The 115,343-nt window shown below is 58.6% G+C and carries 107 protein-coding genes and 1 tRNA gene (1 of these 108 only partly in view); 43 read left to right on the top strand and 65 right to left on the bottom strand.

Annotated elements, in window-relative coordinates:
• Positions 1 to 82: the final stretch of a contact-dependent growth inhibition system immunity protein gene (locus HF675_RS04620; RefSeq protein WP_105232445.1), read on the top strand. The gene continues 221 nt to the left of window position 1, outside the view; the window shows 82 of its 303 coding nt (coding positions 222-303); its start codon lies off the left edge, out of view; it ends in the stop codon at positions 80 to 82.
• A 49-nt stretch (positions 83 to 131) separates the two neighbouring features.
• A complete protein-coding gene (locus tag HF675_RS04615) occupies positions 132 to 386 on the top strand; it encodes a contact-dependent growth inhibition system immunity protein (RefSeq protein ID WP_255427355.1) in 255 nt (84 codons plus the stop codon).
• A gap of 152 nt (positions 387 to 538) precedes the next feature.
• Here the strand turns inward: HF675_RS04615 and HF675_RS04610 are convergent, their stop codons facing one another.
• The 7 genes from HF675_RS04610 to hrpB all read right to left on the bottom strand — a co-directional run bounded on the left by HF675_RS04610 (position 539) and on the right by hrpB (position 12,284).
• Entirely contained in the window at positions 539 to 865 is a 327-nt protein-coding gene (locus HF675_RS04610; RefSeq protein WP_105232446.1) for a hypothetical protein, read from the bottom strand.
• A gap of 196 nt (positions 866 to 1,061) precedes the next feature.
• Entirely contained in the window at positions 1,062 to 3,050 is a 1,989-nt protein-coding gene (gene fhuB, locus HF675_RS04605) for a Fe(3+)-hydroxamate ABC transporter permease FhuB (protein WP_187044156.1), read from the bottom strand.
• Positions 3,047 to 3,943, bottom strand: a complete 897-nt coding sequence (gene fhuD / locus HF675_RS04600) for a Fe(3+)-hydroxamate ABC transporter substrate-binding protein FhuD (protein WP_187044155.1) — start codon at positions 3,941 to 3,943, stop codon at positions 3,047 to 3,049. Before fhuD ends, fhuB begins: the two co-directional genes overlap by 4 nt.
• Positions 3,943 to 4,740: a Fe3+-hydroxamate ABC transporter ATP-binding protein FhuC gene (gene fhuC / locus HF675_RS04595; RefSeq protein WP_105232449.1), complete on the bottom strand. Its 798-nt coding sequence runs from the start codon at positions 4,738 to 4,740 to the stop codon at positions 3,943 to 3,945. Before fhuC ends, fhuD begins: the two co-directional genes overlap by 1 nt.
• A gap of 48 nt (positions 4,741 to 4,788) precedes the next feature.
• Entirely contained in the window at positions 4,789 to 6,987 is a 2,199-nt protein-coding gene (fhuA, locus tag HF675_RS04590) for a ferrichrome porin FhuA (RefSeq protein ID WP_105232450.1), read from the bottom strand.
• A 249-nt stretch (positions 6,988 to 7,236) separates the two neighbouring features.
• Positions 7,237 to 9,744, bottom strand: coding sequence for a bifunctional glycosyl transferase/transpeptidase (gene mrcB, locus HF675_RS04585; protein WP_187044154.1), 2,508 nt, complete (start codon positions 9,742 to 9,744; stop codon positions 7,237 to 7,239).
• A 101-nt stretch (positions 9,745 to 9,845) separates the two neighbouring features.
• A complete protein-coding gene (gene hrpB, locus HF675_RS04580; protein ID WP_187044153.1) occupies positions 9,846 to 12,284 on the bottom strand; it encodes an ATP-dependent helicase HrpB in 2,439 nt (812 codons plus the stop codon).
• A gap of 79 nt (positions 12,285 to 12,363) precedes the next feature.
• Between hrpB and thpR the strand changes: the two genes are divergently transcribed.
• From thpR to folK, 6 genes are all read left to right on the top strand, one after another.
• Entirely contained in the window at positions 12,364 to 12,891 is a 528-nt protein-coding gene (gene thpR, locus HF675_RS04575; RefSeq protein WP_105232452.1) for an RNA 2',3'-cyclic phosphodiesterase, read from the top strand.
• Between the two features lie 12 nt (positions 12,892 to 12,903).
• Positions 12,904 to 13,611 carry a DNA/RNA nuclease SfsA gene (sfsA, locus tag HF675_RS04570; protein ID WP_187044152.1) on the top strand — a complete coding sequence of 236 codons (708 nt, stop codon included), beginning with the start codon at positions 12,904 to 12,906 and terminating at the stop codon, positions 13,609 to 13,611.
• A 182-nt stretch (positions 13,612 to 13,793) separates the two neighbouring features.
• Positions 13,794 to 14,249 carry an RNA polymerase-binding protein DksA gene (gene dksA / locus HF675_RS04565; RefSeq protein WP_015673734.1) on the top strand — a complete coding sequence of 152 codons (456 nt, stop codon included), beginning with the start codon at positions 13,794 to 13,796 and terminating at the stop codon, positions 14,247 to 14,249.
• A 53-nt stretch (positions 14,250 to 14,302) separates the two neighbouring features.
• Entirely contained in the window at positions 14,303 to 15,214 is a 912-nt protein-coding gene (gene gluQRS, locus HF675_RS04560; protein ID WP_187044151.1) for a tRNA glutamyl-Q(34) synthetase GluQRS, read from the top strand.
• Between the two features lie 161 nt (positions 15,215 to 15,375).
• Positions 15,376 to 16,884 (top strand): polynucleotide adenylyltransferase PcnB, encoded by a 1,509-nt coding sequence (gene pcnB, locus HF675_RS04555; protein ID WP_206749768.1) that lies wholly within the window; start codon positions 15,376 to 15,378, stop codon positions 16,882 to 16,884.
• Positions 16,884 to 17,372 carry a 2-amino-4-hydroxy-6-hydroxymethyldihydropteridine diphosphokinase gene (gene folK, locus HF675_RS04550; RefSeq protein WP_105232455.1) on the top strand — a complete coding sequence of 163 codons (489 nt, stop codon included), beginning with the start codon at positions 16,884 to 16,886 and terminating at the stop codon, positions 17,370 to 17,372. Before pcnB ends, folK begins: the two co-directional genes overlap by 1 nt.
• A 27-nt stretch (positions 17,373 to 17,399) precedes the next feature.
• Here the strand turns inward: folK and qseC are convergent, their stop codons facing one another.
• A complete protein-coding gene (qseC, locus tag HF675_RS04545; RefSeq protein ID WP_187044150.1) occupies positions 17,400 to 18,749 on the bottom strand; it encodes a quorum sensing histidine kinase QseC in 1,350 nt (449 codons plus the stop codon).
• A complete protein-coding gene (gene qseB, locus HF675_RS04540; protein ID WP_105232457.1) occupies positions 18,746 to 19,408 on the bottom strand; it encodes a quorum sensing response regulator transcription factor QseB in 663 nt (220 codons plus the stop codon). Before qseB ends, qseC begins: the two co-directional genes overlap by 4 nt.
• Positions 19,409 to 19,622: 214 nt before the next feature.
• Between qseB and panB the strand changes: the two genes are divergently transcribed.
• The 3 genes from panB (at position 19,623) to panD (ending at position 21,801) form a co-directional block, all read left to right on the top strand.
• A complete protein-coding gene (panB, locus tag HF675_RS04535) occupies positions 19,623 to 20,417 on the top strand; it encodes a 3-methyl-2-oxobutanoate hydroxymethyltransferase (protein ID WP_105232458.1) in 795 nt (264 codons plus the stop codon).
• A 29-nt stretch (positions 20,418 to 20,446) separates the two neighbouring features.
• Positions 20,447 to 21,301: a pantoate--beta-alanine ligase gene (gene panC, locus HF675_RS04530; protein WP_187044149.1), complete on the top strand. Its 855-nt coding sequence runs from the start codon at positions 20,447 to 20,449 to the stop codon at positions 21,299 to 21,301.
• Positions 21,302 to 21,420: 119 nt separating this feature from the next.
• Positions 21,421 to 21,801 carry an aspartate 1-decarboxylase gene (gene panD, locus HF675_RS04525; RefSeq protein WP_015673742.1) on the top strand — a complete coding sequence of 127 codons (381 nt, stop codon included), beginning with the start codon at positions 21,421 to 21,423 and terminating at the stop codon, positions 21,799 to 21,801.
• Positions 21,802 to 21,856: 55 nt separating this feature from the next.
• Here panD and HF675_RS04520 read toward each other — a convergent pair whose 3' ends face one another.
• From HF675_RS04520 to HF675_RS04510, 3 genes are all read right to left on the bottom strand, one after another.
• Positions 21,857 to 23,140, bottom strand: coding sequence for a polysaccharide deacetylase family protein (locus HF675_RS04520; RefSeq protein ID WP_105232460.1), 1,284 nt, complete (start codon positions 23,138 to 23,140; stop codon positions 21,857 to 21,859).
• A gap of 135 nt (positions 23,141 to 23,275) precedes the next feature.
• Positions 23,276 to 24,046 (bottom strand): ABC transporter permease, encoded by a 771-nt coding sequence (locus tag HF675_RS04515; RefSeq protein ID WP_105232461.1) that lies wholly within the window; start codon positions 24,044 to 24,046, stop codon positions 23,276 to 23,278.
• Complete coding sequence (locus HF675_RS04510) at positions 24,043 to 24,966, bottom strand: ABC transporter ATP-binding protein (protein WP_015673745.1); 924 nt, start codon at positions 24,964 to 24,966, stop codon at positions 24,043 to 24,045. The genes HF675_RS04515 and HF675_RS04510 overlap by 4 nt, the downstream gene beginning before the upstream one ends.
• Before the next feature lie 190 nt (positions 24,967 to 25,156).
• On the opposite strand from HF675_RS04510, the gene can reads away from it, so the two are divergent.
• Positions 25,157 to 25,822, top strand: coding sequence for a carbonate dehydratase (gene can, locus HF675_RS04505; RefSeq protein WP_105232462.1), 666 nt, complete (start codon positions 25,157 to 25,159; stop codon positions 25,820 to 25,822).
• Between the two features lie 66 nt (positions 25,823 to 25,888).
• Here can and hpt read toward each other — a convergent pair whose 3' ends face one another.
• The 4 genes from hpt to HF675_RS04485 form a co-directional block, all read right to left on the bottom strand.
• On the bottom strand, positions 25,889 to 26,425 hold the full coding sequence (gene hpt, locus HF675_RS04500) for a hypoxanthine phosphoribosyltransferase (protein ID WP_105232463.1): 537 nt from the start codon (positions 26,423 to 26,425) through the stop codon (positions 25,889 to 25,891).
• A gap of 93 nt (positions 26,426 to 26,518) precedes the next feature.
• On the bottom strand, positions 26,519 to 28,168 hold the full coding sequence (gene cueO / locus HF675_RS04495; protein WP_105232464.1) for a multicopper oxidase CueO: 1,650 nt from the start codon (positions 28,166 to 28,168) through the stop codon (positions 26,519 to 26,521).
• 146 nt (positions 28,169 to 28,314) lie between these two features.
• Positions 28,315 to 28,785, bottom strand: coding sequence for a DUF943 family protein (locus HF675_RS04490; protein WP_105232465.1), 471 nt, complete (start codon positions 28,783 to 28,785; stop codon positions 28,315 to 28,317).
• A complete protein-coding gene (locus HF675_RS04485; protein ID WP_187044148.1) occupies positions 28,769 to 29,614 on the bottom strand; it encodes a DUF3289 family protein in 846 nt (281 codons plus the stop codon). The genes HF675_RS04490 and HF675_RS04485 overlap by 17 nt, the downstream gene beginning before the upstream one ends.
• 155 nt (positions 29,615 to 29,769) lie before the next feature.
• On the opposite strand from HF675_RS04485, the gene HF675_RS04480 reads away from it, so the two are divergent.
• The 3 genes from HF675_RS04480 (at position 29,770) to speD (ending at position 31,968) form a co-directional block, all read left to right on the top strand.
• Positions 29,770 to 30,117: a YacC family pilotin-like protein gene (locus tag HF675_RS04480; protein WP_105232467.1), complete on the top strand. Its 348-nt coding sequence runs from the start codon at positions 29,770 to 29,772 to the stop codon at positions 30,115 to 30,117.
• A gap of 133 nt (positions 30,118 to 30,250) precedes the next feature.
• Entirely contained in the window at positions 30,251 to 31,117 is an 867-nt protein-coding gene (speE, locus tag HF675_RS04475; RefSeq protein ID WP_187044147.1) for a polyamine aminopropyltransferase, read from the top strand.
• A gap of 56 nt (positions 31,118 to 31,173) precedes the next feature.
• Complete coding sequence (gene speD, locus HF675_RS04470; protein ID WP_105232469.1) at positions 31,174 to 31,968, top strand: adenosylmethionine decarboxylase; 795 nt, start codon at positions 31,174 to 31,176, stop codon at positions 31,966 to 31,968.
• A 46-nt stretch (positions 31,969 to 32,014) separates the two neighbouring features.
• Here speD and HF675_RS04465 read toward each other — a convergent pair whose 3' ends face one another.
• The 6 genes from HF675_RS04465 to yacL all read right to left on the bottom strand — a co-directional run bounded on the left by HF675_RS04465 (position 32,015) and on the right by yacL (position 38,085).
• The gene (locus HF675_RS04465) at positions 32,015 to 33,385 is read right to left on the bottom strand and encodes a sodium:alanine symporter family protein (protein WP_105232470.1); all 1,371 of its coding nucleotides are present in this window, start codon (positions 33,383 to 33,385) and stop codon (positions 32,015 to 32,017) included.
• 198 nt (positions 33,386 to 33,583) lie between these two features.
• Positions 33,584 to 34,342, bottom strand: a complete 759-nt coding sequence (locus tag HF675_RS04460) for a DeoR/GlpR family DNA-binding transcription regulator (RefSeq protein ID WP_105232471.1) — start codon at positions 34,340 to 34,342, stop codon at positions 33,584 to 33,586.
• A 10-nt stretch (positions 34,343 to 34,352) separates the two neighbouring features.
• Positions 34,353 to 35,366, bottom strand: coding sequence for a D-threonate 4-phosphate dehydrogenase (locus HF675_RS04455; RefSeq protein WP_187044695.1), 1,014 nt, complete (start codon positions 35,364 to 35,366; stop codon positions 34,353 to 34,355).
• Positions 35,326 to 36,594 carry a four-carbon acid sugar kinase family protein gene (locus HF675_RS04450; protein WP_187044146.1) on the bottom strand — a complete coding sequence of 423 codons (1,269 nt, stop codon included), beginning with the start codon at positions 36,592 to 36,594 and terminating at the stop codon, positions 35,326 to 35,328. The genes HF675_RS04455 and HF675_RS04450 overlap by 41 nt, the downstream gene beginning before the upstream one ends.
• Positions 36,591 to 37,538, bottom strand: a complete 948-nt coding sequence (locus HF675_RS04445) for a 2-keto-3-deoxygluconate permease 1 (protein WP_105232474.1) — start codon at positions 37,536 to 37,538, stop codon at positions 36,591 to 36,593. Before HF675_RS04445 ends, HF675_RS04450 begins: the two co-directional genes overlap by 4 nt.
• A gap of 184 nt (positions 37,539 to 37,722) precedes the next feature.
• The gene (gene yacL, locus HF675_RS04440) at positions 37,723 to 38,085 is read right to left on the bottom strand and encodes a protein YacL (protein ID WP_054307103.1); all 363 of its coding nucleotides are present in this window, start codon (positions 38,083 to 38,085) and stop codon (positions 37,723 to 37,725) included.
• Between the two features lie 185 nt (positions 38,086 to 38,270).
• Here yacL and HF675_RS04435 point away from each other — a divergent pair, with 185 nt between their 5' ends.
• Entirely contained in the window at positions 38,271 to 39,191 is a 921-nt protein-coding gene (locus HF675_RS04435) for a LysR family transcriptional regulator (protein ID WP_187044145.1), read from the top strand.
• On the opposite strand, the gene mdcH is transcribed toward HF675_RS04435, so the two are convergent.
• The 9 genes from mdcH to acnB form a co-directional block, all read right to left on the bottom strand.
• Positions 39,188 to 40,120, bottom strand: coding sequence for a malonate decarboxylase subunit epsilon (mdcH, locus tag HF675_RS04430; RefSeq protein WP_187044144.1), 933 nt, complete (start codon positions 40,118 to 40,120; stop codon positions 39,188 to 39,190). The genes HF675_RS04435 and mdcH overlap by 4 nt on opposite strands.
• 2 nt (positions 40,121 to 40,122) lie before the next feature.
• Positions 40,123 to 40,737 carry a malonate decarboxylase holo-ACP synthase gene (locus HF675_RS04425; protein WP_105232477.1) on the bottom strand — a complete coding sequence of 205 codons (615 nt, stop codon included), beginning with the start codon at positions 40,735 to 40,737 and terminating at the stop codon, positions 40,123 to 40,125.
• 11 nt (positions 40,738 to 40,748) lie between these two features.
• Positions 40,749 to 41,708 (bottom strand): AEC family transporter, encoded by a 960-nt coding sequence (locus HF675_RS04420; protein WP_187044143.1) that lies wholly within the window; start codon positions 41,706 to 41,708, stop codon positions 40,749 to 40,751.
• Between the two features lie 181 nt (positions 41,709 to 41,889).
• Positions 41,890 to 42,696 (bottom strand): biotin-independent malonate decarboxylase subunit gamma, encoded by an 807-nt coding sequence (gene mdcE, locus HF675_RS04415; protein ID WP_187044142.1) that lies wholly within the window; start codon positions 42,694 to 42,696, stop codon positions 41,890 to 41,892.
• The gene (locus tag HF675_RS04410; protein WP_187044141.1) at positions 42,693 to 43,529 is read right to left on the bottom strand and encodes a biotin-independent malonate decarboxylase subunit beta; all 837 of its coding nucleotides are present in this window, start codon (positions 43,527 to 43,529) and stop codon (positions 42,693 to 42,695) included. The genes mdcE and HF675_RS04410 overlap by 4 nt, the downstream gene beginning before the upstream one ends.
• The gene (gene mdcC / locus HF675_RS04405; protein WP_105232481.1) at positions 43,522 to 43,821 is read right to left on the bottom strand and encodes a malonate decarboxylase acyl carrier protein; all 300 of its coding nucleotides are present in this window, start codon (positions 43,819 to 43,821) and stop codon (positions 43,522 to 43,524) included. Before mdcC ends, HF675_RS04410 begins: the two co-directional genes overlap by 8 nt.
• 21 nt (positions 43,822 to 43,842) lie before the next feature.
• Positions 43,843 to 44,697, bottom strand: coding sequence for a triphosphoribosyl-dephospho-CoA synthase (locus HF675_RS04400; RefSeq protein ID WP_187044140.1), 855 nt, complete (start codon positions 44,695 to 44,697; stop codon positions 43,843 to 43,845).
• A complete protein-coding gene (gene mdcA, locus HF675_RS04395; protein WP_187044139.1) occupies positions 44,697 to 46,358 on the bottom strand; it encodes a malonate decarboxylase subunit alpha in 1,662 nt (553 codons plus the stop codon). The genes HF675_RS04400 and mdcA overlap by 1 nt, the downstream gene beginning before the upstream one ends.
• Positions 46,359 to 46,608: 250 nt before the next feature.
• Positions 46,609 to 49,206, bottom strand: a complete 2,598-nt coding sequence (gene acnB, locus HF675_RS04390) for a bifunctional aconitate hydratase 2/2-methylisocitrate dehydratase (protein ID WP_105232484.1) — start codon at positions 49,204 to 49,206, stop codon at positions 46,609 to 46,611.
• A gap of 709 nt (positions 49,207 to 49,915) precedes the next feature.
• On the opposite strand from acnB, the gene HF675_RS23760 reads away from it, so the two are divergent.
• Positions 49,916 to 50,038: a hypothetical protein gene (locus tag HF675_RS23760; RefSeq protein WP_255265501.1), complete on the top strand. Its 123-nt coding sequence runs from the start codon at positions 49,916 to 49,918 to the stop codon at positions 50,036 to 50,038.
• A 92-nt stretch (positions 50,039 to 50,130) separates the two neighbouring features.
• Here the strand turns inward: HF675_RS23760 and lpdA are convergent, their stop codons facing one another.
• The 4 genes from lpdA to pdhR all read right to left on the bottom strand — a co-directional run bounded on the left by lpdA (position 50,131) and on the right by pdhR (position 57,409).
• Positions 50,131 to 51,555: a dihydrolipoyl dehydrogenase gene (lpdA, locus tag HF675_RS04385; protein WP_105232485.1), complete on the bottom strand. Its 1,425-nt coding sequence runs from the start codon at positions 51,553 to 51,555 to the stop codon at positions 50,131 to 50,133.
• Positions 51,556 to 51,914: 359 nt separating this feature from the next.
• Positions 51,915 to 53,795: a pyruvate dehydrogenase complex dihydrolipoyllysine-residue acetyltransferase gene (gene aceF / locus HF675_RS04380; protein ID WP_187044138.1), complete on the bottom strand. Its 1,881-nt coding sequence runs from the start codon at positions 53,793 to 53,795 to the stop codon at positions 51,915 to 51,917.
• A 13-nt stretch (positions 53,796 to 53,808) separates the two neighbouring features.
• Positions 53,809 to 56,472 carry a pyruvate dehydrogenase (acetyl-transferring), homodimeric type gene (gene aceE, locus HF675_RS04375; RefSeq protein ID WP_105232487.1) on the bottom strand — a complete coding sequence of 888 codons (2,664 nt, stop codon included), beginning with the start codon at positions 56,470 to 56,472 and terminating at the stop codon, positions 53,809 to 53,811.
• Positions 56,473 to 56,644: 172 nt separating this feature from the next.
• Positions 56,645 to 57,409 (bottom strand): pyruvate dehydrogenase complex transcriptional repressor PdhR, encoded by a 765-nt coding sequence (gene pdhR, locus HF675_RS04370; RefSeq protein WP_015673774.1) that lies wholly within the window; start codon positions 57,407 to 57,409, stop codon positions 56,645 to 56,647.
• A 666-nt stretch (positions 57,410 to 58,075) separates the two neighbouring features.
• On the opposite strand from pdhR, the gene HF675_RS04365 reads away from it, so the two are divergent.
• Positions 58,076 to 59,452, top strand: coding sequence for an amino acid permease (locus HF675_RS04365; protein ID WP_105232488.1), 1,377 nt, complete (start codon positions 58,076 to 58,078; stop codon positions 59,450 to 59,452).
• 62 nt (positions 59,453 to 59,514) lie between these two features.
• On the opposite strand, the gene HF675_RS04360 is transcribed toward HF675_RS04365, so the two are convergent.
• Positions 59,515 to 60,132: a TetR/AcrR family transcriptional regulator gene (locus HF675_RS04360; RefSeq protein WP_187044137.1), complete on the bottom strand. Its 618-nt coding sequence runs from the start codon at positions 60,130 to 60,132 to the stop codon at positions 59,515 to 59,517.
• Positions 60,133 to 60,303: 171 nt separating this feature from the next.
• Here HF675_RS04360 and HF675_RS04355 point away from each other — a divergent pair, with 171 nt between their 5' ends.
• The 6 genes from HF675_RS04355 to HF675_RS04330 all read left to right on the top strand — a co-directional run bounded on the left by HF675_RS04355 (position 60,304) and on the right by HF675_RS04330 (position 67,525).
• Positions 60,304 to 61,524, top strand: coding sequence for an MFS transporter (locus tag HF675_RS04355; RefSeq protein WP_111736497.1), 1,221 nt, complete (start codon positions 60,304 to 60,306; stop codon positions 61,522 to 61,524).
• Between the two features lie 225 nt (positions 61,525 to 61,749).
• Positions 61,750 to 63,150: a glycoside-pentoside-hexuronide (GPH):cation symporter gene (locus HF675_RS04350; protein ID WP_105232491.1), complete on the top strand. Its 1,401-nt coding sequence runs from the start codon at positions 61,750 to 61,752 to the stop codon at positions 63,148 to 63,150.
• Positions 63,151 to 63,161: 11 nt separating this feature from the next.
• Positions 63,162 to 64,112, top strand: a complete 951-nt coding sequence (locus tag HF675_RS04345) for a family 43 glycosylhydrolase (protein WP_187044136.1) — start codon at positions 63,162 to 63,164, stop codon at positions 64,110 to 64,112.
• A 161-nt stretch (positions 64,113 to 64,273) separates the two neighbouring features.
• Complete coding sequence (locus HF675_RS04340) at positions 64,274 to 64,843, top strand: NTP transferase domain-containing protein (protein WP_105232493.1); 570 nt, start codon at positions 64,274 to 64,276, stop codon at positions 64,841 to 64,843.
• 4 nt (positions 64,844 to 64,847) lie between these two features.
• The gene (locus tag HF675_RS04335) at positions 64,848 to 65,822 is read left to right on the top strand and encodes an XdhC family protein (RefSeq protein WP_187044135.1); all 975 of its coding nucleotides are present in this window, start codon (positions 64,848 to 64,850) and stop codon (positions 65,820 to 65,822) included.
• Positions 65,823 to 66,127: 305 nt separating this feature from the next.
• Positions 66,128 to 67,525 carry a sugar porter family MFS transporter gene (locus HF675_RS04330; RefSeq protein ID WP_187044134.1) on the top strand — a complete coding sequence of 466 codons (1,398 nt, stop codon included), beginning with the start codon at positions 66,128 to 66,130 and terminating at the stop codon, positions 67,523 to 67,525.
• Positions 67,526 to 67,617: 92 nt separating this feature from the next.
• Here HF675_RS04330 and fumA read toward each other — a convergent pair whose 3' ends face one another.
• Complete coding sequence (gene fumA, locus HF675_RS04325; protein WP_015673783.1) at positions 67,618 to 69,264, bottom strand: class I fumarate hydratase FumA; 1,647 nt, start codon at positions 69,262 to 69,264, stop codon at positions 67,618 to 67,620.
• Between the two features lie 372 nt (positions 69,265 to 69,636).
• On the opposite strand from fumA, the gene HF675_RS04320 reads away from it, so the two are divergent.
• From HF675_RS04320 to ruvX, 6 genes are all read left to right on the top strand, one after another.
• On the top strand, positions 69,637 to 70,164 hold the full coding sequence (locus tag HF675_RS04320; RefSeq protein ID WP_105232496.1) for a SprT family zinc-dependent metalloprotease: 528 nt from the start codon (positions 69,637 to 69,639) through the stop codon (positions 70,162 to 70,164).
• Between the two features lie 176 nt (positions 70,165 to 70,340).
• Entirely contained in the window at positions 70,341 to 71,036 is a 696-nt protein-coding gene (gene endA, locus HF675_RS04315) for a deoxyribonuclease I (protein WP_105232497.1), read from the top strand.
• A gap of 121 nt (positions 71,037 to 71,157) precedes the next feature.
• Positions 71,158 to 71,889: a 16S rRNA (uracil(1498)-N(3))-methyltransferase gene (gene rsmE / locus HF675_RS04310; RefSeq protein WP_111736492.1), complete on the top strand. Its 732-nt coding sequence runs from the start codon at positions 71,158 to 71,160 to the stop codon at positions 71,887 to 71,889.
• 13 nt (positions 71,890 to 71,902) lie between these two features.
• The gene (gene gshB, locus HF675_RS04305; protein ID WP_111736491.1) at positions 71,903 to 72,853 is read left to right on the top strand and encodes a glutathione synthase; all 951 of its coding nucleotides are present in this window, start codon (positions 71,903 to 71,905) and stop codon (positions 72,851 to 72,853) included.
• A 110-nt stretch (positions 72,854 to 72,963) separates the two neighbouring features.
• Positions 72,964 to 73,527, top strand: coding sequence for a YqgE/AlgH family protein (locus tag HF675_RS04300; protein ID WP_105232500.1), 564 nt, complete (start codon positions 72,964 to 72,966; stop codon positions 73,525 to 73,527).
• The gene (ruvX, locus tag HF675_RS04295) at positions 73,527 to 73,952 is read left to right on the top strand and encodes a Holliday junction resolvase RuvX (RefSeq protein WP_105232501.1); all 426 of its coding nucleotides are present in this window, start codon (positions 73,527 to 73,529) and stop codon (positions 73,950 to 73,952) included. Before HF675_RS04300 ends, ruvX begins: the two co-directional genes overlap by 1 nt.
• Here the strand turns inward: ruvX and HF675_RS04290 are convergent.
• The 5 genes from HF675_RS04290 to HF675_RS04270 form a co-directional block, all read right to left on the bottom strand.
• Positions 73,912 to 76,077: a fimbria/pilus outer membrane usher protein gene (locus HF675_RS04290; protein WP_111736490.1), complete on the bottom strand. Its 2,166-nt coding sequence runs from the start codon at positions 76,075 to 76,077 to the stop codon at positions 73,912 to 73,914. The two genes, ruvX and HF675_RS04290, sit on opposite strands and share 41 nt — an antisense overlap.
• A 124-nt stretch (positions 76,078 to 76,201) precedes the next feature.
• Complete coding sequence (locus HF675_RS04285) at positions 76,202 to 76,642, bottom strand: DUF1090 domain-containing protein (protein ID WP_105232503.1); 441 nt, start codon at positions 76,640 to 76,642, stop codon at positions 76,202 to 76,204.
• Between the two features lie 104 nt (positions 76,643 to 76,746).
• Entirely contained in the window at positions 76,747 to 80,286 is a 3,540-nt protein-coding gene (locus HF675_RS04280) for a transporter substrate-binding domain-containing protein (protein WP_187044133.1), read from the bottom strand.
• Positions 80,279 to 80,911, bottom strand: a complete 633-nt coding sequence (locus tag HF675_RS04275) for a response regulator transcription factor (protein ID WP_158684837.1) — start codon at positions 80,909 to 80,911, stop codon at positions 80,279 to 80,281. Before HF675_RS04275 ends, HF675_RS04280 begins: the two co-directional genes overlap by 8 nt.
• Positions 80,912 to 81,055: 144 nt before the next feature.
• On the bottom strand, positions 81,056 to 82,048 hold the full coding sequence (locus HF675_RS04270) for a type IV pilus twitching motility protein PilT (RefSeq protein ID WP_187044132.1): 993 nt from the start codon (positions 82,046 to 82,048) through the stop codon (positions 81,056 to 81,058).
• 20 nt (positions 82,049 to 82,068) lie between these two features.
• On the opposite strand from HF675_RS04270, the gene HF675_RS04265 reads away from it, so the two are divergent.
• From HF675_RS04265 to hemW, 6 genes are read left to right on the top strand one after another with little or no spacing between them, the layout of a single operon-like run.
• A complete protein-coding gene (locus HF675_RS04265) occupies positions 82,069 to 82,776 on the top strand; it encodes a YggS family pyridoxal phosphate-dependent enzyme (RefSeq protein WP_105232507.1) in 708 nt (235 codons plus the stop codon).
• 20 nt (positions 82,777 to 82,796) lie between these two features.
• A complete protein-coding gene (gene proC / locus HF675_RS04260; protein WP_105232508.1) occupies positions 82,797 to 83,618 on the top strand; it encodes a pyrroline-5-carboxylate reductase in 822 nt (273 codons plus the stop codon).
• A gap of 19 nt (positions 83,619 to 83,637) precedes the next feature.
• Positions 83,638 to 84,192: a YggT family protein gene (locus tag HF675_RS04255; protein WP_015673797.1), complete on the top strand. Its 555-nt coding sequence runs from the start codon at positions 83,638 to 83,640 to the stop codon at positions 84,190 to 84,192.
• Positions 84,189 to 84,479, top strand: a complete 291-nt coding sequence (yggU, locus tag HF675_RS04250) for a DUF167 family protein YggU (protein WP_105232509.1) — start codon at positions 84,189 to 84,191, stop codon at positions 84,477 to 84,479. Before HF675_RS04255 ends, yggU begins: the two co-directional genes overlap by 4 nt.
• A gap of 17 nt (positions 84,480 to 84,496) precedes the next feature.
• Positions 84,497 to 85,093, top strand: coding sequence for an XTP/dITP diphosphatase (locus HF675_RS04245; protein WP_105232510.1), 597 nt, complete (start codon positions 84,497 to 84,499; stop codon positions 85,091 to 85,093).
• Positions 85,083 to 86,234 (top strand): radical SAM family heme chaperone HemW, encoded by a 1,152-nt coding sequence (gene hemW / locus HF675_RS04240; protein ID WP_187044131.1) that lies wholly within the window; start codon positions 85,083 to 85,085, stop codon positions 86,232 to 86,234. The genes HF675_RS04245 and hemW overlap by 11 nt, the downstream gene beginning before the upstream one ends.
• Before the next feature lie 106 nt (positions 86,235 to 86,340).
• Here the strand turns inward: hemW and HF675_RS04235 are convergent, their stop codons facing one another.
• The 4 genes from HF675_RS04235 to trmB form a co-directional block, all read right to left on the bottom strand.
• Complete coding sequence (locus tag HF675_RS04235) at positions 86,341 to 87,057, bottom strand: DUF2884 domain-containing protein (protein WP_187044130.1); 717 nt, start codon at positions 87,055 to 87,057, stop codon at positions 86,341 to 86,343.
• A gap of 59 nt (positions 87,058 to 87,116) precedes the next feature.
• Complete coding sequence (glsB, locus tag HF675_RS04230; RefSeq protein WP_187044129.1) at positions 87,117 to 88,040, bottom strand: glutaminase B; 924 nt, start codon at positions 88,038 to 88,040, stop codon at positions 87,117 to 87,119.
• A 101-nt stretch (positions 88,041 to 88,141) separates the two neighbouring features.
• A complete protein-coding gene (locus HF675_RS04225; protein WP_105232514.1) occupies positions 88,142 to 88,468 on the bottom strand; it encodes a YggL family protein in 327 nt (108 codons plus the stop codon).
• Positions 88,468 to 89,187, bottom strand: a complete 720-nt coding sequence (gene trmB, locus HF675_RS04220; protein WP_187044128.1) for a tRNA (guanosine(46)-N7)-methyltransferase TrmB — start codon at positions 89,185 to 89,187, stop codon at positions 88,468 to 88,470. Before trmB ends, HF675_RS04225 begins: the two co-directional genes overlap by 1 nt.
• Positions 89,188 to 89,348: 161 nt before the next feature.
• Between trmB and mutY the strand changes: the two genes are divergently transcribed.
• From mutY to mltC, 3 genes are all read left to right on the top strand, one after another.
• Positions 89,349 to 90,494, top strand: a complete 1,146-nt coding sequence (mutY, locus tag HF675_RS04215) for an A/G-specific adenine glycosylase (protein ID WP_370446959.1) — start codon at positions 89,349 to 89,351, stop codon at positions 90,492 to 90,494.
• Entirely contained in the window at positions 90,491 to 90,763 is a 273-nt protein-coding gene (locus HF675_RS04210) for an oxidative damage protection protein (protein WP_015673808.1), read from the top strand. The genes mutY and HF675_RS04210 overlap by 4 nt, the downstream gene beginning before the upstream one ends.
• Positions 90,764 to 90,827: 64 nt before the next feature.
• Positions 90,828 to 91,904 (top strand): membrane-bound lytic murein transglycosylase MltC, encoded by a 1,077-nt coding sequence (gene mltC, locus HF675_RS04205; RefSeq protein ID WP_105232516.1) that lies wholly within the window; start codon positions 90,828 to 90,830, stop codon positions 91,902 to 91,904.
• Between the two features lie 56 nt (positions 91,905 to 91,960).
• Here the strand turns inward: mltC and speF are convergent, their stop codons facing one another.
• From speF to HF675_RS04185, 4 genes are all read right to left on the bottom strand, one after another.
• Positions 91,961 to 94,123: an ornithine decarboxylase SpeF gene (gene speF / locus HF675_RS04200; protein WP_187044127.1), complete on the bottom strand. Its 2,163-nt coding sequence runs from the start codon at positions 94,121 to 94,123 to the stop codon at positions 91,961 to 91,963.
• Positions 94,124 to 94,440: 317 nt separating this feature from the next.
• Positions 94,441 to 95,742, bottom strand: a complete 1,302-nt coding sequence (locus tag HF675_RS04195; protein ID WP_232251608.1) for an OprD family outer membrane porin — start codon at positions 95,740 to 95,742, stop codon at positions 94,441 to 94,443.
• Between the two features lie 183 nt (positions 95,743 to 95,925).
• On the bottom strand, positions 95,926 to 97,896 hold the full coding sequence (locus HF675_RS04190) for a bifunctional 2',3'-cyclic-nucleotide 2'-phosphodiesterase/3'-nucleotidase (RefSeq protein WP_187044125.1): 1,971 nt from the start codon (positions 97,894 to 97,896) through the stop codon (positions 95,926 to 95,928).
• Between the two features lie 63 nt (positions 97,897 to 97,959).
• Entirely contained in the window at positions 97,960 to 99,141 is a 1,182-nt protein-coding gene (locus HF675_RS04185; RefSeq protein WP_105232520.1) for a NupC/NupG family nucleoside CNT transporter, read from the bottom strand.
• Between the two features lie 357 nt (positions 99,142 to 99,498).
• Between HF675_RS04185 and HF675_RS04180 the strand changes: the two genes are divergently transcribed.
• Positions 99,499 to 99,574: transfer RNA gene (locus tag HF675_RS04180), tRNA-Phe, on the top strand.
• A 199-nt stretch (positions 99,575 to 99,773) separates the two neighbouring features.
• Here the strand turns inward: HF675_RS04180 and HF675_RS04175 are convergent.
• The 5 genes from HF675_RS04175 to HF675_RS04155 all read right to left on the bottom strand — a co-directional run bounded on the left by HF675_RS04175 (position 99,774) and on the right by HF675_RS04155 (position 106,444).
• Complete coding sequence (locus HF675_RS04175; protein WP_187044124.1) at positions 99,774 to 100,787, bottom strand: site-specific integrase; 1,014 nt, start codon at positions 100,785 to 100,787, stop codon at positions 99,774 to 99,776.
• A 66-nt stretch (positions 100,788 to 100,853) separates the two neighbouring features.
• Positions 100,854 to 102,617: a TraI domain-containing protein gene (locus tag HF675_RS04170; protein WP_187044123.1), complete on the bottom strand. Its 1,764-nt coding sequence runs from the start codon at positions 102,615 to 102,617 to the stop codon at positions 100,854 to 100,856.
• A complete protein-coding gene (locus HF675_RS04165) occupies positions 102,611 to 104,065 on the bottom strand; it encodes a UvrD-helicase domain-containing protein (protein WP_187044122.1) in 1,455 nt (484 codons plus the stop codon). Before HF675_RS04165 ends, HF675_RS04170 begins: the two co-directional genes overlap by 7 nt.
• A gap of 295 nt (positions 104,066 to 104,360) precedes the next feature.
• Entirely contained in the window at positions 104,361 to 105,188 is an 828-nt protein-coding gene (locus HF675_RS04160; RefSeq protein ID WP_187044121.1) for a phosphoenolpyruvate hydrolase family protein, read from the bottom strand.
• Entirely contained in the window at positions 105,188 to 106,444 is a 1,257-nt protein-coding gene (locus HF675_RS04155; RefSeq protein ID WP_187044120.1) for a Tm-1-like ATP-binding domain-containing protein, read from the bottom strand. The genes HF675_RS04160 and HF675_RS04155 overlap by 1 nt, the downstream gene beginning before the upstream one ends.
• A gap of 128 nt (positions 106,445 to 106,572) precedes the next feature.
• Here HF675_RS04155 and HF675_RS04150 point away from each other — a divergent pair, with 128 nt between their 5' ends.
• Entirely contained in the window at positions 106,573 to 107,214 is a 642-nt protein-coding gene (locus tag HF675_RS04150) for a TetR/AcrR family transcriptional regulator (RefSeq protein WP_187044119.1), read from the top strand.
• Between the two features lie 46 nt (positions 107,215 to 107,260).
• On the top strand, positions 107,261 to 107,656 hold the full coding sequence (locus HF675_RS04145) for a colicin E1 immunity protein (RefSeq protein WP_222618805.1): 396 nt from the start codon (positions 107,261 to 107,263) through the stop codon (positions 107,654 to 107,656).
• 15 nt (positions 107,657 to 107,671) lie between these two features.
• On the opposite strand, the gene HF675_RS04140 is transcribed toward HF675_RS04145, so the two are convergent.
• The gene (locus HF675_RS04140; RefSeq protein WP_187044117.1) at positions 107,672 to 108,754 is read right to left on the bottom strand and encodes a colicin-like pore-forming protein; all 1,083 of its coding nucleotides are present in this window, start codon (positions 108,752 to 108,754) and stop codon (positions 107,672 to 107,674) included.
• Between the two features lie 269 nt (positions 108,755 to 109,023).
• Here HF675_RS04140 and HF675_RS04135 point away from each other — a divergent pair, with 269 nt between their 5' ends.
• Positions 109,024 to 109,191, top strand: a complete 168-nt coding sequence (locus HF675_RS04135; RefSeq protein WP_187044116.1) for an FxLYD domain-containing protein — start codon at positions 109,024 to 109,026, stop codon at positions 109,189 to 109,191.
• 53 nt (positions 109,192 to 109,244) lie between these two features.
• On the opposite strand, the gene HF675_RS04130 is transcribed toward HF675_RS04135, so the two are convergent.
• From HF675_RS04130 to HF675_RS04090, 9 genes are all read right to left on the bottom strand, one after another.
• A complete protein-coding gene (locus tag HF675_RS04130; RefSeq protein ID WP_187044115.1) occupies positions 109,245 to 109,922 on the bottom strand; it encodes an N-6 DNA methylase in 678 nt (225 codons plus the stop codon).
• Between the two features lie 121 nt (positions 109,923 to 110,043).
• Entirely contained in the window at positions 110,044 to 110,970 is a 927-nt protein-coding gene (locus tag HF675_RS04125; RefSeq protein WP_187044114.1) for a DUF1281 domain-containing protein, read from the bottom strand.
• Between the two features lie 115 nt (positions 110,971 to 111,085).
• Positions 111,086 to 111,355: a TA system toxin CbtA family protein gene (locus tag HF675_RS04120; RefSeq protein ID WP_255427334.1), complete on the bottom strand. Its 270-nt coding sequence runs from the start codon at positions 111,353 to 111,355 to the stop codon at positions 111,086 to 111,088.
• A gap of 10 nt (positions 111,356 to 111,365) precedes the next feature.
• Positions 111,366 to 112,379 (bottom strand): ArdC family protein, encoded by a 1,014-nt coding sequence (locus HF675_RS04115; protein ID WP_187044113.1) that lies wholly within the window; start codon positions 112,377 to 112,379, stop codon positions 111,366 to 111,368.
• 80 nt (positions 112,380 to 112,459) lie between these two features.
• Entirely contained in the window at positions 112,460 to 113,062 is a 603-nt protein-coding gene (locus HF675_RS04110; RefSeq protein WP_187044112.1) for a DUF3085 domain-containing protein, read from the bottom strand.
• A gap of 93 nt (positions 113,063 to 113,155) precedes the next feature.
• Positions 113,156 to 113,641: a hypothetical protein gene (locus tag HF675_RS04105; RefSeq protein ID WP_187044111.1), complete on the bottom strand. Its 486-nt coding sequence runs from the start codon at positions 113,639 to 113,641 to the stop codon at positions 113,156 to 113,158.
• Positions 113,642 to 113,714: 73 nt separating this feature from the next.
• Positions 113,715 to 114,263: a hypothetical protein gene (locus tag HF675_RS04100; protein WP_187044110.1), complete on the bottom strand. Its 549-nt coding sequence runs from the start codon at positions 114,261 to 114,263 to the stop codon at positions 113,715 to 113,717.
• A 100-nt stretch (positions 114,264 to 114,363) separates the two neighbouring features.
• Positions 114,364 to 114,732 carry a hypothetical protein gene (locus tag HF675_RS04095; RefSeq protein ID WP_187044109.1) on the bottom strand — a complete coding sequence of 123 codons (369 nt, stop codon included), beginning with the start codon at positions 114,730 to 114,732 and terminating at the stop codon, positions 114,364 to 114,366.
• Positions 114,733 to 114,838: 106 nt separating this feature from the next.
• Positions 114,839 to 115,219: a hypothetical protein gene (locus HF675_RS04090; protein WP_187044108.1), complete on the bottom strand. Its 381-nt coding sequence runs from the start codon at positions 115,217 to 115,219 to the stop codon at positions 114,839 to 114,841.
• Between the last annotated feature and the right edge of the window lie 124 nt (positions 115,220 to 115,343).

The following is a 115,343-nucleotide window of genomic DNA, read 5'->3' as shown; positions in this document are numbered from 1 at the left end:
ATTTTCTCCAACAGCATGGGGATACTCCACCCGGAGGTTCCTCGAAAAAGTCATTCAAACTTTGAGTAAAGGTCATGGGTAACTTTTCCGCACTCAGAACATCTGATACAAATTTATTTCGGACAGGATAGCTGCGAAATCACAGGGGCGACACCCCTTCCCAGCGTTATAGAGGTTTCTATCTTCAAGACAACCCATCATCGAAGATCGATACCTTGATCGCGGATATCGTCGAATTTGAAGAGACATATCCAGAGTCGATTGATGAGGAATTCAGTGCTCGATGGGGGAACGATGTGTTGCCAGAGCTATGGGGAACAACGGCAAAGGATTTTTTTGGAACAAATTCGGCTATTAGCCCCGCAAGTCACCAGTTGGTCCACTAAGCAGACCTCCCTTGAGTGACCAGGGCGGCAGTGTGTGAGCAAAAAGCAGGCAGAATGATGGGGCACGACCTTTTTCCGTGTACCCAAGGGTGTACACAATAAAAAAACAATAGAATCAAAAAACCAATACACAAAAACCTAGATACCGATACTCAACGAATAGATTGCTCGTAAGTCTGTTTTCTGAAACGCCAGGACTTATACGCCAGACCCGCAGGGACGGTGAACCAGCCGATTAACAAGACAAATAAGCCGGCAACTACGCCTGATAAAGCACTGCCAACGGAACCCAAGACCAAGGCTATCAGACAGACAGCAAAAACACCCAATGTTACCCACACATTGATCAAAAATCGGTTTGCCAAGTCTGAAACAATGACATCCATGGTTGAGCCATAGTTGGCACTATTATTCCTGAGCTTCTGTATGTCTTTCGCCGTAAAACCTGACCTCAATAATGCTTCTTCAGTTATCGCCACATCACCACCTCCTATTGCCTCTCAGTATACCGCTATCCTGACAAAAAAAACCGACCAGAAGGCTAATGCTGACCGTACGGGAGTATGAGAAAGATCGGACTAAACAGGTAAAATATCCCTTTGAAAACAATGCTGATAGCCTTAAGTGCCCGGCATTACGGTAGGCCGGGCACTTGAGGAGAATCCGGCGGAGCCGCTACGCGGTCTGCCTGCGCAGCAGATAGACGAAATACGGCGCGCCGATAAAGGTCGCCAGCAGGCCGGCCGGGATTTGGTAAGGGAACAGCACCATCCGTCCGCACCAGTCGGCAAACACCATCAGCAAACCACCCAGCAGTGCGGCAATCAGCATCTGCGGCAGCGCGCGGCGGAAGCCCAGCATACGCGCCATATGCGGCGCCATCAGGCCGACAAAACTGAGCGGGCCGACGGTCAGCGTCGCCATCGCGGTCAGCGTCGCCGCCAGCAGCAGAATGCTCAGCCGCACCGGCGTCAGCGCGATGCCGACCGAACGCGCCGTCGCGCCGCCCAGCGGCAGGATGGTCAGCCAGCGGCGGCACAGCGGCGCCAGCAGCACCAGCAGCGCGGCAATCAGCGCGGTGCGGATCGTCTGCGCCCCGGTTACCGCATAGGTCGAGCCGGAAATCCAGGTCAGCAGGCCGCCCATACGCGGGTCGCCGCTGGCCAGCAGCAGATAGATGGTGGTGGTGAACGCGGTGCTGAGCGCAATCCCCGCCAGCAGCATCCGCTCGGTCGAGAAGCCGCCGCGTCCGGCGACCACGGTAATCACCAGCAGCGTCAGCGCCGCCCCCAGACTGCCCGCCGGCAGCAGCCAGACAAAGGCATCGCCCGGCACGATAAACATCATCACCACCACGCCGAATGCCGCGCCGGAGCTGATGCCGAGCACTTCCGGGCTGGCCATCGGGTTGCCGGTCAGCTTTTGAATCAGCGTCCCCGCCACCGCCAGCATCACGCCCGCTGCCAGCGCCGACAGCACCCGCGGCCAGCGCCACGGCCACAGCGATTCAAACTCCGTGCCGACGCTCCAGTGCCAGCCGGCGGCGTTTTTCCCCAGCATCAGCGCCACCGCCAGCCCGGCCAGCAACAGCGCGCCGCCCAGCACCAGCCAGCGCGGCAGATGCTGACGCTCGGCCGGCACCCGGTCGCCCAGGTTCATCGGCGGCGGCGTAGCGGCGCTGCGCAGGCGCGGCAGCAGCCACAGCAGCAGCGGCGCGCCAATCAGGGCGGTGGCGGCGCCGGTCGGAATTTCACGCCAGACCAGCGCCAGCCACACCATCAGCTGGTCGGTCAACCACAGCAGCAGCGCCCCCAGCAGCGGTGCCAGCATCATCCGATGCGCCAGCCGGCGCGCCCCCAGCATTTTGGCCATCAGCGGCGCGAACAGGCCGATAAAGCCGATCACCCCCACCGCATTGACCAACATAGCGCTGAACACGATCGCCAGCGCCAGCGCGCTGAAGCGGGCAAGCGCCAGCCCCAGTCCCAGGTTGCGCGCGACGCCGTCATCCAGGCCCAGCAGGGTCAGCGGGCGGATCAGCAGCGCGGCCAATAGGGCCGCCAGCAGCAGACGCGGCAGGATAAACTGCACCGCGCTCCAGTCCTGCTGGTTCAGCGAACCGGTGCTCCACAGGAACAGCCCCTGCAGCTGTTCATAGTTAAACAGCGCCAGCAGGCTGCTGACCGCGCCGCAGTACAGCCCCAGCACCAGACCGGCCAGAATCAGTGTCACCGGCGACATCCGCTTGCCCCAGGCCACGCCGAACACCAGCGCGCCCACCACGATCGCACCGGCCATCGCGGCCAGCTGTTCGGTCAGCGCGCCGCCCGGCAGCATCCACAGCGTGGCGATAGTCAGCCCCAGCTGCGCACCGGCTGAAACGCCGAGCGTCGCCGGCTCGGCCAGCGGGTTGCGCAGCACCTGCTGGAACAGCACGCCCACCAGCCCCAGGCCGGCGCCGGCCAGCAATGCAATGCACAGGCGCGGCAGCAGGCTGTAATGGAACACCATCTGCTGCACGTTATCGATGTCCGGCGCCCGCAGCGCCTGCCCCCACTGCGCCAGCGGCAGCTGCTGCAACAGGTTAAAGACGCTCAGACCGCCGGCGGCGGCCGCCAGCAACGCCAGCAGCGCGATCGGTAAAATACGCAGTCTGTGATTCATGCGCGCGCCTCCTGTGCCTGTTCCAGCAGCCGGCAAAAGCGCATCGCAGACAGCGTGGCGCCGTACAGCCAGACCGCCGGCACCCGACGCAGCTGCTGCTGACGCACAAACGGCAGTGACTGCCACAGCGGCGTCGCGCTCACCTGCGCCAGCATCCGCTGATTGCCGTGATCGAAATAGATTGCCCGCGCATTTTTCACCGCCGCCAGACGTTCAATACCGACGATCGCCGAGCCCCAGAAGTTGGTCTCCCCTGCCCAGGCGTTGGCGATACCGAGCTGGTCCATTACCTGCTGGAACAGGCTCTGATGGCCGATCACCAGCGCGTGGCGGTTATCGATCAGCGAGAACAGCAGCAGCGGCTGGCGGGTGTAATCCTGCAGCCGCCGGCGCGCGTCGCTGATGAAGGCGTCAAAGTGCTGCAGATGCCGCTCGGCGCGGCTTTCCAGCCCCAGCCGCTGCGCCAGCTGACGCAGTGAGTTTTTGGCGACGGTCAGCGGTTTGCCGCTGCCGTCGTTAAAGGCGAATTCCATGGTCGGCGCAATCGGCGCCAACAGCTGCGGCGACGGGCCATAGCCCTGCGACAGCAGCACCAGCGACGGCTGCAGCTGTTGCAGCAGCTCCAGATTGGGTTCGGTGCGCTGGCCGGCGTCAACCACCGTCGCCGGCAGGGCCGGCTCACGCACCCACAGGTTGTAGTTATGAATATCGGCCACCGCCTGCGGCGTTACGCCCAGCGCCAGCAGCAGTTCGGCCGGCAGCCATTCCAGCGCCACAATGCGCCCCAGATCAGGCGGCGCGGCAGCGCGGCCCGGCAGCGAGGTCAGCAGCGGCGACAGCGCCAGCGCCGCCAGCAGGCGGCGGCGGAAGGGATCAAAAGACATATCATGCATCAGTAGACAAAGCTCACCGGTGAACCGCCGCTCGGATGCGGCAGCGTGCCCATCGGAATGCCGTAGATCTGCTCCAGCACCGGCCCCTGCATCAGTTCCAGCGGCGCGCCCTGAGCGATCATTTCTCCGCCGCGCAGCGCCACCAGATGGTCGCAGTAGCGGGCGGCCATATTGATATCGTGCAGCACCGCGATCACCGTCAGGCCGCGCTCGCGGCTCAGACGCTGAATCAACGCCAGCACTTCCACCTGATGGGCGATATCCAGCGCCGAGGTCGGCTCGTCCAGCAGCAGGCAGCGGCTGTCCTGCGCCACCAGCATCGCCAGCCAGGCGCGCTGACGTTCGCCGCCGGACAGGCTGTCCACCAGCCGGCCGGCCAGCGGTTTTAAGCCCACCAGCGCGATCGCCTCTTCAACGTGCTGACGATCGGCGGCGGAAAAGCGTCCCAGCGCGCCGTGCCACGGGTAACGGCCGATGGCCACCAGTTCGCGCACCGTCATGCCTTCGGCGGCCGGCAGTTGCTGCGGCAGATAGGCCACTTCGCGGGCAAACGCCTTGCTGTCCCACTGCGCCAGCGGCGTATCGTTCAGCAAGACCTGCCCGCCGGTCGCCGCCTGGTGACGGCCGAGAATTTTCAATAGCGTGGATTTACCAGAGCCGTTATGGCCGATCAGCCCGCAGACCTTGCCGTGCGGAAAGGTCAATGACAGCGGTTGCAGCAGTATGCGGCCGGGGACGGCGAAGCTCACGTTATCCAGCGTGAACGTCGCCTCTTGGAGAAGATGTTTATCCTGCATAGGCCCTATTTTTACCCGGAGCAGCGCGGCCGCTCCGGGGTTGTCCGGTTAGAAACGGAAAGTTGCGGTCGCAACCACCTGACGTTCCGCGCCCCAGTAGCAACCGTAGGTATTGAAGCAGCTGGAGACGTACTCTTTATCAAACAGGTTGTTGATATTAATGCCAACGGATGAACCCGGCAGGTTGAATCGTGCCAGATCGTATTTCACCGCCGCATCGACCACCGTGTAGTCTTTCACTTTAAAAGTGTTCGCTTCGTCGCCGTAGCTGGAGCCGACATAGCGCACGCCGGAGCCGAGCGTCAGGCCGCTCAGCGCGGTTTCATGGAAGGTGTAATCCGCCCACAGCGACGCCATATGTTTAGGAATCGCCGCCGGCGTATGGCCCTGATTGGTGGTGTCTTTGGTGTACTCGGCGTCGGTATAGGTGTACGAGCCCAGCACGTTGACGTTGGCCGACAGCGCCGCCTTGGCTTCGACTTCTACGCCGCGGGAACGGATTTCACCACCCTGGATGCTGAACACCGGGTTGTCCGGGTAGGCCACCTTGTTGTTGGTCTTGGTCAGCTGGTACAGCGCCACGCTGGCGGTGATCGGCCGGTTCTCCGGCGCATATTTCACCCCGGCTTCATACTGTTTGCCCTTCGACGGCGAGAACGGTTTGCCGAAGGCGTCGGTGCCGGCGGTCGGTTCAAACGACTCGCTGTAGCTGAAGTACGGCGCAATGCCGTTGTCGAACACATAGTTCAGCCCGGCGCGGCCGGTAAACTCACTGTCGTTCTGCTCGCTGCGCGTATTCTGCGCCGCGCGGTTGGTGGTGGAGGTCTGGCTCCAGTCGTAGCGGCCGCCCAGCGTCAGCACCCAGTTGTTCCATTCCGCCTGATCCTGCAGGTAGAGGCCGGTCTGTTCCTGACGGTTCACCTGGTTGGCGCTGCCGTTGATGGTGTAGCTGTCGTTGCCGTAGTTCGGCGCCACCACGTTGAGGTTGGACGCCGTGCCGTATTCATACACGATATCGTTGCGCATACGCATATAGTCGACGCCCATCAGCAGGGTGTGATCCACATCGCCGGTGGCGAATTTGGCCTGCGCCTGGCTATCAACCGCAAAGCTGGACAGATGCTCTTTGGAGTTCATCACGCCGCGCGTCAGCTCGCTCGGGTTGGTCGGGCTGATGCCGAGGCCGTAGATGGAGCGGTAGTCGACGTCCATCTTGGAGTAGCGCAGGTTCTGCCGCACGCTCCATGTGTCGTTAAAGGCATGCTCGAAGCTGTAGCCGATCATCTGCTGCTTGCGCGAGATGTTGTTGTAGCCCGGCTCGCCGTCGTTAAAGCTGGTCGGCAGCTTGCCGTTGACGCCGTTTTCCACCGTGCCCTCTTTCGGCAGCCAGCCGTAGTAGCCGACGTCAGGATCGTCCTGGAAACTGCTCAGCAGGGTAAAGGTGGTGCGATCGTCCGGCCGCCAGCTGAAGGAAGGCGCAATGGCATAACGCTTGGATTGTTCCCCCACCTGCTGCTGGTCTTCGCTGCGCGCCAGCCCGGTCAGGCGGTAGGAGTAAACGCCGTCGTCGTCCAGCGTGCCGCCGAAGTCAAAGCCGGTCTGGAACAGGTTATCGGTGCCCATCTTGAACTGCACTTCACGCAGCTCTTCGCCGGTCGGCCGTTTGCTGACCAGCGACACCAGACCGCCCGGGTTACTTTTACCGTACAGGACGGAAACCGGCCCGCGCAGCACTTCGGCGCGCTCCAGGAAATAGGGATCAACCTGATAGATCGAGTAGTTGTCGTCCTGCAGTTTCAGGCCGTCCAGATAGAGATTGGTGCCGACCGAGCTGAAGCCGCGGATATTGACCGAGTCATAGGCGGTGGACGCGCCGCGGTTGCCGACCATCACGCCCGGCGTGTAACCCAGCGCGCTTTTCACCGTCTCCGACTGGCGCATCTCCATCTCTTCGCGCGTTACCACCGAGACCGACTGCGGCGTTTTCACCAGCGGGGTATCGGTTTTGGTGCCGGTGGCGCTGTGCTTGGCGGCATAGGTGCCGACCGGGCCCCAGGCGCTTTCCTGCTGCCGGTTACTGCTGCCGACCACGGTCAGGGTATCTTCTTTTGCTCCGGCCGCTTTATTCTCGGCGGCCTGCACCGACAGGCTGAGGGCGCTCAGGGCGGCGGCGATGGCTATCGCGCTGCCGCGCACGGGGAAACGGTTGAACGCCGTTGGTGATGGTGATGGACGCTTGGTAGCCATGTTAGTTTCTCTGATGTATTTAAATGAAGAATGTAAACGATAATAATTATTATAAGCGTCGCATTTTATGCAGAAGGGAAGTTTAACTGCAAGCGCATTTCGGCGCGCTAATCCACGGCCGTCACCTGATTCAGCCCCGTTAACCCTATGGAAATAACTTAAGCGGAAAAATAAAAAAACCCGCAACGTCCGTTACGGGTTTTTAGCATCGGCGCGCCGCCGGTCGCGGCCGCCGTTATCGCTGCGGCCTTACTGGCCGAACATATCCTTGATCCAGCCGGCGACGCCGTCGGAGCCTTTCTGCTCTTCTTGCGTCTGCTGTTCCTGTTGCTGCTGCAACGCGGCCTGGCTGGCCTGACACAGGCCGTCCGGGTTATCGGTCCACACCGGGATGGTGCGCCAGCCGCCCCCGCCGCACAGGAAGTTACCGTCGGAATCAATGCTCATCTGGTTGATCCCTTCCGGCGCCTGCAGCTGCAACGGCAGCGGCGTCTGGTTTTCCAGATAGCGGCGATACAGCGTCAGCGCGCCGTTGGAGCCGGTCAGCTTGGCCGGGCCGTTGTTATCGCGCCCAACCCAGGCGATCGCCACTTCCTTGCCGTCAACGCCGGCAAACCAGCTGTCGCGCAGATCGTTGGTGGTACCGGTTTTCGCCGCCAGATGATAGTTCGGGAACTTCACCGACAGTGAACGCGAGGTACCGCGCGCCACACCCTGCTGCATGGCGTACAGCGTCAGATAGGCCGCCTGCGCCGGTACCACGCGCTCCGCCTGCGGGAAGCTGCGGTACAGTACGCTGCCGTCTTCGGCAATCACCGAACGCACCGCAGACAGCGGCGCACGGTTGCCGCCGCCGGCAATGGTCTGGTACTCCTGCGCCACTTCCATCGGCGTCAGGCCGATAGCCCCCAGCAGCATGGACGGCACCGGATTGATTTCCGACTTCGGAATGCCCAGGCGCTGCAGCGTGGCGCTGATCTGATCCAGCCCGACAGCCATCCCCAGATTTACCGTCGGCACGTTCAGCGAGTGCGCCAGCGCATCCACCAGCATCACCTTGCCGCGGAAACGGCGATCGTAGTTATTCGGCTGCCAGACGCTGCCGTTCGGCTGCTTGAGCGACAGCGGCGCATCCGCCAGCCAGGTGTTCAGGCGGTACTTGTCCGGCTCGGACAGCGCGGTCAGATAGGTCGGCGGCTTGGCCAGCGACCCCACCAGACGGCGGGCCTGCAGCGCACGGTTAAAGCCGGCGTACTGCGGTTCGGCACCGCCGACCATCGCGCGGACTTCCCCGCTGAAGCGGTCGACGATCACCATTGCCGCTTCCAGATCTTTCACGTGACGCGCAGCGCGCAGCGCCGGCACGCCGGCTTCCACCGCTTTCTCCGCCGCGTCCTGCGACCCCGGATCCAGAGTGGTGAAGATCTTCACGCCGGACAGGTCATTCACCTTGTCCCCCAGCTTGCTCTGCAGCTCCTGACGCACCAACTGCATAAAGGCCGGCTGCGGTGTGATCACCCCGCCCTTCGGCTGAACGCCCAGCGGACGCGCGCTGAGCATGTTATACAGCTCCGCGTCAATCACGCCCTGGTTCTGCAACAGCTTCAGCACCAGGTTGCGGCGCTCCAGCGCCAGTTTCGGGTTGCGCCACGGGTTGTACAGCGACGCCCCTTTCACCATCCCCACCAGCAGCGCCTGCTGGTCGAGGCTCAGCTCATCCACCGGACGGCCGAAGTAATACAGGCTGGCCAGCGGGAAGCCGCGGATCTGGTCGCTGCCGCTCTGGCCGAGGTACACCTCGTTCAGATACAGCTCCAGAATGCGGTCTTTGCTGTAACGGTAGTCCACCAGCAGCGCCATATAGGCTTCGTTGGCCTTACGCCACAGCGAACGCTCGTTGGTCAGGAACAGGTTCTTCACCAGCTGTTGGGTCAGGGTGCTGCCGCCCTGCACCGCGCGGCCGGCGGTCAGGTTGGCCAGCACCGCACGGCCGATCGAGTAAGGGCTGATGCCGTCATGCTCGTAGAAGTGGCGGTCTTCGGTGGCAATCAGCGTGTCCACCAGCAGATCGGGGAAGCCGCTGCGCGGTACGAACAGACGCTGCTCGCCGTTCGGCGACTGCAGCATGGTGATCAGCCGCGGATCCAGGCGGAAGAAGCCGAAACTGCGCTGGTTATCCAGGTTTTCGATCTTCGCCAGACGGTTATTCTGGAAGTCGAGACGGGCGCGGATCTGCCCCTCTTTACCGTCCGGGAAATCAAACGGACGGCGCAGCATCTCAATGCTGTTGGCCTTCACGGTAAACTCGCCCGGGCGCGTCATCCGGCTGACCTGGCGGTACTGCATCCCCTCCAGCAGCTTGACCATTTCGCCTTTGCTGTACGGCATGCCGGGTTCCAGGTTGACCATACGGCCATACACCGCCGCCGGCAGCTGCCAGACCTTGCCGTCGATGCGGCTGCGGATCTGCGAATCCAGATAGACGCCGTAACCGGCCAGCAGCACGGCGAGCACCAGTATGATTTTCAGCATCAAGCCGAGCCAACGGCGTTTCTTACGAGGCGGCGCGGCCTTTACCTTACGCGGCATGCGTTCTTCCTCGTCGTTATATTCATCATCGTCATACTCATCCTGAAAGTTATTTGCTTGGTAGTCATCATCGTCGTCATCCAGACGACGGCGCGGCGGCCTGCGCGGCGCGCTGCGCTTGGGTGGTTTCCCTTTGCGCCCGATGGGCTCGCGGTCATCCCCGGCCATTGCTGTTACTCTCCACGCTGCACGGCCAGGATGGCCGTGAAAGTTTGTGCTTAATCTGTTCCCGCATCAGCCGGCTGAACAGAAGAAACATCCGAATTCAGCTACTGATACTTCTTGGTGCGCCGCGTCGGCAGCGCATTGGCCGGGTCATCGGGCCAGACGTGCTTCGGGTAGCGCCCTTTCATCTCTTTTTGTACTTCCCGGTAGGCACCCTGCCAGAACGCCGCCAGATCGGCAGTAATCTGCAGCGGCCGGTGCGCTGGAGAGAGTAACTCAAGCACCACCGCGATGCGACCCTCCGCCAGCATCGGGCTGTGCCGCTCGCCGAACATCTCCTGTAAACGCACCGGCAGCAGCGGCGGCCTGCCGGCCTCATAGCGGATCGGCAGGCGGCTGCCGGTCGGCACAGTGTAATGAGTGGGCAGCGCATTATCCAGCCGCTGTTTTTGTTGCCACTCCAGCAGGTTGCCCAGCGCCTCGGCGAGATTGACCTGCCGCAAACCGCGCAGATCGCGTACCCCGCCGAGCGCCGGCAGCAGCCACTGCTCCAGCCCCGCCAACAGCGCCTCGTCGTCCACCGCCGGCCAGTTGGCCTCCGGCAACCACTCCCGGGCGCACTGCAGACGCGCGCGCAGCTGGCCGGCGGCGCCCTCCCAGTTCAGCACCGATAAGCCCTGGCCACGCACCCAGTCGACCAGCGCCTGCTGCAGCTCCTCATCCGCCGGTTTCGCCAACGGCCGGGCGCGCAGCGTCAAACGGCCAATCTGCAGACGCTGCCAGGCACGCAATGTGCCTTTTTCCTCATCCCACTCCACCGCCGTGCGCTGGTGGGCAATCTCCGGCCGCTGCGCCGCCAGCCGTTCAACGTCCACCGGCAGCGCCAGCAAAATACGCGCGTCCGGGCTGTTCGCCCCCTGCAGCAGCGCCGGCGCGATCAGCCACGGCGCGCGCGACAGCGCCTCGTCCTGGTTCATCGCCGCCCCCATGCCGTTTGCCAGCAGGTAGCGGCCGTCCTGCCCACGCCGCTGGGCAATGCGGTCGGCAAAGGCGTGCGCCAGCAGCTGCGGCGCCAGCGTGGCGTCCACATGGCCGCCGCGCCCCTTCAGGCGCTGCGTCAGTTGGCGGGCGCGCCGCTGCCAGTTCGGCTGCGGTCGGCTGAGCCAGTAATCCATATCCAGCTGTCCGCTGCGCGGCGGCTCTTCCAGCAGGGCGGCCAGCAGCGCGGCGGTCGCCAGGCCGTCCTCCCCCAGCGCCGCGCCGGCGCACAGCATCGCCGCCAGCCGGGGTTCACAGCCGAGCGTCGCCATCCGGCGTCCGTCTGCCGTCAGCCTGCCCTGTTCATCGGTAGCGCCCAGCGTCTGCAACAGCCGCTGAGCCGCCGCCAGCGCCGCAGTCGGCGGCAGATCCAGCCAGTTCAGCTGGCCGGCGTCAACGCAGCCCCACTGCAGCAGCTCCAGCCAGAAAGCGCCGAGATCGCTGTGCATGATTTCCGGCTCGGCGTACTCGGCGGCGCGCTCGGCCTGCTCTTTGGCACACAGATGCCAGCAGACCCCCTCCTCCAGACGACCGGCGCGCCCTGCGCGCTGCACCATCGATGCCTGACTGATGCGCTGCGTCATCAGGCGCGTCAGGCCGTTACGCACATCGTAGCGCGCCGTGCGTTCCAGACCGCTGTCCACCACCAGCCGGATCCCCTCAATCGTCAGGCTGGTTTCGGCAATATTGGTCGCCAGCACCACCTTACGCCGCCCGGCGACGGCCGGCTGAATCGCCCGCTGCTGCTGCGCCAGCGGCAACGCGCCGTACAGCGGGCACAGGTCGACATCGCCGGCGACTTCACCCTGCAGACGCTCCATCACCCGCTGAATTTCCGCCACGCCCGGTAAAAACAGCAGCAGCGAGCCAGACTGCTCCACCAGCAGGCGTTTCACCGCCGAGGCGACGCCGTCCTCCAGCCGCTGATGACTGGCCAGCGGCTGATAGTGGCGCGCCACCGGGAAACTGCGCCCCTGCGATACCACCACCGGCGCGTCCGGCAGCAGCTGCGACAGACGGGCGTTATCCAGCGTCGCCGACATAATCAGCAGCTTCAGATCGTCGCGCAGCCCCTGCTGCACGTCCAGCAGCAGCGCCAGCGCCAAATCAGCCTGCAGGCTGCGTTCATGAAACTCATCCAGAATCACCAGCGAGACGCCCTGCAGCTCCGCGTCCTGCTGCAGCATGCGGGTCAGAATGCCTTCGGTGACCACCTCCAGACACGTCTGCGGCCCGCTTTTACTTTCTGCGCGCATGCGGTAACCCACCGTCTGGCCCGGCTCCTCACCCAGCTGCTGCGCCAGACGATAAGCGACGTTTTTCGCCGCCAGACGCCGCGGCTCCAGCATGATGATTCGCCCCGGCAGGCCAGCCTGCCGCAGGATCTGCAGCGGCAGCCAGGTGGATTTACCGGCGCCGGTCGGCGCATGCAGCAACACCTGCGGCGCGCTGCGCAGCGCGGCAAGCAATTCATCCAACACCTGGCTGACGGGCAATAAAGACACAAAACGCTCCACGGGGTAGTTAATCAACGGCGCTCATTGTAGCATTGCGCCCAGAGATTCATTCAGTTACCGAGGAAACATGTCCAGTTCGCGCCGTCTGTTTTTTGCCCTGCCCTTGCCGGACAGCCTGCAGCAGCAGGTCATCCGCTGGCGCGCCGACGCCTTTGCGCCGCAGGACGGCCGACCGGTTGCCGCCGCTAATCTGCACCTGACGCTGGCGTTTCTCGGTGAGGTCAGCAGCCAGAAAGAGGCGGCGCTAAAAAGGCTGGCGGGACGCATCAGCCAGCCCGGCTTCAGCCTGCAGCTTGACGATCTCGGTCACTGGCCGCGCCCCGGCGTGGTCTGGCTCGGTTGCAAACGCGCGCCGCGCGGGCTGCTGCAGCTGGCGGAGATGCTGCGCTCGCAGGCGGCGCGCAGCGGCTGTTATCAGAGCCCGCTGCCGTTTCACCCGCATATCACCCTGCTGCGCGCCGCCGTGCGCCCGGTGGCGCTGCCGCCGGCCACGCCGGGCTGGAGCCTGCCGGTCACGCATTTTTCCTTATACCAGTCGTCGTTTGACAACGGCCGCACCCGTTACCACCCGCTGGAACAGTGGGCGCTCAGTTAGGACAGACACCGCATGCAATTTACGCCACCGCTGCAATCCGCCACCCTGATTAAACGTTACAAGCGCTTTCTGGCCGACGTCGTCACGCCGCAGGGCGAAACCTTTACCCTGCACTGCGCCAATACCGGCGCCATGACCGGCTGCGCCACGCCCGGCGATACCGTCTGGTATTCCACTTCGGACAACCCCAAGCGCAAATACGCCCACAGCTGGGAGCTGACGCACACCCAACAGGGGGATTGGATCTGCGTCAATACCCTGCGCGCCAACGCGCTGGTGCACGAGGCAATTGAGCGCAATTTAATCAGTGAATTATCTGGTTACAGTAAAATTGGCAGCGAAGTGAAATACGGCAGCGAAAACAGCCGTATCGATTTGTTATTACAGGCAGAAAATCGGGTTAACTGCTATATTGAAGTTAAGTCTGTCACGTTACTGCAACAACAACGTGGTTACTTTCCTGACGCCGTGACGCTCAGGGGCCAGAAGCATCTGCGCGAGCTGCAAAACGTGGTCGACAGCGGGCAGCGGGCGGTCTTGTTTTTTGCCGTGTTACACAGCGGTATTGACCAGGTCGCCCCGGCTCATCATATAGATGCGCATTATGCGGCACTGTTGGCTCAGGTTCAGCAGGCGGGAGTAGAAGTGGTGTGTTATGGGGCTAAATTATCACCTGACGGTATCAGTCTCACCGATAAGTTACCGTTTTTTATCGATTAGATAGTCAGGCCGCCAATAAATCGGCTGCCGATTATTAGATCGCCAAATACGCCTTCCTTCACACCATTGTCAAGCGGGCGACAGGAATAATTGCCAACCTACTCACCATCTGTTATTTATAGCGGCCTGTTTTTCCCCCGCATTGGGGATTCGATAGTGCGTGTGTATGTAGGAGAAGCAACATGCAAGAAGGGCAAAACCGTAAAACCTCGTCCTTGAGCATTCTCGCCATCGCTGGGGTGGAGCCGTATCAAGAGAAGCCGGGCGAAGAGTATATGAACGACGCCCAGCTGTCGCATTTCAAGCGCATTCTTGAAGCTTGGCGCAACCAGCTCAGGGACGAAGTAGACCGTACCGTGTCGCACATGCAGGAAGAGGCAGCAAACTTTCCTGATCCCGCGGACCGCGCCACTCAGGAAGAGGAATTCAGCCTCGAACTGCGTAACCGCGACCGTGAACGCAAACTGATCAAAAAGATCGAGAAAACGCTGAAGAAAGTAGAAGACGATGATTTCGGCTTCTGCGAATCCTGCGGCGTAGAGATTGGCATTCGTCGCCTTGAAGCGCGTCCGACTGCCGATTTGTGCATCGACTGTAAAACCCTGGCCGAGATCCGCGAAAAGCAGATGGCCGGCTGATTCAGTCGTTATTACCCGCGGCGCGCAATACCGGCGCGCCGCACAGAGTTATTATGCCAGAAAGTCATTATGTGGGGCGTTTTGCCCCCTCTCCTTCCGGGGATCTGCACTTCGGTTCGCTGATCGCCGCCCTGGGAAGTTTTCTGCAGGCCCGCGCCCGCCACGGGCAGTGGCTGCTTCGCATTGAAGATATCGATCCGCCGCGCGAAGTCGCCGGCGCCGCCGACCGTATTCTGACCACGCTCGACCACTATGGCCTCCACTGGGACGGCCAGGTTCTCTATCAATCCCAACGTCACGATGCCTACCGCGCCGCGCTGGACTGGCTGCAACGCCAGGGGCTCAGCTATTACTGCACCTGCACCCGCAGCCGTATTCAGCAGGCGGGCGGCCTGTACGACGGCCACTGCCGCGCGCTGCGGCTCGGCCCGCAGAACGCCGCCATCCGCCTGCGGCAGAGCGCGCCGGTCTACGGCTTCCACGACGGCCTGCAGGGCGAGCTGCACGCCGACCCGGCGCTGGCGCAGGAAGATTTTATCATCCGCCGGCGCGACGGCCTGTTCGCCTATAACCTGGCGGTGGTGGTCGACGACCATTTTCAGGGCGTGACGGAAATCGTGCGCGGCGCCGACCTGATTGAACCGACGGTGCGCCAGATAGCGCTGTACCGTCAACTGCAAGCGCCGGTGCCGGATTATATCCACCTGCCGCTGGCGCTGGGGAATCAGGGAATGAAGCTGTCGAAGCAAAATCACGCGCCGCCGCTGCCAGACGGCGATCCGCGACCGGTGCTGATCGCCGCGCTGCATTTTTTGCAGCAACCGCTGCCGGAAAGCTGGCAAGATCTTGATCTGCCGTTATTATTGAGCTGGGCAATAGAAAACTGGACGCTGGCAAAGGTGCCGCGTCAGACCGCTCTCGCCCTGCCGCAAAACATAACGGCATTCTCAAAGACGCCATGGTGAGCTATGATTAGCCGCTATTTTTTTATAAGCCCGAGTGATGTCAAACCACAGCAACCCCATACGGCTGTGGTTTGCCATCGGCAAGGGAGCGCCATTTTTATCCGTCACTATCGAGGTGTACCATTTTTACCCGAGTAGCCAATTTCTGCCGTAAGGTACTCATCGGCGACGACAAATCAGCCCGCGATGATGCGCCGGCCAACAATCACGAGCCGGTTCGCACAGAGCGCGCCGACGCCCAGAAGCCTGCCGCGCCGCGCCAGCGTTCCGCCGATAAAGGCCGGGAGCATGCCGGCCGTCGCCCTGCGCCGCGTAAGCGCGCGCCGTCATCCGCCGCCGAGGGAACGCGCCCTATGACCGTGATCCCACGTGAGCAGCATGCGATTTCGCGTAAAGATATCAGTGAAAACGCCCTGAAGGTGCTGTACCGCCTGAATAAGTCCGGCTTTGAAGCCTACCTGGTCGGCGGCGGCGTACGCGATTTGCTGCTGGGTAAGAAACCAAAAGACTTTGATATCACCACCAACGCCACGCCGGAGCAGGTACGCAAGCTGTTCCGCAACTGCCGTCTGGTCGGCCGCCGCTTCCGTCTGGCGCACGTGATGTTCGGGCCGGAAATCATTGAGGTCGCCACGTTCCGCGGCCATCATGAGCAGAATCCGGAGCACGACAAGAATTCCTCCCAGCAGGCCCAGAGCGGCATGCTGCTACGCGACAATATCTTCGGTTCCATTGAGGAAGACGCCCAGCGTCGCGACTTCACCATCAACAGCCTGTACTACGGCGTAGCGGACTTCGCCCTGCGCGACTATGTCGGCGGCCTGCGCGATCTGCAACAGGGCGTGATTCGCCTGATTGGCGATCCGGAAACCCGCTACCGCGAAGACCCGGTGCGCATGCTGCGCGCGGTGCGCTTCGCCGCCAAGCTGGATATGACCATCAGCGAAGAAACCGCCGAGCCGATCCCGCGCCTGGCGTCGCTGCTGCACGATATTCCGCCGGCGCGCCTGTTTGAAGAGTCGCTGAAGCTGCTGCAGTCCGGTTACGGCTTCCAGACCTACCTGAAACTGTGCGAATACCAGCTGTTCCAGCCGCTGTTCCCGCTGATCGCCCGTCAGTTCACGCCGAACCACAATACGCCGATGGAGCGTATTCTGGTGCAGGTGCTGAAAAACACCGACCACCGTCTGCAGAACAATATGCGCGTCAACCCGGCGTTCCTGTTCGCCGCCATGCTGTGGTATCCGCTGCTGGAGCACGCGCAGAAACTGGCGCAGGAGAGCGGCCTGGCCTATTACGACGCCTTCGCGCTGGCGATGAACGACGTGCTGGACGAGCAGTGCCGCTCGCTGGCGATCCCGAAACGCATCACCACGCTGGTGCGCGATATCTGGCAGCTGCAGCTGCGTCTGTCGCGTCGTCAGGGCAAGCGTGCGCACAAGCTGATGGAACATCCGAAATTCCGCGCCGCCTACGATCTGCTGGCGCTGCGCGCCCAGGTGGAGAACAACCCGGAGATGCAGCGCCTGACCGAATGGTGGGCCGAGTTCCAGGATGCGACGCCGGCGCGACAAAAAACCATGCTCAGCTCGCTGGGCGACGATCCCGCGCCGCGCCGTTCACGTCAGCGCCGGCCACGCCGCCGCGCGCCGCGTAAAGAAGGGGCATAATGATCCGCGTTTATATCGCGCTGGGCAGCAACCTGGCGCAGCCGCTGCAACAGGTTCACGCCGCGCTGGAGGCGCTGGAGCATCTCCCGCGCAGCCGGCTGATCGCCTGTTCATCGTTCTACCGCACCAAACCGCTGGGGCCGCAGAACCAGCCGGACTTTCTCAACGCCGTGGCGGCGCTGGATACGCTGCTGCCCGCCGAACAGCTGCTCGATCACACGCAGGAGATTGAGCGCAACCAGGGGCGGGTGCGCAAGGATGAGCGCTGGGGGCCGCGTACGCTCGACCTCGATATGCTGCTGTACGGCGACAGCGTGATTGACAGCGAGCGCCTGACGGTGCCGCATTATGGCCTGAAAGAGCGCGAGTTTATGCTCTACCCGCTGGCGGAAATCGCCCCCGACCTGATTCTGCCGGACGGCGAACCGCTGGCCGCCTGCCTGCAGCGTGTGCCGATGAACGGCATGACGCTGTGGCACTCGGCCTGACGCCCATGACCACGGGCGTCGCGCCGGCTACAGCATCACCCGCACCTTAAAGCCTCCGTCTTGCCGGTTGGCAAAGCTGACCCGCAAACCATGCAGCGCCGCAATCCGCTGTACAATCGACAGCCCCAGCCCGCTGCCGGTCTGTTCCTGCCCCGGCGGACGATAGAAACGTTCCCCCAGCCGCGCCAGATGTTCATCCGTCACCCCCGGCCCGTTATCCTCCACCGTCAGTACGCGCTGTTCTAACGTCACGGTCACCGTGCCGCCGGATGGCGTATAGCGCAGCGCATTATCCACCAGGTTACGCACCAGCAGCGACAGCAGCAGCGACTGCCCCGGCCTCGGCGCCGGCGCTCCCTGCGCCTCATAACGCAGCACGATCCCCGCGCGATGAGCGTCGTGCTCCTGTTCGGCCAGCGTCGCCGTCACCAGCTGATGCCAGTCAACCCGCTCCTGTTGATGCAGATCCGGCAGCGCATCCAGCCGCGACAGCGTCAGCAGTTGGTCCACCAGCCGCGTGGCGCGATCGATGCTGATGGTCAGGTTCTCCAGCGCGTGCGCGCGCACCTCGGCGTTATCGCCGGCCAGTTGCACCACCTCGGTCTGCACCCGCAGCGCCGCCAGCGGGCTGCGCAGCTCATGCGCCGCGTCTGAGGTAAAGCGCCGCTCGCGCTGCAGCATGGCGCTGATACGGGCAAACAGCGCGTTAAGCGCGTCCACCAGCGGGCGTACTTCGCTCGGCACCCGGTGCGCCCTGAGCGGCGCGTCATCATCCGGCGCACGGCGGTGCAGTTCCTGCGCCACGCTGCGCAGCGGACGCAGCTCGCGCCCGACCACAATGGCGATCAGCAGCATCAGCAGCGGCAGCGTCGCCAGCCACGGCGTCAGTTGCCCGGTCACCAGCGCCCAGGCCATATCCTGCCGATACTCCATCTCCTGGCCGACGGCGATGCGTTGGCGGCCGTCCGGGCTGGTCAGCCAGACCAGCCGCCAGCGGTCGTCATCACCTTTCAGCCGGCCATCGACGAACCCTGCCGTCCGGCCGTCAAATTCGATGTCCTTGCCGTTCTCACCGTCGTTCAGCAGCATGCGCCCCTGACGGTCGAAAATCGCGAACGCCAGCGCATCGTCATCCTGCTGGCCGCGCTTGCCGTGGCGCACCAGCTTTTTGGTTTTCGGCAGGCTGGTGGTACGCGGGATATCGCCGAGGTTGGCCGTCGCCAGCCGTTTGGCGAACAGCATCTGCTGGGTGTCGAACACTTCATTCAGGTTATCGCGCGTGATGTTCCACGCCACCGCGCTGGCGACGCACCAGGTCAGCAGCGCCAGCAGGCTGAACAGGATAATCAGACGCAGCCGCAGGCTCAGACGTTTCACCCGGCATCCCCCAGCGTGTAGCCCACGCCGTGCACCGTGCGGATAAAGCCGTTGCCCAGCTTGCGGCGCAGGTGGTGAATATGCACCTCAACCGCGTTGCTGCTCACCTCATCGTCCCAGCTGTACAGTTTTTCCTGAATCAGCGGCCGCGCCAGCACCCGCCCCTTGTTGTGCAAGAACAGCTCCAGCACCGCCAGTTCGCGCGGCGTCAACGTCACCACCTCGCCGTCCAGCGTGACGCTGCGCGCGGCGGTGTCGAACACCAGCCGGCCGTGCGTCAGTTGCGCACTCAGCTGGCCGTGACGCCGGCGAATCAGCGCCTGCAGGCGCGCCGCCACCTCCGCCAGCGCAAACGGCTTGCACAGGTAGTCATCGGCGCCGCTCTGCAGACCGTCCACCCGCTGCGACAGCGCATCGCGCGCGGTCAGGATCAGCACCGGCACGTCCTCGCCGGCCTGACGCCATTCGCGCAGCAGATCGAGGCCGTCGATGCCCGGCAGGCTGAGATCGAGGATCACCGCATCATAGGGCGCGCTGCCCAGCGCCTGTCTGCCGAGCTTGCCGTCGGTAAACCAGTCGAGGGTGAAACCCAGCTGGCTCAGCCCGACCTTGATGCCGTCGCCGATAATCTTGTCGTCTTCAATCAGCAGAATTCTCATGCGCGTCCTTTTGTTCGCCGCAGGCGGCCATGTTTTCAGCGCTCGCCGGGCCGTCTGGAAAGAGATATTTACTTATTACATCATAAGGTTCTTAAGAACATCTTAACCATAACTATCGTCGCTACCCACCCCCGAAGGGTTACAGTAGAATGACTGCACTTTTTTTCCGTCAGCGCCGGTGCACGCCACACGGCGCTATCAAGGAGACGTTGTGATGAAACCCACCACCGTGACCCACTTACGCCAGTGGAAACAGGAGCAGCGCAAATTTGCGACGCTGACCGCCTACGATGCCAGCTTCGCCAGACTGTTTGAAGAACAGGGTATCAAACTCATGCTGGTTGGCGACTCACTGGGCATGACGCTGCAAGGACACGACTCCACGCTGCCGGTCACCGTGGCCGACATCGCCTATCACACCCGCGCGGTACGCCGCGGCGCGCCGGCCTGCCTGCTGCTGGCCGATCTGCCGTTTATGGGATACGCCACCCCGGAACAGACCTTCGCCAACGCGGCGGAAGTGATGCGCGCCGGCGCCAATATGATCAAAATCGAAGGCGGCAGCTGGCTGTGCGATACGGTGAAGATGTTAGTGGACCGCGCCGTGCCGGTGTGCGGCCACCTGGGGCTGACCCCGCAGTCGGTCAATATCTTCGGCGGCTACAAGGTACAGGGCCGCGATGAGGCGGCAGCCAACCAGCTGATTGAAGACGCCAGGAATCTGGAGCAGGCCGGCATTCAGCTGCTGGTGCTGGAGTGCGTGCCGACCGAGCTGGCGCGTAAAATCACCGCCATGCTGTCTATTCCGGTGATCGGCATCGGCGCGGGCAACGGCACCGACGGCCAGATTCTGGTGATGCACGACGCCTTTGGCATCACCGGCGGCCATACGCCGAAATTCGCCAAAAACTTCCTCGCCCAGAGCGGCGATCTGCGCAGCGCGGTGCAGCAATATATTCAGGAAGTCGAACAGGGTATTTATCCTGCGGCCGAACACTCATTTAACTAAGCGTCAGCCCTATTGAACCGGGAGCCAACATGTTAATTATTCAAACCCTGCCGCTGCTGCGCCAGCATATTCGCCGCTATCGTCAGGAAGGAAAACGCATCGCGCTGGTGCCGACCATGGGCAATCTGCACGACGGTCATATGACGCTGATCGACGAGGCCCGCGCCCGCGGCGATATCGTGGTGGTCAGCATCTTCGTCAATCCGATGCAGTTCGACCGGCCGGAAGATCTGACCAACTACCCGCGCACCCTACAGGAAGACTGCGAGAAGCTGACCCGCAACAACGTCGATCTGGTGTTTGCGCCGGCGCCGGCGGAGGTCTATCCGCAAGGGTTGGGCGAGCAGACCTTCGTCGAAGTCCCCGGCATTTCCGCAATGCTGGAGGGCGCCAGCCGTCCCGGCCATTTCCGCGGCGTGTCGACCATCGTCAGCAAACTGTTCAACCTGGTGCAGCCGGATCTGGCCTGCTTCGGCGAGAAAGATTACCAGCAGCTGGCGCTGATTCGCAAAATGGTGGCCGACATGGGTTACGACATTGAGATCGTCGGCGTGCCGACCGTGCGCGCCAAAGACGGCCTGGCGCTCAGCTCGCGCAACGGTTATCTGACGGCGGACGAACGCAAGAAGGCGCCGCAGCTCTGCCGCATCATGCAGGCGCTGGCCGAACGGCTGAGCAACGGTGAGCGGCAGATTGATGAACTGCTGGCGCAGACCGCCGAGCAGTTGCGCAACGCCGGCTTCACCCCGGACGAGCTGTTTATCCGCGACGCCGACAGCCTGCAGCCGCTCGGCACCGACAGCCGGCGCGCGGTGGTGCTGATGGCCGCCTGGCTGGGCAAGGCCCGGCTGATTGATAATCAGCAGGTCGACCTGATCGAGTAACTATTTTTTGCACAGTCGTCACCATTTCCCCCGCTGCCAAGTAGACAAGGCCGGAGATATCGGTGACGATATTGCTGTTCGCTGTCGGAACTTAACTCACGCCTGTGAAAGGTAACGCTATGATACGTACTATGCTGCAAGGCAAACTGCACCGGGTAAAAGTCACCCAGGCAGACCTGCATTATGAAGGCTCCTGCGCCATCGACCAGGATTTTCTGGATGCCGCCGGCATTCTGGAATATGAAGCTATCGATATTTATAACGTTGATAACGGTCAGCGTTTTTCGACCTACGCCATCGCCGCCGAACGCGGCTCGCGCATTATTTCCGTCAACGGCGCGGCGGCCCGCTGCGCCTGCGTCGGCGATCTGCTGATTATCTGCTCTTACGTGCAGATGAGCGATGCCGATGCCCGCCAGCATCACCCGAAAGTCGCCTACTTTGAGGGCGATAACCAGCTGCAGCGCAAAGCAAAAGCGGTGCCGGTACAGGTTGCCTGACGGTCGGAAAACATGACGAGGGGCTGAACCGGGTTCAGCCCCTTTTTTATCGGCGTTACTGAACCACCGTGCCCGGCTTATTGGCGATGCGGTCCGCCATCGTCTGGATCGAATCGGTGCGCAGAATATACAACCGCTTCAGCTTATACGGGTTGTCGCCCGGCTTTACTTTTCCCTGCACCGTCGTCACCGCCAGATGGAAGCCGGCGTCTTCTGCAGCCTGCACCGCCTTCTGGTTATAGGCGCCGAACGGATAGGACAGGTACAGCACATGCGGGTTGAACTGCGACAGCGCGCGGCGTGAGCGCTCAAAATCAAACGTAATATTGTGCAGGCTGCGACTCAGCAGGATCGGCCGCTTATAGCCGTCGATGCGGTGCAGGAAGTGGGTATGTGACTGGATATCAAACACATCCTGCAGCTGCTTCAGCTCTGAAATGCTCATAAACTGCAGCGAGTCCGGGTTCCATTTCTGCGGATGGCGCTTGATGCGTGACGAAATAATAAATGCCGTCGCGCGGAAACCGTACTGTTTCAGCACCGGATAGGCATAGCGGTATACCGATTTCAGGCCGTCATCAAAGGTCAGCACCACCGCTTTGCCCGGCAGGTTAATCCGGTTCTTCAGATAGGCTTCCAGCTGATAGAGCGAAATGGTGTCATAACCGGCCTGCTTCAGGTAGGTCATCTGATTGCTGAAGGCCACGTCCGAGGTGGTAGTGGAGGTATGCCGAAAACGCTTGTTCTCGTCATTCTTCAGCAGGTGGTGGTAGGTCAGCACCGGGATACCGTTATCGACCTCACAGTCCAGCTCGCTGACGTAACCGAGCCGGTCGCCGAGATTGATTTCATACCAGGTGTTATTCAACCGATCCTTCAGCCGGCCGATAATCGGGTAGCGCAGGTTCTCTTCCAGAATGCCGAAGATTTCGCTTTTGTTATCCGCTGCGGTGTAGACGTTGATTGCTTTATGGGTAATCAGGTTCTGATTGGTCAGCGGCTTGTTCAGCTCACCCAGCGGATCTTTCACCTTTTCCGCCTGCGCCCTGTTGAGGCGCTCGACGTCATCCTTATCGATAAACCCTACGCCGTGGCCGAACTTCAGCTCATAATATTCCGCGTCCGCCGGAAAGACCTGCACCAGTTGCCCTTCCTTCACTTCGCCCACCGGAATAACCTGTTCGCCAATCAGCGAATAGATTTCGCTGTCGCGTTTTGCTTCCATATAACCGGATTTTAGCGCGTTGTCTGCCGACACCAGGCCGGCCGACGCCGCAGGCGCCAGCAGCGACGTCAACACGCCAGCCAGCGTGGCCGCTATTTTGATGTGAAACCGCATGAGAGTGTTCTGCTTAACCGTGCGTAATGACCAGAAGTCGGGGGTGCGTCAGCATAGCATGATTTACAGCGGGGAGAAAAAGGCGGGATAAGCAACATCCCCTCCCGCTGTAAACATGCGGGAGGGGAGAAAACATCAGGTGCGCAGACCTCGGCCGCGCTCAATGAGATACCAGGCCAGCAGGTAGAACACCGCGATAAACGCCAGCAGCACCGCCATGGTCAGCGTCAGCGGCACGTCGTGCACGCCGAGGAAGCCGTAGCGGAAGCCGCTGATCATATACACGATCGGGTTCAGCTTCGACACCGCCTGCCAGAACGGCGGCAGCAGCGACAGCGAGTAGAACACCCCGCCCAGATAGGTCAGCGGCGTCAGCACGAAGGTCGGAATCAGGCTGATATCGTCAAAGGTGGTGGCGAAGACCGCATTAAGCAGGCCGCCCAGCGAAAACAGGATCGCCGTCAGCAGCAGCGTGACGGCAATCACCCACCAGGCGTGGATCTGCAGCGGCACGAAGAACAGCGAGATTGCCGTCACCAGCACGCCCACGCAAATGCCACGCGCCACGCCGCCGCCGACGTAACCGGCAATCACCACGTGGGTCGGCACCGGCGCCACCAGCAGCTCTTCGATATTGCGCTGGAATTTGGCGCTGAAGAACGATGAGGCGACGTTGGCGTACGAGTTGGTGATCACCGCCATCATAATCAGACCGGGCACGATAAACTGCATGTAGGTGAAGCCATGCATACTGCCGATTTGCGAACCGATCAGATTACCGAAGATGATAAAATACAGCGTCATGGTGATCACCGGCGGCACCAGGGTCTGCACCCAGATGCGCGCAAAACGGTGCACTTCTTTCGCCCAGATGCTCTGCAATGCCACCCAGTACAAACGTGTCATGCTTTTTCTCCATTACCATTAACCAGGGTGACAAACAGCTCTTCCAGCCGGTTGGCCTTGTTGCGCATGCTCAGCACCTGTACGCCCTGCGCGCTCAGTTGGCTGAACAGCCCGTTCAGCCCCTGTTCGCGCATTACTTCCACTTCCAGCGTCGAGGTGTCGACCAGGCGGCTGTGATAGCCGTCCAGCGCCGGCAGCGGGCTTTTCGCCGCCAGATCGAGGATAAAGGTCTCCGACTTCAGCTTCGCCAGCAGCCCTTTCATCGAGGTGTTCTCCACCAGCTCGCCGTTCTGGATAATGCCGATATTGCGGCACAGCATCTCCGCCTCTTCCAGATAGTGGGTCGTCAGGATGATGGTGGTGCCCTGCGCATTGAGGTCTTTCAGGAAGCCCCACATGGAGCGGCGCAGTTCAATATCCACCCCGGCGGTCGGCTCATCGAGGATCAGCAGCTTGGGCTGATGCATCAGCGCGCGGGCGATCATCAGGCGGCGTTTCATCCCGCCGGACAGCATGCGCGCCCGCTCGTTGCGTTTTTCCCACAGATCCAGCTGCGTCAGGTATTTTTCCGCGCGCGACAGCGCATCGCGCCGCGTCACGCCGTAATAGCCCGCCTGATTGACCACAATCTGCATCACGGTTTCAAACGGGTTGAAGTTGAACTCCTGCGGCACCAGCCCCAGCTGGCGTTTGGCGTTGACGATGTCTTTGTCGGTGTCGTAACCAAACACCTGCACCTTGCCGGAGGTTTTGTTCACCAGCGAGCTGATGATGCCGATAGTGGTGGATTTCCCCGCGCCGTTCGGCCCCAGCAAGGCATAAAAATCACCGGCTTCGACGCGAAGGTCGATGCCGCGCAATGCCTTGACCCCGCCGGCGTAGGTCTTGGTCAACTGTGTTAATTCCAGTGCATAATTCATAAGCGATAAGGGTACCCTATGACCATGTCTTCGAGACTGATGTTATTGAATAATTTCTCTGATTTTACCATCAACGGCGCGTCTGCCGAGTTGAATCCGTGCGGTTAACTCCACTGTTCCGATTTCAAAACTGTGACGCTTGTCCTATATTACTCAAACGCAAAGTGTTCATTACAGGTGCATAACCTCCATGAAAGAGATCGAAAGGCTAATTGCCAACAACCAAGCGTGGTCCTCCAACATCAACCAGGAAGACCCCGAATTCTTTGAACGTCTGGCGCAGGCGCAAAAACCGCGTTTTCTGTGGATTGGCTGTTCCGACAGCCGCGTGCCTGCCGAACGTCTGACCGGAATGGAGCCGGGAGAACTGTTCGTGCACCGCAATGTGGCCAACCTGGTGATACACACCGATCTGAACTGTCTGTCTGTGGTGCAGTACGCCGTTGACGTCCTGCAGGTCGAACATATCATCATCTGCGGCCACCTGGGCTGCGGCGGCGTGCAGGCGGCGGTCGAAAACCCGGAGCTGGGGCTGATCAACAACTGGCTGCTGCATATCCGCGATCTGTGGTACAAGCATAGCCCGCAACTGGAAAAACTCGAAAAGGAAGAGTGTCTCAACGCCCTTTGCGAAATCAACGTGATCGAGCAGGTGCATAACCTGGGCCACTCCACCATCATGCAGTCCGCCTGGCAGCGCGGCCAGAAAGTGATGATTCACGGCTGGGTATATGGCATTCAGGACGGGCGTCTGCGCGATCTGGACGTTACGGCGACCAGCCGCGAAAGCCTGGAGCTGGGCTATAACAAAGGCATTTCGACGCTGTTGCAGAGTAAAGGCTTACAGCAGCCGTAAGCGAAGTCTGATAGATAGCGGTAAGCTGGCGGGGCGCGCGTTAAACCGCGCCGCCCCCAATCTTGATTATTCGTCGAGCAGCACCACTTTGCCGACATACGGCAGATGGCGGTAGCGCTGGGCATAGTCGATGCCGTAGCCGACCACAAACTCGTCCGGAATAGAGAAACCGACGTACTCTACCGGCACATCCACTTCACGACGCTCCGGTTTATCCAGCAGCGTACAGATCGCCAGTGATTTCGGGCCGCGCAGCGCCAGAATCTCGCGCACTTTGTTCAGCGTATTGCCGGAATCAATAATATCTTCCACGATCAGCACGTCTTTGCCGCGGATGTCTTCATCCAGATCTTTGAGGATTTTCACGTCGCGGGTGGTGGACATGCCGCTGCCGTAGCTGGAGGCGGTCATGAAATCAACCTCATGCGACACCTCAATGGTGCGGCACAGGTCGGCCATAAACATAAATGAGCCGCGCAGCAGCCCGACCAGCACCATATCGCTGCCGCTGTCGCGGTAATTTTCGGTGATCTGGCGGCCAAGTTCGGCGATTCGGGTCTTAACTTCCTGCTCGGAAATCATTACTTCTACAGTGTGTTTCATAGTTTTCAGGTCTATTGCCGGAAGAAAGGCGCAGATTCTAGCATAGCCTGACAGCAGAGGCGACGCGAGCGCGCCGCCCTGCTATTTTTACCGTCAGGCGACGGTAAAGCCCATCATCATGCCGGTATCTTCATGCTCCAACAGGTGGCAGTGCGCCATATAGGCGTGCTCTGCGCTGGCTTCATGATTGAACTGCACCAGCACTTCACTGCGCGCGCCTTCCACCCGAACCGTGTCCTTCCAGCCAGCGCGATGCGCCGCCGGCGGCTTGCCGTTTTCACTCAAAATACGGAACTGGGTGCCGTGAATGTGGAAAGGATGCAGCATCATGTCGCCTTCACCGGAGATGACCCACTTCTCATACTGCCCGCGCTTGGCGGCGAACATCGGCTTGCTCATATCAAACGCCTTGCCGTTGATGGTATTACCGTGGCTGAAATCATACGGCTGCTCGCCGTGCTTCATCCCCGCCATCTTGTTGTGGTCCATCGTGCCATGATCCATACCGGCCATCTTGCCGTGATCCATCTTGCCGTGATCCATACCGGCCATCTTGTCGCCGCTCTCCGGTGCGCCGTGGCCCATGCTGCCGTGATCCATGCTCATGCCGGCCATCGCCTGATGGCCGTAGCGGTCCATCAGCGCTTTCATCCCCAGCATATCCAGCTTTGGATCCATCATCAGACGGAACTCACGCTGCTGTACGCCGGCGGCGGCAGGCAGCGCCGGCAGTTTCACCAGACTGTCCGGCATGGATTTAATCCCCTGCGCCAGCGATGGCTGAATGTGCAGCACCGGCAGCGGCCGATCGAACGGCGCCAGCGTCATGCCCATCTGCTGTACCGGCAGCGTGACGATATCAAACGGTTTACCGTCGCTGGCGTCGACCAGCACCTCAAAGCGTTCGCCCATCAGCATCGGCAGTTCCGTCAGCTTCACCGGCTCACCGAGGAAGCCGCCGTCGCTGGCGATCACATACAGCGGGCGCCGATCGCTGGTCGCCAGCTGCAGCGAGCGCGCGTTACATCCGTTAAGAAAACGCAGGCGCAGCCAGCCGCGCGGCGCGATGTGCTGCGGATACTGCGCGCCGTTGGTAAACATGCGGTCGCCAAACCAGCCCACCGCTGCGCTCATGATATCGAGCTGATACTCAATCTGCGCATCTTTGCCCAGGCGTTTATCCTGCAAAATCACCGGGATATCGTCCTTACCCCAGGTTTTCGGCAGCGGCAGCTTGCCGCTCTCTTCATCTTCCAGCAGCACCAGCCCCCCCAGCCCCATCATCACCTGATGGCCGGTTTTGCCGTGCGTATGCGGGTGGAACCAGCAGGTGGCCGCCGGCTGGTCAATGGTGAAATGTACGGTGCGGGTAGTGCCCGGCGCGATCAGCGCCTGTGGGCCGCCGTCGACGTCGCCGGGAATTTCCAGCCCGTGCCAGTGTACGGTGCTGGCTTCCGGCAGTTGGTTGTTGATATCGACCGTCACCGGCTTGCCGCGCTGCAAACGCACCGCCGGCCCCAGCAGAGCGCCGTTGACGCCCCAGGTTTTGGTCGCCGCCTGCGGCAGCCAGTTCATCTCGCCGGTCTGCAGCGCCAGCGCCAGCTTTCCTTGCGCATCCGGCATCAGCAGCGGCGGTATCGGCAGCGCGGGCAGATCGGCCGCCCAGGCGGCCCGGCTCCAGAGCGGTAATGCGCTGGCCGCGCCCAGCGCAGCGGTAAACTTAATAAAATCACGACGTAACATAGCTGACTCCCTTTTCCAGTTACATGAAAGCATCAGGCCAGCCTAAACCCTCCCCTTGGTGGAAGGTCAAGTATCAATAATAGTTTGATTCGTCTTGTTTTGTTAAGTTACGTCAAGTTATTTGGGCGCTAGCTATCGTGCTCCAATCATCGGGCTTCAAACGTGCTCTGGTCTGCCACAATCTCACCGTTTTCTTGCAGTTTGTAGCGCCCTTCATAGGTGGTAAACACGGTGCCCAGATTACGGCTGTGGCTGACAGAGAAAACCGCATCCTTTTCAATACAGTTCTTTGGCGATGTCATATCGTCAAAACACAGTCGATCGTACTTGCCTTCTTCTTTGTAACCATCCCCAAACCTCCAGAATGTGACAAAAAAGTAGCCATCTTTTGCCGGGGCAGGAATTCCATATTGTGCTGTGAATGTTTTTTGGTTTTTGAGCCACCAATTCATTTTACCCCGATCGCTAAGCGGAAAGTTTTCAACTAAAACAGAAGCAAACTCTCCTTTTTTATGTACGGCAATAATTTTCACCGGGCGAACCAATATCCATATCAATAAACCAAGCAATATAACGATAACCAAAGCAAAAAGCTTTACCTTACATTTCACCTTCATCACCACGCCCCCGCAACTCTATATCCGCTTCCATATTTGTCATAAACGGCTTAAACCCAAATTGGCTATAGCGCTGCAGCACAAACCAGATGCGAAAAAAACGAAACTGATTAAATTTGAGTTTCAAAATATCCTCTGCATCCAAACCGAAGTGATCTTGTACTTTGTAGTTCACTGCCGCACGATAGCCACTACTCTCTATGTGGAGTGACTTTATGGTGATATGCGTTGCCCATGTGTCATGAACGGTTATCCCCATACCGTTAAAATTATCCTGAAACCGATCGAACTTGGGCGGTCTCCCATCAAGAATAATTTCCCTTATCCTGTAAAACTTTTCATTGGGAAAATAACCGTTAACCCTATCGATATTTTCATCTAAAGCATTTTTTATTTTTAATAACGAACTATTGTCCGTCCTATCATTAATAATATGCGCCTTCAGCGCCTGGTCTAACAACGCATCCCGAAACGGCGTGCCGTTACCGTATTGCATATGGTTGATCATCTTGCCAATCAAATGCCGATACGGGCCGTATAGCGCAAAGGTCGCTGACAGTTCCCGGAACTCATCAAACAGTATCCGGGCGCATTCCTGACGCCCTACCGGCCCACCCGCAGCCGGCGGCCTGAACATTGACGACCGGCCGCCAAAAGCGGCGAGCCGCCTCAGCGTGTACGGCTCTACCTTGGTAGAGATGTCCGTTAAACGAAACTGCGTCTTTAACTGGCCAGCCGTCAGGTCGCCGCTGCGCATATCCTCCGCTCCGTAGTCATCCATCCGTTTTTGGGTCTCGAATACCGTACAGGGGAACATTAATGCCGTCATCGTTATACACTCCTTGTGCCTACCCTCCTGTGAAACGAACAGAAATCATACGTGCAGGCCGGATAAACTGCAAAGCATCCCCCGCAGACGAAAGTAGAGTGGGAAGGGAAAAAGTGTGGTAACGTCTGCAGACAACCAACGGCCCCATTGTCACGATGAAAAAGACAACTTTATTGATACTGTTGCTGAGTACGCTGGGCTTTTCCAACGCCAGCCTGGCGCTCAATGAATCAGAGGCGGAAGACCTGGCGGATCTGACCGCGGTGTTTGTGTACCTGAAAAACAACTGTGGTTACAAAGATTTGCCTAACGAGCAGGTCAAACGCGCCATCGTCTATTTTGCCCAGCAAAACCGTTGGGATCTCAGCAACTATAATCACTTTGATATGAAAGCCCTGGGCGAGGACAGCTACCGCGATCTCAGCGGCATCGCCATCCCCACGCCGACCAAGTGCAAATCGCTGGCGCGCGACTCCCTCAGCCTGCTGGCCTACGCCAACTAAAGGCGGCCGGCTCCCCCGCCGCCGCTCGTCCCTTTTCCCGCCGATTGTGTGAAATTCCACCGTGCAACCTGTAGCAGAGTTAGCTATTATGTTGCGCCGATTTTTCATGGCTGTTATTACGGAGCATCCCGACATGGCCCAAAAAGAAATTTGGTATGAAACGCTGCACGACAGCTTTGGTCAGTACTTCGCGGTAGAGAAAGAGCTGTACCGTGAAAAAACCGAGCATCAGGATCTGGTGATCTTTGAAAACGCAGTGTTAGGACGCGTGATGGCGCTCGACGGCGTGGTGCAGACCACCGAACGCGACGAGTTCATCTACCACGAGATGATGACTCACGTACCGCTGCTGGCCCACGGCCAGGCGAAGAAAGTATTGATCATCGGCGGCGGCGACGGCGGTATGCTGCGTGAAGTCAGCCGCCACCGCGGCGTTGAACAGATCACCATGGTGGAAATTGATGCCGGCGTGGTGGAGTTCTGCCGCCAGTACCTGCCCAACCACAACGCCGGCGCCTACGACGACCCGCGTTTCAAACTGGTGATCGACGACGGCGTTAACTTCGTTAATCAGACCGATGAAAAATTCGATGTGATTATCTCTGACTGCACCGACCCGATCGGCCCCGGCGAAAGCCTGTTTACCTCGGCATTCTATGAAGGCTGCGCCCGCTGCCTGAATGAGAACGGCATTTTCGTCGCGCAGAACGGCGTCTGCTTCCTGCAGCAGGATGAGGCCGTCAACAGCCACACCCGGTTAAGCCACTATTTCCAGGACGTCAGCTTTTATCAGGCGGCAATCCCGACCTATTACGGCGGCATTATGACCTTTGCCTGGGCCAGCCAGAACCCGGCGCTGCGTCAGCTTGACCTCGCCACGCTGCAACAGCGCTTTAACCAAAGCGGTTTACACTGCCGTTATTACAACCCGGCGGTCCACAGCGGCAGCTTTGCCTTGCCGCAATACCTGCTCAATGCCCTGGCCAAAACACCGGCATAAGCGGCAAAGAGCGCATTCCACGCTAGACCCGAGAAAAACAAAGGGGGTGAACCAAATTGCAAAAGCTGAAACTGCACGGCTTCAATAACCTGACCAAAAGCCTGAGTTTTTGTATTTACGATATTTGTTACGCCAAAACCGCGGACGACCGCGATGGCTATATCGCCTACATTGACGAACAATACAACGCCAACCGCCTGACCGAGATCCTCAGCGAGACCTGCTCGATCATTGGCGCCAACATTCTGAACATCGCACGTCAGGATTACGAGCCGCAAGGCGCCAGCGTCACCATTCTGGTGAGCGAGGAACCGGTCGATCCGAGAGACGTAGATACCTCGGAGCACCCCGGCCCGCTGCCCAATACGGTGGTGGCACACCTGGACAAGAGCCATATCTGCGTACACACCTACCCGGAAAGTCATCCGGAGGGCGGTCTGTGCACCTTCCGCGCCGACATAGAAGTCTCAACCTGCGGCGTGATTTCCCCGCTGAAGGCGCTGAACTATCTGATCCACCAGCTCGAGTCGGATATCGTCACCATGGATTACCGCGTACGCGGTTTTACCCGTGACGTTAACGGCGTGAAGCACTATATCGATCATGAGATCAATTCGATCCAGAACTTTATGTCTGAGGATATGAAGGCGCTGTACCACATGATGGATGTGAACGTTTATCAGGAAAATATCTTCCATACCAAGATGCTGCTGAAAGATTTCGACCTGAAGCACTATCTGTTCAACGCCAAACCCGAGGCGCTGAGTGAGGAAGAACGACAACGGATTACCGATCTGCTGTGGAAAGAGATGCAGGAGATCTATTACGGGCGGAATATTCCTCACCTGTAAACCACACGGGGCAGCCAAGGCTGCCCCGCTGTTTTAGCGACCAACGCTACGGATTAGTGCTGTCGGCCTGCACCGATGGCGCATTCACGTCATTAATATGCGCGCGCGTCAGGCGGTACACCACCGGGCTTAACAGCGCCAGGGCGATCAGGTTCGGGATCGCCATCATTGCATTCAGCGTATCGGCCAGCAGCCAGACAAACTCCAACGACTGGGTGGCGCCAATCGGCAGCGCGATGATCCAGGCGATGCGGAACGGTACGATCATCTTCGGCCCGAACAGATACTGAATGCACTTCTCGCCGTAAAAACTCCAGCCCAGAATGGTGGTAAAGGCAAAAATTGCCAGTGCCACCGCCACAATGTAGTTACCGCCCGGCAGAGACGACGAGAAGGCCGTCGAGGTCAGTGCCGCGCCCGTCTCACCGCTGATCCATTTGCCGCTGATAATGATGGTCAGGCCGGTGATGGAGCAGACGATGATGGTGTCGATAAAGGTGCCCAGCATGGCGATCAGCCCCTGACGAATCGGGTTCTGCGTTTTTGCTGCCGCGTGGGCGATCGGCGCGCTGCCCAGACCGGCCTCGTTGGAGAACACTCCACGCGCCACGCCAAAGCGAATCGCCGCCCAGACCGCCGCGCCGGCGAAGCCGCCCTGCGCCGCCACCGGCGTAAAGGCGGAGGTAATAATCAGCGAGAAGGCCGCAGGGATCTCGCTCACGTTCAGCCCCAGCACAATGATACCGGCGGCGAAATAGCCCACCGTCATCAGCGGCACCAGCTTCCCCGCCACGTCGGCGATGCGTTTAATACCGCCGATCAGCACCGCCCCCACCAGCACCACCAGAACGCCGGCGGTCATCCCGTGGGAAATGCCGAAGTTACTGTTCAGCGCCTCGGCAATCGAATTGGCCTGCACGGTATTGCCGATGCCGAAGCCGGCGATACTGCCGAAAAAGGCAAACAGCGTCCCCAGCCACATCCATTTTTTGCCTAACCCGTGCTTGATGTAGTACATCGGCCCGCCGACATAGTGCCCGCGATCGTCAACTTCACGAAAGCGCACCGCCAACACCGCCTCGGAATACTTGGTCGCCATGCCCACCAGCGCGGTGATCCACATCCAGAACAGCGCTCCGGGGCCGCCGAGCACCACCGCCGTGGCAACGCCGGCAATATTGCCGGTGCCAATGGTGGCGGACAGCGCGGTCATCAGCGCATTGAACGGTGAGATCTGCCCGTCGCCACGGTCGTGATTACGCTCGAACAACAGCTTAAATCCGGTGCCTAACCGGCGAATCGGCAAAAAAGAGAGCCTAATCTGCAGAAAAATACCAATGCCCAGAATGCCAATCAGCATCGGGACACCCCATACCACGCCATTAACGGCCGACAACCCCGCTATCACCCAATCCATCGCTTCCCCCTGCCCTTGCCTTATTTGTAACAAAATGATTTATATTTATTAACAAGATGTAACCTAAAAATGGTAGGGATACAAAACAAATCGGCATTAAACCGGGGGTAGGTCACGTTGTCCGTCGGTGACAAGCACGGGGAAAATAGAGGGGGAATAACGCCTGGCGGACGAGCGGCCCGCCATGGCTGCGGACGGCTACGCCAGATGCAACTGTGCAGGCAACGCCGTTAATTGCTGCTGTATCTCCGCCGGCAGGGCGCCGTCGGTCACAATGTCGGTCAGCTCGGCCAGCGGCGTCACGCAAAACAGCGAATAGGCGCCGTATTTGCTGCTGTCCGCCAGCAACACGCGCCGGCGCGCGTTGGCCGCCAGATCCTGCTTCAGCCCGGCCTTCTCTTCCGTCGGCGTGGTAACGCCCTTCTCCAGGCTCCAGGAGTTACAGCTGATAAAGGCAATGTCCGGATAGACGCCGCGCAGCAGCCGGCGGCCATGGTCGCCGATGCAGGACTGGCTGCTGTCATCAATGCGTCCGCCGATAATGGTGACCTCTATCTGTTTGAACTCCGACAGCAGCAGGGCAATGCGCAGATCGGCAGTGATCACCCGTAACGGCAGATGGGTCAGATTACGCGCCAGCTCCAGCATGGTGGTGCCGGCGTCCAGCACCACCGCATCGCCAGGCTTAATCAGCGCCAGCGCCTGCCGGGCAATGGCGCGCTTTTCCTGCAGATGACGCAGCTGTTTTTCATTGGTGGTGGGCTGGGCGGGAATAAAACGATTGAGCGCCACGCCGCCATGGCTGCGGTTGATAACGCCCTGTTCATCCAGTTTGATCAGGTCGCGGCGAATAGTGGCCGGCGATGCGTCGATCGCCGCAACCAGTTGTTCAACCGTGACCAGATTATGGCCCTTTAAATAGTCCAGAATCTGGTCCAGACGATGTTGTGGCTTCATAGTCCCTTGATTAGGCAAGCTGCGTGGCTAATTGTATCGAGATCGCCATGCTCTCAGACTTGGCTTTACCTGTCCAGGCAATATCAAAGGCCGTACCGTGGTCGGCGGAGGTGCGGATAAACGGCAGCCCGGCGGTAATATTCACCCCGTCATAAAAACCCAGCAGCTTCAGCGGAATATGTCCCTGATCGTGGTACATCGCCACCACCATATCGTACTGCCCTTCATAGGCCTGCAGGAAAACCGTGTCCGGCGGGCAAGGCCCGTAGACATCAATGCCCCGCGTCTTCGCCGCCGCAATCGCCGGGCTGACAATCTTGATCTCTTCATCACCAAACAGGCCGTTTTCCCCGGCGTGCGGGTTAACGCCGGCGACGGCGATGCGCGGCTGGCTGAAGCCCACCCGTTTGAGGAAGGTATCCGCCATCGACACTACCGTTTCGATCCGCTCGGCGCTCAATGTATCCAGGAACGTGCGCAGGGCAATGTGGGTGGAAACGTGGATCACTTTCAGTTTATCGGTATACAACACCATGGCGTAATCACGGCTGTGGGTCAGCGTCGCCAGCAGCTCGGTATGGCCCGGATACATATGTCCCGCCAGATGCAGCGCTTCTTTGTTCAATGGCGCGGTGGCGATAGCCTGCACGTCACCCGCCATTGCCAGCTCGGTAGCGCGTTTTACACAGCGGTAGGCCAGATCCCCCGCCTGCGCCTGTACTTTGCCCGCCTCCAGCGCCGCGGGATCCGCCAGCGGCTCATCGATCACGTTGATCACCCCCGGCGCAAAACGCGCCTGGGCCACCGTTGCTATCGGCCGCAGTTCCGCCGCCGGCGTAATGCCCAGCGCCTGGATACGCTGCAGCGTCTGCAAGCAGCCCACCACCACGGCGCGGGCGCCGGACAGCTCTCCCTCGGCCAGCGCCTTGATGATAATTTCCGGCCCGATGCCCGCCGGGTCGCCCATGGTAATCGCTATGATGTTATTTGCCACTGTACATCTCCTCAATAAAATAAAGCGCATCGCGCAGCGTGGTTTCGCCGCCAAAACCGCCGGCCTTGGTGATCACCGGCAGATCGTCAATTTCACTGTTGATAAAGGCGCCGCACGGTACGCAGGGCGCCACTTCGCCGTTAATGCGGTAGCCTTCCGCCCCCAGCGCCCGGGCGACGGCAATCGCGATATCCCCGCCGGTCAGGAACAGGCCGCCGATACGCGCGTGGTTGATAATCCCGAGCGTCATCTCCCCCAGCGACTGGCTGATGCGATCGCCCAACTGCTGGCGGCTGATGCACAATTCGGCGCACAGCTGCTCGACCTGCTGACGCGCATCGTCGTCACGGCAGGTACGCAATACGCAGTGCTGACGCGCCTGCAGTATCGCCACCGCCTGCGCGACGATGTCGCTGCATACCTGCGCGCCATGTGCCGACAGCAATGCCTGCACATCGATATCGACGATGCCCAGCGACTTCTCCTGCTCGGCGAAGGCAATCTGCCGACGGGTGGCCTCACTCATCGAACCGGCCACCACCAGCACCGGCAGCCGCTGCCGATCGCTGAGATACCAGTCCGACGGCAGCGCATTCGCCAGGCCGGCGGCACCCACCAGCAGAACGGGCGTGGCAAGCCGGCCGATACTCTGCGCCAGCAGCGCCAGATCGCCATCCAGTTCGGCGTCCGCCACCACAATGCCGCCCTGCTGCGCCAGCAGCGCCAGTTGCTCATCCAACTGCGCACCGCGCACCGTCGCCAGATCCAGTTCATGGATGGCAATATCGGTTTGCAGGCCAATCAGGGGGCTAATCTGTGACGAGGCAATCGGTGTTTTCGGATCGCTGGCGAATTCGGTTTCCAGCAGCGGCACGCCGTGCACCCAGCACGCCCCATCCCGCGTAACCCGTCCGGCAGCCGGGATCGCCGCCGCGACAATCGCCAGCCGTGCGCCGCTGGCCTGCATCGCTGCGGCAATTTCTGCCCCGACGTTGCCGCGGAAGGTGGAATCAATCTTTTTGTACACCCGCGGCGGCCGTTCATCGTCGCAGTACGGACGCAGCGCATCGCTGACTTTGCGCGCCGCCTCCGCAGCCGGCAGCGCACGGCTTTCGGTATTGATCACCAGTACATCGCCGCCGCGCGGCGCCTGCTGCCGGTCATTCAACAGCACATTGGTGCGCGCGCCCTTTTTCGCCAGCTGCACGCCGGTATCATTGGCGCCGGTAAAATCATCGGCAATCACAATCATTTTCATGCCGCCTTCTCCTTCGCTGCTGCATTACGCTTCGCCACCCAGGAACTGAGAACCGGCGTCAGGATCGCCGTGGTAATCACCGAGGCGGCAATCAGCGGCGCAGCCGCCGCAGCGACCGATGCCAGCGAGGGGTCCGCCTGCGCAATCGCCAGCGGCGTCGCCACCGCATTGCCCGCAGTGCTGGAAGCCGCCGCCCCGGCGATACCGCTGCCGCCGACCAGCCGATCGGCGCGGATGTTAAAGAAACCGCCGACAAAGGTGGTCAATGCCCCCAGCAGAATGCCCGCCAGCCCGCCCTGCAGCAGCATTTCCAGATTAATGCCGGCACCGAGCGCAAAGGCGAAGAACGGGATCAGCACCGGGCCGCCTTTGGTCAGAAACTCGCGCATGTTCGGATCGAGGTTGCCCAGCAACATACCCACCAACAGCGGCACCAGCACCGCGACCAGCGCCATCAGCGGAATGTTGGCCATGCCGGCGGCGCCGAGCGCGATCATGGTGAAAAAGGGACCGTCGTTGAGCGATAAAATGGAAATAGCGCCGACATCGCGCTCATTGCCGAACTCGCCGACCAGCGCCGCATACAAGCCGCCGTTGGAGTTGCTCATCGCCGCGATAATCGCCACGCCGGTCAGGCCGAAGACGCCGTCGGCGCCAAACAGCCGTTCCACGCCCAGCCCCAGCGCCATCGCCACCAGCAGTTTGGTCAGCGTAATGGTGCCGCCCTGCAGCAGCGCCTGCGGTGCCGCTTTAAAACTGATGCCGGCCCCCATGCACAGCAGGAAAGCGCCGATCAGCGGCGCGGCGCCGTTTTTGAATAACGCGGTGGTGAAGCCGCCAATGTCTAAAGCCTCTGGTGTAAACGTGTTCAACAGCGCGCCAAGCACCAGCGGAACAACCATCATCCCGCCGGGGATCTTCTCTATTGCCGCTTTCAGTTTCATAGCACCCTCATTCTTGATTTATTTTAATCATAATGATTATATTGAATCAAATAATAAAAAATAGAGAGCGCGATCGCAGTTATCACGACCGGGAGTGATTTTTTGATTTTATTTAATCAATAAGGTGGTAGCTAAAATAAGAATATGCGGGCGGCGGGCGCCGCCCGGTCAGCAACAGCCTGGTTCAGTAGTTCAACATAAAGTGCCGGTAGGCCTTCAACACCGCCAGGAAGTCTTCCACGCCGCAGAAGGAGAGGCTCTCTTCATCGTAATAGCTCATCCCCTCCTCCATCTCGTCGCCTTCGAACAGCAGCTGATTGGCTCTGATCATCACCTCTTCGCCGTCCATCAGCAGCGTATATTCATGCCCTTCCAGCTGCCACTGGCGTTCGCTGCCCTTCACCTGCGCTGCGCCGCTCTCAATCCGGTCCAGCAGATTCAGATCGCCTTTCAGCTCTTCATTGATCCAATGGCCGATGGCTTCATGTCCCATAGAAAATCTGACGATTACCTGACCGGTCACATCCCGCAGAAATTCGTAATCCATCGTGCGCCCTCCCCAGGCCTGTTTATGGTAAGTGTACTGCTTTGTTCAGCCCAGATTTCAGCGAGCGCTCGCAAAGTTCAGCTCTTTTTTGCGGCGGGCAATATAGCGGCTTGACGCGGCAATGGGAAGCCGCCCGCCGCGATTGTTGTTATGATGATGCGCAGACACCGCCAAGGGACGCGTCAATGATCGACAGTGAAATAACCCTGAAAAAACTGGAAATCTTTCTGGCCTTTATGGAGACGGAAAACATCGCCCGCGCCGCCGAACGGCTGGGGCTGAGCGGCGTCAGCGTCCACCGCGCGCTGCATACGCTGGAAGCCGGCATACGCTGCCCGCTGTTTATCCATCAGGGGCGCAACCTGCAGCCGCTGCCCTCCGCCCATACGCTGGCGGACTACGCCCGCGATATCGTCGGGCTGACCCATAAAGGTATTGAAGAGACGCGGCTGAAGGCCGGCTTCGGGCAGCAGCGCCTGCGGCTCGGCACGCTCTATTCGCTGACGCTGGAAACGGTGCCGCGACTGATTATGGGCCTTAAACTGCGCCGCCCGGAGCTGGAAATCAATCTGACGATGGGTTCTAACGCCGCGCTGCTGGCGCAATTGCAGACGCAGCAACTGGACGCGATTCTGATTTCCGTCTCCGACAGCCAGATAGATCCGCAGCGCTTTGAGATCCAACCGCTGTTTAAAGACGATATTTTTCTTGCCGCCCCCGCCAGCTCCGCGCTGATCGTCGACGGCCCGGCGGATCTGCAGGATTTCCGCAGCCAGAAATTTGTCTCGCTGACCGAAGGGTTCGCCACCTACCACGGCTTTACCGAAGCTTTTCAGATCGCCGGTTTTGAGCCGGAGATCGTCACCCGGGTCAACGATATCTTCTCGATGCTCAGTCTGGTGCAGGCCGGCGTTGGCTATACCCTGCTGCCCGGCCGCATGAAAAAGGTTTACGAGCACACGGTGCGTCTGATGCCGCTGTGCGAACGCTACCAAATGCGCCAGACCATCGCGCTGGTGTTCAACCGCAATCAGCAGCAGGATCCGAACCTGCTGGCGCTGACGGCGGAGAGCCGCATGTACGCCCGTGGGGAGCGGCCCCGTTAAACCTCGCGGCGATAGCGCGCGACGATGCCGACGACCGCCGCCAGCCCCAACTGGCAGCGGGACAGCGCTTCTCCCTGCGTCATCACCTTACGCGTCAGCCCGGTGAGCACCGCCCCCGGCGGCATTTCAATCGCCAGACGTACTTCCCGTTCATACGCCGCCGTCATCGCCTCATGCCAGCGCACGGTACGCGCCATGTTATAGGCCAGATCGTCGGCGATACGTTCAGGCTGCCACAGCACCCGCCCGCTGCTGCCGCTCAGATAGGCAATGCGCGGACGCCGCAGCGTCACCGCCCGCATAGCTGCCGCCAGCCTGTCCGCCGGCTGCGCCAGCAGTGGGCAGTGGGACGGCACGCTGACCGCCAGCCGGCTGGCCTTCGCCGCACCGGCCTGTTTTGCCAGCGCCATAATTTGCTGCAGCGCGTCGTCGCTGCCGGCCACCACCATCTGATCTTCGGCGTTGATATTGGCCAGATACAGCGGCGACTGCCCGCCATGCAGCTGCGCGATTAACGCCTCCACCCGGTCCTGCGACAGACCAACCAGCGCCGCCAGGCCATAGCCCTGCGGATAAGCCTGCTCCATCAGCTCGCCGCGCAGCGCCACCAGCTGCAGCGCATCCTCAAAACTCAGCGCGCCGGCCACCACCGCCGCCGGAAATGCGCCGATCGACAGGCCGCTGACGAAATCGGCCGTCACGCCGTTCTGCTCCAGTTCGCGGGCATAGGCTACGCCGGCAATCAGCAGACAGAGCTGCACCGCGCGCGTTTTTCGCAGCGCCTGCGCGCTGTCCAGCAACAGCGGATCCTCCCCCAGCACCTGGCGCGCCTGCGCCAGCAGCTCGCGGCTGACGGCGTTATCCGGCAGTTGATGCAGCATCTGCGGCGTCTGCGGCCCCTGGCCGGGAAAGGTAAACAGAATCTTCATCGTCACTCCTGCGGCGCCGACCATGGCGCATCGGTCAGATAAGGGCCGCCGTTGGTTTTTAACAGCACCCGTCCGTCGCGCAGCCACTCGTTCAGCGCAAAACCGCCGTATGGGGTTTCAACCTGCAGATCGACCCGGCACGGCAGCGTGCGCAGCCGCTGCGCCAGCGCATGTAGCGCCGCACGCCCGACGGGCTGCGGGCAGCGTACGGTAAGGTCCAGATCGCTGTCCGGATGCATCACCGGCAGGCCGGTGGCCAGCGCATAGCCGCAGCTGCCGGTCACGCCCCACGCCCAGCGCCACGGCTGCGCCGCCAGTTCGCGCAGCGCCCGCACCGGCGGCAGGGCGGCGAAAGGCGACGCCGCCGACAGCCCGGCCACCAGCGACTCCGGCGTCACCCGCCGGCGCACCGCCGCAGGGGGCAACCAGGCCGCCGCCCGCTGCGCGCGCGTTTCGCCGCGGATCCCCACCGGAACGGCGCCGTCGCGCGGCATATCGCGCCGCACCACCAGCGGCAAGTCGCGCAGCTGCTGCCGCGCCACCCATGTCGGTGAAGCGCCGGGAAATATCAGCGCCTCGACGCTTTCCGTCCATAGCAGGTCATGCGGACGTATCATGGTTTCCTCCGTTACAGACCGGCAGTCAGAGTGATAAACAGCGGCAGCGTCAGGATACACAGCACCGAGCTTATCAATAGTGTGGCTTCCGCATCCGGCGACTGGACGCCGAAGCGGTTGCCGAACACGATGCCGAAAAAGCCCGCCGACAGCGCAATCATCAGGATCGCGGTGATCGCCACGCTGCCGTGCAGCCCTAACGCCAGCACGATGCCCCAGGCGATAAACGGCTGGATCAGCAGTTTGGTGACGCTGGCCAGCAGCACCGAGGCATTGATTTGCAGGCGGCGCGCCGACAAGATCACCCCGGTCAGAAACAGCGCCGCCGCGGTGGCCGCCAGCCCGAGCGGTTTGATCGCCGCCAGCACCATCTCCGGCATCCGCACGCCGATGGCCGACAGCACCACGCCCAACAGCGGCCCCCAGACAATCGGTTTAATCACCGAGCGCCACATCAGCAGCGGCAGCATACGCAACCCCGCCTGCTGTGCACCGCCGCCGGCGCGGGCTTTTTCACGCTCCAGGATCAGCAGGCAAAACGGCGTCATCAGCACCGAGCCGCAGGCAATGGAAACCGCCACCGACAGCGAGGTGCCAGGCGACTCGCCCAACACGCTGCCGAGGATCGGCAGGCCGAACGCCGCATAGTTGGGCAGCGCCACGGTCAGCGTCAGCACCGCCGCATCCTGCGGCGACTTGTGGAACAGCCGGGTGCTGACGGCATAAATCGCCGCGTAGGTCAGCCACATCGCCAACACCAGCACCACAATCAGCGGCGACTGCTGCACGATGCCCAACCATGGGGTTTGTACGGTGGCGCTGAACAGCGCCGCGGGCAAAGCAAAATCCATCACAAAAATATTAAGCAAAGAAACATTCTGGTTATCGACCATTTTTGTCTTGCCGGCGTAAAACCCCAGCAGCATGACGACAAAAATCGGCGCCAACGCATGAATAATGATGTATGTCATAAATCACCTGTTAAAAAGAAAAAATTCAGTCAGTTCAGGTGCGATGTGTTTCTTATTTACTGGTGTTGTCGTGCCCGTAGCAAAGATGCAGATGAAGGTAGCGATTGGTTGTTATCAGCCGGAAAGGGTTCGCCCCCTCCCCGGCCCGGTTATGACGAACTGACGTTAACGAAAGCCTGTCTTACCATTCGGCGCGCATGCGCTCGCGCACCAGCGCGGAACTGCGGCGATTGTCCGCCCCCAGGCGATTTTCCAGCCCGCAGCCCTGCTGCCGGCTGTCTGCGATCGCCGTGGCGAGCGTCTGGCGCACCAGCGCCAGCTCCTGCTGCGTCGCCTGCAACGGATCGCAGATATCCAGCAACTGGTCCAGCAACCCCAGCGAGCGGTAGTGGCCGATGTCGTAGGCCATCGGCGGGATAGAGGCGGCCAGTTTCTCCAGCGCCTCGACCGAACGCAGCGTAATGCGCGCGGCGGATGCCTTGCCCATGGCGTGGATCATCACGCCGTCATCGTTAAAGGCGATCAGCCGGTTAGCCTGATAGCCGTGCGCCAAAAACGCCCCCGACATCGCCTTGCCGACGATCAGCCCAATCACCGGATGCCCGGCCAGCCGCGCCGCCGCGTAGGCACCCGCCGCGCCCGCCAGCGCCTGATGAATGCCGAACGCCTCTTCGCGGCGGCCGTAGGCCTGGCTCGGTACGTCGATAATCGCCACGATGGCGCGTTTCTGCGTTTGATTCTGGTCTGCCGCCACCGCTTCACTCACCACCTGCGCCAGCGTCCAGCCCTCCAGCAGTCCCACCTCGCCGCGCGCGGCGCGCGGGTAATGGTTGTCGGCGTCCGGCACCACGGCGATAAAGCGCGCCGCCTGTCCGTCGAGATCGCCGTCGGCGACCCTGACCGAGGCGCACTGTCCGCGCCGTTCCTCGCTCCCCTGCGTCAGCAGCGAAAACCAATAGTCGCCGCGGCTTCTTGTCTGCGTGCTCATGCGCGATCCTCCCGAGTGAAAAGTTGCGCCACCACGGCGGCGTCCGCCTGCTGACGGCTGTCAAACTGCGTCAGTTTCGGCAGGTAATAGTCATAGCGTTCACTGCGGTGCTGCGCCGGCACGCCGCGCGCCAGGCAATCCAGCATCGCAGCGCGCACCTGATGCAGCGCGTCCTCCACCTCAACGTCGGCGAAACCGCTGCGGTAACGCACCTCGCCGCCGGTCATGCTCCAGATAAACGGCCGGTCGCGGGAGTCGTACTCGTCAATTCCCGCCTCCTGCTCAATCACCTGCGGACCGTTAAGCCCCAGCCGCGCCTCGCGGGTGACGATCAGGTAGCTGCACAGGCCGGCGGCAATCGACATGCCGCCGAAGCAGCCGACGGTACCGGCGATAATGCCCACCACCGGGGTATAGCGCCGCAGGTCGGCGATGGCGGCATGAATATCGGCGATCGCTGCCAGCCCCAGATTGGCCTCCTGCAAACGCACGCCGCCGGTTTCCAGCAGCAGCACCGCCTGCGTCGGAATGCCGTTGCGGTTATCCTCTGCCGCCAGCTCCAGCGCCGCCGCCATTTTGGCGCCGGAAACCTCGCCCATGCTGCCGCCCTGGAACGCCCCCTCAACCGCCGCCACCACCGCCGGCTGGCCGTTCAGGGTGCCTTTGGCCACCACCATGCCGTCATCCGCCTGGGTGACGATGCCCTGCGGCTCCAGCCACGGTGAGGTAATACGTTCAAACGGCCCCAGCAGTTCGCGGAAGCTGCCGTCGTCGAGTAAATGCCGCGCCCGCTCACGGGCGCTGAGTTCAATAAAGCTGAGATCTTCACGCATGGCCGGCCTCCTCAAATACCTGCTCAATCCGCAGACGCGCCACCCCCGGCGTCGCGCCGAAATCGTTGATCTCCAGTTGCCCCGCCGGCAGGCTGCGCAGCGCAGCCAAACGCTCGAACAGATGCCGCCAACGCTGCTGGCTGCCGTCGACCGAGGTTTTAATCACTACCCGCAGCACATCGTCCTCTGCAGGTTCAAACAACGCCTCCATATCGCCGGAGCCGACCACGCCGGCCAACCGTTGGCCGACCACGCGCTCCACAGCCGGATAGCTCAATTCAATACGTTCCATAACGTCCTCTCGAATAGATGTTCAGCGGCCCGCCGCCCGATCGAGCAACAGCGCCGCCGCCAATAAGTCCGCCGCCCCGCCCGGCGAAGCGTTGCAGGCCAGCAGCCGCTGTTCCAGCCGCGCCAGCTGCACCCGCCCTTCCGGCCGCTGATAACCGCCGGCGCACAGTACCGCCTGCGCGCCCTGCCGCATCGCCTGCAGCGCCGGCCAGCCGCCGCGCGACAGTACGCAGGTGTCGCTCAGGCTGGTCATGATCGCCATCAGCGCGTCGAGCCGGGCCGCCTGCTCGTCGGCGCCGGCTGCGCGGCTGCGCCATAGCTGCGGCAGCGCCAGACGCAGCACGTGCGGAAACCCTTGCTGCGCCTCTTCCCGCGCGCCGGGCACCCGATAGCGCCGGGAAGCGCGCAGCCCGTTGCTGAACGATTTCGGGCTGGCCGGGTCTGTCAACTGCGCCAGCTGCGCCGCCCGCAGGCAGGTTTGCCGCGCGTCGGCGCGCCCCTCCCGCATCGCCAGCGCCGTCACCAGCAGCCCCAGCGCCCAGATGGCGCCGCGATGGGTGTTCACCCCGCCGGTCGCCGCCATCATCTGCCGTTCGCCCTCGCGACCAATGCGGCCAATCTCCTGACGCAGCGCGCCGTCCGCCGGGCGCTGCCAGCCGGCGATCACCAACGCATAGAAGGTGTCATGCAGACTGAGAGCAGAGCGCTCCATCAGCGCCAGCGTCAGATCCTGATGCGCGCCGCTGCCGCGCGCGTCCACCAGCCCCGGCTTCGGGCTGAGGCGCGCCTCGTCAATCAGCGCCTGAGTGGCGGCGTCCGCCAGACGCAGCGCGACGGCATCGACCCGCGACGCTCTGCTGCAGGGGGAAAGTGTCATCACCAGCTCCGGAATTTAGCCGGCGGGTTGTACAGACCACCGGACCAGTCCACCAGATCGGCCACGCTGCCCGCCGCCAGCAGCGAACGGTCGGCCTCGGTGCGGCGGATGCCCATATCTTCCGGGTACGCCACTTTGCCTTCGCGGCGCAGCTGCGCCACCCGCGCGGCGTCCACGCCCAGGCCGATATCGGTAATGCCGGCCACGGCGGCGACCATCGCGCGGCGCTCCTCCAGCGAACGGGCGCGGTACAGATAGGCGATGCCCTCTTCGGTCAGTACGTGGGTGACGTCATCGCCATAAATCATCACCGGCGCCAGCGGCATGCCGGCGTCTTTGGCGACGTCGATTGCATCGAGCTTCTCGACAAAGGTCGGCTTCGCGCCGGCCTGGAAGGTTTCCACCATCTGCACCACCAGCTTGCGGCCGCGCGCCAGCGGATCCGGCTCCTCGATCATATCCAGCCATGCGGGAGTGGCATGACGGCGGCCATGCGGATCGTGGCCCATATTCGGCGCGCCGCCGAAGCCGGAGAGGCGCCCGCGCGTTACGGTGGACGAGTGCGCCATGGCGTCAATCTGCAGCGTGGAGCCGATAAACATATCCACCGCGTACTGGCCCGCCATCTGGCAGAAGGCGCGGTTGGAACGCATCGAACCATCGCGGCCGGTGAAGAAAATATCCGGACGCGCGGCGATGTAATCCTCCATGCCCAGTTCGCCGCCAAAACAGTGCACGGTTTCCACCCAGCCGCTTTCAATCGCCGGGATCAGGGTCGGGTGCGGGTTCAGAGTCCAGTGTTTGCAGATTTTGCCTTTCAGCCCCAGCCGCTCGCCGTAGGTCGGCAGCAGCAGTTCGATGGCGGCGGTTTTGAAGCCGATACCGTGGTTAAGGGACTGCACCTGATGCTCGGCGTAGATGCCTTTGATGGCCATCATGCCCATCAGTACGTGGACGGGTTTGATCAGCCGTGGATCGCGGGTAAACAGCGGTTCGATAAAGAACGGCCGATCCGCCACCACCACAAAGTCGATCCACGAACCGGGAATATCGACCCGCGGCAGGTCAGTTTCGTCGTCCACCAGCTCGTTAACCTGAGCAATCACGATCCCGTCTTTAAACGCCGCGGCCTCCACCAGCGCCGGGGTATCCTCGGTGCTGGGGCCGGTATACAGATTGCCCTGCCGGTCGGCCTTGAAGCCGGCCACCAGCGCCACGTTCGGCACCAGGTCAACATACAGACGCGAATAGAGTTCGATATAGGTGTGGATGGCGCCGATTTCCAGCTGGCCATCTTCCAGCAGCTGAGAAATACGCAGGCTCTGGGTGCCGGAAAAGGCGAAGTCCAGCTTGCGGGCAATGCCTTTTTCGAAAATATCCAGATGTTCGGCGCGGCCGACGCTCGGCATAATCATATGCAGATCGTGCACGGTCGACGGGTCGACCTGCGCCAGCATGCGGGAAAGGAAATCTGCCTGTTTTTGGTTGTTCCCTTCCAGCACCACGCGGTCCCCCGGCACCAGCAGCCGTTCCAGCGCCGCGGTTAAATCTGCGGTAGGGATCACCTTCCCTTGCACCTGCCCCTGTACGCTGGCCAGCCGGCGTTGTTTCTCCTGACGTCGGCTATCCCAGACGCGGGCGGGCTGTTGATAAAGCGACATAGCTAAACCTCCCCGGTTTAATTGATTTACGCTTCACGCAATAAGAATTACGAAGAGGATTAGATTAGGACGCTAACTATTCACCATCAATCAACCACCAGAGGCAATCATTAGCACAAGGTTAATGATTTAAAATAGCTTTTAATTTTCAGTTAATTAAAAACATACAAATGCGGAAAAGGTCACAGTTCAGGCATAAAAAAAGGGAGCCTGGCGGCTCCCCTGATAGCGCATTAACAGCGTGCGGTTTTTACACGGCGGTCTGGAAAATCACACCGTCGGCTTTCTCCGTATACTGCTCCAGCTGGTTGAAGTTCAGATAGCGGTAAGTGTCGGCCGCGCTCTTATCCACCTGCTCCATATAGGTCTGATACTCGTCCGGCGTTGGTAAGCGCCCCAGCAGCGAAGCCACCGCCGCCAGCTCTGCCGATGCCAGATAAACATTGGCGCCGGTGCCCAGACGGTTCGGGAAGTTACGGGTTGAAGTCGACACCACCGTCGCGCCGTCAGCAACGCGCGCCTGGTTGCCCATGCACAGCGAGCAGCCAGGGATCTCGATACGCGCCCCGCTCTTGCCGAAGACGCTGTAGTAACCTTCTTCGGTCAGTTGGGCCGCATCCATCTTGGTCGGCGGCGCCACCCACAGACGGGTCGGCAGCTGGCCTTTGTGCTGATCCAGCAGCTTGCCCGCCGCACGGAAGTGGCCGATGTTGGTCATGCAGGAACCGATGAACACTTCGTCGATTTTGCTGTTGGCCACGTCGGACAGCAGACGCGCGTCGTCCGGATCGTTTGGCGCACACAGGATCGGCTGGTTGATTTCCGCCAGGTCGATCTCGATCACCGCCGCGTACTCCGCATCGGCGTCGCCTTCCAGCAGCTGCGGATCCGCCAGCCATTTTTCCATGCCCTGAATACGGCGTTCCAGCGTACGACGGTCGCCGTAACCTTCGGAGATCATCCATTTCAGCAGCACGATGTTGGAGTTCAGATACTCTTCGATCGGCGACTTATCCAGCTTGATGGTACAGCCGGCGGCGGAACGTTCGGCGGACGCATCCGCCAGTTCGAAGGCCTGTTCAACCTTCAGTTCCGGCAGGCCTTCAATTTCCAGAATGCGGCCGGAGAAGATGTTTTTCTTGCCTTTCTTCTCAACGGTCAGCAGACCCTGCTGGATCGCATAGTAAGGGATGGCGTGCACCAGGTCGCGCAGCGTGATACCCGGCTGCATTTTGCCTTTGAAGCGCACCAGCACCGACTCCGGCATATCCAGCGGCATCACGCCGGTCGCGGCGGCAAACGCCACCAGACCGGAACCGGCCGGGAAGGAGATGCCGATCGGGAAACGGGTGTGGGAATCGCCGCCGGTGCCGACGGTATCCGGCAGCAGCATGCGGTTCAGCCATGAGTGGATGATGCCGTCGCCCGGACGCAGCGAGACGCCGCCACGGTTCATGATAAAGTCCGGCAGCGTGTGGTGCGTGGTCACGTCAACCGGCTTCGGATAGGCGGCGGTATGACAGAAGGACTGCATCACCAGATCGGCGGAGAAGCCCAGGCAGGCCAGGTCTTTCAGCTCGTCACGGGTCATCGGGCCGGTGGTGTCCTGGGAGCCGACCGAGGTCATCTTCGGTTCGCAGTATTCGCCCGGGCGTACGCCGGCTACGCCGCAGGCGCGGCCAACCATTTTCTGCGCCAGCGAGAAGCCGCGATCGCTTGCCGCAACCGGTTTGGAGATGCGGAATACGTCGGTATTCGGCAGGCCCAGCGACTCGCGCGCCTTGGTGGTCAGGCCGCGGCCGATGATCAACGGGATACGGCCGCCGGCGCGCACTTCGTCCAGCAGCACGTCGGTTTTCAGCTCGAAGCTGGCGATCAGCTCGCCGGTTTCGTGGTTACGCACTTCGCCTTTGTACGGGAAGATGTCGATCACATCGCCCATATTCAGGTCGGAAACGTCCACTTCGATCGGCAGTGCGCCGGCATCTTCCATGGTGTTGAAGAAGATAGGCGCGATTTTACCGCCCAGCACCACGCCGCCGCCACGTTTGTTCGGCACGTGAGGGATGTCGTCGCCCATAAACCACAGCACCGAGTTGGTGGCGGATTTACGGGAAGAGCCGGTGCCGACCACGTCGCCGACGTAAGCCAGCGGGAAGCCTTTTTCGCTCAGCGCTTCAATCTGTTTGATCGGGCCGACGCTGCCCGGCTGATCCGGTACGATGCCGTCACGTTCGTTTTTCAGCATTGCCAGCGCGTGCAGCGGAATATCCGGGCGTGACCAGGCATCCGGCGCCGGAGACAGGTCATCGGTATTGGTTTCACCGGTTACCTTAAAGACGGTAACGGTGAGTTTTTCCGCCAGTTCCGGACGGGACAGGTACCATTCGGCATCGGCCCATGACTGCATGATTTGCTTGGCGTAGGCGTTGCCCGCTTTGGCCTTCTCTTCCACGTCGTAGAAGTTGTCAAACATCAGCAGGGTATGAGACAGCGCTTTGGCGGCGATAGGCGCCAGCTTGTCATCGTCCAGCGCTTCAATCAGCGGATGAATATTGTAACCGCCCTGCATGGTGCCCAGCAGTTCAACGGCTTTTTCCGGAGTAATCAGGGGGGAGGTGGCTTCGCCTTTGGCGATGGCTGCCAGGAAACCTGCTTTGACGTAGGCGGCTTCGTCGACGCCTGGTGGAACACGGTTAATCAGCAGGTCTAACAGGAATTCTTCTTCGCCTTGCGGCGGATTCTTTAATGATTCGACCAGCGCTGCCATTTGTGATGCATCTAATGGCTTAGGGACGATGCCCTCTGCAGCACGCTCGGCCACGTGCTTACGGTATTCTTCTAGCACGACTTTCTCCTCGCTCTCATTGTCATTTATTGTGCCTGGCGTCCATACCTTGCGTCGCTGAAACGGCAGCGCTGTCGGCTGCAGCCTCTGAGACTCCGGATTTGTTATCAAAGCCGGGTTTTTTAGCGCACGGCGATATTACGAGGCACTGCTGTCGATGTCCTGGACTGTAAGGTACAGTGCCCGGTTCCGCCCAGCCAGCATATCAGGATTTGAATCGGTTGTTAATTCGTTCACATAAAAGCAACATTAAATCTTTGCTGAATCGTTGAGCACAGAGTAATCGGCTGCAATGCAGGCAGGACAAGGCGGTCGGGCGCATCGTAATAGCCACACTATTACAATAACTATTGTTTGAACAGCGGAAAAAACGCCGGAGACAAAAACAAAAAAACCGCCGTTAAGGCGGTTCCTTTGTTCCGTACGGCGTTAGCAGGCACCGGACGGAATACTTACATCGTAAAGTACGATACAAGCGCCACAAAGCAGAGACATTCTGCGCAATCACGCTTAAAAAATCAACAAAAAGAATGTGGAAAACATGATTCCACGTTACTATCTCACCGGGTCTGTTCTGCCGGTTTAGCAGCCGGTCACCGGGCTTGAGGACAGTTCTGCCACAACTGCGATGCGAGCGTCACAAAGCGCTTGTTCCACCGGGATTTTCCCGGTGAAGTCGCGGTGGTCGTGGTTCCACAGGGATCGCGCAATGAAAAGGAGTTCGTTATTTATCCTGCTCATTGTACTGGGCGCGGCGTTTGGGGTTGATAAAGGCGGTTGGTCGGTCAACGGCAACAGCCTGACGCTGAACGTGATAGTCCAGAACAAGTAAGCTACTGGCCGCTCTCTGAGCGGCCTTTTAGCGGCGTCATAAAAAACGGCCCCTTCTCAGGAGCCGCTTATCAACCGTTTAAGCCGGAAAAATTACTTTTTCTTGGCCTTCGGGTTAGGCAGGTCGGTAATGCTGCCTTCAAACATCTCAGCCGCCATACCTACCGATTCGTGCAGGGTTGGGTGAGCGTGGATGGTCAGCGCGATATCTTCCGCATCACAACCCATCTCGATAGCCAGACCGATCTCACCCAGCAGCTCGCCGCCGTTGGTGCCGACAATCGCCCCACCGATAACACGGTGAGTCTCTTTGTCGAAGATCAGTTTGGTCATGCCGTCTGCACAGTCGGAAGCGATAGCACGGCCGGACGCCGCCCACGGGAAGGTGGCGGTTTCATAGCTGATGCCTTTCTCTTTCGCTTCTTTCTCGGTCAGACCTACCCATGCCACTTCCGGCTCGGTATACGCGATGGATGGAATCACTTTCGGATCGAAGTAGTGCTTCAGACCGGAGATAACTTCCGCCGCCACGTGGCCTTCATGCACGCCTTTGTGCGCCAGCATCGGCTGACCGACGATATCGCCGATGGCGAAGATGTTCGGTACGTTGGTGCGCATCTGCTTGTCAACGTTGATAAAGCCGCGCTCATCAACCGCCACGCCCGCTTTGTCGGCATCCAGCAGTTTACCGTTCGGCACACGGCCGATAGCCACCAGCACCGCGTCATAACGCTGTGGTTCCGCAGGCGCTTTTTTGCCTTCCATCGTGACGTAGATACCATCTTCTTTGGCTTCTACCGCGGTCACTTTGGTTTCCAGCATCAGGTTGAACTGCTTGCTGATACGCTTGGTGAACACCTTCACCACGTCTTTATCAGCCGCCGGGATCACCTGATCGAACATTTCCACCACGTCAATCTGAGAACCCAGCGCGTGGTAGACGGTGCCCATTTCCAGACCGATGATACCGCCGCCCATCACCAGCATACGCTCTGGGACAGTTTTCAGCTCCAGCGCATCGGTGGAATCCCACACGCGTGGGTCATCATGAGGGATAAATGGCAGTTGGATTGGACGAGAACCTGCGGCAATGATGGCGTTATCGAAGTTGATGGTGGTCGGACCGTTTTCGCCTTCAACAACCAGGGTGTTAGCGCCGGTAAATTTGCCCAGACCGTTAACCACTTTAACTTTACGGCCTTTAGCCATACCCGCCAGACCGCCGGTCAGCTGAGTGATGACTTTCTCTTTCCAGGTACGGATCTTGTTGATGTCGGTTTTCGGCTCACCGAAAACGATGCCGTGTTCAGCCAGTGCTTTGGCTTCTTCAATCACTTTGGCAACGTGCAACAGTGCTTTGGAAGGGATACATCCCACGTTCAGGCAAACCCCGCCCAGCGTGGAATAACGTTCAACCAGAACGGTTTCAAGACCTAAGTCAGCGCAACGAAAGGCAGCAGAGTAGCCTGCTGGGCCCGCCCCAAGTACCACGACCTGAGTTTTTATTTCAGTACTCATCATGACCTCTTAATTTATTGTCCGGCGGGTCAGACGTCATTTTTATACCCGTCATCTTTCACCTTGCCGCGTTGTTGGCTTCATTCGCTCACCCCAGTCACTTACTTCAGTAAGCTCCTGGAAATTCAAGAAGTTGCCGCCTAGCTGCCATGTGAAATCTATAGGGTATATTTTTAATCGAATTCATAACGCCCTTCATCCACCGGGACGCTTACACCGCGAGCAGTTTACAGAATTGTTAATAATCTGCAAAGCATGTTCGAAGTGACCCGTGTCTCAACAATCTTGTCGAATCATGCAAAAACCGACAAAACTGCTACCGAAGCGATAAGGGCGCAGCATGCTGCGCCCTTTTTTCCTTACATCACCAGACGGCGAATGTCAGACAGCATATTGTTGATGATGGTGATAAAGCGTGCGCCATCGGCACCGTCAATCACACGGTGGTCGAAGGAGAGCGACATCGGCATCATCAGACGCGGCGTGAACTCTTTACCGTTCCAGACCGGCTCCATCGCCGACTTGGAGACGCCCAGGATAGCCACTTCCGGCGCGTTGACGATCGGCGCGAAGTGGGTTGTCCCGATACCGCCCAGGCTGGAGATGGTGAAGCAACCGCCCTGCATTTCGCCGGCGGTCAGTTTACCGTCGCGCGCTTTCTTGGAGATCGCCATCAGTTCGCGGGACAGCTCAGTGATGCCTTTTTTGTTAACATCCTTGAACACCGGAACCACCAGGCCGTTCGGCGTATCTACCGCCACGCCGATGTTGATGTACTTCTTCAGCGTCAGCTTCTGGCCGTCTTCAGACAGTGAACTGTTGAAGCGAGGCATCTGCTCCAGCGCTGCGGCAACTGCTTTCATGATGAACACCACCGGGGTGAACTTCACGTCCAGCTTGCGCTTGGCGGCTTCTTCGTTCTGCTGCTTGCGGAACGCTTCCAGCTCGGTGATATCGGTTTTATCGAAGTGCGTAACGTGCGGGATCATCACCCAGTTACGGCTCAGGTTGGCGCCAGAAATCTTCTGGATGCGGCCCATTTCCACTTCTTCGATCTCGCCGAACTTGCTGAAGTCCACTTTCGGCCATGGCAGCATGCCCGGCAGACCACCGCCGGCTGCGGCAGCCGGTGCGGACTCGGCGCGTTTCACCGCGTCCTTCACGTAGGCCTGAACGTCTTCACGCAGGATACGGCCTTTACGACCTGTACCTTTAACCTTCGCCAGATTAACGCCGAATTCGCGCGCCAGACGGCGGATAACCGGCGTCGCATGCACGTAGGCATCGTTTTCGGTGAATTCGTTTTTACCTTCCGCTTTCGCGGCCGGCACGGCGGCTTTGCTTTCCTGCTGAGCCGGAGCCGGCGCAGGTGCAGGTGCAGCGGCGCTGGCTGCCGGGGCTGCGCCTTCTACCTCGAACACCATAATCAGCGAGCCGGTTTTCACTTTATCGCCGGTGCTGACTTTGATCTCTTTGACGGTGCCGGCGAACGGCGCAGGCACTTCCATCGAAGCCTTGTCGCCTTCCACGGTGATCAGCGACTGTTCGGCGGCGATTTTATCGCCCACTTTCACCATCACTTCGGTCACTTCCACTTCGTCGCCGCCGATATCCGGCACGGCCACGTCTTTCGCTGCGGAAGCCGCCGGCGCAGCGGCCGCCGGTGCCGCCGCCTGAGCAGGTGCTGCGGCCGGCGCGGCGCCTGCTACTTCGAACACCATAATCAGCGAGCCGGTTTTTACTTTATCGCCGGTGTTGATTTTGATCTCTTTCACGGTGCCGGCGAACGGCGCAGGCACTTCCATGGAAGCCTTATCGCCCTCCACGGTGATCAGCGACTGTTCTTCCGTCACGGTGTCGCCCACTTTCACCATGATCTCGGTGACTTCCACTTCGTCGTCGCCGATATCCGGAACCTGAACGTCTTTTGCCGCCGCAGCAGCAGGCGCCGCTGCCGGAGCCGCCGCTTCCTGCTTCGCTTCCTGAGCAGGCGCTGCAGCCGCTGCGCCCTCTGCTTCGAAGATCATGATCAGTTTGCCGGTTTCGGTTTTATCGCCGACCGCAACCTTGATTTCTTTCACCACGCCGGCCTGCGGCGATGGCACTTCCATCGACGCCTTGTCGCCTTCTACGGTGATCAGCGACTGCTCTGCGTCGACCTTATCGCCGACCTTCACCAGAATCTCGGTGATTTCGACTTCATCTGCACCGATGTCCGGTACTTTGATTTCAATAGACATTATTCTTTACCTCTTAGGCCAGACGCGGGTTTACTTTATCGGCATCGATATCGAATTTGGCGATCGCCTCGGCAACCACTTTCTTATCGATTTCGCCGCGTTTAGCCAGCTCGCCCAGAGCAGCAACCACCACGTAAGATGCATCCACTTCGAAGTGGTGACGCAGGTTCTCACGGCTGTCGGAACGACCGAAGCCATCGGTGCCCAGTACGCGATAATCGCTGGCCGGGATAAAGTTGCGGATCTGCTCGGCGAACAGTTTCATGTAGTCGGTAGACGCTACCGCCGGCGCATCGCTCAGCACCTGAGCAACGTAAGGTACGCGTGGCTCTTCGGTCGGGTGCAGCATGTTCCAGCGTTCGCAGTCCTGGCCGTCGCGCGCCAGTTCGGTGAACGAGGTCACGCTGAACACGTCGGAACCAACGCCGTAGTCGTTCGCCAGGATCTGTGCCGCTTCGCGCACGTGACGCAGGATCGCGCCGGAGCCCATCAGCTGTACCTTGCCTTTGCTGCCTTCCAGCGTTTCCAGCTTGTAGATACCCTTGCGGATGCCTTCCTCGGCGCCCTGCGGCATCGCCGGCATATGGTAGTTTTCGTTCAGCGTGGTCAGGTAGTAGTAAACGTTCTCCTGCGCTTCGCCGTACATACGCACCAGACCGTCATGCATGATGACCGCCACTTCATAGGCATATGCCGGATCGTAGGAAATACAGTTCGGGATGGTCAGCGACTGAATGTGGCTGTGGCCGTCTTCGTGCTGCAGACCTTCGCCGTTCAGCGTGGTACGGCCGGAGGTGCCGCCGACCAGGAAGCCGCGCGCCTGTTGGTCGCCCGCTGCCCAGCACAGATCGCCGATACGCTGGAAGCCGAACATCGAGTAGTAGATGTAGAACGGAATCATCGGCAGGTCGTTGGTGCTGTAAGAGGTCGCAGCCGCCAGCCAGGACGCGCCGGCGCCCAGTTCGTTGATCCCTTCCTGCAGAATCTGACCTTTCTCGTCTTCTTTGTAGTAAGCCACCTGCTCACGGTCCTGCGGGGTGTACTGCTGGCCGTTCGGGCTGTAGATACCGATCTGACGGAACAGACCTTCCATACCGAAGGTACGTGCTTCATCGGCGATGATCGGCACCAGACGATCTTTGATCGACTTGTTCTTCAGCATCACGTTCAGGGCGCGCACAAAGGCGATGGTGGTGGAGATCTCTTTGTTCTGCTCTTCCAGCAGCGGGCCGAAGTCTTCCAGAGAAGGCAGTTCCAGCTTCTCGCTGAAGTGAGGCTGACGGCTCGGCAGGTAGCCTTCCAGCTTCTCGCGGCGCTCGTGCAGGTATTTGTACTCTTCGGAATCTTTCTCGAAGGTGACGTACGGCAGTTTTTCGATGTCAGCATCGGCAACCGGCACGTTGAAACGATCGCGGAAGTGGTGCACCCCTTCCATGTTCATTTTCTTCACCTGGTGAGCAATGTTCTTGCCTTCCGCGGTGTCGCCCATGCCGTAACCTTTGATGGTGTGGGCCAGGATAACGGTAGGCTTGCCTTTGGTCTCCTGCGCTTTTTTCAGCGCGGCAAAGACTTTCTTCGGATCGTGACCGCCACGGTTCAGCGCCCAGATCTGCTCGTCGCTCCAGTCGGCAACCAGCGCGGCGGTTTCCGGATAACGGCCGAAGAAGTGCTCGCGCACGTAGGCGCCGTCTTTGGATTTGAAGGTCTGGTAGTCGCCGTCCAGGGTTTCGTTCATCAGCTGAACCAGTTTACCGCTGGTGTCTTTACGCAGCAGCTCGTCCCAGCGGCCGCCCCAGATCACTTTCAGCACCTGCCAGCCTGCGCCGGAGAAGATGCCGTCCAGTTCGTTGATGATTTTGCCGTTGCCGGTTACCGGGCCGTCCAGACGCTGCAGGTTGCAGTTGATGACGAACACCAGGTTGTCCAGTTTTTCACGGGTGGCGATGGTGATGGCGCCTTTGGATTCCGGCTCATCCATTTCACCGTCGCCCAGGAAGGCGTATACGGTCTGTGCGGAGGTGTCTTTCAAGCCGCGGTGTTCCAGATATTTCAGGAATTTAGCCTGGTAGATGGCGCTCAGCGGGCCAAGGCCCATGGACACGGTCGGGAACTGCCAGAATTCCGGCATCAGTTTTGGATGCGGATAAGAGGACAGGCCGTTGCCGTGAACTTCCTGACGGAAGTTGTTCATTTGCTCTTCGGTCAGGCGGCCTTCAAGGAAGGCGCGTGCGTAAACGCCCGGAGAGATGTGGCCCTGGAAGTACACCAGATCGCCGCCATCTTTCGCGTTGCGTGCGCGGAAGAAATGGTTAAAGCAGACTTCATAGAAGGTCGCGGAAGACTGGAAGGAAGCCATGTGGCCGCCCAGCTCCAGGTCTTTCTTGGAAGCACGCAGAACGGTCATCACGGCGTTCCAGCGGATCGCGCTGCGGATGCGGCGTTCCAGATCCAGGTTACCCGGATATTCAGGCTCGTCTTCCACCGCGATGGTGTTGATGTAGTCGTTAGCAGCGGAACCGGCCGCTACATTAACGCCGCCTTTGCGGGCTTCACCCAATACCTGATCAATCAGAAACTGAGCTCGCTCAACACCCTCTTCACGGATGACCGATTCGATCGCCTGCAGCCAGTCGCGGGTTTCGATCGGATCCACGTCATTGTTTAAACGTTCTGACATGGTGGTATTCCTTATCTGTCTAATGGTTTATTTGGAGCCTGTCTTCCTGCGCTCTGCAGCAAAGCGCACGAAGACAGGCTCATCAGTTTAGTTGCCGCTAAAGTACTTAATTAAGCACTGCGAGCTTTATCCCTGATATTGGGCTGGTGTTACCCCAAGACGGGAACCGCTCTTACTCCTTGCGTTGCTGGAGCCGCCGTAGCGATCTCTCACGACGGGTATGCTCCCGGCTGAGATCCAGCAAGATTTCCTCAATAAACGCCAAGTGGCGGTGAGAGGCTTCGCGGGCCTTTTCCGGCTCGCGCGCCACTATCGCCTCAAAAATCCCGGCGCGGTGGCTGCTCACTTTCGCCAACATCTCACGGCGCGAGTAGAGCAATTCAAAGTTCTGTCGGACGTTCTGTTCCAGCATCGGCCCCATGCAGCGTAGCAAATGCAGCAACACAACGTTGTGCGCCGCCTCGGTAACGGCAATTTGATACTGCATGACCGCGTCGGCTTCAGCGTCCAGATCGCCGCTGTCCTGCGCCTGCTGAATCACGATATGGCAATCGCGGATGCGCGCCAGATCTTCGTCGGTGCCGCGCAGGGCCGCGTAATAGGCGGCGATGCCTTCGAGCGCATGACGGGTTTCGAGCAGATCGAACTGTGATTCAGGGTGATCGGCCAGCAGTTCAGCCAGCGGATCGCTGAAGCTTTGCCAGAGGTTGGTTTGCACAAAAGTTCCCCCGCCCTGACGGCGCAACAGCAGCCCCTTTGCTTCCAGGCGCTGGATTGCCTCTCTCAGAGAAGGGCGGGAAACGTCAAACTGTTTCGCCAGTTCGCGCTCTGGAGGCAACTTCTCTCCTGGGCGCAGCGTACCCTCGAGTATCAGGTATTCGAGCTGCTGCTCGATAACGTCTGACAGCTTGGGCTGGCGGATTTTGCTATAGGCCATGGGTGATTTCTTCTCTGCGAATAGCGCGGAGTCAATTGGTAATACCAATTTCACAAACGTGACGGTAAAGTAACAAAGTATTCACCTCCTGTCCATATGGCCGCCTGCCGAAATCCGTGCGGCCCGCACGTTTTACTACCTGAAATACGCCCCCGCCGCTGCTGGCTACTCTTAAGTGGTAATACCATTTACAAAGCTTTACCCAGACGCCGTCGCCACCTTATGTGACACAGGTCACATTCCATCATTTAGGCTCGCCGTTCCCCCTCCAGAGTGAACCGTCAATGCCAGAGATTTATTGCATGTTTATGACGCTTTGGTGAATAGCTATGACCATAAAGGGTTAGTTACGGGAGGGAAACGGCAAGATGAGACATCGGTTGGAGGTAAGAACAATCTTTTTGCGAATTATGTGATTTATTGCTTATTTCATGCACGCAACAGCCGTTCTCATCACACAATCCGCATTTTGTTGCCTAAACTGCTGAAATCTTAATCACCACCAAAACAAAGGAGATGCAAACTTTTTCACATAACATTATTCTTCATGAAACGGTAGCGGCGCCGTTTAATTAATACCTACAACGCCGTAAACAAAAACATACACACATCGTAATCACACTTTTACAACGTGTGAGCATTTGCAACGACAGAGGGTAAACACTGATGGATGGTCAACAACAGGGCGACCAACTGAAACGCGGGCTGAAGAACCGCCATATTCAGCTTATCGCCTTAGGCGGCGCAATCGGCACCGGGCTATTTCTGGGCATCGCGCAAACAATAAAAATGGCCGGGCCGTCAGTTATCCTGGGCTACGCTATCGGCGGCTTTATCGCCTTTTTAATTATGCGCCAGCTGGGTGAAATGGTGGTTGAAGAGCCGGTCGCCGGCTCGTTCAGCCATTTTGCCTACAAATACTGGGGCAACTTTGCCGGCTTCGCCTCCGGCTGGAACTACTGGGTGCTGTATGTGCTGGTGGCGATGGCCGAACTGACGGCGGTCGGCATCTATGTACAGTACTGGTGGCCGGAGATCCCCACCTGGGTCTCCGCCGCGGTGTTCTTCCTGGCGATCAACGCCATCAACCTTGCCAACGTCAAGGTATATGGCGAACTGGAGTTCTGGTTCGCCATTATCAAGGTGGTGGCGATTATCGGCATGATCGTCTTTGGCGCCTACCTGCTGCTGAGCGGCATGGGCGGCCCGGAGGCCACGGTCAGCAACCTGTGGGCGCAGGGCGGCTTCTTCCCGAACGACGTCAGCGGGCTGGTGATGGCGATGGCGGTGATCATGTTCTCCTTCGGCGGCCTGGAGCTGGTCGGCATCACCGCCGCCGAGGCGGATAATCCGGCCAAAAGCATTCCCAAAGCCACCAATCAGGTGATCTACCGCATCCTGATCTTCTATATTGGCTCGCTGACGATTCTGCTCTCCCTCTACCCGTGGGGCAAAGTGGTGGAAGGCGGCAGCCCGTTCGTACTGATCTTCCACGCGCTGAACAGCAACCTGGTGGCAACGGTGCTGAATATCGTGGTGCTGACGGCGGCGCTGTCGGTGTATAACAGCTGCGTCTACTGCAACAGCCGCATGCTGTACGGCCTGGCGCAGCAGGGTAACGGACCGAAAAGCCTGCTGAAAGTGGACGGGCGCGGCGTGCCGATCGTCGCTATCGGCGTCTCGGCGCTGGCGACCGCATTCTGCGTGCTGATTAACTATCTGCTGCCGGGGCGCGCGTTTGAACTGCTGATGGCGCTGGTCGTGTCCGCGCTGGTGATCAACTGGGCGATGATCAGCCTGGCCCACCTGAAATTCCGCGCGGCAAAACGCCGTGAAGGCGTGGAGCCGAAGTTCAAGGCGTTCTGGTACCCGCTGAGCAATTACCTGTGCCTGCTGTTTATGGCCGGTATTCTGGTGATTATGTATCTGACGCCGGGCATTCGCATTTCCGTGCTGCTGATCCCGCTCTGGGTGGCGGTGCTGGCGATTGGCTACGCCATCAAGCAGCGCAGCCAGCGGGCGCTCGGCAGCGCCACGCGCTGATTTCATCTCTGCCGCAGGCCCGCCACGGCGGGCCTGTTTCATATCACGCCTTTTCCCGCCCGCTACGCCTGCTTACGCAGCGCGCCCCAGACTTTCATCACTTCGGCAATAGCTCCCTGAAAGGTCGCTACGTCAACACCATCCCGAGCTGACGTTGAGATGCCCAGCAAAAAACTGTTGAATACGGTCGCCAGCGCCCGGGCGTCGGTGCTCGCCGTCAGCTCGCCGGCGGCAATGGCACGTTCGACGCAGCGGATAAATCCGGCATACGTTCGCGCACGCGATTCCGCCAGCGGTTTGGCCACGTCGGCATGCGCGGGCGTCGGCGCACTCATGACGCCGAAAGCAACCATACACCCCTTCGGATGCCCCGGCTCACACTGCATGGTCGTCGACTGACGCAGCGCCAGTTCAACGGCCTCTCTCGGCGCCAGCGCGTCGTCCCAAAGACAATCCGTCACACGCGCATAGCTTTCCAGATAACACTGCACCGCCTCGTTGAACAGCGCCTCTTTCGACCCGAAAGCCGCATAGAAACTCGGGGCGGAAATACCACCTCCAATGCTCGCCTTTAGCTGGCTGAGCGAGGTTGATTCATAGCCCTGCTCCCAGAACAGGTGCATCGCTTGTTCGATGGCCTGCTGGCGGTCAAAGCTGCGGGGACGTCCCATTTGCGCCATCGCTGACTCCTTATCTTTTACGACATATATACTAATCGATATATAATTTATTGACAACGCAGCGACGATGATGATTACATTTATACCAATCGGTATATATATCGATATGCTTCAGACGCCGGCGGCACCAAGCGACGCCGGAACCTTCTCATCGTCGAAAGGATCTTTTGCGTGAATCACTCATCCACTCAGGCGACATCGGCCACCGCCGCCCGCCTGCCCGTCGCCGCCCTGCTGGCTTTGGCCATGACGGGATTTATCTGTATCGTGACCGAAACGCTGCCTGCAGGCCTGCTACCGCAAATCAGTCAGGGACTCGGCGTCAATCCGGCGCTGACCGGGCAAATGGTGACGGCATATGCGCTGGGCTCACTGCTGGCCGCCATCCCGCTGACGATTGCAACACGCAGTTGGCGGCGGCGTAACGTCCTGCTGCTGACTATCATCGGCTTCCTTCTCTTCAACTCAGCCACCGCGCTATCTACCCACTATGCCGTCACGCTGGTCGCCCGCTTCTTTGCCGGCGTCGCCGCAGGGCTGGCCTGGAGCCTGCTGGCCGGCTACGCCCGGCGGATGGTCGCGCCTTATCAGCAAGGACGCGCCCTTGCCATCGCCATGGTGGGAACCCCAATCGCTCTCTCTCTGGGGGTGCCTCTGGGGACCTTCATGGGATCGACAATCGGCTGGCGCAGCGCATTCTGGATCATGTCGGCCCTGACGCTGCTGCTGATCGTCTGGGTATACGCCAAAGTCCCCGATTACCCCGGCCAGTCCGCCCATCAACACATGCCGCTGCGCCGGGTCTTCACCACGCCCGGTGTACGCCCGGTATTGGCAGTGGTAATCACCTGGATGCTTGCGCACAACATTCTCTATACCTATATCGCTCCGTTTATCGCGCCGGCGGGAATGGCTGACCGAACCGATCTGGTGCTGTTCGCCTTCGGCGCAGCGGCGCTCGCCGGCATCTGGATCACCGGCCGGCTGGTGGAGCGCCACCTGCGCGCCACGGTACTGGCCAGTCTCGCCGCCTTCGCGCTCACCGCGTTCGCCTTCGGCGTCGGTGCGCAAGATCCCGCCGTGATTTATCTGGGGGTGATCGTATGGGGCATCACGTTCGGCGGTGCGGCAACCCTGTTGCAAACCGCGCTGGCCGATGCGGCGGGAGACGGCGCTGACGTGGCGCTCTCCATGAATGTGGTGGCCTGGAACTCGGCGATCGCCGGCGGCGGCGTGATCGGCGGCATGCTGCTTGATACCTGGGAGGCCAGCGTTTTCCCCTGGGCATTGCTGATCCTGCTGGCCGTTGCGTTCGCCATCGCCTGGTCGTCCCGTGAATACGCTTTCAAACCGGGGCATCGTCTCGGCAGTTCCCATATCGTGAGCCACTGAATGCCCACGCCATCCTGAAAAAACACGGCTCACGCCGTGTTCTCTTCTATGGGCCACCGGCTTCTGCCGTCCCTTCTCCGGGTCAAGTTTGCTAACAAGCTCACACTTCTTCCGCCATGGCAGGTTTGTCCAGCTCTATAACCATCAGCTCCTGACCAGACAGCGTCGGACAAGACAATAATCATGATCATTGAGTCTGATCCTGTCAGCACGGAGAAAATGTCCATGAAGAGCAATGCCCTTTCGATAAAAGAAAAGATCGGTTACGGCATGGGGGACGCCGGGTGCAATATGATTGGCGGCGCCATCATGCTGTTCCTCAACTATTTTTACACCGACATCTTTGGCCTGACGCCGGCGCTGGTAGGCATTCTGCTGCTGTCGGTGCGGGTGCTGGACGCGGTCACCGATCCGATTATGGGCGCCATCGCCGACCGCACCCAAAGCCGCTGGGGGCGCTTCCGCCCCTGGCTGCTGTGGATCTCCCTGCCCTATGTGCTGTTCAGCGTGCTGATGTTCACCACCCCCGAGTGGAGCTATAACAGCAAGGTGGTCTATGCCTTCGCCACCTATTTTCTGATGTCGCTGACCTATACCGCCATCAACATTCCTTACTGCTCGCTGGGCGGCGTCATCACCGCCGACCCGCACGAGCGGGTCTCCTGCCAGTCGTACCGCTTTATCATGGTCGGCATCGCCACCCTGCTGCTGTCGCTGACGCTGCTGCCGCTGGCCGACTGGTTCGGCGGCGACAACAAGGCGCGCGGTTATCAGATGGCAATGGGCGTGCTGGCTTTGGTGGCGCTGTTTATGTTTCTGTTCTGCTTCGCGACGGTCAAAGAGCGTATCCGCCCGGCGGTGCCGACCAACGACGCGCTGAAAGCCGACCTGCGAGACGTCTGGAAAAACGATCAGTGGGTGCGCATTCTGCTGCTGACCTTCTGCAACGTCTGCCCCGGCTTTATCCGCATGGCGGCCACCATGTACTACGTCACCTATGTGATGCAACAGTCATCGTCTTTCGCCAGCCTGTTCATCGCGCTCGGCGTGGTCGGGATGATGATCGGCAGCGCGCTGGCCAAACCGCTCACCGACCGCTTTTGCAAACTTCAGGTATTCTTCTGGACTAATATCGCGCTGGCGCTGTTCTCCTGCGCCTTCTATTTCCTCAACCCGCAGCTGACCTGGACCATCGTGGTGGCCTATTTCCTGCTGAATATCCTGCACCAAATCCCGTCGCCGCTGCACTGGTCTCTGATGGCCGACGTTGATGACTACGGCGAATGGAAAACCGGCAAACGCATCACCGGCATCAGCTTTTCCGGTAATCTGTTCTTCCTGAAGGTGGGGCTGGCGGTGGCCGGCGCGATGGTCGGCTTCCTGATGTCGCTGTCCGGCTACCAGGCGGACGCCGCCAGCCAGAGCGCCGGCGCGCTTAACTGCATCGTCCTGCTGTTTACCGTCATTCCCGGTATCGGCTACCTGATCACCGCCGGCGTGGTGCGGCTGCTGAAAGTGGACCGCGACCTGATGCGGCAAATCCAAAGCGATCTGGCCAAGCGCCGCGCCAACTACCAGGAATTGGCCGACTACCGTGAGCGCCAGCTTGAAACCCGGCACAGCTAAGAGAGAAAACGATGAAAATCTATCCCAACCCGCTGATTACGCAACGCGCCGATCCCTTTATCCTGCGCCACAGCGACGGCAACTACTACTTTATCGCGTCGGTGCCGGAGTACGACCGGTTGGAGCTGCGCCGCGCCACCAGCCTGACAGGTCTGGCGCAGGCCACGCCGCACGTCGTCTGGCGCAAACCGGCCAGCGGGCCGATGAGCGCCCTGATCTGGGCGCCGGAGCTGCATGTGATCGACGGCGTCTGGTATATCTACTTCGCCGCCGCCCACAGCCCGGAGATTAAGGACGGTCTGTTTCAGCACCGCATGTTCGCACTGGCTTGCAGCGACGCCGATCCGCTCACCGGCGAATGGCAGGAGAAAGGACGCATTCACAGCCATCTCGACAGCTTCTCCCTTGACGCCACCTACTTTAACCACCGCGGCAGGCATTACTATCTGTGGGCGCAAAAAGATCCGGCCATACGCGGTAACTCCAACCTGTATCTGGCGGAAATGACCAACCCGTGGACGCTGCAAGGGGAACCGGTGATGCTCAGCAAGCCGGAACTGCCCTGGGAGACGCGGGGTTTTTGGGTGAACGAAGGGCCGGCGGTGATCCGCCACGGGCAGCGGATTTTCATCAGCTACTCCGCCAGCGCCACCGACGAGAATTACTGTCTCGGGCTGCTGTGGGCGGATATCGACGCCGACCTGACCGACCCGGCACAATGGCATAAGTCGCCGCAGCCGGTGTTTCGCACCAGTTACGACAACCGCCAGTACGGCCCCGGTCACAACAGCTTTACCCAGGATGAGGACAACAACGACGTGCTGGTGTACCACGCACGCAACTACACCGAAATTGACGGCGATCCGCTGTACGACCCTAACCGGCATACGCGCATCAAAACCCTGTCCTGGGATGAACAGGGCATGCCGCTGTTTGGCGAACCACCGGCGGATAATCAGTGATGCCGCCTTCCGCCGTTACGGCGCGGTGACTAAAATGACGCCGTGACAGGTTACAATATTCATAATGATTCCCTTCTTTTGTAGTCGGCGCCGTTTCATAAGCGGCTCCGGCTTACCCTAACGCTGTTGGCATATGCCTATAGCCAAAACAGGTGATCAATATGACGACAGGTATTGTGATTGCCGCCGCCGGACGCAGTGAACGCTTTATCCGGGCCGGCGGCAGCGGAAACAAACTGAATGCGCCCCTGGGCGAACGCACTCTGTTCGCCCAGACGCTGCAGCAGGCGCAGGCCAGCGGCCTGCCGCTGGTCGTGGTGACCCGGCCGGACAATCAGCCCGTACGCCGGCACTGCGCAGCACATCACGTCGAGACGGTATTGCTGGACAGCCGCGGGCTGGGGGAATCCATCGCCGCCGGCGTGGCGGCCCGTCCGCAGTGGGACGGCTGGCTGATCCATCTGGCGGATATGCCCTTTGTGCCTGCTGAAATATTCAGGCAAACCGCAGCGGCGCTACAAAAATATGCGATCGCCCGCCCCTGCGTTAACGGGCGCCCGGGGCATCCCGTCGGCTTTTCCGCTACGCTGCGCAACGCGCTGTGCGCCCTGCGCGGCGATGACGGTGGACGTTCCGTGCTGTTTGACCAGGAAGTGCACCTGATTTCAGTTGATAACCCGGGCATCGTACAGGATATTGATCTTCCCTCTCAGTTAGCGGACAGCGAGTAGCTCCATGCAACATCTCGATATCACCGTCGTCGGTCAGGCCATGTCCTGGCTGCAACAGCAGCCGGTCTGGCTGTGCACCGTGCTGACCACCTACGGCTCTTCGCCGCGATCGCCCGGCGCGCTGATGGCGGCCGGCGCCGATGGCCGCTACTGCGGCTCGCTCTCCGGCGGCTGCGTGGAGGAGGATTTTCTGCAGCGCATCGCCGCCGGCGACTATCAGGCGGCCAGCCAGGTGGTGCGCTACGGCGAAGGCGGCCTGACGCCGAACGTGGCGCTGCCCTGCGGCGGCGTACTGGAGGTGCTGATTGAGTACCTGCCGGCCGGTGAACATAGCATTCACTACCTGGCGCAGATGGCTGCGGCGCTGGACGGCCATCACGCGTTGCTCAAACGCCTGACGCTGCCGCACGCCTGCACCGTGCTGGAAGAAACTCCCTTTGCCAGCGCAACGCAGGTTGAACGCCGCGGTGAGGAGATCGTCCTGCATATCGCCGCCGCGCCGCGCCTGCTGATCGCCGGCCTGTCCAGCGTGGCGCTGTACTGCGCCGACTTCGCCGCCGCGCTGGGTTTTGAAGTGTTGGTGTGTGAAAACCGTCCCGAGGCGCTGGAGAACTTCGCCGCCCAGTTAACGCCGTCGGTCACGCTGGTGCGGCAATTTCCGGCCAAATTTATTGAAGAAGGCGGCTGCCACGGCAATACCGCCGTGGTCGCACTGACCCACGACCCGCGTATGGACGATCTGACGCTGATGGAAGCTATTCATACCCCGGCGTTTTATATCGGCGCGATGGGTTCCCACCAGAACAGCGCCCGCCGTCGCCAGCGGCTGCAAAACATTGCCGAATTTAATCCGCAGCAGCTAAGCCGCATTCACGCGCCGATTGGCCTGCCGCTGGGCAGCAAAACCCCGGCGGAAATCGCTCTGGCGGTCATGGCTGATATTGTGAAACAAAAAAATATCCGTCCTTCCTCGGACTGAGCCCCTCTCTCATGGCATAATTTCTCCTGAACCGGGCGGGGAGCGCTTCCCCCTGGTTGATTTGGGAGCGCGTCTGCCCCCCCAAATTGAAAACGATTACAATAAAAGTACCGTAATATGACCGCCTATGGCTGGCTATAGTGGCTTTTATCTTTATTTACTAGGCGATTGGAATCCTCTCAAAAGCCCCCACTGATGTAAGCGATTACATTAATGTGATCCGGCGCACTTTTAACCATCATCATGATCAATAACATTATCCCCCAAAGCCACTCGGCGTTTTACATCCCCCTTTTGGAGGCGTTATGAGTACCGTAACAACCACAGGCAAAAGCCGGTCAAATGCCCAAATGACTTTCTTTGTCTGTTTCCTCGCCGCACTGGCGGGTCTGCTCTTCGGCCTGGATATCGGCGTTATCGCCGGTGCGCTGCCGTTTATTACCAATGAGTTCCAGATCACCGCGCACCAACAGGAGTGGGTGGTCAGTTCCATGATGTTCGGCGCGGCGGTCGGCGCGGTCGGCAGCGGCTGGCTCTCCTATCGGCTGGGGCGTAAATACAGCCTGATGATCGGCGCCGTGCTGTTTGTCATCGGATCGCTGTGTTCCGCCTTCACCCCTAACGTCGAAGTGCTGGTGGTTTCCCGTGTTCTGCTGGGGCTGGCCGTCGGCATCGCCTCGTTCACCGCGCCGTTGTACCTGTCGGAAATCGCGCCGGAGCGCATCCGCGGCAGTATGATTTCCATGTACCAGCTGATGATCACCATCGGTATTCTGGCGGCCTATCTGTCGGATACTGCGTTCAGCTACAGCGGCGCCTGGCGCTGGATGCTGGGCGTCATCACCATCCCGGCGCTGCTACTGCTGATCGGCGTGTTCTTCCTGCCGCGCAGCCCGCGCTGGCTGGCTTCACGCGGCCGGCATGAAGAGGCACGCCAAGTGCTGGACATGCTGCGCGACACCACCGAACAGGCCAAGGCGGAAATGGATGAAATCCGCGAAAGCCTGAAGATCAAACAGGGCGGCTGGTCGCTGTTTAAAGACAACAAGAATTTCCGCCGCGCGGTATATCTCGGCATTCTGCTGCAAGTTATGCAGCAGTTCACCGGTATGAACGTCATCATGTATTACGCGCCGAAAATCTTCGATCTGGCCGGCTTCGCCAGCACCGCGCAGCAAATGTGGGGCACGGTGATCGTCGGTCTGGTCAACGTGCTGGCGACCTTTATCGCCATCGGGCTGGTTGACCGCTGGGGCCGCAAGCCGACGCTGAAACTGGGCTTCCTGGTGATGGCGGTCGGTATGGGCGTACTCGGCACCATGATGAACATCGGCATCGCCAGCACCGCCGCACAGTACTTCGCCGTCCTGATGCTGCTGATGTTTATCGTCGGCTTCGCCATGAGCGCCGGCCCGCTGATTTGGGTGCTTTGCTCGGAAATTCAGCCGCTGAAAGGCCGCGATTTCGGCATCACCTGCTCCACGGCGGTGAACTGGATCGCCAATATGATTGTCGGCGCCACCTTCCTGACCATGCTGAACAGCCTGGGCAGTGCACACACCTTCTGGGTATACGCCGCACTGAACCTGCTGTTTATCGTACTGACCATCGTGCTGATTCCGGAAACCAAAAACATTTCTCTGGAACAGATCGAGCGTAATCTGATGTCCGGCAAAGCGCTGCGCGATATCGGCTCACGCTAAAACAGATAAGGGCGCGACATCCGCCGCGCCCTTATGGGAAACCTTATCCGGGGATGGGCGCGCAGCCCGTCCCCGTTTTTATTTCAGCCGCGTTATTTCACGCAGCGGGTGCACTGAGAGCTCTGGATCTTCTGGAAGAAGTCATTGCCCTTGTCATCCACCAGGATAAACGCCGGGAAATCTTCCACTTCAATTTTCCAGATGGCTTCCATCCCCAGTTCCGGGTACTCCACACACTCCAGACTCTTGATGCTCTGCTGCGCCAGCACCGCCGCCGGGCCGCCGATGCTGCCAAGATAGAAGCCGCCGTGTTTGTTACAGGCGTCGGTCACCTGCTGGCTACGGTTGCCTTTCGCCAGCATAATCATGCTGCCGCCGTGGGACTGCAGCAGATCCACGTAGGAGTCCATCCGCCCGGCGGTGGTCGGCCCCAGAGAACCGGAAGCATAGCCGTCCGGCGTTTTGGCCGGGCCAGCATAGTAAATCGGGTGGTCTTTCACATACTGCGGCAGCCCTTCACCGCGCTCCAGACGCTCTTTCAGCTTGGCGTGCGCGATATCACGGCCGACGATGATGGTGCCGCTCAGCGACAGGCGCGTGGACACCGGATATTGCGACAGCTGCTTGAGGATCTCGGCCATCGGACGGTTCAGATCCACCTTCACCGCTTCCCCTTCGCCCGCCTGACGCAGTTCCTGTGGAATATAGCGGCCCGGATTATGCTCCAGTTTCTCCAGCCAGATGCCGTCGCGGTTGATTTTCGCCTTGATATTGCGGTCTGCGGAGCAGGATACGCCCATGCCGACCGGGCACGACGCACCGTGACGCGGCAGGCGGATCACGCGGATATCGTGCGCGAAATATTTACCGCCGAACTGCGCGCCCAGCCCCAGATTCTGCGCTTCTTTCAGCAATTCTTCTTCCAGCGCCACATCGCGGAACGCCTGACCGTGCTCATTGCCTTCGGTCGGCAGGCCGTCGTAATACTTGGTGGAAGCCAGCTTGACCGTTTTCAGCGTCGCTTCGGCGGAGGTGCCGCCAATCACAAAGGCCACGTGGTACGGCGGGCAGGCCGCGGTGCCCAGGGTGCGCATCTTGTCCACCAGGTAATCTTTCAGTTTACCCGGCGACAGCAGCGCCTTGGTTTCCTGGTACAGATAGGTTTTGTTCGCGGAACCGCCGCCCTTGGCGATACACAGGAATTTGTATTCGTCGCCGTCGACGCTGTAGAGGTCGATCTGCGCCGGCAGGTTACTGCCTGTATTCACCTCTTTATACATATCCAGCGCGGCGTTCTGCGAGTAGCGCAGGTTGTCTTCGATATAGGTGTTGTACACCCCGCGCGACAGCGCTGCTTCATCGCCGCCGCCGGTCCAGACGCGCTGGCCTTTTTTACCGACGATGATCGCGGTGCCGGTATCCTGGCAGGTCGGCAAAATACCCTTGGCGGCGATTTCTGAGTTACGCAGAAATTGCAGCGCAACGTACTTATCGTTTTCACTGGCTTCCGGGTCGGCAAGGATATCGGCGACCTGCTGCTGGTGCGCCGGGCGCAACATAAATGAGGCGTCGTGGAAGGCGTGCTGGGCAAGGAGGGTCAGGGCTTCCGGTGCAACTTTCAGGACTTCCTGCCCTTCAAATTCTGCGACGGAAACGTGGTCGCGGCTTAGCAGATAGTATTCGGTATCGTCTTTCTTCAGTGGAAACGGATCTTGATAATGGAACGGTTTATTCGACATTTATCTCTCACTTGCAACAATTAGCTGCGTTAAATTCACACTTTCAGCGCATGACTCGGGTCGCTGCGTCAAAAAAACTCACCACACCTTACTTATTTTTAGGTAGCCGGTTATTGCGCTAAATCGCAAAACGCCCCTGAATCGCGGGTGCAACGCCGTTTGAGCTTTTTCGACCACGTCCTGTGAGAACTGCGGGTACAGACTTATCTGGCACGTTTTATTATCCCGCAGTTAACACCTTGATTACAATCCGCACCGCCCGATCGGCTTATCATTGTGGTGAAAAAAGCACGTAAGCCTACATAAACCGATACGCTTTTTTCATCCTGAGGCATATTGCCAGCCCCGCGCGCCGCGTCTATGCTAGCGGCGATGAACAAAATCAGAATCCCTATCGCACTGCAACAAGCAGTGATGCGCTGCCTGCGGGAAAAACTGCAGCTGGCCCGGCAACATTTTGCCGAAGAATTTCCGGAACCCAAGGTCGTTTACCAGCAGCGCGGCACCAGCGCCGGCACCGCCTGGCTGCAAGACTGGGAGATCCGCCTTAACCCGGTGCTGCTGATGGAAAACAAGCAGTCGTTTATTGATGAAGTCGTGCCGCACGAACTGGCGCACCTGCTGGTATTCCGCCGTTTCGGTCAGGCGGCAGCGCCGCACGGCCGCGAATGGCGCTGGATGATGGAAGAAGTGCTGCAGACGCCGGCCAGCCGCACCCATCAATTCGGCATCGCCTCGGTGCAGAGCAAAACCTTCCCTTACCAGTGCCGCTGCCAGCTGCATCAGCTGACGGTGCGTCGCCATAACCGCATCCAGCGCGGCGAAAGCGAGTACCGCTGCCGCCGTTGCGGCGAAAAACTGGTCTTCTCCGCCGGCGAAACGCGCGAACTGCGCGATTGAGACTTTTCGCCATTCCTCACCTCGCTTCCGGCCGCCGCTTTCCGCCAGCGGCCGGCACGGCTCGCTATGCATAACGCCGGCAAGTCTGCCGGATAAACAAATAATTAGCCTGATTTGCCACTGCCTGCGACTTCCGCTACCCTGCGTGCTTTTCTGATTTTGAGCTGTTTTGGAATATGCTTCGCAAAATTTTGTTCGCAATGGTTTTCATTTCTGGCGCGGTTAACGCGCATGGCATCAACAACTTCTCCCAGGCCAAAGCGGCAGCGGTCAAAATCAATCAGGACGCCCCCGGCAGCTTCTACTGCGGCTGCCAAATTCAGTGGCACGGCAAGAAAGGCATCCCCGACCTCCACGGCTGCGGCTTTCAGCCGCGTAAAAATGCCCAGCGCGCCGGCCGAATCGAATGGGAACACGTGGTGCCAGCCTGGCAGTTCGGCCACCAGCTGCAGTGCTGGCGCGACGGCGGGCGTAAAAACTGCAACAAGGATCCGGCATACCGCAAAATCGAAACCGATCTGCACAACCTGCAGCCGGCGATCGGCGAAGTGAACGGCGACCGTAGTAACTTTATGTACAGCCAGTGGCGCGGCGGTGAAGGCCAATACGGCCAGTGTCCGATGAAGGTCGACTTCAAACACAAACAGGCGGAACCGCCGGCCCGCGCCCGCGGCGCCATCGCCCGCACCTATTTCTATATGCGCGATCGCTACCGGCTGCGTCTGTCACGCCAGCAGACCCGGCTGTTTGAGGTGTGGAACCGTCAGTACCCGGTCAGCGACTGGGAATGTCGTCGCGAGGCACGCATCGCTAAGGTACAGGGAAACCATAACCCGTATATTCAGCAGGCTTGCCAGCAGCGCAAAAGCTAAATAGTCTGCATAGAGCAGCGGCAACGGCGCCGCTGCCGCTCGGCCGCCTTTGGGTATATACTCTTGGTCTTTCAGGACGCAGCGCTTCGGCTGCGAATTTCGTCAGGATTAGAACGTCATTATGCGCATACCTCGCATCTATCACCCGGAACCGCTGAGTTCCCATTCAGAAGTCGCCCTGAGCGAAGACGCGGCCAACCATGTCGGGCGCGTGTTGCGCATGAGCTCGGGCCAGGCGCTGCAGCTGTTTGACGGCAGCAACCAGGTGTTCGACGCTGAAATCACCCAGGCGGATAAAAAAAGCGTACGGGTGCGCACCGGCGACGGCCGGCTGGAAGATCGCGAATCGCCGCTGAACCTGCATCTCGGCCAGGTCATCTCACGCGGCGACAAAATGGAGTTCACCATCCAGAAGTCCATCGAGCTGGGAGCGAATACCATTACGCCGCTGTTTTCCGAACGCTGCGGCGTCTCGCTGTCCGGCGAACGCCTGGCAAAGAAACTCCAGCAGTGGCAAAAAATCGCCATCGCCGCCTGCGAACAGTGCGGCCGCAACCGTATTCCGCTAGTCCGCCCGGCCATGGCGCTGGAAGCCTGGTGCGCCGAGCAGGATGACAGCCTGAAACTGAATCTGCATCCGCGCGCCAGCCACAGTATCAATACGCTGCCGCTGCCGGTTAACCACGTCCGCCTGCTGATCGGGCCGGAAGGCGGCCTGTCCGCCGATGAAATAGCAATGACCTCCGGGCATGGATTTACCGATATCCTGCTGGGGCCACGCGTTCTGCGTACCGAAACTACCGCGCTCACCGCAATTACCGCCCTCCAGGTGCGTTTCGGCGATCTGGGTTAAAGGAGAAAGAACAATGATTAAGCTCGGCATAGTGATGGACCCCATCTCATCCATCAACATCAAGAAAGACACCAGCTTCGCCATGCTGCTGGAAGCACAGCGCCGCGGCTGGGAGCTGCACTATATGGAGATGGACGATCTCTATCTGCATGCCGGCGATGGCCGCGCCCGCACGCGCGTACTGAGCGTCAAGGAAGACAAAGAGTCTTGGTTCAGCTTCGGCGCCGAGCAGGATCTGGCGCTGCAGGAACTGGACGTGATCCTGATGCGTAAGGATCCGCCGTTTGATACCGAATATATTTACGCGACCTATATTCTGGAGCGTGCAGAGGTCAAAGGCACGCTGGTCGTCAACAAACCGCAGAGCCTGCGCGACTGCAACGAAAAACTGTTCACCGCCTGGTTCCCGGAGCTGACGCCGGATACGCTGGTCAGCCGCAGCGCCGCGCACATCCGCAAGTTCCACCAGCAGCACGGCGACATTATCCTCAAGCCGCTGGACGGCATGGGCGGCGCATCGATTTTCCGCGTTAAGCAGGAGGACCCGAACCTGTCGGTGATTATCGAAACGCTGACCGAACACGGCAGCCGTTTCTGCATGGCGCAAAACTTCCTGCCGGCAATTAAAGAAGGCGACAAACGCATTCTGGTGGTCGACGGCGAACCGGTGCCTTACTGCCTGGCGCGTATTCCGGCGCAGGGGGAAACCCGCGGCAATCTGGCCGCCGGCGGCCGCGGCGAAGCACGCCCGCTGAGCGAAAGCGACTGGCAGATCGCCCGTACCGTCGCGCCGACGCTGAAAGAAAAAGGCCTGGTGTTCGTCGGCCTGGACGTGATCGGCGACCGCCTGACCGAAATCAACGTCACCAGTCCAACCTGCGTGCGTGAAATCGAAGCAGCCTTCCCGATCTCCATCACCGGTATGTTGATGGATGCTATCGAAAAACGTCTGGCTACGCGTTAAGCTGACGGGCAGCGCGGCGTTATCGCCCGCGCTGCCGATTTCGCGTCGTTTGCGCCCTGATTGGTGCGACAGCGCCACTATCCACCCTACTCAATAATCGACAGACCGACATGAATTTACAGCACCACTTTCTTATCGCCATGCCAACCATGCAGGATCCCCGTTTCAAACGCTCGGTGATTTACATCTGCGAGCATAACGAAGAAGGCGCCATGGGGTTGGTGATCAACAAACCTGTGGAACAGTTTACGGTAGAAAGCGTGCTGGATAAGCTGAAGATTGCGCCGGCCGAACGCGACCCGGCCATCAGCCTGGATAAACCGGTGTATGCCGGCGGCCCGCTGGCGGACGACCGCGGTTTTATTCTGCATACGCCGCAGCCGGGCTTTGACGCCAGCATTCAGATTTCGCCGGAGACCATGATCACCACCTCACGAGACGTGCTGGAGACGCTGGGCACCCCGGAGCAGCCGCAGGAAGTGCTGGTCGCCCTCGGCTATGCCGGCTGGGAAAAAGGCCAGTTGGAGCAGGAGGTGCTGGAAAACGCCTGGCTGACCGCAGAAGCCGACAGCGAAATCCTGTTCCACACGCCGATCGCCAACCGCTGGCGTGAAGCGGCCAACCGTCTCGGCGTCGATATCCGCAGCATCGCCAACCATGCAGGACATGCCTGATGAGCAACCGCACCCTCATCGCCTTTGACTTCGGCACCAAAAGCATCGGCGCGGCCATCGGTCAGGAAATTACCGGCACCGCACGCGCGCTGGCGGCGTTTAAAGCACAGGACGGCACGCCGGACTGGCAGAAAATCGAAAAAATGCTGCAGGAGTGGCAGCCGGATCTGGTCATCGTCGGCCTGCCGCTCAATATGGACGGCACGGAACAGCCGCTGACCGCCCGGGCGCGCAAGTTCGCCAACCGCCTGCATGGCCGCTTCGGCGTTCAGGTGGAGCTGCATGACGAGCGGCTGAGCACCGTGGAAGCGCGTTCGCATCTGTTTGACCGCGGCGGTTTCCGCGCGCTGGATAAAGGCAGCGTGGATTCCGCCTCGGCGGTGGTTATTCTGGAGAGCTGGTTCGAGCAGCATCTGGGAGCGTAAGTTTCTGCGCCGGCGCGAAGCGGCTGAACATGATCGCCCCCGCCGTCGGCACCACCTCGATTTCCGGCTGCGGTAATTCTTCGTCGTCGGGCAGCTCAAAGGTATCCAACGACAGCCGGTTAATCCGATAAGGGGTCAGCGTGCTGACCACCGCATAGCCGCGCCAGTCGGTAGTGACGCCGTACTGGTTGTCGACGCCGATACCCGATGAGCCGGGCACCTGTACGATCGCCATGGTTTCCCCCAGCGTTTGCCCCAGCGTCACGCCGCCGGCATGGGCCATCAGGCTGCCGGCCAGCTCGACATTCTGCTGGCGATAGTTCCGACCGCGTGCATAGCCGAGACGCAGCGAACCGGCGTTGTACTGATAACTGGCGCTGGCATCCTGACTGCTGCCATAGCTCTGGCTCTGGCTGGTGCTGAGATCGTAACTCAGGCTGTAATCCGACAGCAGCGTACCGCTGACGCCGACCCGCCGGCTGCCGGCGCCGTTTTTCGCCAGCCGGTGATCGTAATTCAACTTCATACGCGGCAGCGCCAGTTTGCCCAGCGGTACTGAAAACGACAGCCCGAGCTGCCCCTGCTCTTTGCCGTAATTCCTGCGGCTGTATTCCGCATACAGATTGACGTCAACCGCGCCCCAGGTGGCGCTGTACCCCAACTCTACGCTGGTTTCACCTTTATCCTGGCCGCGCATTGCCTCACGCGCCAGCGTCAGATACAGGCTGTCCGACTCGGAGAAGTACTGATTGTAACGTGCCTCCAGACGGTACTTTTTCTCGGCGTCGAAATCGCCGATAAACATATCGTCATCCCAATCCCACCAGTAAAGCGTCTGCTGCTCTACCCCATCGCCAAACGTCCGGTAACGCTGCCGCGGATAATATTGCGCCAGCAGACTGACGGATGACTCCCAGGACGGGATTACCTTGGCGTAACGCAGGCGCCACATGCCGCCGCGATCGTCGGCAGAACGACGCGGCTGACGCGCCGCGGCATAGTTGTAATCCACCGACAGCGCCCCCCACTGGTTGAAGCTTTTCCCCACGCCCACGGCGGCGCTGCGATACAGCCCGGACAGCAATATGCCGCCATACAGCGTGGTTTTCGCCGGCAGGCCGTAACTGGCGGACAGCAGGCCAAACTGTGGCTGCTGCTGTTCTATGCCAAAATAGGGCTGGTATTTACCCAGCGTCAGGTCGTACTTGAGCCTGCCGCCGTGCACCAGATTCGGCATCGCGGAGTAAGGCAGTTTGCGCTCGGTTTCCGTTCCGTCGCTTTCACGCACGGTCACACTAATGTCGCCATCGGGATCCGGGGGATACACGTCCTTCAGAATAAACGCGCCGGGGGATACAAAAGTCTGGTAAATCACCTCGCCGTTTTGCCGCACTTTAACCTCGGCGTTGCTGCGCGCCATACCACGGATCCACGGCGAAAACTGCCGCAGGCTCTCCGGCAGCATCCGATCGTCCGACGCCAGCTGGATGCCACGGTACTTAACGTTATCAAACAGGGTCGACGGCGTGTTGTTATCACCGATGCTCAACAATGCGCGCCAGGCTTTCAGATCGCGATAGGCCAGCGCTTTTTCCGTATGCCAGCTTGGCTGGCCCCAGGCGTCTTTCTGATAGACCGGCTGGTAACGCAAACGCCATGCCCCCAGGTTCAGGCCGGTGTTCAATTCCGCAAACAGGCTATAGCGCCGTTCGGCGTCCCGATAACGCTCGGCGGCATAGTGGCCGTAGTTAAGCTGATAGTCGATAAAACCGGCGTTAACGCCGTCGTCCCAACGATGGCTGATATCGCCGCCGCCGACCATCCGCGGTGAAACGTCCACCGTCAGCAGTTGTGATACCGGTTCATAAAAGAACTGCACGCCGGGTTCGTCGGCCGACACGCAGCCATCGGCCGAGGTCGCCAGCCCTGCGGCGAGTTTTCCCCGTACGCCCCACTCGCTGAGCAAGGTAGGAGTCACGCACGGCATACCCGCCGCATCCAGCGTAACTGCAGCGCGGCCTTTATAGGTATCGTTAAAGATAAGGTAAATTTTGTTCACTTCCGCCTGCGCGCAAGTGGTGGCAAGCGCCAGAGGAAGCAGGGTAAAGCGCAGGGCGGGTTTCATTCGTTCCTTGAGTATCAACCACACGATTCCGGCGTTTTATCAACGCCAAAAAGAGGCGCATAGTAGCGCCTCGCTTCTCACTAGACTGTTCGCCGCTTTCCATGCGTGAACGTTGTCTATCGGATTATTTACGTGCTGCCGCCAGTTCAGCTTTCGCCTGACGCAGTTCAGCGGCCACTTCTTTAACTTCAGCCTGCTTTTCACGCAGCTTACGCTGATATTTAGCCACTTTCTTCGCGTCGCCTTTTGCCTGTGCTTTGCGCAGGTCGGCTTTGATATCACGGACGTCTTCTTTCTTGTCCAGCAGCTTACGCTCTAACTTTTCGACTTTCTTCTGCACGTCAACTACAGCGCTACCGGTAGAGCAACGCGCGTTGACTTCACTCAGCGCACGCTTCAGGCCGGCTACGCGGTTGTAGTTGCCGTATCTTTCCGCCTGCTGAATTTGATATTCAATAGCAGAACGCTTAGCGTCGCAGTTATAAGCGGCAGACGCCATGGAAGAGAAACCAACGCCCAGCGCCATTACTACCGGCAGGATTGCCATTTTAGTCATTTTTTTCATGATATTATCCTTAAATATTACATGGACTCGGAGAGCCCGATGCTCCCCTTCCTGTCCACAACAAGTCTAAAATTTTGCCGCTTACCTTAAAAGCCAACGGCATCTTAATCACGCTGTAGGAAAGGATGATTATCCTGTAGTCCCTCAAGCCGTGACGCCAGACGTTCCGTTTCATCCAGCACCCGCCCGGCAAGCGCCATCTCGCTGGTCTGTTGCAACGCCCGGCACGCCCGGTCCAGCGCATCGACATGCAACAACCGTGCGGCGCCCGCCAGCTTGTGCGCCAGTGCCTGAACGTCGTCCCACGGCACGGGTTGCTGCCGCAGCGCCTTACGCAGCCGGCCGCCATCCTCATGCAGGCTGCTTAACAGGGTGGCGATAAACTCCTGCAGTACCTCCGGCTGCTGCAGCTCCGCCGGAAGTCTGGCGAAAATCGCCTCCTGGTGCGCCGCTGCTGGCGCGTTCACCGGCAGACGCTGCAACGTCTTCTGCAGCATCGCCAGATTGACCGGTTTAAACAGACAATCGTTCATGCCGGCCCGCAGGCACGCTTCGCGTGCGCTCTCCTGCGCGTTGGCGGTCAGGCCCCAGATAATTGACGGCGCCAGATGCCGCTCACGCTCATTCAGCCGTATCTGGCGGCTCAGGCTATAGCCATCCAGATTAGGCATATGGCAGTCGGTGATAATCAGATCGAACGGGGAATGCTCCAGCAGCGCCAATGCCTGTTCACCATCCTCTGCCGCCGTGGGGCAGTGGCCGAGAAACGTCAGCTGGCGGCTCAGCAACATGCGCCCGGCATGGTGATCTTCCACCACCAGCACCCGCAGGCTCCGCTCCGGCCGGGGAGTCGTATCGTTGCTCTGCGGCTGTACGTCCATCCGCCGCAGGCGCGCCATAGACAGCGCCACGGTAAATTCGCTGCCCAGCCCGACCTCACTGTTCACGCTGATAAAACCGCCCATCATCGCCACCAGCTTACGGCAAATAAACAGGCCGAGCCCCGCGCCGCCGACGTCGTTCTGCCCCTGGGTAAACGGCCGGAACAGTCGTCCCAGCGTGCGGGCGTCGATGCCTTTGCCGGTGTCGGAAACCTGCAGGCGCAGATCAAAATGCTCTTTGGTGACCTTCTCCACCACCGCGCTTAAGGTGATCTGCCCCTGTTCGGTAAATTTGATCGCGTTGCTCACCAGATTCGACAGCACCTGTTTGAAACGTACCGGGTCGACCAGTACGTCGCCGGTAATTTCCGCATCGATTTCCAACCTGAAATCCAGCCCCTTCTGTCTGGCAACGCCGTCAAACAGCATGGCCATCGACTCGATAAGCCGCCGGATGTCGGCGCGCTGGGGATGCAGCACCAGACGATCCGCTTCAATACGCGAAATATCGAGAATATCGCCGATCAGCGTCAGCAATGAGTGCGCCGACTCATGGGCCACGCCCAGCAGCTCGATATCCGCCGGCTCATCGCCCGGCTGGCGGTTCAGCAGCAGTTCCAGCATGCCGATAATGGCATTCAGCGGCGTGCGTATCTCATGGCTCATCGTCGCCAGAAAGGTAGTTTTGGCGCGGTTGGCGCGGTCGGCATGTTCTTTCGCCTGGCGCAGCTGCTCGATCAGGCGATCGCGCTCGGTCACGTCAAACCAGCCGCCTATTTTCCCCTCCGCCCGGCGCCCTTCGGTGATCCACAGCGAATTCCACTGCTGCAGGGTGTGCCGCTGCTCGCCCATCTGTAAATAGCGGGTGACGAACATCCCCTTGCCCTTCTCGCCGTCGGTCAGCGCAATATCTGACGCGCCGGGCAGCCCCAACGGGATATCATCCAGCGAGGTGCCGATAATCTGCGGCGCCGTAGCGCCGATGGCGCGGTAAAACGACGCGTTCGCCATCACGATCTGCCCCTGCAGATTGGTCATATAGATGGGCAGCGGCACGGCGTCCATCACCAGCTGGCAGCGGCGGGTCAGTTGCCGCTTGTTGCGCATCTGGCTGATGAAATACGCCGTGGCCAGCAAAATCAGCATCAGACTGGTGCCGAACAGCAGCGCGGGATAGTAACGAAACCAGCGCTTGCCGCTGCTTTGCGCCCCCTCAAGCAGGTAGGTATTGTTGTACCAGTTGCTGGTCATGGCATGGATATCTTCCGGTGGTATATTGAGCAGCGCCTTATCCAGAATGGTCGCCAGCGGATATTCGGTGCCGGCGACGCCAATCACGAAGTGCGCCGGTTCGGTATCCAGCGATTCCAGAATATGCAGCCCGTCGGGTTGCTCATGCGCGAGGAAGAAATCCGCGCTAATCATCGGCAGCACCAGCGCCGACACCCGGCGCTTTTTCACCGCGTCAACTCCGGCCTGCGGCGAGTCTACGCTGATGATACGGCTCTCCGGATAGCGCTCCTGCAGGAACGCCTGCAGCGGATGGCCGTCGACCAGGGCGATCACCTGCGGATCGCCCTGCGCCTTCTGGCTCGCCAATCCCACCAGCACCCAGGAGTTAACCAGAAAAGAACGGGTGGTCATCAGGCCGTTTGGCCAGACGGAATCCAGCGTCAGCCCCACCACCACGTCCGCCTTGCCGGCGTGAACCGCATTCAGCGAATCCTTGAGCGAACGGGCACGGATAATATCGAACTTCAGGCCGGTGCGATCGGAGATGGCATCCATCACATCGGCGCTTAACCCGCGAAAACCGCCCTGCACATCGAAGAAACTCAGCGGCGGAAAGTCGCCGTTGACCACCACCCGCACATGCGGATGATCCTCGACCCACTTACGCTCCAGCGACGTCAGCAGCAGGTGCTCTCCCCCCTGCGACATCGGAATGCCGCCGTTCCAGCGGCTTTGAATCTCCGCCTGCGTGCTTTCAGGAATGATCGACAGCACGGCGTCGAGGATTGTTTGCAGGCGTTCGTTGTCCGCCGCCAGACCAAAGGAAAAACCGCGCACCTCCTGCGGCGGCAGCAGCTGAATGCGCAGGTTGTTCAGATTCCCCTGATTAATCAGGTAGCGGGCGACCGTCGCATCGCCGATAAAGGCATCCAGTTTTTTGAACGACAGCGCCTCCAGCGCACGGCGGGGAACGTCCAGGCTCTGATAGTCGGCTACGGGAAAACGCTGCAGAATGCGCGGGTTATTACGATACTGGCTTTCAATGGCAATCTCCTTCAGCGGCTGGAAGCGCAGCAGACTGTCGGTGCGCAGCACCAGCGCAGGTGCTGCCGGCACATAAGCTTTGGTCAGCCGCAGGCCGGGCTCCTCTTGCCCCATTGCCGCCACGTTGCCGATCATATCAACCACGCCCTTTTGCAGATCCTGCCGCAAAGCGGCGTCATTTTCGTAGTAACGCACTTTGATCTGCACATTGAGGTTATAGGCGAGAATACCGAGGTAATCGGCGTTGATGCCGCCATAATCATTGGCGCCGCTGGTGATATCAAACGGCGGATAGTGCGGCGCCGCCAGGCCGAATACCAATACGCGTTTACGCCGCAGCCACAGCCAGTCATCGCTGCTCAGGTCGGGATCCGCCAATTGCACCTGCCCACGGCTGACCAAATTGATTTCCCGGCTTGGCGATAGCGTGACGGAATATACGCAATCGGAAAACAGCGATAAAAATAACAATATATATTTAGCCATTATTTTCCGTACTTCCCTGCTCGTTCAATAGCGCATAAACCTCCTCCAAAGATTTGCCATTAAACTTTTCAATCAGACGACTCTTATAAGTGCTAATTGTTTTATTACTGAGCAACAACCTGTCGGCAATATCCTTATTACTCAAGCCCTCTGACAAATAGCGTAATACCGTTAATTCACGATCGGACAGGCGCGCCAACGCATTACTATTCCGCTCCGCAGTATTAAACAACGGCGTTACCGCATCATAAGGAAAGCAGGCATAGCCCTGCAGTACCAGCTGACACAGCGGCACCAGCTGGCTGATGTCCTGATCTTTATGAAAGAATCCGCGTGCGCCTGCGCGCATGGCCCGCTCTGCGTAATTCTCCGCCGGGAGTCCGGTATAGACGATAACCTTGATGGCGCTGTTCAGCTGACGAATACGCTGGAGAACCTGCAGGCCGTCCATTTTATTTAGCATGATATCCAGAATCACCATGCCGGGGCGGTGCTCTTTTATTTTCGCCAGCGCGTCAGTGCCGCTGTTCGCCGTTATAATTACATTATCACCTAACTGCGCCAGCATTGTTTTGACGGCGAAACAGATTGCCGGATGATCGTCAACAACCAGCCAGGTATCCATAAGAACATCCTTATTCATGGGCAAGATAATCCGCGTATGGCTATGCGCCCCGTGAAATTAATAATCACAGGGGAGAACGACAGCCAAATTAAAAATAAAAATTAACAACGTCCATATTATCATTCTCGCGTCAGGATTGTGTCATTATAAAATTCCCTGCGCAATACGTTGCTGTATGCCCTGAGCAAAGGTTTGCATGCCGGCCTGCGCGCCGCTTTGCAATACGCTGGCCAGCTGATGCGTTTTTCCCTCGCGAATCATGCTGCTTACCGCCGGCGTCGCCGTCAGGATCTCAAACACCGCCGTTCTGCCGCCGCCGACCCTGCGCTGTAATTTCTGCGCAATCACCGCCTGTAAACCGCTGGCCAGTTGGGCACGCACGTAGGCTTTCTCCTCCGCCGGAAAAACGTCGATCACCCGTTCAACCGCCTGGGGAGCATTACGGGTGTGCAACGTCGCCAGCACCAGATGCCCGGTCTCCGCCGCGGTCAGCGCCAGCCGGATGCTGGCGCTGTCGCGCAGTTCGCCTACCAGAATAACGTCAGGATCTTCGCGCAGCGCCGCGCTTAACGCCGCGTCGAAACTGCGGGTATCGCGGCCCAGTTCACGCTGCTGAATCAGCGACTGCGCGCTGTGATGGATAAATTCGATCGGATCTTCCAGCGTCAATATATGCCGCCGCTGATGACGGTTGATATGGTCGATCATCGCCGCCAGCGTGGTGGACTTGCCGCTGCCGGTCGCTCCCGTCACCAGAATCAGCCCCTCTTCCCGCTCGGTGAGCGCCGGAATAATCGCCGGCGCCTGCAGCTGTTCCAGCGTCGGGCAGCGTTCCGCAATGCGGCGCAGCGCCAGCGACACGCCGGTGCGCTGATAAAAAAAGTTGGCGCGCAGCCGCGTCCCGCCCGTGGTCGTCAAGGCACAATCCAACTGACCGGTTCGTCGCAGCTGCCGCAGTTGGCGCTCGTCGAGCAGCGCCACACACAGCCGTTGCATGTCTTCTGCGGGCAGAACGGCGTCGCCCGCCAGCGGCTGAAGTTCACCATCGATGCGCATCATCAACGGTTGGGCGGTACAAAGGTGCAGATCGGAAGCATTATGCTTTACACTAAGGGCCACAAATTCATCGATATCCATATCTATCTCCCGGACCAAAAATGAGCACTATCCAACAGAATCTGCAGGATGTCAGGAGCCGTATTGCTCGCGCTGCCGAAAGTTGCGCACGCGCTCCGGAAGAGGTGACGCTGCTTGCAGTCAGCAAAACCAAACCTGTAGCGGCGATCGCAGAAGCCATCGATGCCGGGCAGCGCGCCTTTGGCGAAAACTACGTGCAGGAAGGGGTCGAAAAAATCCAGTATTTCAGCACGCAGCCGCAGGGCGCGGCGCTGGAGTGGCACTTTATCGGCCCGCTGCAATCCAATAAAAGCCGTCTGGTGGCCGAACACTTCGCCTGGTGCCACACCGTCGACCGGCCAAAGATCGCCCAGCGGCTGAACGACCAGCGTCCGGCCGAAATGCCGCCGCTCAATGTGTTAATCCAGATCAACATCAGCGATGAACAGAGCAAATCCGGCATCGGGCTGGACGAGTTGCCGCAGTTGGCGCAGGCCGTCGCCGCCATGCCGCGCCTGACGCTGCGCGGCCTGATGGCTATCCCGGCACCGGAGGAAGATCCTCAGCGGCAGTTGGAGGTCTTCGGCCGGATGCAGCAGGCCTTTTTGCAGTTGCAGCAGCAGCACCCGCAGGCGGATACGTTGTCGATGGGCATGACCGATGATATGTCCGCGGCGATTAGCGCCGGCAGTACCCTGGTACGCATCGGCACCGCGATTTTTGGTGCCCGTGATTATTCGCAGGCCTGACAGTACAGACGAGGAACGATATGCAACACCGCAAGATTACTTTTATTGGCGCCGGCAATATGGCGCGCGCTATCATCGCCGGTCTGGTCAGCGGCGGCTATCCGGCCAACCTGATTAGCGTCTGCGCGCCGTCGCCGAACAATCGCGATGCATTGGCCGCCGACTATGGCATTATCAGCAGCGCCGACAACGCCGCCTGTGCACAGGACGCCGATGTGGTGGTGCTGGCGGTAAAACCGCAGCTGATGGCCGACGTCTGCCAGGCGCTGCAGAGCCAGGTCAGTTTTGACGGCAAGCTGGTACTGTCGATCGCCGCCGGCGTTCGGGTCGAGCGTTTCTATCAACTGCTCGGCCAGTCGCTCAATATCGTGCGCATCATGCCGAACACCCCGTCGCTGGTCGGGAAAGGTATGAGCGGCCTGTACGCGCCGCCACAGGTCAGCCAGCAGGATCGCGACTTCACCGGCGCGCTGATGGGTTCGGTGGGCAAAGTCTGCTGGGTGGACGATGAGAACGGCATTAACGGCGTGATTGCCGCCGCAGGCAGCGCGCCGGCCTATTTCTTCCTGTTTATGGAGTCCATGCAGCAGGCCGCCGAACAGATGGGCTTCAGCAGCCAGCAGGCGCGCGAGCTGGTGCAGCAGGCGGCCAGCGGCGCGGCGGCGCTGGTGGAAGCCAACCCGGAAACGTCGCTGTCGACCCTGCGCGAACAGGTGACGTCAAAAGGCGGCACCACCGCCGAAGCGCTGCGCGTGCTTAACGAACAACACCTGCCGGCAACCGTCGCTCAGGCGATGCAGGCGGCCGTTTCCCGTGCGCAGGAAATGGAAAAATCATTCTAATTAAGGAGCGAACCACGCAATGCTAACGCTGACTTTCCTGGTCAAGACCGTTATTGATATTTACGTTATGGTGCTGCTGCTGCGCATTTGGATGCAGTGGGCGCGCACCGATTTTTATAACCCGTTTTCCCAGTTCGTGGTGAAAATCACCCAGCCGGTAGTGGGCCCGCTGCGTCGCGTCCTGCCTTCGCTGGGGCCGATCGACAGCGCCTCGCTGCTGCTGGCGTTCCTGCTGATGACCATCAAGTATCCGCTGCTGCTGCTGATTCAGGGCGGCGCCATGGCGCTCAGCCCGTATAACCTGCTGTTCGGCCTGATTTCGCTGGTGAAGTCCGCCGGTTATCTGATTTTCTGGGTGATGATCATCCGCGCCCTGATGAGCTGGATCAGCCAGGGCCGCAGCCCGATTGACTACGTGATGTATCAGCTGACCGAGCCGCTAATGGCGCCGATCCGCCGTATTATCCCGGCGATGGGCGGCATTGACTTCTCGGCGATGGTAGTGATTCTGATCCTGTATCTCATCAACTACCTGGGTATGGATCTGTTCGGCGAGATCTGGTTCCTGCTGTGAGCGCCGTCACCCTGCTGCCGGACGGGCTGGTCATCAGGCTGTATATTCAGCCGAAGGCCAGCCGCGACCAGATTATCGGTCTGCATGGCGACGAAATAAAAGTCGCCATCACCGCGCCGCCAGTGGACGGCCAGGCTAACGCCCATCTGATCAAGTTTCTCGCCAAGCAGTTCAAGGCGGCGAAGAGCAACATCACTATCGAAAAAGGCGAACTGGGCCGGCATAAACAGTTACGCATTATTCATCCGCAACAGCGCCCGCCGGTTATTGCGGCGCTGATTGACTAAAGCTTCAAGGTATCACTATGCAAAAAGTCGTTCTTGCCACCGGCAACCCCGGTAAAGTACGCGAACTCGCCGCGCTGCTGGCCGATTTCGGTCTGGACATCGTGGCGCAAACCGAGCTGGGCGTCGAGTCCGCCGAAGAGACCGGCCTGACGTTTATCGAAAACGCCATCCTGAAGGCGCGCCACGCGGCACAGGTTACCGGCCTGCCGGCAATCGCCGATGACTCTGGCCTGGCGGTGGATGCGCTCGGCGGCGCGCCGGGCATCTATTCCGCTCGCTACGCCGGCGAAGACGCCAGCGACCAACAGAATCTGGACAAACTGCTGGATGCCATGCAGGCGGTGCCCGCCGGGCAACGCGGCGCCCGCTTCCACTGCGTGCTGGTGTATCTGCGCCACGCCGCCGACCCGACGCCGCTGGTGTTCCACGGCAGCTGGGCCGGGGAAATCACCACCACCTCCGCCGGCCGCGGCGGCTTCGGTTACGATCCGATCTTCTACGTCCCGGAACTGCAGCGCACCGCCGCCGAGCTGACGCGCGAGGAGAAAATCGCCGTCTCGCACCGTGGTCAGGCGTTGAAACTGCTGCTGGAAGCGATGCGCAATGCCCAGTAACGCCGTACAACTGCCGCCGCTGAGCCTGTACATCCATATTCCGTGGTGCGTGCAGAAGTGCCCCTATTGCGATTTCAACTCGCATGCGCTGAAGGGCGAGGTGCCGCATCAGGAATATGTCGACCATCTGCTGGCGGATCTGGACGCCGACCTGCCGCTCGCCGGCGGTCGCAGCATCAGCACCATCTTTATCGGCGGCGGCACCCCCAGCCTGCTGAGCGCGGAAGCGATGCAAAGGCTGCTGGACGGCGTGCGGGCGCGCATTCCCGTCGCCGACGACGCCGAAATCACCATGGAGGCCAATCCCGGCACCGTTGAGGCCGACCGCTTCAGCGGCTACCAGCGCGCCGGTGTTAACCGTATTTCGATTGGCGTGCAGAGCTTCAGCCACCAGAAGCTGGAGCGCCTGGGCCGCATCCACGGCCCGGAAGAGGCCAAGCGTGCGGCGCAGCTGGCTACCGGCCTCGGCCTGCGCAGTTTTAACCTGGATTTGATGCACGGGCTGCCGGACCAGTCACTGGAAGAAGCGCTGGATGACCTGCGCCAGGCCATCGCCCTGAATCCGCCGCATCTGTCGTGGTATCAGCTGACCATTGAGCCGAATACCCTGTTCGGCTCGCGCCCGCCGCCGTTGCCGGATGACGACGCGCTGTGGGACATTTTCCAGCAAGGGCATGAACTGCTGACCGCCGCCGGCTACCAGCAGTATGAAACCTCGGCCTACGCCAAGCCGGGCTATCAGTGCCAGCACAACCTGAACTACTGGCGCTTCGGTGATTATCTGGGCATCGGCTGCGGCGCGCACGGCAAACTGACCTTCAGCGACGGACGCATTGTGCGCACCGAAAAAACCAAGCATCCGCGCGGTTTTATGCAGGGCAACTATATGGCGAAGCAGCATGAGGTAGCGACGGCGGATCGGCCGTTCGAATTCTTTATGAACCGCTTCCGGCTGCTGGAAGCTGCGCCGCGCGACGAGTTCCGCATTTACACCGGGCTGGATGAAAGCGCAATCCGCCCGCAGCTGGATCAGGCGCTGGCAAAAGGCTATCTGACGGAAAACGCCGACCGCTGGCAGATTACCGAACATGGCAAGCTGTTCCTCAACTCGCTGCTGGAGCTGTTTTTAGCCGACGAGTAACCATAAAAAAGCGCCGAATTCGGCGCTTTTTGCGTGATAAGTCCGGATAAAATGGAAGCCCCGCTACACGGCGCTTTCATTGTCCAGCCCCAACGATCTCTCCGCCTTACTTCAACGAACCCAGTAACGCCTTGCGCTGGTCTTCCAGCGAGGTGACACGGTTGCAGACGTCGTGGCCGAAGTTTTTGAAATCCTGCTCCTGGTTGTTCCACTCGTTATGGATCGCCTTCTGCAGGCCGCCCAGGTTGCCCATGATAGCCTGCAGCGGGTTACCGCCGCTGTTGGCCGCCTGCTTGACGCCCATTTCGTTCAGGCTGTCCTGCAGCACGCCGCCCATGCTCTGCTGCACGATATTGCGGCCGTCCTGTTCAACCTGCGCAATGGCTTTGTGGTGGAAGGCCAGGCCGTCGCTGCGGTGCTCGATAATCCGGTTCATCTGCTGCTTCAGCTGGCCGTTCAGGGTGGTCAGGCGGTTACGCACGTTGCTGTCGCTGCCCAATTCCTTGACGATCACCTTATCCAGCGCCACGCGCGCCTTTTCCAGGTGCTGCTGCGCGCCGTCATCGATCCACGGCAGCTCTTTACGCAGCGCCGTCTGGTAGCGGAAGGCCTGCTGGCGCTGGCTGTCGCTCAGCGTCAGCGCCTGGCCGTCGCGGGTCACATCGCCGTCCGGCGAGATCTGCAGATTACCGCTGGCGCCCACCACCTGCACGCTCTGCGGGCTGATAATCACATCGTCCTGCGGTTTAACATTGCACTGGTAGGCGGCATGCGCCTGCGCGGCGGTGAACAGCAATAATGCCAAGCCGGTTTTCTTCAACATAATTTCTCCTGAGATTCCCTTCCAACCGTATACCCGTACGCGGGTAACCACAGCGGGATCTAAAAAATCGAACGACCAATTCGTTGAGACAACAGTTCCAGCGCCGCAGTTCCCGCCAGCGAGTTGCCGGAGGCGTCCAGCTCCGGCGACCAGACGACAATCGCCATCTCGTCGGGCACGATCGCCACGATGCCGCCGCCGACGCCCGACTTGCCCGGCATGCCGACCCGGTAGGCGAATTCGCCGGCGCCGTCATACATGCCGCTGGTCATCATCAGCGCATTGATCTGCCGCGCCTGCAGCGGAGAGATCACCGCATTACCCTGCAGGTCGCGCCCGTTATTGGCCAGATAAACAAAGCTGCGCGCCAGCTCAATACTGCTCATCCGCAGCGCACAGTAGTGAAAATAGGTATGCAGCACGGTCAGCACGTCATTTTCAAAGTTGCCGAACGACTTCATCAGGTAGGCAATCGCCGCATTGCGGTCGGAGTGCTCAAATTCGGAACGCGCGACGCGCGCGTCGTAGGCCAGATCGTCTTCGCCGGCCAGCTGACGCACCACTTCCAGCATCCGCTGCTTCGGCGCGCTCAGGCGGGTTTGCAGCATGTCGCACACCACCAGCGCCCCCGGGTTGATAAACGGATTGCGCGGCTTGCCCTGCTCCATTTCCAGCTGCAGCAGCGAGTTGAACGGCAGGCCGGAAGGCTCTTTCCCCACCCGCTGCCAGATTTCGCTCTCCTGATAGCGCGTCAGCGCCAGCGTCAGGCTCAGCACTTTGGAGATTGACTGGATGGAGAAGCGCTCCGCCGCGTCGCCCGCCTGATACAGCGCGCCATCGACGGTGCACACGGCAATCCCCAAACGATCCGCCGGCACCTCCGCCAGCGCGGGAATATAGTCAGCGACCTTGCCGCTGCCGATCAACGGACGCACCTGCTGCAGAATCTCCGCCAGCAGCGCGTTATCCAATGCTGTTACCAACTCTTTTCTCCGGACAAAACAAAGGCGCCCTCAGGCACCTTCTGACAATTCCGCGGCATGACGGGCCGGACGTATCCGGCCCCGCTATTCACAGCCGGCGATCAGTCCCACCAGATATCAAACAGATCGCTGACTTTCACTTCAGTCATGTTGCGCGCTTCTAGCCAGTTTTTCACCAGCTCGCGGTGCTCTTCGGTGCAGTGACCCATTTTCTGCAGGCAAATCAGGCCTTCCCACTGCAGATAGCCGCTGCCGTCAAAGGCCAGGCCGTTAGGTTCGATCACTTCGTCAATGAAGGCGTCCAGGGTCGCGTCGATGTCCTCAACCGCGGTGCCTTCGGCAAAGCGCCAGGCGACGGAGAAGCCCAGTTCCTGAAACTCTTCGATATGCAACTTTTTACGTAAACGACGACTGCGGTTCTTAGCCATTATGCTTTCCTCTCAAACATCAAATCCCAAACGCCATGTCCCAGACGCTGGCCGCGTAATTCAAATTTGGTTAACGGACGCGATGCCGGACGCGGGACGTAATCGCCGGTTTCCGACTGATTACGGTAGTCGGCAACGCCGTTCATCACCTCTAACATATGTTCCGCATAGTGTTGCCAGTCGGTGGCCATATGGAACACGCCGCCGACTTTCAGTTTGCGCAGCACCAGTTCGACAAACGGCGTCTGTACGATGCGGCGTTTATTATGGCGCGCCTTATGCCACGGATCCGGGAAGAACAGCTGCACCATCTCCAGCGAGCCGTCCGGGATCATATTCTCCAGCACCTCAACCGCATCATGACACATCACGCGCAGGTTGCTCAGCTCCGCCTCATGGGCATCGGCCAGGCAGGCGCCGACGCCCGGCGAGTGTACTTCAATCCCTAAAAAGTTCTGCTGCGGGTTGTTGCCCGCCATGGTCACCAGCGAGGCGCCCATGCCAAAACCGATTTCCAGCACCACCGGCGCATCGCGGCCGAACAGTTCCTTCAGATCGACAGGCTGCGTCTGATATTCCACGCCCATTACCGGCCAGTAGTGGTCCAGCGCGTGCTGCTGACCTTTGGTCAACCGCCCCTGGCGGCGCACAAAACTGCGAATGCGGCGCATGGCGCGGCCGTTTTCATCGAATTCCGGGGAGATGACGTCATTAATCATAGTGCTTTCTGTCTGTTTGGCTGCCAATTAGGGAAAGGCGCATTATGCAAAGATAGCCCGGTTTAGCAAGTGTTCATCTTCTCTCTCCGGCATCTTTCCCGATGTGAGAAGCAACGATATCGCTACCGTCGGAAAGTTCCGGTTTACACCACCAGCGCACTATGCTGCAATCGCGCATCAATATCAGTCTGATACGAAACCCGATTATGATGCAAGCACGCCAGTTCTCGCACCAAGTGCTTGAATGGTACCAACGCTACGGGCGCAAAACGCTGCCGTGGCAATTAGATAAAACGCCCTATCAAGTATGGCTCTCCGAGGTGATGTTGCAACAGACTCAGGTTGCCACCGTCATTCCATACTTTCAGCGATTTATGGCGCGTTTTCCCACCGTCAGCCAGCTGGCCGCCGCGCCGCTGGACGAAGTGCTGCATCTGTGGACCGGGCTCGGTTACTACGCCCGTGCGCGTAATCTGCACAAGGCGGCACAGACCATTGTCGCACAACATGGCGGCGAATTCCCGACCAGCTTTGAAGAAATTGCCGCGCTACCCGGCATCGGCCGCTCCACCGCCGGCGCCATTCTGTCGCTGTCGCTGGGGCAGCACTATCCGATCCTCGACGGCAACGTGAAGCGCGTGCTGGCACGCTGCTATGCGGTAGAAGGCTGGCCGGGCAAAAAGCCGGTGGAGAACCGTCTGTGGCAAATCAGCGGCGAAGTCACCCCGGCGGAAGGCGTCGGCCAGTTCAACCAGGCGATGATGGACCTCGGCGCGCTGGTCTGCACCCGCTCGAAACCGAAATGCGAGCTGTGCCCGCTCAGCAACGGCTGCATCGCCTATGCCAACCACAGCTGGGCCAACTATCCGGGCAAGAAGCCGAAACAGACGCTGCCGGAAAAAACCGCCTATTTCCTGTTGCTGCAACAGGGCGAGCGCGTCTGGCTGCAGCAGCGTCCGGCGGTCGGCCTGTGGGGCGGCCTGTTCTGTTTCCCGCAGTTCGCCGTTCGTCAGGAAATGGAACTCTGGCTGCAACAGCGGGGTCTGAACGCAGAGCACGCGCAACAACTGACGGCGTTTCGCCATACGTTCAGCCATTTTCATCTGGATATCGTGCCGATGTGGCTACCGCTCGACGGTGCCGGCGGCGCCATGGATGAAGGCGACGGTCTCTGGTATAACTTGGCGCAGCCGCCGTCGGTCGGACTGGCCGCGCCTGTTGAGCGATTGCTGCAACAGCTGGTCAAACAGCCGCCGACCCAATCGAATCTATTTGGCAACAGCGCCACCGATGAGGAACTAGCATGAGCAGAACCATTTTTTGTACCTACCTGCAGCGTGACGCCGAAGGGCAGGATTTCCAGCTGTATCCGGGCGAGCTGGGTAAACGCATCTTCAACGAAATCTCCAAAGAAGCCTGGGGCGAGTGGATGAAGAAGCAGACCATGCTGATCAACGAGAAAAAGCTCAATATGATGAACCCGGACGACCGCAAGCTGCTGGAAGCGGAGATGGTGCGCTTCCTGTTTGAAGGCCACGACGTCCATATCGAAGGCTACACGCCGCCGAGCGAATAACCTGTTTCGGGGCCGGCGCTGGCCCCTGCAATGCCCGATTACATTCATCAAAATACGGCTTAAGATGAAGAAAATTTTAGCTTTGCTAGTGATAGCACCTTTATTGATTTCCTGTTCCGGTAAAAAAAGCGATGAGTTCAACGAAGCCTGGGTGAAAGACACCAACGGCTTCGACATTCTGATGGGCCAGTTCGCCCACAACATCGAAAATATCTGGGGTCTGAACGAAGTTCTGATCGCCGGGCCGAAGGATTACGTCAAATATACCGATCAGTATCTGACGCGCAGCCACATCAACTTTGATGCCGGCACCATCACCTTTGAAACCATTTCGCCGACCGATCCGGCCGCCAGCCTGCGCAAGGCGATCGTCACCACCCTGTTGATGGGCGACGACCCGAGCTCGGTTGACCTTTATTCCGACGCCAACGATATCCAGATCAGCAAAGAGCCGTTCCTTTACGGCCAGGTGGTGGATAACAAAGGCCAGCCGATCCGCTGGGAGTGGCGCGCCGCGCACTTCGCCGACTATCTGGTGCAGAACAAGCTGCAAAAACGCACCTCCGGCCTGCACGTAATCTACTCGGTCACCATTCAGCTGGTGCCGAACCACCTGGATAAACGTGCGCATAAGTACCTGCCGATGGTGCGTAAAGCCTCGGAGAAATACGGCGTGGAAGCGTCGCTGATTCTGGCGATTATGCAGACCGAATCCAGCTTTAACCCATATGCGGTCAGCGGTTCCGACGCGCTCGGCTTGATGCAGGTGGTGCAGCACACCGCCGGTAAGGATGTGTTCCAGATGCACGGCAAATGGGGCAAACCAAGCCGCAGCTACCTGTTCGATCCGGCGAACAATATCGATACCGGCACCGCCTATCTGGCGATTCTGCAGAACAACTACCTGGGCGGCATCAAGAACCCGACCTCGCGGCGCTACGCGGTGATCACCGCCTACAACGGCGGCGCCGGCAGCGTGCTGCGCGTGTTCTCCAGCAACCGCAGCAAGGCGTTTGACGTCATCAACGACATGCAGCCGGGCGATGTGTACACCACCCTGACCACCAAGCACCCGGCCGGCGAGTCGCGGCGCTATCTGGTGAAGGTGAACACCGCACAGAAGAGCTATCGTCGCCGTTAAGTCATGCAAACAGGGGCGCAATGCGCCCCTGTTTTTTTCCTAACGCCACGCGGCGGTTACGGCTTGACCACGTAGCCGAAAATCCGCTTCCAGCCGTGGCCCTTTTTCTCGACATACACGCCCTGCAGCTCCGGCGAAAAGCCCGGCAGACGGTTGATTCCCTCCTCCAGCGCCAGGAAATAGCGCTGCGCCGCGCCGCCCCACGCCTCCCCCGGCACCACGCACAGCACGCCCGGCGGAAAAGGCAGCGCCCCTTCGGCGGCAATACGCCCCGCCGCCTGCGATATCGGCACCAGCTCGACGTTATCGCGGATAAACGCCACGTTGGCGTCCTGCGGGTTCATCATCACCGGCGGGAAGTGCGCCTGACGGAACATCTCTTGCTGCAGCCGTTTCACGTCATGGCTGACATACAGGTCGTGCATCTCCTGGCACAGCTGACGAATGCTGTAGCTGCGGTAGCGCCGCTCATGTTTGCGGTATACCGTCGGCAACACCTCACAGAGCGGCGCATCCTGTTCAATATAGCGCTCAAACTGCACCAGCTTATCCACCAGGCGCGCCATTTTGGCCGGTTTCTCCGCCGGGGTCAGCAGGAACAGGAGCGAATTGAGATCGCTCTTTTCCGGCACGATGCCGTTTTCCCGTAGGAAGTTGGCCAGAATCACCGCCGGCACGCCGAATTCACCGTACTGCCCGGTCTGGGCATCAATGCCCGGCGTAGTCAGCAGCAGTTTGCACGGGTCGACCAGATACTGTTCCTGCGCATAGCCGGCAAAGCCGTGCCAGACCGCGTCCGGCTCGAAGGTGAAGAAACGTGCGTCGCCGGCGATGTGTTCACTGTCAAAGCTCTGCCATGCCTGCCCGTCCACCTGCGGCGGAATAAACGGTCGCAGCTGACTGCAGCGCTGTAGCAGCTGTTTACGCGTTTCAATGCCCAGCCGCACGCACTCCATCCACATGCGTCGCCCCGCCTCACCGGCGTGCATTTTGGCGTTGACGTCCAGCGCGGCGAACAGCGGATAAAACGGGCTGGTCGATGCGTGCAGCATAAAGGCGTTATTCAAATGCTTATGGTTGCAGTGGCGCTTCTGCCCCTTGATATGATCGTCTTTCTTGTGAATCTGCGAGGTCTGCGAAAAGCCCGCCTGCTGTTTGTGCACCGACTGAGTGACGAAGATGCCTGGATCGTGCTCGTCCAGCTCCAGCAGCAGCGGCGAGCACTCTTTCAGCATCGGGATAAAGCCTTCATAGCCCACCCAGGCGGAATCAAACAGAATGTAATCACACAGGTGGCCGATGGTGTCGAGCACCTGCCGGGCGTTGTAGAGGGTGCCGTCGTAGGTGCCGAGCTGAATAATCGCCAGCCGGAACGGCCGTGGCGCCTCGGCCTTGTCCGGCGCCACCTCGCAGATTTGCTGGCGCAGGTACGCTTCGTCAAAACAGCCGGCATCGATACCGCCGATAAATCCGAACGGGTTGCGCGCGGTTTCCAGATAGACCGGCGTGGCGCCTGCCTGAATCAGGGCGCCGTGATAGTTGGACTTGTGGTTATTGCGATCGAACAGCACCAGATCGCCGCGCGTCAGCAGCGCGTTGGTCACCACCTTGTTCGCCGCGGAGGTACCGTTGAGCACAAAGTAGGTTTTGTCAGCGTTAAATACCCGCGCGGCATGTTTTTGCGCATCCTTCGCCGCCCCTTCATGGATCAGCAAATCGCCCAGTTTCACATCGGCGTTGCACATATCGGAACGGAACAGGGTTTCGCCATAAAAATCGAAAAACTGCCGCCCCGCCGGATGCTTACGAAAGAATTCCCCTCCCTGATGCCCCGGGCAGGCAAAGGTAGAATTTTCCATCTCTACATAGGTTTTCAGCGTCTTGAAAAACGGCGGCAGCAGCGCCTGCTCATAGGCGTCTGCCGCGGCTTCCAGCTGCGCCATATAAAACGCCTTGCTGGTGCCGCTCAGGGTGAAAACGCCGGTCACCAGCGGCAGATAATCCGGCGACAGCGGTTCTTCCTCTTCAACGGCAACAAAGGCCGGTATGTTAAACCCGGTCGCCTGCAAACGCGCCAGAATACCGGCGTTCACATCATCGACGGAGACTACCACCGCCGCCACGTCGGTGTAATCGGTGTGTGCAACACGCACGACTTGCCGCAGGGTTTCAATACTGGCGGACAAACCGGTGCTGATTGCTATCTTCAAGTCTTTCATTGTGCCAACTCTCAAACAATGGGGAATGAAGTGACGCCATCAGCCTGCATAAAATAATGACGATTATCCTGCACAGCCAAACGCTTAACCTGCGGCCACCCGGTAAGGGCGCAAATGGAAAAGTGAAGCACCGCCGATAAATACTTTAGATTAAATTATGTTACGCTTTGCTGTAAAAACAAAAAAATAATACAAATAGATAAAATACAGACAGTTAAAATCAACTCTCGAGCCGAGAGCGGTTTGTAACAAATGAAACTATATTGACGAGCTAATAATTCAGCGCAGTTTGCCACGCTGCGCTGAATCAAGCGGCGTTAGAACAGATTAAATTTGTAATCGACCTGCAGTTCGACCGAGTGGTTTTGCGCCCGCATCGGTTTGCCGTCGGCGGTCAATATCGGCCGGTTGTTCTGGCTTTGGTAGTTCCAGGATGGCCCGCCGGACAGTTGCAGGCTCAGATCCTTCACCGCTGACGGCGTCCAGCGCGAGTACATCAGGGTTTCGCCGCGCTGGATGCCGCGTCCCTGATACTTCATGCCCCAGCCGTAGTTGGTCACCATCCCCATTTCAACTTCCGGCGTCACGGCATAACCAAACGTCCAGGCCACCATTTTTTCGTTATGGCCGACATAGTCGTTGCCCCAACTGTCGGCCATCGAATTAAAGGTGCCGCGGCTGAGCTTCGCCAGGTGCCATTCAAAACGCCCCAGCCCCTGCGACAGGTGCGCGCGCGTATAGGAGAGACCGGCCTTATTCTTCCAGCGCCCGGCCTGCCAGTTCAGCGACAGCGCGGCGTGGTAGGCATCGCGGTCAAAGGTTTTCTTGCTCGGCGACATGCTGGTCCAGTCCTGCAGGCCATGGTTCATATAAAGCTGGGTGCCGAGCAGGGCGCGATAGTCCGCCAGCATCGCCGGCCGCCAGTCAAACTCCAGGCCGTGACGCTGCAGATAGTTATGACTTTCGCCAAAGAAATAGCGGGCGCCGTAGTCACGCTGCGCGTAGCTCAGCTCGCCGGTGGCGATCTGGCTAATCTGCTTCTTGTCGGCGGTGCGGAAATGCACTTTCTCCGGGGAGTCCCTGTCGCTGTAGCGCGTGACATAGGCGCCGCGCAGGCGCAGCGGCCCGCTGCCGGTTTCGCCGCGCCAGCCCAGATAGGTGCTCGGGATAGCGCGGGTCGAGTTATTCAGCGCGCCCCACTTTTTAATTTGCTGCCAGCCGCCGTAGAGACGCAGATAGGTATCCTCATCCCCCAGGCGCGCCTTCATATACAGCTGCCCCAGCTTGTTAAAACCTTTCGCCTGGCCATCGTCGTTATACAGCACGCTGCGCCCCCAGAAATCATCGCTGGCGGCCAGTTTGACCACGCCATAATATGACGCATCCACCCCGAGCATATCGTTGATATAGCCCGACTGGTAATCCAGCGTAATTCCCTGCCCCCACGCGGTCTGGTTAGAGCGCGAGCCGTAATCTTCCGTACTCAGGTTTTTAAATACATTGCGGAAGGAAAGATCGGCATGGCTATCATCAACAAATCCGGCAAAAACACCGCCGAATTTTTTATTTTCTGCCGCATCGGCATTAAACGCCGCCAGTGCCGCCAGAGGTAACATCATTAACAAATTACTTTTTTTGAATCCCATTTTTTTATTTTTCATAGAAAAGCTCCGTTTTCTATTTCGCCCAGGTATTGAAGTTAACGTTATAAAGAGGGCTCGCGCCCTCGGTTGATGGTGCGCGTTTGCGGGCTTTACCTGAACCGATAAAGCCCGCGTATTATTTATTCCGTTACTACAGAATTATTTTTTATTAGCGGAGGGACTTTGCAGATCGATCTTATAAATCGCAAAGCCGATGTCGTCTTTGCCGACGTAAGTCATCGGATGCTGCGCTGACTGCCTGATAAGCTGCGCGGCATGCTCATCAGGCGAGGTTTCCATGCGGATATCCAGCTTTTTCTCCGACGCGATCGGCGCAATGCTCCAGCCGTTCTTCGCCGCCGGCGCGTACTGGCCATGCTGCTGGGTTTGCGTATTGATATAGTCGGCGATGATCGAACGCACTTCATCCGGCGCATTGATTACTACGTTCTTTTCCCCGGTGCCGGAGAACTTGCCGGTAAAGGCGCGATAGTTGTTCACCGCCACCAGGAATTCGGCGTTGTCATCCAGCGGTTTGCCCTGATAGGTGACCGAGGCAATACGCTGCGCCTGCGGGTTGATCAGGTTGCAGTCGACGTCATAACGCGCCGGCTGGGTCACATCGATCTGATAGCTGAGCGCGTCGAACATATCGAAGTTGTAGGCGCGGAAACCGTCCCAGTTCAGCAGCGACTGCGGCGCTTCGCTGTTCGGGTCGATCTGGTTGTACATCCCCGCCGAACACTCCAGCCACTGTTTCACGTCCTTGCCCTTCACGCGCACGGCGGCGAGGGTGTTGGCGTATTGATACAGCTGCGCCGCGTTGCGGAAGCTCAGATCGCCCTTGGCAATATCGACGAAGTCATCCGGCGCGTTTTTGCGGCCGCCGACTTTAAACGGCGCGGCGGCGGTCAGCACCGGCAGATCGGCCAGATCCGGATCGCCCTGAATCATACGTTCCACATAGGCTCGCTGCGCATCGCGGATCACCTGCATCGCCGCCGTATCCTGCACCAGGGCCAGATAAGAGTCGATGCCGGCAGCCAGCTTGCCGATCGGCTTGTTGACGTATTCACGCGTGCTGTCATGGGCATTTTTCAGCGCCTCGACCAGTTCCGGCTTCGCATCCACCAGCGACTTGCCCGCCTTGCTGTCATAGATAGGGCGCGCCTCGGCCTTGCCGGAGGTGACCTGCCATTTGCCCTCTTCACCTTCAATGACCAGATCGATCACCCCCAGGTGATCGGCCCAACGCCCCGGCATCACGGCCGGCACGCCGTTTACCGTGCCCTTGGCGATATCCACGCCCGGCAGTGAAGCGAAACTGGCGCTCGGGAAGACTCCGTGGGAGTGGCCGAAGGCGATGGCGTTAATGCCCGGCACCTGAGACAGGTAGTAGGTCGAGTTTTCCGCCAGCGCTTTGTACGGATCGGCGGAGATGCCGAAGTGGGCAATGGCGATCACCACGTCGGCACCCTCTTTACGCATCTGCGGCACCAGTTTCTTAGCCGTTTCGGTGATGTCTTTCACCACCACCTTGCCTTCCAGATGCCCCCGATCCCACAGAGCGATCTGCGGCGGCACAAAGCCGATATAGCCGATGCGCAGGTTATGCGTTTTGCCTTCGCTGTCCTTCACCGGCGTATCGACGATCAGATACTGTTTGAAGTACGGTTTCTCACCGTCGGCATGGTAGACGTTGGCGTTGATGTAAGGGAATTTGGCGCCGCTCAGCGCCAGCTGCAGGTAGTCCAGCCCGTAGTTGAACTCGTGATTGCCAACGCTGCCTACCGCGTAGTCCAGACGGTTCATCGCCTGATAAACCGGGTGCACGTCGCCTTTTTTCAGGTGCGCTGCGGCATAGTCGGCCATCGGACTGCCCTGAATCACGTCGCCGTTATCCACCAGCACGCTGTTGTCTACTTCCGCCCGCGCCACATCGATCAGCGTGGCGGCGCGCACCAGGCCATGCTGAGCCGTTGCGCGATCCTTGTAGTAGTCGTAATCCATCATATTGCCGTGCATATCGGTGGTTTCCATCACCCGCAGATTCACCGTGGCGGCGTGGCAGACACCGGATATCATCACTGCTAATAACGTCACTTTACTGACTGATTTTAATAGTTTCATGCTACTTTCCCTGTGTGTTGAAAATTGGCCGCCCGGCGGCCAAACTGCCCCGATGTGGCCGGGTTAAAACAGCAGCCCCACCACCGTCGCATTCAAGAAGCTGACCAGCGTTGAGCCGTACAGCAATTTCAGACCAAAGCGCGCCGCGCTGTTCCCCTGCTTGCTGTCCAGCGCCTTGATCGCGCCGACGATAATGCCGATGGAGGAGAAGTTGGCGAACGACACCATAAAGACGGAGATGATCGCCACGGTACGCTCGGAGAAATTAAAGTCGCCCTGTGAGAAGTTCAGCATCGCGACAAATTCGTTACTGACGATTTTGGTCGCCATCAAACTGCCGGCCTGCACGGCTTCATGCCACGGTACGCCGATCAGGAACGCCAGCGGCGAGAACAGGTAGCCGAGAATATCCTGGAAAGAGATGCCGAACAGCGCGGTGAAGATGGCGTTGGCCATGGCGATTAACGCGATAAAGCCGATCAGCATCGCGCCGACGATCACCGCCACTTTAAAGCCGTCGAGGATGTACTCGCTCAGCACTTCAAAAAAGCTCTGCTTCTCCCCTTCGCTGACGTCCAGCAGATCTTCCTGCGGGTTCACCTGATAAGGGTTGATCAACGACGCCATGATAAAACCGCCGAACAGGTTCAGAACTAACGCCGTCACCACGTAGCGCGGCTCCAGCATCACCATATAGGCGCCGATAATCGACATCGAGACCGTCGACATCGCCGAGGTGCACAGCGTATACAGGCGATGCTCCGGCAGCAGGCCGAGCTGTTTTTTTACCGAGATAAACACTTCGGACTGGCCGAGGATCGCCGACGCTACTGCGTTATAGGACTCCAGACGCCCCATGCCGTTGATTTTGCTGAGCCCGAGACCGATGTACTTGATGATAAAGCCCAGAATACGCCAGTGCTGCAAAATGCCGATCAGCGCGGAAATAAACACGATAGGCAGCAATACCGACAGGAAGAACGAGATCTCTCCTTTATTCAGCAGGCCGCCGAACACAAAGTTGACGCCTTCATTGGCGTAGGCCAACAGATGGCCAAATACTCCGGCCACGGCGGCGATGCCGGTATTGCCGGCGTCCGTTTTCAGCAGTAACAATGCCATAACAAATTGGCACAATAACATCACACCCAGCGGTCGGTAGCGAATATTTTTACGGTTATTACTCACCAACACCGCCAAAGCATAAATAACCAAAATGCTTGATATACCAATTAGATACTTCATATTTCTTCCCCGGGAAATTGTATGCCGCCCTGTCAGGACGCATAGTCATACATATAAAAATGTTATTTTATGAACATATCAGACACCCAATGTTATTAAAGTGACATTGAGCACAAAAAAGCCATTGGTCAACGGGAAACGCATGATTAATGGTTAAATTTTGGTTAAAACCGGCAAGCGGCGGCAGCGGCGGGAAAACCGACGGAAACAGAAAAAGGAAGCGGGAACGATAGGCGTGGCGGAGCCTGCAGATGCCCTGCTGGGGTGATGTGGATTGACTAAAAAGGGAGCAACCAAACGCTTTGTGGCAGAAAGCCGTTGACGACACCCGGCCTTTACGGTTTAATGCGCCCCGTTGCCCGGATAGCTCAGTCGGTAGAGCAGGGGATTGAAAATCCCCGTGTCCTTGGTTCGATTCCGAGTCCGGGCACCACTAATTCTGCATAAGAGCACGCTGGTTAGAGGCAAATCCTTTAACGGGCGGAACAAAGGAACTTAAACTCGGTATCGCAGTGTTTATGAGACATCCGCACACTCGATATTGATAATTAGGTTCCTCTTAAAAAGGATGCCTGTGTAGTAGCACAGGCGTCCTTTTCTCGATCACTGTTGATTTTTACAGCTTGTTAAAGTTATGTCAAGGCAAGCCTAACTTCTTCTTCCCGGACAGGAATCACATCCATATAGAGAGACAACTCGTCTTCTAATGCCTGCCCGGTTATCTTCAAATCCAACTCTACATATTCCATGGTTGTACTCACGCTGCGGTGCCCCAGCAGGCCTTTCACCATGGCCAAGTTGCGATCTGGCGACTTCATCATCTCTGTTGCCAGGGTATGCCTAAACCGATGTGGGCTTACCTTGAAACCGCATTCCTTGCTCAGTCGGGTAAAGAAAGATCGTACAGGCTGTATTTCAGGCTCCAGCCCTACTTCCCCCAGAGGATTTTTAAATCGATCCACATCGAACAGATAATCTTCCGGCTCAGCACCTTGGTTTTTAGCTCTTTCTACGAGTATTTGCATGCGTTCGCGAACAAAGCTAACTATGGGTACCAGCCACTCACGATGTGTCTTGCTGCCTTCTTTACAAAGCAACATCGAGTTTGCTTCCAAATCGACATCCATCAGACGGATATGCAACAATTGATTTTGTCGCATGCCAGTAGAACGCAACACATCAATGACCGTGCGCCAATACCAGACAGGATACAGAGCACACGGACGAGGCTTTCCTATTCGTAACTTTTCACGCTCTTCGAACTGCGCCAATACTAAATTGAGCCTAACGATCTGATTGCGATTTAGTATCTTCTTTCGCTTATTACCAGGAGGAACCTGCGTTTCATCAAGTGGGTTATCTGTAATCGTAAGCCAATTTTTCTTTATCCCCTGGTTATAAAGCGCCCGTAAATGGCGAACCTTATTATTCCACGTACTGGTAGTCAGACCTCGTCCAAGCATGTCCCTTCTCCAGAGAATCAAATCACGATGCGTCACCTCGTCCGGCAACTTATCTTCGCCAATAAATTTTTGGAAAACTGCGACCACTTTTCGGTAGCTGCTTTCAGTTTCTGGTCGGAGTGGTTTTGAGAAGAAATACTCCTCAAGTAGCGTTTCCCAGTCCATTATTCCTCGTTTGTTCATGATATACCCCCGGGGTTGATATTAAGTGTCATAAGCAGTCGTGCTTGAAGACACAGGCAATCTCTATCAAGGGATAACCAATACCGGACTGTCGTCAGGTACGAGCACACCTCGGTAGAGTAAACTGGCTTTAATGAGATACCCTTTCGTTCGCTTGAAAGATCCTTTGCGTTCTGCGCTGGCATACAACTCTGCAAAATAAAAACGCTTACCCTTCACTCGGCGATGCTTGTCCAGGCGCTCGAAACTATCCTGTAATGCTTCACGCTGTTCACCGGCTAATCCGGTTTGCTTCAGGTAAAGGTAGAAAATTCCCGGCACCGTGATAAAGACGAACCCGGCAACCAGGTGCACCCTCGCCTCTACCGTATTAATCGGGATGTCTCCTGAACTCAGGCCGGCGCTCAGCCACTGCCAGAACAGTTCTCCGGAATGCTCATCGGAGACTGGTACAACCTCCCCACTGACCACTGCGCTTTCCTTGTCTGTCCCAGGTTCCGTTTGTTCAGGAGGCGATTGAGGTATAGCTGTTTCTGCACGAGCAACGACATCCTTAGAGGGGGCAGCGCTTGCCGTCAGGATTGGTGTCTTTTCTGGCACTGCCGGCTCACGATCCGCTACAGTGGGCAAATCTGTTGCCGGTCGTTCACGTTGTGCAAGCTCAGGATCTTCCTCCTGGGGGGCGTCCTCCTGAGACTGCATCTCGGGAGCCTCCGGCGCAGATACACTGACATTCATCAGCGAAAGCAGCGCCTGCATATCCTCCTCAACCTCAACAGCAGGTTCGGGTGCAACAACCATCTCGGCCAGGGGTAAATCATTAACGGGTGTATCCAGCGCGGAGCTCAGCAGTACATCACCGGATGGAGCAGGCATGGCTTCTTCCGAGCTGACGGCTGCGACAGTGTCAGCACTTTTGCCCTGGCCCTCAGCTGGAACCGGCTCTCCCGACACAGCACTTTGCAAATCAACACCAGGTACACTGCTCTCCAGCGCAACCTGCGCAGCAGGTGTGCTAACAGGCACTGGCGATGTCTCTGACGGCACGGGCATTGGAGAGGAAGGAATGGCAACGGCCACTGGGTTGGCAATGGCATCACCGCGTGCCAGCTTGACGGCCTCCTGGATAATTTCATCGATCACCGGCAGGGAGCTCGGCTGACGTGACGCTATCAGCATCACTGCCTGCGCTGCAGCCGGCAGGGTAGACAGCCAGTTGACCGCTTCCGCCGGCAGCAGACGGCACGCTATTAACGCGCTTTGGCTCATCGTGATATCTGGTTCTGGCGCCGCCAGCTTGAATCGAAAACGGTAAGGTTCGGCAGGAACCGTGACACCAGGTAACCACGCCCGGCCGCTTTGAAACTCGCCTTCTACCAGGTCTAATTGCGGCAGGTAACGCCAGAGCGCCGCGTAAAACACCACCGCGTTCCACAGAATATTTTGCGCTGACTGATCTTCAGGTGCCGCACCTGGAGGCAACATATGCCCCTTGGCCAGGCGAACGGCATAGGTCGTCGTCTGCAGCGTGATATCGACCAGACCACCTTCGCTGGCATACTCACCCTGTCGGGTTGCCGGCAGCACCTGCATCAACGTCACCAGGTGATGGAGCGGCTGCAGATAAAACTTTTCGTACAAATCCTTTGGCAGCGCACTGTTTTCCCACAGCTGCTGCAGGCACTGTTTACGAGCAGGCATGTCCAGCAGCTGCGTGGCGGACTGCGGCATAAAATACCCCGCCGGCCCAGCAGGCGATGAAGCCACAGAGGATGATTTAGCCCTGGTCGGCGCCGTGCCGACCAGCAGCTCCTTGATCGCCTTCAGCATGCCGCCATGTCCCCTTCCATATCATCACCGGCGTCTTCATCGAGAAGCGCCTGAAGCAAGGCATTGATGACCAGGGTATTCCGCGCGCGAGTAACGGCCACATAGAGCAGATTGGTTTCGTCCGTGCGCTCATCCTCTGGTAACAGCGGGTCAGTGATATCGGCAAAGTCCTCGTTCAGGGCGACCACCGGCCATTCCAATCCCTTACTGCGGTGCGCCGTCGAAACCGTGACCTGAGCCTGAGTTTCGTCCGTGACGGCATGCTCACGCATCACCTGCAGTTTCTGCGGTAACGGGAAATATTGTTCAAGCAGGCGCAGACCCTGGTTCATTTCCGGATCTTTCGTGGCCTTGGCCACCGATTCAAATTCATCAAAATCACGATATTCCCGCGACAACACCGGCGAGCGCATACGCTCCGGCATGTCTGCCGAGAACCAGTACAGGTCTTCGAGCTCTTCGGTTTTGTAGCCGGCGATACCGCCGACCCAGAACACCTTCTGGCCGGCGAGACTGGCATCAAGCGCTGCGCCAATCACGCCGGCAACGGTTCGGCTTAATACCGTGACGTGCTCTCCCCGCTTTTCTTCTGGCAAACGTGTGACCACGGCGTCTTCACCGCTATCACCCACAACGGGCAGCGTTTCTCCCTGGCGGGCCAGCAGCATGTTGGCCACGCTGGCCACCGCAGGTCCAAACCGGAAACTGTGGGTCAGATTCAACCGTTCAGCGTCAACCAGTGCCGGCGCATCGAGGGCATTCTCGGCACCTCGGAAGCGGTAAATCTGCTGATGACGATCGCCGACCAGCACCACATTACAATTCTGCGCCAGCACCAGGCTCTGTGTCACCGGATTGGCATCCTGCGCCTCGTCGAACAGCAACGTTTGCCAGCGTTTTGAGAGATCTGGCTGAGAAAGCTGATACAGCTTGAGATAGACATCGTGCGTGACCGGAAAAGTGCCGTCCTGACGCGCAGACTCACGCCATAACAATTGTGCGGCCGTCAGGATCCTTTCAGCGGATACCCCGCTGCGGTCTTCTTCATCCGGCAGGTGTTGCGGCCCAAATTCGTGGTCACCACTGCACAAAAAGGCATTGAAGGTCATGATCGCCGTCCTGGCCAGCGGCCAGTGACGGGTATTGAGCAGGCGGGCAACGTCGGTGATCCGCAGATTTCCTGTTAATCGCTTCTGGTAATGACGGCCGAAGTTTGGCCAGGCCAGCTGATGCGACGTTTTGCACTCAACGTTGAACGGGAATTTCTGTTCGGCTTCATCTCTGACCGCGCGGTTATACGCAAGGTAGAGCATCCTGCTGTTCGGGTTCGCCAGGGCATAGCGCACCAGGGTGGACGTTTTGCCCGTGCCGGCAAACGCTCTGACGACCAGGCGATGACCAGACCAGCCGATAATAGCGGCCTGTTCAGGTGTATCAGAATAAGACATCAGCAGCACTCCATTAAAACGGGACCGGCGCTATGCTGCGCAGGTCGGCACGATACGCACCACAGGAAACTCTTTTCCCGGAAGAAAAGATTTATCCTGTTCAAGCGTATTCAGGGTGATATACCGTTATCACTCTCATGCTGCTTCAGTCTGGTGAGGCAAAAGGCCGCAAAAAGACCACGTGGATAAATCATCCACGTGGGCGTTTGAGGCGAAATTAAATATTTTTATTATATTCAGGGCGCTACCATCATTATTCTTTACCCTGTTTATTATTCGGAAATTAACGTAGTAATTAATTCCGTTTTATTTTTTTAAATACTTCGACGGTATTTTTAATCGCTTTTTCAGTCGGTAACCGCTCCATGGAACTGGCGCCGTAGAAGCCATGGCAATCAGGGCAATGCGCCAGGATATACGCCGCATCTTCCGGCTCCGCGATAGGGCCGCCGTGGCACAGCACAATCACGTCATCCCGCACCGCTTTCGCCGCCCAGGCACAGGCGTTGATAATCGGTATACAGGACTCAAGGTCATGTGCGGTTTCGGCGCCAATATCTCCGCCGGTAGTCAGCCCCATGTGCACGACAATAATGTCTGCGCCAGCCTGGGTCATCGCTACCGCATCATCCGGATTGAAGACATACGGTGTTGTCAACATCCCCTTCTCATGCGCCAGACGTATCATATCGACTTCCAACTGATAGCCCATGCCGGTCTCTTCCAGGTTCTTGCGAAAGTTACCGTCGATGAGGCCCACGGTCGGGAAGTTCTGCACACCCGCAAATCCCTGACTCTTCAGTTCGTCCAGAAACGGCGAGAGGTTGCAGAACGGATCCGTGCCGCAAACACCGGCAAGCACCGGTGTGCGCTTGACGACAGGCAGGACTTCATCACCCATCTCACGGACTATCTGGTTGGCATTGCCATACGGCATCAAACCGGACAGAGAGCCACGACCCGCCATCCGGAAACGCCCCGAGTTGTAGATGACGATCAGGTCAACACCGCCGGCCTCTTCGCTACGCGCGGAAAGACCTGTGCCGGCGCCGGCACCGATAATCGATTCATCACGGACGACTTTCTGTTTCAGACTTTCAACAAGTACTTTGTAGTTATTCATTAAAGTTTCCCTGGTGTTGAGTGATGAGAGGTTCCCTGGTGTTGCATGACTGCGTTGAACTCCTCAATCACAAGTGCTGCAAATTCAGGTGCGTTAATATGGTGAGGCGTTTTGATAATCCGGCGCCGGCTCGTCTGTAACACAGTCGACTCCAACCCTTCGGCAAAGGCTTGCCTTGCCTTTGGATCGAAGAACTGCTGGCCAGGAGCATCAAGCGCGGAAAATCCGCCTTCTGGTAGTAAGAAACGTACCGGCCCATTGCATCGATTGAGCTTTTCGCCAATCCACACGCCGAGCTGGTAGTTTTCCTCTGGTGTTGTGCGCATTAGCGTCACCTGAGCGTTATGCTCGACAAACTTTCTTTGCTGAGCATAACGCTCAGGTATGCTGTCAGGCTCCCCAAAATTGACCATGTCGAGGGCGCCGGCACTGCCAACCCACGGCACTTCAGTCTGGGCGATACTATCGAGCCGCGTCTCCGGGCACGCCAGGACGCCACCAAACAGCAAGTCGGCCACTTCGGTCAATGTGATATCAATAACCCCCACTACCTCGCCATTTTCAACGAGGTGTTCCATGGACGTACCACCGTTACCCGTTGCATGGAACACCAACGGGTCATACTGCTCATTAAATGCGGTTATCAGTTGGTTGATACAAGGCGTAGTCAGGCCAAACATGGTAAGGCCGAGTACAGGCTTTCGAGCTCTGTCAGGTGCTACGGCATGGTTAACAGCGCCGGCCATCATATTGGCGGCATTCGCCAGAATGGTGCGGGAAAGGTAGTTAAGGCCGCTGAGATCCGTCACGGTATACAGCATGGCGATATCCACACCACCCACATAACCGCCGACGTTGCCGGACGCCATGGTGGACACCATCAGCTTGGGTATGCCAATCGGCATGGATTTCATCGCAGTAGTGATCAAGGCGGTGCCACCAGAACCACCTACCCCGATCAGACCAGCAATATCTTCCGAGGTGCTACGTAAAAAACGCGTCAGCGCGACGGACATGGCCGTCACTGCGCGACCACGCTCATTACAAAAGACCGCTGTGCAGCCCTCTGGGTGATATTCGGCGACCTGCGAGGAAGTAATATCTATCTTACTGTTTTCACTTAACTCCGACGGCGTTCCTGTGGACACATCAATGATATGTGAATCCACGCCGGCGACGTGCAAACGCGACTTCAGCCAGACCAACTCATCCAGCTTGGTGTCTGCGGTGCCAATGACATACACAAACGAGGCCATAACACTCACTCCATGATAAGGCGTGAAAGATTGATTGATATCGTGCAATATAAAGCTAGGCTAATATTTTATATCATTCAAGATATTTTTATCACTTGTGATATTTTTTGTTGAGCGAGACAAAAAACATGCAACTATTCGACGAGAACAATCTGTCCCCTGTACGCCGCCGAACCCTGGAGCGCCTGGTTAATGCGGCGCTCAAACTCTACAAGGAAGACAAATTCCCTTCACCCGAGGAGATCACCCGGGAAGCCGAGTATGCGAAGGTCACCCTCCGGAGCTACTTCACGACACACAGCGAGTTCGTTGAGTATGTCGTCAAACAGGTGGTTGGCGCTGCAGAAAGACCCAGAATGGGCGCTGATGCTGAGGAAAATATCACCCACTTGCTGACCTGGGGATATGGCGAGCTTTACTCCCATGAAGGACTGATGCGTGACGCCATGCGTATTTCACAACACCGCTGGCAAACGTCTCATGCTGCGGAAAACGATGATGAAGAAGATTTTTTATGCAAGAGAAGCAACCGCCGGGAAGCGCTCACTGAAGCATTAGCGCCGCTGGAGTCTCAGCTCCCGCAGGACAAAGTTCAAAAGCTGGTGATGCTGATGTCAGTGCTGTATGGCACCGAAGCAATGACAGTACTCAAAGATACATTCGGCCTGAAGCAGGAGGAAATCATCGAGCTAACCACATGGGGCGCCAAGCTGATGCTGCAGCAAGCTCTAAGCCAAGAAAAGTGCTTCAATGAGGGAGATGTCCCATGATCGTAAGTTTCGCCAGAAATGGTATATACTGTTACCGTCGGAAATAGTGGAAATATACGAAGTCACGCATTTTATTGTTGAGAAGGGAAAGGGTATGGGTAAAAAATACTATTTTAAGAATCTGCTAAACGGATTAACCACCGCGATCATGCTTATTATAGCCATGTATTTTTACCCCTCATTTCCAATGTCATACGCTGTTCCCGTCCTTCTAAGTTGCGCATTATTGATGCCATTTTCTAAAAAAATGATAGAAGACATTGCATTGCGTTATACTTCTGAGGAATTTTGGAATACTGGAATTTTCAAGGATGACATTGGAAAGAATGGTCTTTATGCCATGTTCTATCTATTATGCTTTATCTTGGCCATTCCATTAGGGTTAATATACATCCTTGTATCCTTCTCAAAAAAGAACCCTACAACTACAATGAAGAAGTAGGGTTCGGCTTTCACATCAGCCAAAGATGACGTCATTGACTTCTTTAACCAGCGCATCATCGATAAGAGCGCTGGTGATAGCCATGAGCAAGCCATATCCCAAAAGTCCCATTGGGGTCAGAGACAACAGAGAGAAGATGAAAGCTACCAATGCTGTAGCCAGCCGGCCGGCAGTCAACGTTTCCACCTTAACGAAGAATGGCGCCCAGTCATCATTTCTAATACCTTTTGCCAACTCCATAACAAGGTCAAATCTATCTAATGATTTACCTACATAGCCAAACGCTTTGCTGAATTTAATCAGATTATTTGCCATCTGTTGATGATTAAGAGATTCCAGAGCTGTAGCGATAGCTTCACGATCCGCTGCACTCAGTTTCTTATTGATATTCCCTTTGTATTTCTCGTATGCGGCCAAGGCTTCGTTGGTATTGCGAATTGTTTTTCCTTTTACCGAGTCGGCCAGGTTCTGTGCAATTTTAGTAGAACGTTCGCCAAACTTCTGGGTTACTTCCTTATAAAAGTCAGCCATGAAATGGATGGCCGACTCATATTGTAGGAAATCCTTCATTATTCTTTTAACGTCTTCAGCCCGCTCTTTTCCTAAACTAGCTCCGCCTCGTGGAACCTTTGTCACGCTGACGTCTATTTGTTCAGGGTCCTGATTGATGACATTAACCCTAAACGTTAAATCTCTGTTCATCATAACATTATAAAGGTCACGCCGGAAATTCAGGTGTCCATCAGGCATAAAAGTATAAGAGTGAGTTATAATCGGAGTTGTTACAGATGCTTTAGATGTGTTCTCTAAGGTTCCCCATGAACCACCAGAATAACCATTGCTATCTCCCCCCCAATGAATATTAGGTCCAGTTGGCCCAATAGCATGTACCCCGATGAATGTCATGACCACACCATTAACGACATCAGTTAATGTCCCACCCCAAGCAACATTTGGACCACCACCATTGCCGTGGCCATAACCGTCACCATTCCCATTAGGCCCAGTCGGGCCATATCCGCCACCACGATTACCATGTACGGTCATCCCACCTTCCTCTGGAGCACAGAAGATAAATTTTTCATTCGGATTCAACATAATATATATCCTTTTAGATAACGTAATATAGAGCACCCAGTTCTTAGGTGAGTGGTAATCCTAATCAAGCAATAGATTAATTAATAACTCTGGCTGTTGTGCTGCAAAAGAACAAATAATCAAAGCGAAAATTATTAAACTTACAGACCCGCCCTTACAACCAAAAGAATATAAGCAAGAGCATGGAGAACAAAAAAACATAAGAAAAAAATCAACAAATCGACCAAGACTGGGTAATCGGCACCAATAAGGCCGATCACGAAATTAAAATGGATACGATTAAATTTGATCTTCTGCAGAATGGACAAATCATTGGCCAAACCGTAGATATGGCTAATCATGTTGAACCAGGTCAGTCATGGAAAATAGCAGCGCCATACAACAGCATTGAACTCAAACCTGACAACTTCCGAGCCACTGAAATATCAGTACATTGACACTAAAAAAAGCCGGCAATATGCCGGCATTAGTTAATTAAGTCCCCCCTTCATCATGCAACCCGTTTCCTTTTCAAACGCGCTGACCAGTTCCCCAGATAGTGACCAGGTGTGTAGAGTATTCGGCGTCGCTCGTTATGCAGCGAGTTGCCGATCACCACTTCCCCCGCGATGCCACAGAGCGACAATTGTATATACGCCATGCCGGCCGCCAGCGGGTCAATGTCCGTCGCTGATACCCACATATGGCGGTGTGAGAGATAGCCCGCCTGATTAAGCACATCGGCATAGGCCAGCACCATACAACCAGCACCGCACGCCGGTTCGGCAAGTGTAATGAACGGTTTATCCTGGAAAACAGAGTCAACATTGCCCAGAGATATCTGCGCCATCATCCTGCTGACATCCCACGGCGTGAAAAACTGGCCGCGGTACTTGTCACCCAGATCCAGTTGCATGAAGACCTTTCCCAGGAAGTCACTGAATTTGTCCATCATGCTCGTCGACACCAGGGCAAGCAGCTGCGCCATACGCGAGGCATCAGCCTTCTCATAGCCTTTGATGATCTTCAGGTATTTGTCTTCGCGCTTTTGGTTGAAGCAAAGGCGATTCTCCAGCGCGATGACGCTGCAGCTGACAAAGTCCTCAAACACCTTGGTGCGACGGTGATACCGCGCCGTCTCATTGAAAAGTGAGATGAACGCTTTTTCATGGTTAATAAGTCCGGACATACGTGTTCTCCGAAAAAAGGGAACACGTATCCCGGGCGGGAAACAATGTTCCCCGGGGGATGAAAAAAGACCACCGGAAAATCCGGTGGTCATCGTTTAACGTCAGTGCTGCAGCGGGCGCTTAACTCGCAGCAGCGCTCGGTGGTAACGGCATGGAATCCTTGTCGGCGTAGGTAAACTGGATCACCTCACCGCCCAGGACTTCCGGCTCCATTCGGCCGCCATCGACATGTTCGCCGTGGTCATAACGGTCGTAACCACTACGGCCGGCGTCGAACATGTGCCAGCTGTGCTCAACCTGGCAACTGAACTGTTTTGACAGCTCCCCGATCACCTCGCCTGCCGGCGCGTACCACGGAGAATCAAAGTGCACCGTCAGGACATTGATGCTGTCACGCACGCAGCCGACGTTGTGGCCACAGGGCCATTCAATGCCGTACTGGCGACCGTACAGGTCAACCGTTGCCGGCACATCACGCAACAGCGCGCCGCCAGCTCCGTTCAGCTCTGTCGCAAGGCGAGTGGGGACCAACATCAGCATGTCGCAGGGCACGGTATACTCGGGCATATTCCCAAGCCGCTCCCAGCAACTGCCGGCATCCACATGACCGTCAAGCCCCACCATGCCGAACCAGTCGGCAAATTGGCGCTCGATGACGTCCGCTATTCGCGCCTGGGCGAGTGGCGGAATGTTCTCCCACTTGACTGACGCTATCCCGGACTGGCTGTAGAGCCGCTCAATCTGTCGGATATTTTCAGCCGTCAGCGGCGCATCGGCTTTCAGCAGCCAGAACCACTGCTCAAAAGCCAGGTTCTGCGCCGACGACACACCAGGATGTGCCAGTAAACCGGGATAAGGGACATAAACTCCCGGTTTTACCGTGGCCGGCTTCAATATGCCGGCACAGCCTGCCAGGAACATCCTGCAGCTTTGCTGGATGGCATGGCGATAGTCAGGAACGACATGGCCATTCACCCACTGCTGCAGCTCGTCGACAAACACGGATTGGCCGGTAACAACTAAACGGTTTTTGCACCAGTTAGACATGGTAGTTCTCCTCTTCATTCAAGAAAAAAGGAGAGACGTCCCCCATCGGGGGAGCATCTCCCCCGTTGGGTTAAGGTGTAAAACAGTGGCGGTCAGCCTGTTGGCTCAACCGCCGTCAATGGCCAGACAGTTCGCGCAAAACCCGTAACTCATGGGCCAGGCGTATCTGAGGCGACAGCTGCTGATAGTCACTGACATCGATACGTTCGAGGTCATACTTCTCAGCCAGATCGTTAATCGCCTCATACGGCCGTAGACCGGCCTCCTGCAAGGCAATGACGCAGACTTCTTCGCACAGGTCCGTGTCGTTCAGCGTCATCCCGTAATGCCGGCTCAAAAGCGCGTCGGCAACGGTCTGCCAGTGGTGTTGTTCCTCGGTCATCATGCTTCCCCGTTCAAGCCGCCTTCGCGGCGTCAGCCTTTACCTTTTCTGTCTCTGCCGCTGGCATTAACAGAAATTCGGTCGCCTGACGCGCCTGGCTGCTCGCACGAAACAGCGCGCGTTTGTCTTCCTTCATGATTTTCAGCCACCCTTCCAGGTAGTTCTCATGCTGGACGTCGCCGGCAACGCCGATCCGGGCACAGAGAAATGCACTGCCCAGCTCGGCAACCAGCTCTTCAAACGCATAGACCGGGTCACCCCGCTTACGTGAAGAAGACGTTATCCCCTCCCGGTTAAGACGTGTCGCATGACCGGTGCTGTGCACCAGCTCATGCAGCAACGTCGACCAGTAGTCCGCTTCCGTCTTAAACTGCCGGACTTCCGGCAGCACAATCAGGTCATGGCTCGGGGTGTAAAACGCCCTGTTCTGGTAAACATGCTGAAGGTGAACACCGCAGTCCTCAACCATCGTGCTGACCTGCGTCTGTATTCGCTCATCAACCTGTGGGTCGTCCTCACCCGGCGTGTCTGCCGGCAATGCGCCAACCACGTCATCCGGGAGTCCGTCGCACTGGCAAATGTTGAACAGGTACAGCGGCTTCAGCATCGGGACACGCTCCTTCAGGGCGTTCCCTTCGTCGTCAAACAGCTGCCGGCCGTCGGCATCCTTCGCATCCTTTTCCCAGGGTTTGAAGACCACGGCAAGCGTCGCCTTCTCGCCGGCACGCACGTGGCCGCCGGCGGCTTCCGCCTGCAGATAAGTCAGCCAACGGTTAGCGCTGAAACCCTGGTCACAGGCAGACAACCACAGCAGCAGCACATTGACGCCGCTGTAAAAGTTACCGGTGGTGCCGTTGAGCGGCATTACCGAACCCTGTGCCATCCGGGAGCGGTCCGTCTGCCACGGCTTGCGCCAGGGCAGCGTACCGGGCTCGATGGCGGCGATGATTTTGTCCGTCACCTGCTGATACAGGTCGGGACGTTCAGGCCGTTTTTTCGCTGGCCGTGATGATGATGTCTTTTTCATGGGAGACTCCTCAGTAATAAGGCGCACTCCTCCCCTGGCGGCGAAGAATACGCCCCAGGGGACAAAGAATAGGTTAACGATTAACGTGCGGGGAAACGGATCGCTCCTTCCGCATTAACCGTGTCGGCCAGGTGATACAGACGTTCGAACATCGAGAGGAACTCCTCCCTGTCGTCCGGCTTCGCCCGTTTAGCGTCGGTATGACTGGCTGTCGCCAGCAGGTCGATGGCGCTGACGCGCCAGCGTTTGTACTCCGCGTTGCCGACACATGCCCGGTAATGGACATGGGCCAGGCGCTGCATGCGGTTAATGATATGACGGTACTCGGCCACCGGCACCCAGATGACGGGTGACGCATGCACATGGATCTGGTCGTGCAGCACGTGTATCCAGAGCTCAAAGCCGTCTGAAAGTATTCGTTCCATGCTTTCGTCGGTCAGTTGCAGATGCTCACAAAAGTCGTCGCCTCCCACCAACACGCGGGAGGTTTCGTACCAGGCGTCATCCTTTTCCGGATGACAGCCGTCGGCATATGCTATGTGCTTCACGCGGCCCGTATCGCCACGTTCGGCCACTGCTGATATCAGGTAAACACCGTCGTCTTTGGCCAACGCCAGTTCGCACTGGTTGGCCTTAACTTCGGCTACGACCAGGCGCAATGCCTCAGGGTCAAAGTGCAACATGTTAAGTCTCCTTAAAAAGAAAAAGCGGAGACGACTTCCCCCGGAGGGGAAACCCCTCCAGGGAAATAAAACGTTATGGCCAGCGCGGTGGTGTTACCACGATGCCCGGAAGTAAAGGTGATCCCGGCTAAAATCGAAGCCGGTCAGTACGCTGTTAACGTACGTTTTCAGTGAGTCGACAAGCATCCAGTACACATCGCCGTAGTCGCGAGAGTCATCGGGGAACTCCTCATGGCAGTTCGCTTCATTCAATCGTGACAACAGCATCTGCAGCATCTGGACGTCGTTGCGGTCGAACGCCATCAGCTCACCGCTTTTGACGTCCCCGACACTGTTGTCCACCCAATGCATCAACGCAGTAAACCCGCGAAAATGACAGGTGTTAACCAGCAGCGGCGGATGGTAGTGATTACACGTTTTGTGGTTGTATATTCGCGGCGCCTGTTCACAGTTACCGCCGTCCTCCAGCCACGCTGGTGAACACGGCACCCAGTCACCAACAGGTGTCCAGTCGCCGTTTACCGGCAACATTGAATAGTCAGCCTTACGCTGACGGAAAAAGTCGATATCAAGCCCCATGGGTCACTCCTCTCGGTAAACAGGCAGGAGCTCCCCTGCAGGGAGGCCCTGCCGGGTAAAATGCGCGCCTTAATCAGGCGACGCGTTGAGTCAACTTTCTGCGTTGGGATAACACCTCATCCATCCACGTAATCACTTGCCAGTGGTACGGAAGGTCGGCATTACACAAACTGTCCCGATACCGTTCAAGGTGCAAACAGATAGAGCGATCCCCCATCGCCGCAGCGTCAACGTATCCCGGAGCTGAAAGCGCCGGACGCTGCAGATGATGACGCAGCCATATCAGCGGTTGTTCCCAACCTGATTGGCTGGAGAGCTCCCGCTCAATGCGCACGCATCCAGGACACAGATTGTGTATCAGGATGAGTACCAGGCGGTTAAAGAAATCCGACGCCTCATCCCCGGGGACAATCTCCTGCACGGGCAGGGTATCGGCCGGCCATGAAGACAGGCGGATACCAGGGCCAGCAAATGCGCCGCCGGCAAACAGCTGCCCCGCGACATCAATACCTGCAGGTCTTGCAGATGCCGGCAGCAACCAGAACATCTCGGTCACCGCCAGGGTAAAATCAATCCACGCGTCCTGGGACGGTGGTGCGTCAAAATACACAGTAGTGCTCACGATAAATCCTCCAGAAACAAAAAATGGGGGGATTTATCCCCCGGACGGGAATAAATCCCGTCAGGGTGTACTGCTTACGTGTTACGCAAATCGCCGTACCTCAATACGCTGTATCGAGCGCAGCAATCACTTCGTCAGACTCTCTGTCACGTTTACCCTCCGCCACAGCGCGCTCCCAGACTGACGCGTTAACTTCCTTCCCTATTTTGTCCAGGACATTCATCACATCCTTTCCGGTTTCGGGAAGTGCAGGTAACCCGCTCTTCTGCAGAGCAAACAGGAAATACCCAAACGCAAAGCCGGCGCTATGAACGGCAACCTCAACGAGCGTCATACCGCTTGCCGGATCGCGCTCCACATCAAAACCAAGCCGATGGAACGCTCGGGCGCTCATCAGCTCGCTTTCGAGCAGGCACAGGTAGCGCAGCATATCGAGAGGGGTTTTCAGGTAATCGATAGTGGTATTCATGGATAAATCCTCGCACGTGGGGGATTTATCCCCTGGCGGGAATAAATCCCCGACAGGGTTGGGCGTCGACCACGGTATAGCCGTCGCAATGTCATTGTTTTCAAATTCAGAAACCGAGCGCCGCAATGGCCTCATCAGCCTCACCGTTAACCTTGCCGTAGGACAAACTCCACGCCCACGCTTCTTTGTGGGCGTCGTTGCCAAGACTGTCCAGGTTGCTCAAGACTTCCCGGCCAGCATCAGACAACGTCGGCAATCTATCCCTCTGCAGGTAGTAGAGAAAGAACCCGAAAGCCTCACCAATACTGATAACCTTATTCTCCAGGTCGGTCAGTTCACGAGGTTCATCCCGCTCCTGATCGAGCCCGAGTCGTCGATAGGCTCTTGCGGTATACAGTTCACCTTCAATAGCGCAAAGGTAGAAAAGCACGTCCTGTGATGTCTTGAGGTCGAAAACATTCGTGCGGAAGTTAATGTGCGTATTCATCGGTAAATCCTCTTGTAAGATGGATTTACCCCCTGAACGGGAGTAAATCCCGTCAGGGTATAGGGGGGTTAAAGCGACCGCTTTAAAAACGGTAACGCAGTCTGGCCAAATGCTCGGCCTGCTG

Origin of the sequence: Serratia sp. JUb9 (assembly GCF_014298095.1) — a bacterium.
Classification (GTDB): Bacteria; Pseudomonadota; Gammaproteobacteria; order Enterobacterales; family Enterobacteriaceae; genus Serratia_B; species Serratia_B rhizosphaerae.
This window is presented reverse-complemented; position numbering and strand designations above follow the sequence as displayed.

Coding starts and splice junctions, on each gene's coding strand:
- fhuB (WP_187044156.1), bottom strand. CDS start 3,050: ATGAATCACAGACTGCGTATTTTACCGATCGCGCTGCTGGCGTTGCTG.
- fhuD (WP_187044155.1), bottom strand. CDS start 3,943: ATGCATGATATGTCTTTTGATCCCTTCCGCCGCCGCCTGCTGGCGGCG.
- fhuC (WP_105232449.1), bottom strand. CDS start 4,740: ATGCAGGATAAACATCTTCTCCAAGAGGCGACGTTCACGCTGGATAAC.
- fhuA (WP_105232450.1), bottom strand. CDS start 6,987: ATGGCTACCAAGCGTCCATCACCATCACCAACGGCGTTCAACCGTTTC.
- mrcB (WP_187044154.1), bottom strand. CDS start 9,744: ATGGCCGGGGATGACCGCGAGCCCATCGGGCGCAAAGGGAAACCACCC.
- thpR (WP_105232452.1), top strand. CDS start 12,364: ATGTCCAGTTCGCGCCGTCTGTTTTTTGCCCTGCCCTTGCCGGACAGC.
- sfsA (WP_187044152.1), top strand. CDS start 12,904: ATGCAATTTACGCCACCGCTGCAATCCGCCACCCTGATTAAACGTTAC.
- dksA (WP_015673734.1), top strand. CDS start 13,794: ATGCAAGAAGGGCAAAACCGTAAAACCTCGTCCTTGAGCATTCTCGCC.
- gluQRS (WP_187044151.1), top strand. CDS start 14,303: ATGCCAGAAAGTCATTATGTGGGGCGTTTTGCCCCCTCTCCTTCCGGG.
- folK (WP_105232455.1), top strand. CDS start 16,884: ATGATCCGCGTTTATATCGCGCTGGGCAGCAACCTGGCGCAGCCGCTG.
- qseB (WP_105232457.1), bottom strand. CDS start 19,408: ATGAGAATTCTGCTGATTGAAGACGACAAGATTATCGGCGACGGCATC.
- panB (WP_105232458.1), top strand. CDS start 19,623: ATGAAACCCACCACCGTGACCCACTTACGCCAGTGGAAACAGGAGCAG.
- panC (WP_187044149.1), top strand. CDS start 20,447: ATGTTAATTATTCAAACCCTGCCGCTGCTGCGCCAGCATATTCGCCGC.
- panD (WP_015673742.1), top strand. CDS start 21,421: ATGATACGTACTATGCTGCAAGGCAAACTGCACCGGGTAAAAGTCACC.
- HF675_RS04520 (WP_105232460.1), bottom strand. CDS start 23,140: ATGCGGTTTCACATCAAAATAGCGGCCACGCTGGCTGGCGTGTTGACG.
- HF675_RS04515 (WP_105232461.1), bottom strand. CDS start 24,046: ATGACACGTTTGTACTGGGTGGCATTGCAGAGCATCTGGGCGAAAGAA.
- HF675_RS04510 (WP_015673745.1), bottom strand. CDS start 24,966: ATGAATTATGCACTGGAATTAACACAGTTGACCAAGACCTACGCCGGC.
- can (WP_105232462.1), top strand. CDS start 25,157: ATGAAAGAGATCGAAAGGCTAATTGCCAACAACCAAGCGTGGTCCTCC.
- hpt (WP_105232463.1), bottom strand. CDS start 26,425: ATGAAACACACTGTAGAAGTAATGATTTCCGAGCAGGAAGTTAAGACC.
- cueO (WP_105232464.1), bottom strand. CDS start 28,168: ATGTTACGTCGTGATTTTATTAAGTTTACCGCTGCGCTGGGCGCGGCC.
- HF675_RS04490 (WP_105232465.1), bottom strand. CDS start 28,785: ATGAAGGTGAAATGTAAGGTAAAGCTTTTTGCTTTGGTTATCGTTATA.
- HF675_RS04485 (WP_187044148.1), bottom strand. CDS start 29,614: ATGACGGCATTAATGTTCCCCTGTACGGTATTCGAGACCCAAAAACGG.
- HF675_RS04480 (WP_105232467.1), top strand. CDS start 29,770: ATGAAAAAGACAACTTTATTGATACTGTTGCTGAGTACGCTGGGCTTT.
- speE (WP_187044147.1), top strand. CDS start 30,251: ATGGCCCAAAAAGAAATTTGGTATGAAACGCTGCACGACAGCTTTGGT.
- HF675_RS04465 (WP_105232470.1), bottom strand. CDS start 33,385: ATGGATTGGGTGATAGCGGGGTTGTCGGCCGTTAATGGCGTGGTATGG.
- HF675_RS04460 (WP_105232471.1), bottom strand. CDS start 34,342: ATGAAGCCACAACATCGTCTGGACCAGATTCTGGACTATTTAAAGGGC.
- HF675_RS04455 (WP_187044695.1), bottom strand. CDS start 35,366: ATGCGCTTTATTTTATTGAGGAGATGTACAGTGGCAAATAACATCATA.
- HF675_RS04450 (WP_187044146.1), bottom strand. CDS start 36,594: ATGAAAATGATTGTGATTGCCGATGATTTTACCGGCGCCAATGATACC.
- HF675_RS04445 (WP_105232474.1), bottom strand. CDS start 37,538: ATGAAACTGAAAGCGGCAATAGAGAAGATCCCCGGCGGGATGATGGTT.
- yacL (WP_054307103.1), bottom strand. CDS start 38,085: ATGGATTACGAATTTCTGCGGGATGTGACCGGTCAGGTAATCGTCAGA.
- HF675_RS04435 (WP_187044145.1), top strand. CDS start 38,271: ATGATCGACAGTGAAATAACCCTGAAAAAACTGGAAATCTTTCTGGCC.
- mdcH (WP_187044144.1), bottom strand. CDS start 40,120: ATGAAGATTCTGTTTACCTTTCCCGGCCAGGGGCCGCAGACGCCGCAG.
- HF675_RS04425 (WP_105232477.1), bottom strand. CDS start 40,737: ATGATACGTCCGCATGACCTGCTATGGACGGAAAGCGTCGAGGCGCTG.
- HF675_RS04420 (WP_187044143.1), bottom strand. CDS start 41,708: ATGACATACATCATTATTCATGCGTTGGCGCCGATTTTTGTCGTCATG.
- mdcE (WP_187044142.1), bottom strand. CDS start 42,696: ATGAGCACGCAGACAAGAAGCCGCGGCGACTATTGGTTTTCGCTGCTG.
- HF675_RS04410 (WP_187044141.1), bottom strand. CDS start 43,529: ATGCGTGAAGATCTCAGCTTTATTGAACTCAGCGCCCGTGAGCGGGCG.
- mdcC (WP_105232481.1), bottom strand. CDS start 43,821: ATGGAACGTATTGAATTGAGCTATCCGGCTGTGGAGCGCGTGGTCGGC.
- HF675_RS04400 (WP_187044140.1), bottom strand. CDS start 44,697: ATGACACTTTCCCCCTGCAGCAGAGCGTCGCGGGTCGATGCCGTCGCG.
- mdcA (WP_187044139.1), bottom strand. CDS start 46,358: ATGTCGCTTTATCAACAGCCCGCCCGCGTCTGGGATAGCCGACGTCAG.
- HF675_RS23760 (WP_255265501.1), top strand. CDS start 49,916: ATGAAAAGGAGTTCGTTATTTATCCTGCTCATTGTACTGGGCGCGGCG.
- lpdA (WP_105232485.1), bottom strand. CDS start 51,555: ATGAGTACTGAAATAAAAACTCAGGTCGTGGTACTTGGGGCGGGCCCA.
- aceF (WP_187044138.1), bottom strand. CDS start 53,795: ATGTCTATTGAAATCAAAGTACCGGACATCGGTGCAGATGAAGTCGAA.
- aceE (WP_105232487.1), bottom strand. CDS start 56,472: ATGTCAGAACGTTTAAACAATGACGTGGATCCGATCGAAACCCGCGAC.
- pdhR (WP_015673774.1), bottom strand. CDS start 57,409: ATGGCCTATAGCAAAATCCGCCAGCCCAAGCTGTCAGACGTTATCGAG.
- HF675_RS04365 (WP_105232488.1), top strand. CDS start 58,076: ATGGATGGTCAACAACAGGGCGACCAACTGAAACGCGGGCTGAAGAAC.
- HF675_RS04360 (WP_187044137.1), bottom strand. CDS start 60,132: ATGGCGCAAATGGGACGTCCCCGCAGCTTTGACCGCCAGCAGGCCATC.
- HF675_RS04350 (WP_105232491.1), top strand. CDS start 61,750: ATGAAGAGCAATGCCCTTTCGATAAAAGAAAAGATCGGTTACGGCATG.
- HF675_RS04345 (WP_187044136.1), top strand. CDS start 63,162: ATGAAAATCTATCCCAACCCGCTGATTACGCAACGCGCCGATCCCTTT.
- HF675_RS04340 (WP_105232493.1), top strand. CDS start 64,274: ATGACGACAGGTATTGTGATTGCCGCCGCCGGACGCAGTGAACGCTTT.
- HF675_RS04335 (WP_187044135.1), top strand. CDS start 64,848: ATGCAACATCTCGATATCACCGTCGTCGGTCAGGCCATGTCCTGGCTG.
- HF675_RS04330 (WP_187044134.1), top strand. CDS start 66,128: ATGAGTACCGTAACAACCACAGGCAAAAGCCGGTCAAATGCCCAAATG.
- fumA (WP_015673783.1), bottom strand. CDS start 69,264: ATGTCGAATAAACCGTTCCATTATCAAGATCCGTTTCCACTGAAGAAA.
- HF675_RS04320 (WP_105232496.1), top strand. CDS start 69,637: ATGAACAAAATCAGAATCCCTATCGCACTGCAACAAGCAGTGATGCGC.
- endA (WP_105232497.1), top strand. CDS start 70,341: ATGCTTCGCAAAATTTTGTTCGCAATGGTTTTCATTTCTGGCGCGGTT.
- rsmE (WP_111736492.1), top strand. CDS start 71,158: ATGCGCATACCTCGCATCTATCACCCGGAACCGCTGAGTTCCCATTCA.
- gshB (WP_111736491.1), top strand. CDS start 71,903: ATGATTAAGCTCGGCATAGTGATGGACCCCATCTCATCCATCAACATC.
- HF675_RS04300 (WP_105232500.1), top strand. CDS start 72,964: ATGAATTTACAGCACCACTTTCTTATCGCCATGCCAACCATGCAGGAT.
- ruvX (WP_105232501.1), top strand. CDS start 73,527: ATGAGCAACCGCACCCTCATCGCCTTTGACTTCGGCACCAAAAGCATC.
- HF675_RS04290 (WP_111736490.1), bottom strand. CDS start 76,077: ATGAAACCCGCCCTGCGCTTTACCCTGCTTCCTCTGGCGCTTGCCACC.
- HF675_RS04285 (WP_105232503.1), bottom strand. CDS start 76,642: ATGAAAAAAATGACTAAAATGGCAATCCTGCCGGTAGTAATGGCGCTG.
- HF675_RS04280 (WP_187044133.1), bottom strand. CDS start 80,286: ATGGCTAAATATATATTGTTATTTTTATCGCTGTTTTCCGATTGCGTA.
- HF675_RS04275 (WP_158684837.1), bottom strand. CDS start 80,911: ATGGATACCTGGCTGGTTGTTGACGATCATCCGGCAATCTGTTTCGCC.
- HF675_RS04270 (WP_187044132.1), bottom strand. CDS start 82,048: ATGGATATCGATGAATTTGTGGCCCTTAGTGTAAAGCATAATGCTTCC.
- HF675_RS04265 (WP_105232507.1), top strand. CDS start 82,069: ATGAGCACTATCCAACAGAATCTGCAGGATGTCAGGAGCCGTATTGCT.
- proC (WP_105232508.1), top strand. CDS start 82,797: ATGCAACACCGCAAGATTACTTTTATTGGCGCCGGCAATATGGCGCGC.
- HF675_RS04255 (WP_015673797.1), top strand. CDS start 83,638: ATGCTAACGCTGACTTTCCTGGTCAAGACCGTTATTGATATTTACGTT.
- HF675_RS04245 (WP_105232510.1), top strand. CDS start 84,497: ATGCAAAAAGTCGTTCTTGCCACCGGCAACCCCGGTAAAGTACGCGAA.
- hemW (WP_187044131.1), top strand. CDS start 85,083: ATGCCCAGTAACGCCGTACAACTGCCGCCGCTGAGCCTGTACATCCAT.
- HF675_RS04235 (WP_187044130.1), bottom strand. CDS start 87,057: ATGTTGAAGAAAACCGGCTTGGCATTATTGCTGTTCACCGCCGCGCAG.
- HF675_RS04225 (WP_105232514.1), bottom strand. CDS start 88,468: ATGGCTAAGAACCGCAGTCGTCGTTTACGTAAAAAGTTGCATATCGAA.
- trmB (WP_187044128.1), bottom strand. CDS start 89,187: ATGATTAATGACGTCATCTCCCCGGAATTCGATGAAAACGGCCGCGCC.
- mutY (WP_370446959.1), top strand. CDS start 89,349: ATGCTGCAATCGCGCATCAATATCAGTCTGATACGAAACCCGATTATG.
- HF675_RS04210 (WP_015673808.1), top strand. CDS start 90,491: ATGAGCAGAACCATTTTTTGTACCTACCTGCAGCGTGACGCCGAAGGG.
- mltC (WP_105232516.1), top strand. CDS start 90,828: ATGAAGAAAATTTTAGCTTTGCTAGTGATAGCACCTTTATTGATTTCC.
- speF (WP_187044127.1), bottom strand. CDS start 94,123: ATGAAAGACTTGAAGATAGCAATCAGCACCGGTTTGTCCGCCAGTATT.
- HF675_RS04195 (WP_232251608.1), bottom strand. CDS start 95,742: ATGATGTTACCTCTGGCGGCACTGGCGGCGTTTAATGCCGATGCGGCA.
- HF675_RS04190 (WP_187044125.1), bottom strand. CDS start 97,896: ATGAAACTATTAAAATCAGTCAGTAAAGTGACGTTATTAGCAGTGATG.
- HF675_RS04185 (WP_105232520.1), bottom strand. CDS start 99,141: ATGAAGTATCTAATTGGTATATCAAGCATTTTGGTTATTTATGCTTTG.
- HF675_RS04175 (WP_187044124.1), bottom strand. CDS start 100,787: ATGAACAAACGAGGAATAATGGACTGGGAAACGCTACTTGAGGAGTAT.
- HF675_RS04170 (WP_187044123.1), bottom strand. CDS start 102,617: ATGCTGAAGGCGATCAAGGAGCTGCTGGTCGGCACGGCGCCGACCAGG.
- HF675_RS04165 (WP_187044122.1), bottom strand. CDS start 104,065: ATGTCTTATTCTGATACACCTGAACAGGCCGCTATTATCGGCTGGTCT.
- HF675_RS04160 (WP_187044121.1), bottom strand. CDS start 105,188: ATGAATAACTACAAAGTACTTGTTGAAAGTCTGAAACAGAAAGTCGTC.
- HF675_RS04155 (WP_187044120.1), bottom strand. CDS start 106,444: ATGGCCTCGTTTGTGTATGTCATTGGCACCGCAGACACCAAGCTGGAT.
- HF675_RS04150 (WP_187044119.1), top strand. CDS start 106,573: ATGCAACTATTCGACGAGAACAATCTGTCCCCTGTACGCCGCCGAACC.
- HF675_RS04140 (WP_187044117.1), bottom strand. CDS start 108,754: ATGTTGAATCCGAATGAAAAATTTATCTTCTGTGCTCCAGAGGAAGGT.
- HF675_RS04135 (WP_187044116.1), top strand. CDS start 109,024: ATGGATACGATTAAATTTGATCTTCTGCAGAATGGACAAATCATTGGC.
- HF675_RS04130 (WP_187044115.1), bottom strand. CDS start 109,922: ATGTCCGGACTTATTAACCATGAAAAAGCGTTCATCTCACTTTTCAAT.
- HF675_RS04125 (WP_187044114.1), bottom strand. CDS start 110,970: ATGTCTAACTGGTGCAAAAACCGTTTAGTTGTTACCGGCCAATCCGTG.
- HF675_RS04120 (WP_255427334.1), bottom strand. CDS start 111,355: ATGATGACCGAGGAACAACACCACTGGCAGACCGTTGCCGACGCGCTT.
- HF675_RS04115 (WP_187044113.1), bottom strand. CDS start 112,379: ATGAAAAAGACATCATCATCACGGCCAGCGAAAAAACGGCCTGAACGT.
- HF675_RS04110 (WP_187044112.1), bottom strand. CDS start 113,062: ATGTTGCACTTTGACCCTGAGGCATTGCGCCTGGTCGTAGCCGAAGTT.
- HF675_RS04105 (WP_187044111.1), bottom strand. CDS start 113,641: ATGGGGCTTGATATCGACTTTTTCCGTCAGCGTAAGGCTGACTATTCA.
- HF675_RS04095 (WP_187044109.1), bottom strand. CDS start 114,732: ATGAATACCACTATCGATTACCTGAAAACCCCTCTCGATATGCTGCGC.
- HF675_RS04090 (WP_187044108.1), bottom strand. CDS start 115,219: ATGAATACGCACATTAACTTCCGCACGAATGTTTTCGACCTCAAGACA.